The sequence below is a fragment of the Kitasatospora sp. NPDC028055 genome (assembly GCF_040637885.1).
Lineage (GTDB): Bacteria > Actinomycetota > Actinomycetes > Streptomycetales > Streptomycetaceae > Kitasatospora.
The window spans coordinates 113,873-229,215 of sequence record NZ_JBEZXE010000002.1 but is presented as its reverse complement, the minus strand read 5'-3'; the positions used below and the strand labels follow the sequence as shown (position 1 = coordinate 229,215).

At 72.8% G+C, this 115,343-nt stretch carries 92 protein-coding genes, 1 other RNA gene and 3 pseudogenes (2 of these 96 running past the window's edge); 49 read left to right on the top strand and 47 right to left on the bottom strand.

What is annotated here, in order from left to right:
• The 5 genes from AB0F71_RS04935 to AB0F71_RS04915 form a co-directional block, all read right to left on the bottom strand.
• Window positions 1-902, bottom strand: partial view of a hypothetical protein gene (locus tag AB0F71_RS04935; protein ID WP_360228251.1) — the 5' portion only. 16 nt of this gene lie to the left of the window's left edge; 902 of the gene's 918 nt are visible here — the first part of the coding sequence; it begins with the start codon at window positions 900-902; its stop codon lies off the left edge, out of view.
• A 209-nt stretch (window positions 903-1,111) separates the two neighbouring features.
• The gene (locus AB0F71_RS04930; protein ID WP_360228248.1) at window positions 1,112-2,101 is read right to left on the bottom strand and encodes an N-acetylmuramoyl-L-alanine amidase; all 990 of its coding nucleotides are present in this window, start codon (window positions 2,099-2,101) and stop codon (window positions 1,112-1,114) included.
• A 7-nt stretch (window positions 2,102-2,108) separates the two neighbouring features.
• Window positions 2,109-3,431, bottom strand: coding sequence for a hypothetical protein (locus tag AB0F71_RS04925; protein ID WP_360228245.1), 1,323 nt, complete (start codon window positions 3,429-3,431; stop codon window positions 2,109-2,111).
• Window positions 3,432-3,638: 207 nt separating this feature from the next.
• Window positions 3,639-4,292 carry a class I SAM-dependent methyltransferase gene (locus AB0F71_RS04920; protein ID WP_360228242.1) on the bottom strand — a complete coding sequence of 218 codons (654 nt, stop codon included), beginning with the start codon at window positions 4,290-4,292 and terminating at the stop codon, window positions 3,639-3,641.
• A gap of 170 nt (window positions 4,293-4,462) precedes the next feature.
• Complete coding sequence (locus AB0F71_RS04915) at window positions 4,463-5,830, bottom strand: M48 family metalloprotease (RefSeq protein WP_360228239.1); 1,368 nt, start codon at window positions 5,828-5,830, stop codon at window positions 4,463-4,465.
• A gap of 172 nt (window positions 5,831-6,002) precedes the next feature.
• Between AB0F71_RS04915 and AB0F71_RS04910 the strand changes: the two genes are divergently transcribed.
• Window positions 6,003-7,088, top strand: a complete 1,086-nt coding sequence (locus AB0F71_RS04910; RefSeq protein ID WP_360228236.1) for a Zn-dependent alcohol dehydrogenase — start codon at window positions 6,003-6,005, stop codon at window positions 7,086-7,088.
• Window positions 7,089-7,199: 111 nt separating this feature from the next.
• On the opposite strand, the gene AB0F71_RS04905 is transcribed toward AB0F71_RS04910, so the two are convergent.
• The 6 genes from AB0F71_RS04905 to lanL form a co-directional block, all read right to left on the bottom strand.
• On the bottom strand, window positions 7,200-7,373 hold the full coding sequence (locus tag AB0F71_RS04905; protein WP_360228233.1) for a hypothetical protein: 174 nt from the start codon (window positions 7,371-7,373) through the stop codon (window positions 7,200-7,202).
• A gap of 164 nt (window positions 7,374-7,537) precedes the next feature.
• The gene (locus tag AB0F71_RS04900) at window positions 7,538-9,238 is read right to left on the bottom strand and encodes an ABC transporter ATP-binding protein (protein WP_360228230.1); all 1,701 of its coding nucleotides are present in this window, start codon (window positions 9,236-9,238) and stop codon (window positions 7,538-7,540) included.
• A 1,593-nt stretch (window positions 9,239-10,831) separates the two neighbouring features.
• On the bottom strand, window positions 10,832-12,484 hold the full coding sequence (locus AB0F71_RS04895; RefSeq protein ID WP_360228227.1) for an ABC transporter ATP-binding protein: 1,653 nt from the start codon (window positions 12,482-12,484) through the stop codon (window positions 10,832-10,834).
• 103 nt (window positions 12,485-12,587) lie between these two features.
• Window positions 12,588-12,731 (bottom strand): VenA family class IV lanthipeptide, encoded by a 144-nt coding sequence (locus AB0F71_RS04890; protein WP_157882160.1) that lies wholly within the window; start codon window positions 12,729-12,731, stop codon window positions 12,588-12,590.
• A gap of 146 nt (window positions 12,732-12,877) precedes the next feature.
• Window positions 12,878-14,869 carry an alpha/beta fold hydrolase gene (locus AB0F71_RS04885; protein WP_360228223.1) on the bottom strand — a complete coding sequence of 664 codons (1,992 nt, stop codon included), beginning with the start codon at window positions 14,867-14,869 and terminating at the stop codon, window positions 12,878-12,880.
• Entirely contained in the window at window positions 14,866-17,907 is a 3,042-nt protein-coding gene (gene lanL, locus AB0F71_RS04880) for a class IV lanthionine synthetase LanL (protein ID WP_360228220.1), read from the bottom strand. The genes AB0F71_RS04885 and lanL overlap by 4 nt, the downstream gene beginning before the upstream one ends.
• Window positions 17,908-18,522: 615 nt before the next feature.
• On the opposite strand from lanL, the gene AB0F71_RS04875 reads away from it, so the two are divergent.
• The 3 genes from AB0F71_RS04875 to AB0F71_RS04865 are packed head-to-tail and all read left to right on the top strand — an operon-like array spanning window position 18,523 to window position 21,309.
• Window positions 18,523-19,359 (top strand): Nif3-like dinuclear metal center hexameric protein, encoded by an 837-nt coding sequence (locus AB0F71_RS04875; RefSeq protein ID WP_360228216.1) that lies wholly within the window; start codon window positions 18,523-18,525, stop codon window positions 19,357-19,359.
• A gap of 23 nt (window positions 19,360-19,382) precedes the next feature.
• Window positions 19,383-20,126: a C4-type zinc ribbon domain-containing protein gene (locus tag AB0F71_RS04870; protein WP_360228213.1), complete on the top strand. Its 744-nt coding sequence runs from the start codon at window positions 19,383-19,385 to the stop codon at window positions 20,124-20,126.
• Between the two features lie 4 nt (window positions 20,127-20,130).
• Window positions 20,131-21,309, top strand: coding sequence for a bifunctional RNase H/acid phosphatase (locus tag AB0F71_RS04865; protein WP_360228210.1), 1,179 nt, complete (start codon window positions 20,131-20,133; stop codon window positions 21,307-21,309).
• 70 nt (window positions 21,310-21,379) lie between these two features.
• Here AB0F71_RS04865 and yaaA read toward each other — a convergent pair whose 3' ends face one another.
• Entirely contained in the window at window positions 21,380-22,165 is a 786-nt protein-coding gene (gene yaaA / locus AB0F71_RS04860; RefSeq protein ID WP_360228207.1) for a peroxide stress protein YaaA, read from the bottom strand.
• A 233-nt stretch (window positions 22,166-22,398) separates the two neighbouring features.
• Here yaaA and AB0F71_RS04855 point away from each other — a divergent pair, with 233 nt between their 5' ends.
• The 5 genes from AB0F71_RS04855 to rnpB all read left to right on the top strand — a co-directional run bounded on the left by AB0F71_RS04855 (window position 22,399) and on the right by rnpB (window position 26,699).
• Complete coding sequence (locus AB0F71_RS04855) at window positions 22,399-22,767, top strand: hypothetical protein (protein ID WP_360228204.1); 369 nt, start codon at window positions 22,399-22,401, stop codon at window positions 22,765-22,767.
• Window positions 22,764-23,138, top strand: coding sequence for a type II toxin-antitoxin system death-on-curing family toxin (locus AB0F71_RS04850; protein WP_360228201.1), 375 nt, complete (start codon window positions 22,764-22,766; stop codon window positions 23,136-23,138). Before AB0F71_RS04855 ends, AB0F71_RS04850 begins: the two co-directional genes overlap by 4 nt.
• A gap of 80 nt (window positions 23,139-23,218) precedes the next feature.
• Complete coding sequence (locus tag AB0F71_RS04845; protein ID WP_360228198.1) at window positions 23,219-24,721, top strand: RNB domain-containing ribonuclease; 1,503 nt, start codon at window positions 23,219-23,221, stop codon at window positions 24,719-24,721.
• A gap of 97 nt (window positions 24,722-24,818) precedes the next feature.
• Window positions 24,819-26,288: an MFS transporter gene (locus tag AB0F71_RS04840; protein WP_360228958.1), complete on the top strand. Its 1,470-nt coding sequence runs from the start codon at window positions 24,819-24,821 to the stop codon at window positions 26,286-26,288.
• A gap of 13 nt (window positions 26,289-26,301) precedes the next feature.
• Window positions 26,302-26,699: RNase P RNA component class A (gene rnpB, locus AB0F71_RS04835), an RNA gene on the top strand.
• Between the two features lie 107 nt (window positions 26,700-26,806).
• On the opposite strand, the gene AB0F71_RS04830 is transcribed toward rnpB, so the two are convergent.
• From AB0F71_RS04830 to AB0F71_RS04805, 6 genes are all read right to left on the bottom strand, one after another.
• Complete coding sequence (locus AB0F71_RS04830; protein ID WP_360228195.1) at window positions 26,807-27,064, bottom strand: Prokaryotic metallothionein; 258 nt, start codon at window positions 27,062-27,064, stop codon at window positions 26,807-26,809.
• A gap of 120 nt (window positions 27,065-27,184) precedes the next feature.
• Entirely contained in the window at window positions 27,185-27,583 is a 399-nt protein-coding gene (locus AB0F71_RS04825) for an ACT domain-containing protein (protein WP_360228192.1), read from the bottom strand.
• A 185-nt stretch (window positions 27,584-27,768) separates the two neighbouring features.
• Entirely contained in the window at window positions 27,769-28,872 is a 1,104-nt protein-coding gene (locus AB0F71_RS04820; RefSeq protein ID WP_360228189.1) for a TniB family NTP-binding protein, read from the bottom strand.
• Between the two features lie 5 nt (window positions 28,873-28,877).
• Window positions 28,878-30,962, bottom strand: a complete 2,085-nt coding sequence (locus AB0F71_RS04815; RefSeq protein ID WP_360228186.1) for a Mu transposase C-terminal domain-containing protein — start codon at window positions 30,960-30,962, stop codon at window positions 28,878-28,880.
• A complete protein-coding gene (locus AB0F71_RS04810; protein ID WP_360228184.1) occupies window positions 30,962-31,672 on the bottom strand; it encodes a TnsA-like heteromeric transposase endonuclease subunit in 711 nt (236 codons plus the stop codon). Before AB0F71_RS04810 ends, AB0F71_RS04815 begins: the two co-directional genes overlap by 1 nt.
• A 77-nt stretch (window positions 31,673-31,749) precedes the next feature.
• The gene (locus AB0F71_RS04805) at window positions 31,750-32,814 is read right to left on the bottom strand and encodes a TniQ family protein (RefSeq protein ID WP_360228181.1); all 1,065 of its coding nucleotides are present in this window, start codon (window positions 32,812-32,814) and stop codon (window positions 31,750-31,752) included.
• A gap of 205 nt (window positions 32,815-33,019) precedes the next feature.
• Here AB0F71_RS04805 and AB0F71_RS04800 point away from each other — a divergent pair, with 205 nt between their 5' ends.
• Entirely contained in the window at window positions 33,020-34,075 is a 1,056-nt protein-coding gene (locus AB0F71_RS04800) for an NUDIX hydrolase (protein WP_360228178.1), read from the top strand.
• On the opposite strand, the gene AB0F71_RS04795 is transcribed toward AB0F71_RS04800, so the two are convergent.
• Window positions 34,072-34,209, bottom strand: coding sequence for a hypothetical protein (locus AB0F71_RS04795; protein ID WP_360228175.1), 138 nt, complete (start codon window positions 34,207-34,209; stop codon window positions 34,072-34,074). The genes AB0F71_RS04800 and AB0F71_RS04795 overlap by 4 nt on opposite strands.
• A gap of 224 nt (window positions 34,210-34,433) precedes the next feature.
• Window positions 34,434-35,441, bottom strand: a complete 1,008-nt coding sequence (locus AB0F71_RS04790) for a hypothetical protein (RefSeq protein ID WP_360228172.1) — start codon at window positions 35,439-35,441, stop codon at window positions 34,434-34,436.
• Window positions 35,442-35,711: 270 nt separating this feature from the next.
• Between AB0F71_RS04790 and AB0F71_RS04785 the strand changes: the two genes are divergently transcribed.
• Window positions 35,712-36,479, top strand: a complete 768-nt coding sequence (locus AB0F71_RS04785; protein ID WP_360228169.1) for a hypothetical protein — start codon at window positions 35,712-35,714, stop codon at window positions 36,477-36,479.
• Window positions 36,480-36,606: 127 nt separating this feature from the next.
• On the opposite strand, the pseudogene AB0F71_RS04780 reads toward AB0F71_RS04785, so the two are convergent.
• Window positions 36,607-37,015 (bottom strand): annotated as a pseudogene (locus tag AB0F71_RS04780) (GNAT family N-acetyltransferase).
• Window positions 37,016-37,192: 177 nt separating this feature from the next.
• Here AB0F71_RS04780 and AB0F71_RS04775 point away from each other — a divergent pair.
• The 12 genes and pseudogenes from AB0F71_RS04775 (at window position 37,193) to AB0F71_RS04720 (ending at window position 48,432) form a co-directional block, all read left to right on the top strand.
• Window positions 37,193-38,545 (top strand): IS4 family transposase, encoded by a 1,353-nt coding sequence (locus AB0F71_RS04775; protein WP_360228166.1) that lies wholly within the window; start codon window positions 37,193-37,195, stop codon window positions 38,543-38,545.
• Between the two features lie 81 nt (window positions 38,546-38,626).
• Complete coding sequence (locus AB0F71_RS04770; RefSeq protein ID WP_360228163.1) at window positions 38,627-39,259, top strand: hypothetical protein; 633 nt, start codon at window positions 38,627-38,629, stop codon at window positions 39,257-39,259.
• A 94-nt stretch (window positions 39,260-39,353) separates the two neighbouring features.
• A pseudogene (locus tag AB0F71_RS04765) lies at window positions 39,354-39,554 on the top strand (helix-turn-helix transcriptional regulator); the annotation flags it as partial.
• A gap of 36 nt (window positions 39,555-39,590) precedes the next feature.
• Window positions 39,591-40,565, top strand: a complete 975-nt coding sequence (locus AB0F71_RS04760) for a transcriptional regulator (protein WP_360228994.1) — start codon at window positions 39,591-39,593, stop codon at window positions 40,563-40,565.
• A 157-nt stretch (window positions 40,566-40,722) separates the two neighbouring features.
• On the top strand, window positions 40,723-40,881 hold the full coding sequence (locus tag AB0F71_RS04755; protein WP_360228160.1) for a hypothetical protein: 159 nt from the start codon (window positions 40,723-40,725) through the stop codon (window positions 40,879-40,881).
• Window positions 40,878-41,300, top strand: a complete 423-nt coding sequence (locus AB0F71_RS04750; protein ID WP_360228157.1) for an ATP-binding protein — start codon at window positions 40,878-40,880, stop codon at window positions 41,298-41,300. Before AB0F71_RS04755 ends, AB0F71_RS04750 begins: the two co-directional genes overlap by 4 nt.
• Window positions 41,297-41,476, top strand: a complete 180-nt coding sequence (locus AB0F71_RS04745; RefSeq protein ID WP_360228154.1) for a hypothetical protein — start codon at window positions 41,297-41,299, stop codon at window positions 41,474-41,476. The genes AB0F71_RS04750 and AB0F71_RS04745 overlap by 4 nt, the downstream gene beginning before the upstream one ends.
• A 288-nt stretch (window positions 41,477-41,764) precedes the next feature.
• Window positions 41,765-42,976 (top strand): methyltransferase, FxLD system, encoded by a 1,212-nt coding sequence (gene fxlM, locus AB0F71_RS04740; RefSeq protein WP_360228151.1) that lies wholly within the window; start codon window positions 41,765-41,767, stop codon window positions 42,974-42,976.
• 48 nt (window positions 42,977-43,024) lie between these two features.
• Window positions 43,025-43,252 carry an FxLD family lanthipeptide gene (locus AB0F71_RS04735; protein WP_360228148.1) on the top strand — a complete coding sequence of 76 codons (228 nt, stop codon included), beginning with the start codon at window positions 43,025-43,027 and terminating at the stop codon, window positions 43,250-43,252.
• A 129-nt stretch (window positions 43,253-43,381) separates the two neighbouring features.
• Window positions 43,382-46,414: a lantibiotic dehydratase gene (locus AB0F71_RS04730; RefSeq protein WP_360228145.1), complete on the top strand. Its 3,033-nt coding sequence runs from the start codon at window positions 43,382-43,384 to the stop codon at window positions 46,412-46,414.
• Window positions 46,411-47,619, top strand: coding sequence for a lanthionine synthetase C family protein (locus AB0F71_RS04725; RefSeq protein ID WP_360228142.1), 1,209 nt, complete (start codon window positions 46,411-46,413; stop codon window positions 47,617-47,619). The genes AB0F71_RS04730 and AB0F71_RS04725 overlap by 4 nt, the downstream gene beginning before the upstream one ends.
• Before the next feature lie 24 nt (window positions 47,620-47,643).
• A complete protein-coding gene (locus tag AB0F71_RS04720) occupies window positions 47,644-48,432 on the top strand; it encodes a thiopeptide-type bacteriocin biosynthesis protein (protein WP_360228139.1) in 789 nt (262 codons plus the stop codon).
• Window positions 48,433-48,475: 43 nt separating this feature from the next.
• Here AB0F71_RS04720 and AB0F71_RS04715 read toward each other — a convergent pair whose 3' ends face one another.
• Window positions 48,476-49,576 carry a transposase gene (locus AB0F71_RS04715; RefSeq protein WP_360228955.1) on the bottom strand — a complete coding sequence of 367 codons (1,101 nt, stop codon included), beginning with the start codon at window positions 49,574-49,576 and terminating at the stop codon, window positions 48,476-48,478.
• Window positions 49,577-49,711: 135 nt separating this feature from the next.
• Window positions 49,712-50,119: pseudogene (locus tag AB0F71_RS04710) on the bottom strand (TniQ family protein); the annotation flags it as partial.
• Window positions 50,120-50,503: 384 nt separating this feature from the next.
• Here AB0F71_RS04710 and AB0F71_RS04705 point away from each other — a divergent pair.
• The gene (locus AB0F71_RS04705; RefSeq protein WP_360228136.1) at window positions 50,504-51,109 is read left to right on the top strand and encodes a PadR family transcriptional regulator; all 606 of its coding nucleotides are present in this window, start codon (window positions 50,504-50,506) and stop codon (window positions 51,107-51,109) included.
• Between the two features lie 54 nt (window positions 51,110-51,163).
• Here the strand turns inward: AB0F71_RS04705 and AB0F71_RS04700 are convergent, their stop codons facing one another.
• Window positions 51,164-51,373 carry a hypothetical protein gene (locus tag AB0F71_RS04700; RefSeq protein WP_360228133.1) on the bottom strand — a complete coding sequence of 70 codons (210 nt, stop codon included), beginning with the start codon at window positions 51,371-51,373 and terminating at the stop codon, window positions 51,164-51,166.
• A 44-nt stretch (window positions 51,374-51,417) separates the two neighbouring features.
• Window positions 51,418-51,690: a hypothetical protein gene (locus AB0F71_RS04695; protein WP_360228130.1), complete on the bottom strand. Its 273-nt coding sequence runs from the start codon at window positions 51,688-51,690 to the stop codon at window positions 51,418-51,420.
• A 448-nt stretch (window positions 51,691-52,138) separates the two neighbouring features.
• Here AB0F71_RS04695 and AB0F71_RS04690 point away from each other — a divergent pair, with 448 nt between their 5' ends.
• Window positions 52,139-52,837, top strand: a complete 699-nt coding sequence (locus AB0F71_RS04690; RefSeq protein ID WP_360228127.1) for a bifunctional DNA primase/polymerase — start codon at window positions 52,139-52,141, stop codon at window positions 52,835-52,837.
• A gap of 14 nt (window positions 52,838-52,851) precedes the next feature.
• Here AB0F71_RS04690 and map read toward each other — a convergent pair whose 3' ends face one another.
• Entirely contained in the window at window positions 52,852-53,697 is an 846-nt protein-coding gene (map, locus tag AB0F71_RS04685) for a type I methionyl aminopeptidase (protein ID WP_360228124.1), read from the bottom strand.
• Window positions 53,698-53,814: 117 nt separating this feature from the next.
• Between map and AB0F71_RS04680 the strand changes: the two genes are divergently transcribed.
• Entirely contained in the window at window positions 53,815-54,045 is a 231-nt protein-coding gene (locus AB0F71_RS04680; protein ID WP_360228121.1) for a hypothetical protein, read from the top strand.
• A 19-nt stretch (window positions 54,046-54,064) separates the two neighbouring features.
• Here the strand turns inward: AB0F71_RS04680 and AB0F71_RS04675 are convergent, their stop codons facing one another.
• Both AB0F71_RS04675 and AB0F71_RS04670 read right to left on the bottom strand, forming a co-directional pair.
• Entirely contained in the window at window positions 54,065-55,393 is a 1,329-nt protein-coding gene (locus AB0F71_RS04675; protein WP_360228118.1) for an MFS transporter, read from the bottom strand.
• Window positions 55,394-55,439: 46 nt separating this feature from the next.
• Window positions 55,440-56,090, bottom strand: coding sequence for a hypothetical protein (locus AB0F71_RS04670; RefSeq protein WP_360228115.1), 651 nt, complete (start codon window positions 56,088-56,090; stop codon window positions 55,440-55,442).
• Window positions 56,091-56,137: 47 nt separating this feature from the next.
• On the opposite strand from AB0F71_RS04670, the gene npdG reads away from it, so the two are divergent.
• The gene (gene npdG, locus AB0F71_RS04665) at window positions 56,138-56,830 is read left to right on the top strand and encodes an NADPH-dependent F420 reductase (RefSeq protein ID WP_360228112.1); all 693 of its coding nucleotides are present in this window, start codon (window positions 56,138-56,140) and stop codon (window positions 56,828-56,830) included.
• Window positions 56,831-56,950: 120 nt separating this feature from the next.
• Window positions 56,951-57,139, top strand: a complete 189-nt coding sequence (locus AB0F71_RS04660) for a hypothetical protein (RefSeq protein WP_360228110.1) — start codon at window positions 56,951-56,953, stop codon at window positions 57,137-57,139.
• Between the two features lie 25 nt (window positions 57,140-57,164).
• Here AB0F71_RS04660 and AB0F71_RS04655 read toward each other — a convergent pair whose 3' ends face one another.
• Window positions 57,165-57,980, bottom strand: coding sequence for a site-2 protease family protein (locus AB0F71_RS04655; RefSeq protein WP_360228108.1), 816 nt, complete (start codon window positions 57,978-57,980; stop codon window positions 57,165-57,167).
• 211 nt (window positions 57,981-58,191) lie between these two features.
• On the opposite strand from AB0F71_RS04655, the gene AB0F71_RS04650 reads away from it, so the two are divergent.
• Window positions 58,192-61,614, top strand: a complete 3,423-nt coding sequence (locus AB0F71_RS04650) for a BTAD domain-containing putative transcriptional regulator (protein WP_360228105.1) — start codon at window positions 58,192-58,194, stop codon at window positions 61,612-61,614.
• Window positions 61,615-61,719: 105 nt separating this feature from the next.
• Here the strand turns inward: AB0F71_RS04650 and AB0F71_RS04645 are convergent, their stop codons facing one another.
• From AB0F71_RS04645 to panB, 3 genes are all read right to left on the bottom strand, one after another.
• The gene (locus AB0F71_RS04645; RefSeq protein ID WP_360228102.1) at window positions 61,720-62,550 is read right to left on the bottom strand and encodes an ABC transporter permease; all 831 of its coding nucleotides are present in this window, start codon (window positions 62,548-62,550) and stop codon (window positions 61,720-61,722) included.
• A complete protein-coding gene (locus tag AB0F71_RS04640) occupies window positions 62,547-63,572 on the bottom strand; it encodes an ATP-binding cassette domain-containing protein (protein WP_360228099.1) in 1,026 nt (341 codons plus the stop codon). Before AB0F71_RS04640 ends, AB0F71_RS04645 begins: the two co-directional genes overlap by 4 nt.
• Before the next feature lie 133 nt (window positions 63,573-63,705).
• Window positions 63,706-64,575, bottom strand: a complete 870-nt coding sequence (gene panB, locus AB0F71_RS04635) for a 3-methyl-2-oxobutanoate hydroxymethyltransferase (protein ID WP_360228097.1) — start codon at window positions 64,573-64,575, stop codon at window positions 63,706-63,708.
• A gap of 276 nt (window positions 64,576-64,851) precedes the next feature.
• Between panB and AB0F71_RS04630 the strand changes: the two genes are divergently transcribed.
• The 3 genes from AB0F71_RS04630 (at window position 64,852) to AB0F71_RS04620 (ending at window position 68,536) form a co-directional block, all read left to right on the top strand.
• Window positions 64,852-66,492, top strand: a complete 1,641-nt coding sequence (locus AB0F71_RS04630) for an MFS transporter (protein ID WP_360228096.1) — start codon at window positions 64,852-64,854, stop codon at window positions 66,490-66,492.
• Window positions 66,493-66,649: 157 nt separating this feature from the next.
• Window positions 66,650-67,279, top strand: a complete 630-nt coding sequence (locus AB0F71_RS04625) for a TetR/AcrR family transcriptional regulator (RefSeq protein WP_360228093.1) — start codon at window positions 66,650-66,652, stop codon at window positions 67,277-67,279.
• A 195-nt stretch (window positions 67,280-67,474) separates the two neighbouring features.
• A complete protein-coding gene (locus tag AB0F71_RS04620) occupies window positions 67,475-68,536 on the top strand; it encodes an endonuclease/exonuclease/phosphatase family protein (protein ID WP_360228090.1) in 1,062 nt (353 codons plus the stop codon).
• Between the two features lie 25 nt (window positions 68,537-68,561).
• On the opposite strand, the gene AB0F71_RS04615 is transcribed toward AB0F71_RS04620, so the two are convergent.
• Complete coding sequence (locus AB0F71_RS04615) at window positions 68,562-70,316, bottom strand: NAD+ synthase (RefSeq protein WP_360228087.1); 1,755 nt, start codon at window positions 70,314-70,316, stop codon at window positions 68,562-68,564.
• A 176-nt stretch (window positions 70,317-70,492) separates the two neighbouring features.
• Between AB0F71_RS04615 and glnA (AB0F71_RS04610) the strand changes: the two genes are divergently transcribed.
• The gene (gene glnA, locus AB0F71_RS04610; protein WP_360228084.1) at window positions 70,493-71,854 is read left to right on the top strand and encodes a type I glutamate--ammonia ligase; all 1,362 of its coding nucleotides are present in this window, start codon (window positions 70,493-70,495) and stop codon (window positions 71,852-71,854) included.
• A 200-nt stretch (window positions 71,855-72,054) separates the two neighbouring features.
• Window positions 72,055-75,081, top strand: coding sequence for a bifunctional [glutamine synthetase] adenylyltransferase/[glutamine synthetase]-adenylyl-L-tyrosine phosphorylase (locus tag AB0F71_RS04605; protein WP_360228081.1), 3,027 nt, complete (start codon window positions 72,055-72,057; stop codon window positions 75,079-75,081).
• A gap of 105 nt (window positions 75,082-75,186) precedes the next feature.
• Here AB0F71_RS04605 and AB0F71_RS04600 read toward each other — a convergent pair whose 3' ends face one another.
• Complete coding sequence (locus tag AB0F71_RS04600; protein WP_360228078.1) at window positions 75,187-76,152, bottom strand: phosphatase PAP2 family protein; 966 nt, start codon at window positions 76,150-76,152, stop codon at window positions 75,187-75,189.
• 316 nt (window positions 76,153-76,468) lie between these two features.
• Here AB0F71_RS04600 and pulA point away from each other — a divergent pair, with 316 nt between their 5' ends.
• From pulA to AB0F71_RS04585, 3 genes are all read left to right on the top strand, one after another.
• The gene (pulA, locus tag AB0F71_RS04595; protein ID WP_360228075.1) at window positions 76,469-81,982 is read left to right on the top strand and encodes a pullulanase-type alpha-1,6-glucosidase; all 5,514 of its coding nucleotides are present in this window, start codon (window positions 76,469-76,471) and stop codon (window positions 81,980-81,982) included.
• Between the two features lie 698 nt (window positions 81,983-82,680).
• Window positions 82,681-85,011 (top strand): M4 family metallopeptidase, encoded by a 2,331-nt coding sequence (locus AB0F71_RS04590; protein WP_360228072.1) that lies wholly within the window; start codon window positions 82,681-82,683, stop codon window positions 85,009-85,011.
• 271 nt (window positions 85,012-85,282) lie between these two features.
• A complete protein-coding gene (locus AB0F71_RS04585) occupies window positions 85,283-87,028 on the top strand; it encodes a carbohydrate-binding module family 20 domain-containing protein (RefSeq protein ID WP_360228069.1) in 1,746 nt (581 codons plus the stop codon).
• Between the two features lie 236 nt (window positions 87,029-87,264).
• Here the strand turns inward: AB0F71_RS04585 and AB0F71_RS04580 are convergent, their stop codons facing one another.
• Window positions 87,265-88,017, bottom strand: coding sequence for an SDR family oxidoreductase (locus AB0F71_RS04580; protein ID WP_360228066.1), 753 nt, complete (start codon window positions 88,015-88,017; stop codon window positions 87,265-87,267).
• Between the two features lie 461 nt (window positions 88,018-88,478).
• Between AB0F71_RS04580 and AB0F71_RS04575 the strand changes: the two genes are divergently transcribed.
• Window positions 88,479-89,540 carry an alpha/beta hydrolase-fold protein gene (locus AB0F71_RS04575; protein ID WP_360228063.1) on the top strand — a complete coding sequence of 354 codons (1,062 nt, stop codon included), beginning with the start codon at window positions 88,479-88,481 and terminating at the stop codon, window positions 89,538-89,540.
• 180 nt (window positions 89,541-89,720) lie between these two features.
• Window positions 89,721-90,512, top strand: coding sequence for a hemerythrin domain-containing protein (locus AB0F71_RS04570; protein WP_360228060.1), 792 nt, complete (start codon window positions 89,721-89,723; stop codon window positions 90,510-90,512).
• Between the two features lie 137 nt (window positions 90,513-90,649).
• On the opposite strand, the gene AB0F71_RS04565 is transcribed toward AB0F71_RS04570, so the two are convergent.
• On the bottom strand, window positions 90,650-91,261 hold the full coding sequence (locus tag AB0F71_RS04565; protein WP_360228057.1) for a hypothetical protein: 612 nt from the start codon (window positions 91,259-91,261) through the stop codon (window positions 90,650-90,652).
• A 69-nt stretch (window positions 91,262-91,330) separates the two neighbouring features.
• Between AB0F71_RS04565 and AB0F71_RS04560 the strand changes: the two genes are divergently transcribed.
• Window positions 91,331-92,293 (top strand): DUF1152 domain-containing protein, encoded by a 963-nt coding sequence (locus tag AB0F71_RS04560; RefSeq protein WP_360228054.1) that lies wholly within the window; start codon window positions 91,331-91,333, stop codon window positions 92,291-92,293.
• A gap of 34 nt (window positions 92,294-92,327) precedes the next feature.
• Here AB0F71_RS04560 and AB0F71_RS04555 read toward each other — a convergent pair whose 3' ends face one another.
• Both AB0F71_RS04555 and AB0F71_RS04550 read right to left on the bottom strand, forming a co-directional pair.
• Window positions 92,328-92,873 carry a DUF1707 and FHA domain-containing protein gene (locus tag AB0F71_RS04555; RefSeq protein WP_360228051.1) on the bottom strand — a complete coding sequence of 182 codons (546 nt, stop codon included), beginning with the start codon at window positions 92,871-92,873 and terminating at the stop codon, window positions 92,328-92,330.
• Between the two features lie 173 nt (window positions 92,874-93,046).
• Entirely contained in the window at window positions 93,047-93,631 is a 585-nt protein-coding gene (locus AB0F71_RS04550; protein ID WP_360228048.1) for a DUF1697 domain-containing protein, read from the bottom strand.
• 95 nt (window positions 93,632-93,726) lie between these two features.
• On the opposite strand from AB0F71_RS04550, the gene AB0F71_RS04545 reads away from it, so the two are divergent.
• Window positions 93,727-94,197 carry a pyridoxamine 5'-phosphate oxidase family protein gene (locus tag AB0F71_RS04545; protein WP_360228045.1) on the top strand — a complete coding sequence of 157 codons (471 nt, stop codon included), beginning with the start codon at window positions 93,727-93,729 and terminating at the stop codon, window positions 94,195-94,197.
• A 93-nt stretch (window positions 94,198-94,290) separates the two neighbouring features.
• Here AB0F71_RS04545 and AB0F71_RS04540 read toward each other — a convergent pair whose 3' ends face one another.
• Window positions 94,291-94,647, bottom strand: a complete 357-nt coding sequence (locus AB0F71_RS04540; RefSeq protein WP_360228042.1) for an arsenate reductase family protein — start codon at window positions 94,645-94,647, stop codon at window positions 94,291-94,293.
• A gap of 151 nt (window positions 94,648-94,798) precedes the next feature.
• Here AB0F71_RS04540 and AB0F71_RS04535 point away from each other — a divergent pair, with 151 nt between their 5' ends.
• Together AB0F71_RS04535 and AB0F71_RS04530 are read left to right on the top strand one after the other, a co-directional pair.
• On the top strand, window positions 94,799-96,016 hold the full coding sequence (locus AB0F71_RS04535) for a cytochrome P450 (RefSeq protein WP_360228039.1): 1,218 nt from the start codon (window positions 94,799-94,801) through the stop codon (window positions 96,014-96,016).
• A 231-nt stretch (window positions 96,017-96,247) separates the two neighbouring features.
• Window positions 96,248-97,336 carry a PP2C family protein-serine/threonine phosphatase gene (locus AB0F71_RS04530; protein ID WP_360228036.1) on the top strand — a complete coding sequence of 363 codons (1,089 nt, stop codon included), beginning with the start codon at window positions 96,248-96,250 and terminating at the stop codon, window positions 97,334-97,336.
• Here AB0F71_RS04530 and AB0F71_RS04525 read toward each other — a convergent pair.
• Window positions 97,323-97,949, bottom strand: a complete 627-nt coding sequence (locus tag AB0F71_RS04525; RefSeq protein WP_360228033.1) for an exonuclease — start codon at window positions 97,947-97,949, stop codon at window positions 97,323-97,325. The two genes, AB0F71_RS04530 and AB0F71_RS04525, sit on opposite strands and share 14 nt — an antisense overlap.
• A gap of 217 nt (window positions 97,950-98,166) precedes the next feature.
• Between AB0F71_RS04525 and AB0F71_RS04520 the strand changes: the two genes are divergently transcribed.
• From AB0F71_RS04520 to AB0F71_RS04500, 5 genes are all read left to right on the top strand, one after another.
• Window positions 98,167-100,689 (top strand): hypothetical protein, encoded by a 2,523-nt coding sequence (locus AB0F71_RS04520; RefSeq protein ID WP_360228030.1) that lies wholly within the window; start codon window positions 98,167-98,169, stop codon window positions 100,687-100,689.
• On the top strand, window positions 100,686-101,702 hold the full coding sequence (locus tag AB0F71_RS04515) for a phosphotransferase (RefSeq protein WP_360228027.1): 1,017 nt from the start codon (window positions 100,686-100,688) through the stop codon (window positions 101,700-101,702). The genes AB0F71_RS04520 and AB0F71_RS04515 overlap by 4 nt, the downstream gene beginning before the upstream one ends.
• Window positions 101,703-101,919: 217 nt before the next feature.
• Window positions 101,920-102,681, top strand: a complete 762-nt coding sequence (locus AB0F71_RS04510) for a class I SAM-dependent methyltransferase (protein WP_360228952.1) — start codon at window positions 101,920-101,922, stop codon at window positions 102,679-102,681.
• Window positions 102,682-102,960: 279 nt separating this feature from the next.
• Window positions 102,961-104,025 (top strand): class I SAM-dependent methyltransferase, encoded by a 1,065-nt coding sequence (locus AB0F71_RS04505; protein ID WP_360228024.1) that lies wholly within the window; start codon window positions 102,961-102,963, stop codon window positions 104,023-104,025.
• A 65-nt stretch (window positions 104,026-104,090) separates the two neighbouring features.
• Window positions 104,091-106,163 (top strand): NB-ARC domain-containing protein, encoded by a 2,073-nt coding sequence (locus AB0F71_RS04500; RefSeq protein ID WP_360228021.1) that lies wholly within the window; start codon window positions 104,091-104,093, stop codon window positions 106,161-106,163.
• Between the two features lie 15 nt (window positions 106,164-106,178).
• Here the strand turns inward: AB0F71_RS04500 and AB0F71_RS04495 are convergent, their stop codons facing one another.
• The gene (locus AB0F71_RS04495; RefSeq protein ID WP_360228018.1) at window positions 106,179-107,822 is read right to left on the bottom strand and encodes a translation initiation factor 2; all 1,644 of its coding nucleotides are present in this window, start codon (window positions 107,820-107,822) and stop codon (window positions 106,179-106,181) included.
• 291 nt (window positions 107,823-108,113) lie between these two features.
• Window positions 108,114-109,526, bottom strand: a complete 1,413-nt coding sequence (gene glnA / locus AB0F71_RS04490; RefSeq protein ID WP_360228015.1) for a type I glutamate--ammonia ligase — start codon at window positions 109,524-109,526, stop codon at window positions 108,114-108,116.
• Window positions 109,527-109,845: 319 nt separating this feature from the next.
• Between glnA (AB0F71_RS04490) and AB0F71_RS04485 the strand changes: the two genes are divergently transcribed.
• On the top strand, window positions 109,846-110,313 hold the full coding sequence (locus AB0F71_RS04485; protein ID WP_360228012.1) for an RDD family protein: 468 nt from the start codon (window positions 109,846-109,848) through the stop codon (window positions 110,311-110,313).
• A gap of 147 nt (window positions 110,314-110,460) precedes the next feature.
• Here AB0F71_RS04485 and AB0F71_RS04480 read toward each other — a convergent pair whose 3' ends face one another.
• The 5 genes from AB0F71_RS04480 to AB0F71_RS04460 form a co-directional block, all read right to left on the bottom strand.
• Window positions 110,461-111,150, bottom strand: a complete 690-nt coding sequence (locus tag AB0F71_RS04480) for a DUF4191 domain-containing protein (RefSeq protein ID WP_360228010.1) — start codon at window positions 111,148-111,150, stop codon at window positions 110,461-110,463.
• A 133-nt stretch (window positions 111,151-111,283) separates the two neighbouring features.
• A complete protein-coding gene (locus AB0F71_RS04475) occupies window positions 111,284-111,487 on the bottom strand; it encodes a hypothetical protein (RefSeq protein WP_360228007.1) in 204 nt (67 codons plus the stop codon).
• 236 nt (window positions 111,488-111,723) lie between these two features.
• The gene (lipA, locus tag AB0F71_RS04470) at window positions 111,724-112,677 is read right to left on the bottom strand and encodes a lipoyl synthase (RefSeq protein WP_350504590.1); all 954 of its coding nucleotides are present in this window, start codon (window positions 112,675-112,677) and stop codon (window positions 111,724-111,726) included.
• Window positions 112,678-112,831: 154 nt separating this feature from the next.
• Window positions 112,832-113,641: a lipoyl(octanoyl) transferase LipB gene (gene lipB / locus AB0F71_RS04465; protein WP_360228004.1), complete on the bottom strand. Its 810-nt coding sequence runs from the start codon at window positions 113,639-113,641 to the stop codon at window positions 112,832-112,834.
• A 68-nt stretch (window positions 113,642-113,709) separates the two neighbouring features.
• A protein-coding gene (locus tag AB0F71_RS04460) for a GAF domain-containing protein (protein WP_360228001.1) crosses the window boundary here: on the bottom strand, window positions 113,710-115,343 show its 3' portion. Its footprint extends 394 nt past the window's final position; the window shows 1,634 of its 2,028 coding nt (coding positions 395-2,028); the start codon falls outside the window, past its right edge; its stop codon occupies window positions 113,710-113,712.

Sequence of the window (115,343 nt, the reverse complement as noted above, 5' to 3'; positions counted from 1 at the left end):
CCCGTGGTGTCGGCCAGCACGCCCTGGGTGCCGTCCGGCAGCTGGGCGACCAGGGCCGCGCCGCGCTGCTCGACGGCCAGGTACCAGGTGCCCGGCACGACCTCGCCGACCGGGGCGCCGGCCGGGTTGTCCTTCGGGGCCAGCTGGCGCGGGGCCGGGACGGCGAACCAGAAGGGCTGGAAGTCCGCCGCCGGGGCGGCCGGCTGCGGGGCACTCGGCTGCGGGGCCGGCACGGCGGCGTCCTGCGGACCGGCCACCACCGGCTGGCCCGGCTGCGGCTGGCCGGCGGCCGGGTAGCCGTAGCCACCGGCCGGCTGGGCGCCGAAGGCCGGGTCGTGGCCCTGGTTCGGGTAGCCGTACTGGCCGGGGCCGGGGTGACCGGGGGCACCCGGGTGGCCGGGCTGACCCGGCATCGGGTAGCCGCCCTGGTACGGGACGGCCGGGCGCTCGGTGACCAGCGGGGCCTTGAGCGCCGGCACCAGCGGTGCGGCCGCGGCCGCACCGGCCAGCACGATCAGCGAGATGAGGCCGAGCCAGGCGCCGAAGCCGTGGCTGAGCGTGGTGGCGCTCGGGCCTCCGCCGAGCGCCCAGACCGAGGTCCAGAGCGCGGCGACGCTGAACGCGATGCCCCACTGGTCCAGCCGCAGGCCGAGCACCTGGCGGTTGGCCGCGGCGGCGCCCTGGAAGCGCTGCACCAGGATCAGGACGGCTGCGGCGATCCCCAGGAGGTAGATCGACGGCAGGATGGGGAACAGCTGGGTGCTCCACGCGTTCTGCGAGGTGTCCCCGCAGTACCGACCGCTGCAGTCCACGGTCCAGTAGGGCAGGAAGGAGGCGATGAACAGCAGGACGGCCGCGCCTGCGACGGCGGCGTCTCCCCTGGTGAGAGCGCGCAGATTCACTTACGTTCCCCTCGTTGACGTGTCGTGGACGGTGCTTCGTGCGGTCGGGCTGACCGGCCGAAACTCCCGAACGGACCAGAAGCCTAGGCCCAACCGTCCTGCCGGTGCACGGCGGGACCGGGAACGGGTCGAAGTCGTTGCAAACCGTGCCGAGCCGGTGGGTGCCCGCTGGTCGGCCCCGTACGCCCCAACTCCCTTGCCCGGTCCGGTCAGTGGGTGGTCAGGAAGGCGCCCAGCGCGTCGGCGATCCCCTGGGCGGCCAGCTGCCGCCACTGAGGGTCCGTCATCCGTCCGGCGTCCGCGGAGTTGCGCATGTTACCGCACTCGATGAACACCTTGGGAACCGCGGAGAGGTTGAGGCCGCCGAGGTCGGAGCGGGTGTCCAGGCCCTGGTCGGCGATGTAGTCGGCGTACGGCTCGCCGGTCGCGGCGTGGAAGCGGTCGCGCAGCAGCAGGCCCAGCCGGTGCGAGGGTTCGACGATCGCGGAGTTGTCCGCCTTACCGGCGACCACCTTGGCGGGCATGATCACATGGAAGCCGCTGCCGCTCGCCGGGGCGCCGTCGGCGTGCACCGACAGCGCGACGTCCGCGTGGGCGTCGGCGCCCGCCCTGGCCCGCTCGTCGACGCACGGGCCCCACGGGCGGTCGCCGTCCTGCACCATGACGACCTTGGCGCCCCGGGCGGTGAGCAGGGCGCGGGCCCGGCGGGTGACGTCCAGGGTGTAGTCGGCCTCGGTGTAGCCCGCGTTGGTCTCGGTGCCGGTGGTGTCGCACTCCTTGTGGCCGTTGCCGACGTCCACCTGGCGGTTGATCTCGGTGGGGTGGGAGAAGTTGCCGGGGTTGTGGCCGGGGTCGAGCACCACGGTGCGGCCGGCCAGGTCGGCGCCGCCGGTCGGGGCCTGCGGGGTGGCGGCGGATGCCGGCGTGTCGGTGGGTGCCGGCGTGGCGGTGGGCGTGCCGGGCGTGGTGCCGCCGGTCGACGGGGCCTGCGGGGTCGCCGGGGCCGGGCCGGTGGACGCGGCGCCGGCGGGCGGTGCCGCGGCGGGCTGTGCGGCGGCCGTGGCGGCCGCCGGGCCGGAGTGGTCCAGGGACCGCCAGCCGAACCAGCCCGCCGTGCAGAGCGGAACGGCCACCGCCACCGCGGTGGCGGTGCGCAGCAGGGCGGAACGGCGGGGGGCGGGGGAGGTCGGGCCGGTCACGGGTGGTTCAGATCCTGTCCGAGGTGGGCGGGGTGAGACCGTAGGCGTCCGCGATCAGCTTCCACTTGGTCAGGAAGTCGTTCTTCGCCTGGGTCGCCTGGGGGTTGAGCTCGTCCGCGTGCTTCTTGTCCGGAGTGCTCGGCGCGTTGCCGGAGCAGCCCTGCTTGGCCACGGCGCGCGCCCAGGCCGCGTACGCCTTGTCGATGTCGGCGGACAACTGCCAGGCGGACTTCAACGAGTTCACCGCGTCCGCGCCGCCCGGGACGTCCGTGACGCTCAGCTTGGCGAGCTTGCCCAGCAGCCCCTGGCGCTGGCCGGCCCCGCTGTCGAAGACCTGCGCCGCGCTCTCGATGTCGGCCTTCGACGGGCAACTGCTGACCTTGGCGACGGCGTTGCCGATCTGCGTCCTGGCGTTGCCGCCCTCGGTGAGCAGCCCGTCCAGCGCCTGGGCCTGGGCCTTGGCGTTGGGGCCGGCCGTGGTCGCGGACGGGGTCGGTGTGTCGGAGGGGGTGGCCGTGGCGCCGGGCGCGGCGTCCGTGCCGGTCGGCGCCGGGGTGGGCGGCGGGTTGCCGGAGCTGTTCGCGTTCGTGGCCGACGGGGCGGGCGCGGCCTGGCCGCCCTGGTCGCCGCCCTGGGCCGCGTACAGCAGGCCGCCGCCGACCGCCAGCACCAGCAGCACCGCGAAGCCGATCAGCAGCGGGGCCCGGCGGTTGCCCGGGCGGTCCCCGTCGTCCTCGTGGTCGGGCGGGAGGGCGGCCGGGTGGTCCGGCTGGGCCGGGTATGGCTGGGCGCCGTACGGCTGGGCGCCGTACGGGCCTTGCGGGGTCTGGGGGGTCTGCGGGGCCTGTGGGGCCTGCGGCGTCTGCGGGTACGGCGGTGGCGGGTACCCGTACCCGCCCTGCTGGTCCGTGGCCTGCTGGTACGGGTGGCCGGCCGGGGGCGGCGGCGGGTAGACGTACCCGGGGCCGGGGAGCGGACCGCCCTGGGCGCCGCGGTCCTGCGGGGTCGCGTGCGAGGGGAACGGCGCGGCCGGGGGCGGGGTGACCCGGGGGAGGGCGGCGGTGGGCGCACCGGGGCCCGGGGGCGGGGGCGGAGGGGTGGCCGGGCCCGACATGTCCGGCGCCGGACCGAAGCCCGGGGCGGTGGACAGGTACGGGCGGCCGCCCAGCGGCGGGTCCTGGTCGTCGGCCGCGCCCGGGGCGGGGGCCGCGGGCGGTGCGGCGGGGGCGGTCCCGGCGTCCGGGCGCTGCGGATTGCGGACCCAGCCGCCCGCGCCGCCGCGCGCGGTCGGGTCCCAGACCGCCGGAGCGGTGTTGTGCTGGTCCGTCATGTGCCGCTAGCCCCCACCGTCCGCCGATGCTCTGCCTGGTGCTGCCGCCTGTGCCGCAGCCGCCTGGTGCTGCGCGGACACCGTACCGTTCGACCCCTCGCCCGACAGCCCAGGCACGACGTTAGAGCATCGGGGCGGGGCCGCGGGGGGTATCTCACGGGGCGGTCGGGGGCGGTGGGCGGGGGCTGGGGCCGGGTGTGCGGGACCTCAGACGGCGGCCCGGCGCAGGACGCGCAGCGAGCCGGTCACCGAGACCTCCTCGAAGCCCTCGGCCAGCGCCCGCAGATACACCCGGTAGGGCGCCTGGCCGCCGTCCGCCGGGTCCGGGAACACGTCGTGCACCACCAGCAGGCCCTCCGGGGCCAGGTGCGGCGCCCAGCCCTCGTAGTCACCGGTGGCGTGCTCGTCGGTGTGCCCGCCGTCGATGAAGACCAGCGCGAGCGGGCGCCCCCACAGCGCGGCGATCTGCGGCGAGCGGCCGACCAGCGCGACCACGTGCTCCTCCAGCCCCGCCGCGTGCAGGGTGCGGCGGAACCGGGGCAGGGTGTCCATCCGGCCGACCTCCGGGTCCACCAGGGTCGGGTCGTGGTACTCCCAGCCCGGCTGCTGCTCCTCTGAGCCGCGGTGGTGGTCCACGGTCAGCGCGACCGTCCCGGCCTCCCGGGCCGCGGCGGCCAGCAGGACCGCCGAGCGGCCGCAGTAGGTGCCGATCTCCAGCACCGGCAGCCCGGTGCGCCGGGCCGCCGCCACCGCCGCCCGGTAGAGCGCGAGGCCCTCGTCCACCGGCATGAACCCGGTGGCCGCCTCGAACGCCGCCAGCACCTCCGGCGCCGGGCGGGCGCCCTCCAGCAGGTCGGACATGCGGTGCTCCTCGGGGGTTCGGGCGGCGGACGGACGTGCTCGGACCCTACTCGACGGTAGCGGGGCGGGCGCCGGGAGGTCGGCCGGTCCGGTCGGCGGGGCCGTCGGCCGCTGTCCTCGGCGGGGGCCGTCGCCGGGTGCCGTCGGCCGGTGCCGTAGGGCCGGTGTCGTCAGCCGGCCAGGAGCTCGGCGGCGATCCGGGCGCGGTGCGGGGCCAGCTCGACGGCGATCGCCCCGGCCTCGGCGGCGGTGGCGGTGACGGCCGCCTCCCGGTCCGCGGCGCGCTCCGCCAGCGCGATCCGCAGCTGGGTCGGCGGGTGGGAGCCGTCCACGGCGGACCGGTCACGGGCGCTCAGCCGCAGCAGGCGCTCCCGCTCGGTGGCGGGGACGGTGGCGAGCTGCTCGCGCACCCGATCCCAGAGCTGGTCCGGGGCGGGCGGCGCGGGGGCGTCCTCGGCCCGACGGTTCCGGCTGCGGACCACCCGGGGCCGTCCGCGCTCCTCGGCCCGGACCCGGTGGACCGCCGTGGCCACCGAGCCGCAGTGCAGCAGCGCCGTCAGCATGCCCCGGGCCGCCTCGCCGCCGGCCACCCGGACGGCGAGGGTGTCCGCGTGGTACTCGGCCTGCTGCCCGGCCCTGGAGGTGAGCCGGTCGAACAGCACCAGGCCCTGGTGGAGCAGCCAGGCGACGCCCCGGAGCACCAGTCGGCCGAGGGCCGTGCCGAGCCGCACCAGCAGCGAGACCTCGTCCCGGCCCGTGACGTACCCGTCGTGGCCCGGGCGGGTCATCTGGTACCAGGCCCGGAGCGCCGAGATCGCGCTGTACAGCCAGAACGAGCGCCGGCGGTCGCCGTTGACGTGGTGGCCGAACTCGTGGCCGAGCAGCGCGACCCGCTGCCGGTCGTCCAGCACCTCCCAGAGCTGCAGCCCGATCCGCAGGACCGACCGGCGGCGCAGCCCGACCAGCCCGTACGAGGCGTTGAACTCGTCGGTGACCTGGATGACGTCCACCGGCCGGGCGCCGACCTCGGCGGCCACCCGGTCCGCCAGCCCGTACAGGGCCGGCGCCCCGGCGCGGTCGAGCACGGTCTCGTCCTTCGGCACCCGCCCGAGCCGGGGCCGCAGTGCCACGGCGATCACCAGCACCACCGCACCGATGCAGCGCTGCACGACGGTTCCGGCGATCAGCAGCCAGAGCGCCAGGGCGAAGGTGCCGACGGTGACGAGGTGGATCACCCCGGCCGCGGCGGAGGCCAGCAGCCAGTCCCGGCGGGCGGTGGGGGTGGCGCCCCCGGTGGCCTGCTCCTGGAACAGCCGGTCGGTGCGGTCGGCGGCGGCCCGCTCGCGCCGGGTGGGCGCGGGGGCGGTGTCCGCCCCGGGTGCGAGGTTCCAGTCGCAGGCGGGGCACCAGGCGAGGAAGCGGGGATCGTCGGTCAGGGCGGCGCGGCAGCGTGGGCACGGCGAACCGTGGGCGGGCGTGCCGGGGGAGGCTGCGCCGGAGGCGGCGGGTGAGGCGGCGGCGTCGGGGGGCGTGAGCACGGCGATCATGATGGCGGGCCGGACCGCCGCTGTGCAGAGGGCTTGTTCGTATTGTGATCAGTCCGCCGGCCCGCCGCCCCTGGCGCCGTTCTGGAACGCGTTCTAGTCGGTGCCGGGCGCCCGTGCCAGAATCGCCCCGACCCTTGACCCGAGGCACACCGGGAGCAGCCCCATGCGCGCAGCCGTCCTGCACAAGACCGGCCAGGACACCCTCGACGTCCGCGAGGACGTCACGGCGCTCGGCTTCGGACCGGGCGCCGTACGGGTCCGGATGCGCGCCGCCAGCCTGTGCCACTCGGACCTCTCCGCGATGAGCGGCGTCCTGCCGCAGCCCGCGCCCTTCGTCCCCGGGCACGAGGGCGCCGGGGACGTCGTCGAGGTCGGCGAGGGCGTCACCGGCGTCGCCCCGGGCGACCGCGTGGTGCTCTGCTGGATGGCCCCCTGCGGACGCTGCGCCCACTGCGAGCACGGCCGCGGCCACCTCTGCATCGCCAGCCTGCGGCGGCTCGGCGCCCCCGGCTTCCGGCTCGCCGACGACGGCACCGAGGCCTCTGGCTTCTACGGCACCGGCGCCTTCGCCGAGGAGGTGGTGGTCGCCGCCGACGCGGTGATCAAGGTGCCCGCCGACCTGCCGTACGAGGCCGCCGCCCTGATCGGCTGCGGGGTGACCACCGGCATCGGCGCCGCCGTCAACACCGCCCGGGTCGAGCCCGGTTCCTCGGTCGCGGTGATCGGCGCGGGCGGCGTCGGCGTGGCCACCGTCCAGGGCGCCCGGGTCTGCGGCGCCGCCCGGATCACCGTGGTCGACCCGGTCGCCTCGCGCCGCGAACGGGCCCTCGCCTTCGGCGCCACCGAGGCGATCGCTCCCGAGGAACTCAAGTCGTTCGCCAAGGGGTTGCCCGGCGGGGGCTTCGACCACGTCTTCGAGGCCGTCGGCCGCGCGGCCACCGTCCGGGCCGGCTACGACGCCGCCCGGCGCGGCGGCGCCGTCGTCGTCATCGGCGCGGGCGCGCAGGACGACCTGGCCCAGTTCACCATGGGGGAGCTGTTCTTCAACGAGAAGCGGCTGCTGCCCTCGCTGTACGGCGGGGCGCCGGTCGCCCGCACGATCGCCCTGGTCGTGGACCTCTGGCGGGCCGGGCGGATCGACCTCGACGGGATGATCACCCACCGGGTCGGGCTGGCCGAGGTGAACCTGGCGATCGAGCAGATGCGCAGCGGCGAGGCGCTGCGGACGGTGATCTCGCTGGACTCCTGACGCCCTGCCGCACCTGCCCCACGGCTCAGCGGGGGTGACATGTGCGAGGGCCCGCCGGGGAGTCTCCTCGGCGGGCCCTCGCGGGGTGTTGTGTCGGTGTGTTTCCTCGGATCAGCCCCGGGCGCCGGCGGCGCGGTGGCGGCCGTGCGGGTCCACCCCGGGGGTGTCGTCGGCGGCCGAGCCGCCGCGGTGGCGACCGTGCGCCGCGGTGTCCTCGGCCGTCTTCTCGTCGGCGTCGGTCCCGTAGACCGCGGGGCCGGTGGTGTCGGTGAGGGTGTCGGACATGAGAATCGTCTTCCGTGCGAGGGTGCAGGTCATCGGCGCCCGCCCGGTGCCTGCGGCACACGGTCGGGTCCCCGATCGGGCGCGCGGAACGCGCCCACAGCCGGTGATCGCGGCCCGTGGCCCCGGCCACCATAACGGCCGGGACGGACGAGATCCTATCGACCTCATGGGGCGAGTCCCGCCCCGCCCGCCCCGCCCGTAACGCCCGGGGCCGTCCTCGACGAACCCAGCCAGTGGCCGACGAGTTCGCGGTAGAACGGCGACAGCACCTGGAGGTCGCCGTGCCGGGCCAGCAGCCCGCGACCGCCGTCCAGCAGCAGCACCCGGTCCGCCCGCAGCGCCGAACTGATCCGGTGCGCGACCACCACCAGCGTCCCCGGCCGCGCGGCGAACGCCCGCTCCACCCGCTCCTCCGCGGCCGCCTCCAGCTGGCAGGTCGCCTCGTCCAGCACCACCACCGGCGAGTCCGCCAGGTACGTCCGCACCAGGGCCAGCAACTGGCGCTCACCGGAGGAGAGTTCACCCGGATCGCGCAACGTGCCGGCCAACCCGCCCAAGCGCGCCACCAGCCCCTCCGCCCCCAGCCGCCCGACGGCCTCCGCGACCTCCCGCTCGGACGCGCCCGGGGCGAGCCAGGTCAGGTTCTCCCGCACCGACCCCGGGAACACGTACGCCTCCTGCGGCAGCAGTGCCACCCCGCGCGGGCCGCCACCGACCACCACCGCCCCCGCCGTCGGCGCCACCAGGCCCGCCAGCAGCCCTGCCAGGGTCGACTTCCCCACCCCGCTCGGCCCCACCACCGCCACGTGCTCCCCGGGGCGGAACTCCGCGTCCAGCCCGTCCAGCACGGCCGGAGCGCCCGGCGCGTGGGCGTACCGCACCCCGAGCAGCCGGACCGCGCCGAGCGGCACGCCGTCGGCGGGGGCGGGGGCGGGGGCGGGGGCGGGGGCGTCGGCGTAGGCGTCGGCGTCGGCGGGGACGGGGGTGGGCTCGGGTGTGGGGGTCGATTCCGCCAGGCGGTCCAGCACCACACCGAGGTTGAGCAGCCAGCCGCCGACCGTGCCCGCCAACGTCCTGACGGCCGGGTCCAGTTGCTGGAGGAGATAGGTGGCGACGCCGAGCAGCCCGCCCGCCGTCAGCACATCGTGCGCCAGCAGCCAGGGCGCCGCCGCCAGGACGGCCAGGACCGGCAGCCGCCCGCCGAGCGCCACCACGAGCGCGCGCAGGGCCGACGCCCGGCCCAGCGCCCGGGAGGCGGCCGCGCTCTCCTGCGCCACCCCGGTCAGTGCCCGGGCGACCGCGTCGGCCGCACCCGTCGCCTGTACGTCGCGCAGTCCGCGCAGCGCCCGCCCGGCCTCGGCGGCGAGCCGCTCCTCGGCCAGGACCGCCGCCCGCCGCCCGGCTGCCAACGGGCGCAGCAGCCGTACGAACAGCAGCCCGGCCACCAGCAGCGGCACCAGCACCAGCGGCAGCACGGCCGGCGCCAGCAGCGCCAGCCCGACCAGGGCGGCGACCAGCGTGACCCCCACCCCGCGCAGCGTGCGGAGCAGCGTCGCGGTCAACTGCCGTACGGACTCCACCTGTTCGGTCAGCCGCGCGACCGCCGCCGGATCCGCCCGCGGCCGCGCCAGCGCACCGCGGACCACCCGCTCCACCAGCGCGTCCCGCAGCGGCTCCACCACCCCGGCGAGGTACGGGAACCCGGCCCGCGCCGCGTACGCCCGGACCGCCATCGCGGCCCCGAACCCGCTCAGCCAGGCCATCCCGACCCCCGGCTGCCCGGCCAGGAACCCCTGATCGACGGCGGCCGACACGAACAACCCGGACAGCAACGGCGGCACCGCCTCCACCCCTGACCAGAGCAACAACCCCACCAGAGCCCGCCGCACCCCCCGCAGCTCCCCCAGCAGGACCCCCACCCCCGGCGCCGCCCGCGAGGCCCGCCGCCGACGCCTGGCCACCACCGCGCTCGTCCCCGGGCGTGCGAGCGGCGGCGTCGAGGCCCCGGGCCGCAACGCCTCGGGCGTCGGCACCCGTGCTCCGTGCCGGGTGGCCAGCCGCGCCAGCCCAACTCGCGCGGCCCGCACCGGCCGGGCCGACGGCACCCCAGGCCGCGCCGCCCGCCGCCGACCCCCGCGCACCGGCGCCCCGGACCCAGGCCGCAGGCCCTCAGCCACGACCGCCCCTTACCTCGGGTCGCGCGGGCCGCCTTGCCCTCGCACCCCCAGCTGCCGACGCGTTCGTCCCGGGGTACGCGAGCGGCGTCGCCGACGCCCTCGGCTGCCGGCCGTCGTGCGTTGGCACCCGCAATCCGTGCCGTGTGGCCAACACCAGCCAGGCCAGGAGCATCCGTTCCGGCACTGCAGGCCGCGCCGCCCGCCGCCCACCCCCGTGCGCCAGCACCCTCGGCTCACGCACGAGCGCCCCTACTCCGGGTCGCGTGAACCGCCTTGCCCACGCGCCTGGCTGCGGACCCCCGGCCGCCGACGCGTTCGTCCCCGGGTACGCGAGCGGCGTCGCCGACGCCCTCGGCCGTACCTTCTCGGGAGTTGGCGCCCGCACTCCGCGTCGCGTGGCCAACACCGGCCGGGCAATCAGGCCCCACCCTGATACTCCCGCCCGCGCCTCCGACTGCCGTCGATCCCCGGCCGCGACCGTGTCCGCCTCGGGCTGCGCGCCCTCAGGCGCTGCAAGGCTCGTCCCGGGGTACGTGAGCGGCCTTGCCGAGGCCCCCGGCCGCGAGAGCTTCTTGGGCGTTGTCACCCGCGATCCGCGTCGTGTGGCCAACGCTGGCCGGGCGCGCAGTCCTCGCGCCGATACTCGCGCCCGCGCCTCCGATTGCCGTCGATCCCCGGCCGCGACCGTGTCCGCCTCGGGCTGCGCGCCCGAAGGCACTGCAACGCTCGTTGCGGGGGACGCGAGCGGCCTTGCCGAGGCCCCCGGCCGCGAGAAGTCCTTGGGCGTTGTCACCCGCGATCCGTGCCGTGTGGCCAACGCCGGCCGGGCGCACAGGCCTCGCCCCGATGCTCCCGCCCGCGACACCCGGCGCCGACCCCCGGGCTCCCGTATCTGTGCTGCTCGCGTCGCCCGCGCGGGTCGGGCCGGCCGCCACCGGCGCTGCCGCCGGGGTGTGTCCGCCTCCGCTGCGGGGCGGGCGGGCCGTCGGGCCGATGCCCCCGGCGCCCGCCGGTGGCCCGGTCGGGTTGGCGGTTGCACTGGAAGTCGGCCCGGCCGACTTCCAGTGTCGGGGGTGGCGTTGGTGCTTGTGCGGTTCGCGGTGGGCAGTGCCATGGAGGTCGATCCAGTCGGCGCTCGGAGGGGCGGGAAGTCGGTCGGGAATTCGGGCTGAGCGGTGTGCGCGAGAAGTCGATGGGGCCGACTTCTGGTGCGGGGGCGCCGGGGGGTCGACACGGCCGATCCCCCCGCACCGGAAGTCGATGGGGCCGACTTCCGGTGCGTCATGCCGTGGCTGCCTGGAGGGTGGTGGCCGAGAGGGTGGCGCGGTAGTCGGGGTGGGTGAGGAGGCGGGTGTGGGGGGCGAGGGCGCGGAGGCGGCCGGCGTCGAGCCAGGCGACGAGGTCGGCGCGGGCGGCGACGGTCGCGCGGTGGGCGACGACCAGCCGGGTGCGCCCGTGGGTGGCGCGGTCGAGGGCCTCGGTGACCTGGTACTCGGTGGCGAGGTCCAGGCCGGAGGTGGCGTCGTCGAGGACGACGACGCGGGTGGGGCGGGCCAGCAGCCGGGCGAGGCCGAGGCGTTGGAGTTCGCCGCCGGAGAGCTGGAGTTCGTCGAGCGGGGTGTCCCAGCCGAGGGGGAGCCGGGCCAGGAAGCCGTCCGCGCACGCGGCCGCCGCCTCGGCCGGGCCCGCTCCGGCGAGTGCGTCGCGGACGGTGCGGCCGACCAGGTCGGGCCGGGCGAAGGCGTAGCCGACGGCGTCCCGCAGGCCGGCGGGGGACAGGGCGTCCACCGGGACGCCGTCGATCAGTACGGCGCCCTCGTCCGGGTCGCGCAGTCGCCCCGGCAGTGCGGCGAGCAGCGACTTCCCGGAGCCGGAGCGCCCGACCAGGGCGACCGTACGGCCGCCGGGGACGGTGAGGTCGAGCGGGCCGAGCAGGAGCCGTTCGCCGTCGCGCACCACCACGCCCCGCAGGGTGACCTCGCCGGGCCCGCCCGCCGGGAGGGCCGCCGTACCGGCCGGGGCCGGTGCGAGCGCCAGCAGTTCGTCGACCCGGGCCTGCCCGGCGCGCGCCTGGGCGACCCCGACCAGCGCCTCGACCTGTTCGAAGAGTCCCGCGCCGAGCGCCGCCCAGCCCGCCGCTGCGGCGAGCGCGCCGGGGGCGAGGGTGCCGTCGGCGAGCAGCGCCCCGGCGGTGGCGAGCACCGCGATCTCGACCAGGGCGATCAGCAGGGTGGCCTGCCAGGCGGTGCGCCGCTGGGCGGCCCAGAGCGCGTGCCCGGCCGCGGAGAGATCCGGGAGCGGTGCCAACACCCGTGCGGCTTCGCGGTGTTCGGCGCGCGCCGCGTGGATGCTGCGCAGCCCGGTGAGGGCGCCGCTGAGCCGGGCCGCGAGCTCGGCCTGCACCTCCTGGTAGCGGGCGAACACCGGCCCGGCCTGGCGCAGGAAGAGCCGGATCAGCACCACGCCGGGCAGCACGCCCGCGAAGAAGGCGAGCGCCAGCCAGGGCGACAGCGCGGCGAGTCCGAGGATCGCGCCGATCGAGGTGAGCAGCGCGGTGGCCGCGCCGAGTACGGCGGGGAGCCGGCCGCCCGCGTCGGCCGCCGAGCCGAGCAGCCGGGCTGCGAGGTCGCCGGGTGGCGGCCCGCCGTGGAGGCGGCCGCCGGGCCCGAGGGCGAGGAGGTGGCGGAGCAGGCGCCCGCGCAGGGCGGCGGTGGCCTCGGCCGAGCAGGCCGGTCCGGCGGCCGCGGCGGTGGCGTTGGCGACGGCGGCCGTCAGCAGCAGGAGGGCGGGCAGGGCGAGGGCGGCCCCGGTTCGATGGCTGAGGACGGCGTCGACGGCTCCGGCGAGGACGGCGGGCAGGGCGAGGGTGGTGGCGGCCTCGACCGGCAGGGCGATGCCGAGTGCGAGCGTCCATCCGGTGGGTCGTCGTGGCAAGTCCGGCCTCCTGTCGGTGAGTTGGGTGTGGGTGTGCGAAGGCGGGTGCCGCCCTCGCCTGTCCGGACAGGCGAGGGCGGCACCCGTGGGCCACTGCTCCTGGTCAGCTGTTGGTGAAGATCAGGCAGGTCAGGATGAGACAGGTGTACTGGCAGCCGCTGCCGTGGCCGGTCAGCTCGACGGACTCGGTCTCCGGCAGGTCCTGCAGCGCCGCGAGGTCGGTCTCGAAGTCCACCATGTTCTCCATGATCGGGTCCTCCCCTTGAGGGTGTCGCCCGCCGCGATCTGCCTGCGGGCGTCGGGTGTCGACCCCCGGCGCGGCCTCCATCCGCCGTGCCGGGGTGGTGCCCCGGGCCTCGACGGGCCCGGGAGTCTGTGGGTGGCCGCTCGGGATCAGCCCGGTCGGCCGGTCCGCAGGAACGCGGCCAGCAGTTCGTGCAGCACGGCGGCGCCCTCCTCGGCGAGCACCTCGTGGCCGGAGCCGGCCGCCTCCACGTACCGGAAGTCCGCGCCCTCGACCCGGCCGATCCGCAGCAACTCGTGCCGCAGCGAACGGGATTGGCTGACCGGGACCACCTCGTCCCGGTTGCCGTGCACGACCAGCAGCGGTGCGCTCAGCCGGTGCGCGAGCTGGAGCACGTCGCGCGGTCCGCGGGCGTCCAGGATCGGGTCGCCGCCGCCCAGCCGGGTGGTCAACGCCCTGACGGGGGGCGCCGCTTCGGCCAGCAGTCGGGCGCCGGACAGGAACGGCGCGACCACCGCGCAGCGGGCGACCTGCTCGGTCGGCGCGTGCGCGGCCGCCAGCAGCGCCAGGAAGGCGCCGTAGCTGACCCCGAACAGGGCGGGCGGTTCCAGGCCGAGCGCCGCCCGTTGGCGGGCGATGCCCTCCAGCAGGTAGAGCACGTCGTCCAGGTCGGGCCCGCCCCAGGCGCCCCGGATGGCCAGCGCGTGCGGCACCCCGTAGCCGGTGGAGCCGCGCTGGTTGGGCGCGACCACCGCCAGGCCTTCGGCGGCCATCCGTTGCAGGGCCGGGTCGAACTCCAGCCGCCAGGCGTCCGCGGGGCCGCCGTGCAGCGCCAGCACCAGGTGCGGGCTGCTCAGCCAGGCGTCGCCGCCGTACACCACGGCCTCCAACGGGCCTGCCGGACCGGCGAGTTCGAGGCTCTGTGCGGGCTGCCAGCGGCTGCCGTCGCCGGGCTGGGTGCTGCCGTCCAGGCGCCAGCCGGCCGGCGGGGTGCGGGTGACGCGCGGCGCACCGGGCTGCCAGGGCAGGACGGTGTCCCGCCACGGGCCGGGCAGGCCCGAGCCCAGGGGCGCGAGTTGCAGCGGCAGCGGCATCGGGGCGGTCTCGGCGGGGGCCGGGCCGTGCGCCAGCAGGGCGTCCACGTCCAGGGTGGCCAGCGCCGCCGGGCGGTCGGGCGAGGAGTACGGGATGCGCAGCCCGGCGCCGTCCCAGTGCCCGACCGCGCCGAGTCGCCCGGGCGGCACCGGCAGCGGGTCCAGCCGCCCGACGGCGGGCCGCCACAGGGCGAGTGCCGAGCCGGCGCCGTGGTCGATCTGCACCGCGACCCGCGGACCGTCCGCCGCCTGCCGCAGCGCCACCGGGCGCAGGAACATGCCCGTGACGTGCAGGCATTCCGGGAACCACAGCGGTGCCCCGCCGCCCAGCACGCCCCAGCCGAGCCGGTCGGTGCCGGGTGCGTCGCTGCGCACCATCGCGAAGCGGGTGTCGGGGTCGAACAGCACCAGCCGGTCGTTGCTGTGCTCGCCGATCTCCAGCAGCGGGGTGGTGGTGCCGCTGCGCAGGTCCAGCACCACACTGCGGACCAGCCCGCCGGCCACCCGGTCCAGGGCGAGCAGCGTGCCGGTGTGGTCCAGCCAGGCGCCGCCGCCGTGCAGGCCGGGGATCTCGGCGACCCGCACGGGCTCGCTGCCGTCCGCCCGGATCAGCCAGACGGTGGTCGCCGGGCGGGTGTCGGCGCCCAGGGCGATCGCCACCGGGGTGCGCGGGTCGGCGCCGGGGGCCACCGGGAGCGGCAGCAGGCGCAGCCCGGGCATCCGGAGCGTGGCCACCTGCTGTTCCACGGTGCCGTTCTCGCCGTACGAGAGGCGGACCAGGTCGTGCCGCTCGCCGTCGTGCCGGCAGACCAGCACCGAGCCGTCGGGCAGCGCGACGAGCTGCGAGCGCAGCTGCTCCGACCGGTTGCCGGACAGTGGCAGCGCGGCGGGTACGGCGGGGGAGCCGTCCGGCGGGAGTCGCCAACTCTCCACGTACCAGCCGCTGTCGGCGGCCGCGGCCAGGCAGGCCGCGTGGCTGCCGTCGGCGGCGAAGGAGAAGCTCAGTCGGCGCAGGGCCCGGGTGGTGGTGCGGGTGGCCGTGTTCACGCCTCGCTCACCCCGTTGCTGTCGCACGGGAGTTGGTCGCGGGTGGGGGTCGCCGGGTGGGCGGGGGTCGCCGGGTGGGCGGGGGAGACCGGGCAGCTGGGCGAGAGTGGGTCCAGCCAGAGCCGGGGGCCGCCGTGCCGGAGTCGGAGCAGGAAGGCCAACGGCCCCGCCGTGCCGGTGCCGTAGGCGGCGGCGCAGCCGGTACCGGTCTCGTCGGGCAGTACCAGCAGGCCGTCGCGCAGTGCGGTCCGGGCCGCGATCAGTTGTGCCAACCGGCTTGCCCCGGAGCGGAATTCGGGATCGTCCGTGGCCTCGGCGAGGTCCAGCAGGTACTCGCCGTCGCCGGCCAGGCCGTGGCAGGCGCTCACCCCGCCGTGCCAGCGGCCGGCCAGGACGGCCCGGCCGGCGGCCCGGGCGAGGCGCAGCGCCTCGGTGTCACCGGTGGCCCGCCACAGCCGCAGCAGGAAGCTGCCCGCGCCGGAGGAGCCGCTGCACCAGTGCGAGAGCCGGATGTGCTCGGGGTCGGCGGCGTTCTGCGGCCACCAGGCGAGGGCCTGGCCGGTGCGGTCTCCGCCGTCGTCCCCGCTCCACCGTACGGTCGCGCCGAGCGTCCGCCCGGCGTCGAGGGCGGCTGCCGTACAGGCGTCCCGCAGGGCGCGGTCGCCGGTCGCCCCGGCGGCGGCGAGCAGGAAGGCGCCGACGCCCGCCACGCCGTGCGCGAAGCCGAGGTGGGTGATCCCGGCGAGCGCCGAGTCGAAGTCGGCCGGCACCGGCCAGACCGTTCCGTACGGTTCCCGTCGCGCGGCGGCGAGCAGGGCGCGGGCGCAGCGCTCGGCGCGCGCGGTGAAGTTGTGGTCCTCACGAAAGTCCTCGGCGGCGAAGCGAAGTTGGGTGAAACCGGCGCCCGCCGCGCCGTGGCAGACGTCCGGGTTGGGCCATTCGACGGCGACCCGCCGGGCGAGTGCGGCGGCCCGCTCGGCCGCCTGCTGGTCGCCCAGCACCCGGGCGGCGTCGAGCAGCGCCCAGGCCGTCCCCGACCGCCCGAAGTGCAGCCCGGGCAGCACCACCGGCTCGGCGGCGACCCGTCGTTCGATCCAGTCCGCAGCGGTCCGGGCCGTACTCGCGGCGGCCGCCCGGACCTCGGCCGGCAGGCCGGGCGCCGCGACCGCCCGCGCCAGTACGGCGAGCACGCCCGCGGCGCCGTGCTGCACGTTGCACGGGTCCGTCCGTTCTCCGGCGGGGACCACCGGCCACAGCCGGTCGGACCGTTCCGGTGTCGCGCCGGCGGCGAGGTGTCGCAGGCCGTCGTGCAGCACCCGGTCGAGGGGCGGGGCAGCGGCGTCCGCGCCCGGCCACGGGGCGGCGTCCCACAGTGGCGCGACCACGGCGGACACGGTCGGCCGCGCGGACACGGCAGGCGCGGCCGGCCGCGCAACGGCGCCGGAGTCCACGCCGGGCACCCCGGTGCCGCTGCGAGACCCACCCCGTCCGCCCAGAGCCTCCCGGGCCCGCGCCAGGCTCCACCGCAGCTCCGGCTGCTCGGCCCGCAGCCCCAGCACCACCGGCGCCAGCCGCCGCGCGGTCGCGCCCGAGCGGGCCGCCAGGTCGAGCCAGCGGCCGAGCCGCTCGGCGACCGGGCGGGCCCGCGGGAGGTCCTCGGGCAGCAGCGGGTCGTGCCCGGTGGCGAGCAGGAAGAACAGCCCGCCGAGGGCGTAGCGGTCGGCGGCCGGGTCGGCGGTGCCGGTGCCGGCGAGGGCGAGCCGCCCCTGTTCGGGGGCGCGGTAGCCGGGGGTGCCGGCCGTACCGGCCCGGTGGCCGGTCTCGGCGGCGAGTTCGAGGTCGATCAGCCGCAGGCTGCCGTCCGGCCGGACCATCACGTTGCCGGGGGAGAGGTCGCGCAGCACCAGTCCCTGGTCGTGCACCCGCCCGACCAGGTCGAGCAGTCCGTGCGCCATCGGTCCGGCCTCGGCCCAGTCGACGTCCGGACTGCCGTCGCGCCGCAGCCGGGCGGCGACCCAGGCACCGAGCGGCTGCCCGGCGATTCGTTCCTGCACCAGGAAGACGGAGTCGTCCTGCTCGATCAGTTCGACGGCGCGCGGTACCAGCCCCTGCCCGTCCAGCCGGGCGAGCAGCGCGGCCTCGTGCCGCAGCGCGTCGCGGGCGTCGGTCCCGGCGCGGTCGACCTCGATGTGCGCCCGGGCCTGCTTGACCACGACCTCCGCGCCGCTCGCGGCCTCGCGCCCGAGGAACACCCCGCCCTTGGCGCCGTGCCGTACGGCGGCGGTCACCGCGTAGCGCCCGGCCAGCAGCACCCCGCCGCCGCGCCCGCCCCCGCCGCGCCCGCCTCCGCTGCCGCGCCCGCCTCCGTGCTGACGGGGGTCGCCGGCGCCGCGGAACGGGTCCCGGACCCACCCCGGCGCCCGGTACGACCCCCCGCGCACGTCCTCGGCCCGCTCCCCGCCGGGCCCGCGCAGCACCGAGCGGTACTCCCCGTCGTTGCCGAGCTCGGCCCGGGCCGCGAACGCGCCGTAGCGGTAGTGCACCCGGCTGCCGGGCCGGTACGGCCGGTCGGAGAGCACCACCGGGCCGGGCAGCCCGGCCGTCACCCGGTCCAGTTCGGCCGCCAGCCGCTGGAACTGGGCGTCGTCCACCGGGTAGACGGTGATGAACTTCCCCGCCGAACCACGATCGCTGTTACGGGAGTTGAGCTCACGCAGCCGTTCCTCGGCGGCGGCGAACTTGAAACTGCACGGGTCCGCGGCGAGCACCCGGACCACGGCCGCGAGCACCTCCCCGCCGACCACCGAGGCGGCGCTGACGTGCAGCTTCCACCCCTGCGCCGGTAACGGCGCGGACGCGGACGGCCGGGCCGTGCACCAGAAGCCCCCGACGGTGACGTCCCAGTCGCCGTCGCCTCCCCGGCCCCCGGCGCCGGCCAGGGCCGCCCGCGTCGTCTCCGGCCACGTACCGGTGGCAGCCGGTCCGTGGCCCGCCGGTCCCCGACCCCCGGCCGTACGAAGGGAGGTGTCCGCCCTCATCCGTCGCCACACCCCTTCGTCTCGGCCGCCCCGGCCCGCGGGTGCCCGTGTGTGGCACCCGCGGCGCGACGGCCCGGCCTGATCGGTTTCCTCGGTGAGGAGCGGGAGTCCCGCTCCGGGACGGGAGTCCTCAACCGGGCCCTCGACCGCTGGTGACCGCTCGGTGACCGCGCAGTCGCTCGGTGACCGTTCGGTCGGGGCAGTCGGGGCAACTCCCGTTCGCAGGAATGAAGTTAGTTTCGAGAAATCCGAAGCCTCAACGCAGAGCCGGTCACTTCACTCGTAAGGGTGATCAGAGGGCGGTTTCGAATTCGTACGAGAACCCTGCTGTGAGTAACGGGCGCCGGGCGTACGGGCGTGCGCGGCCCGCGCGCGGCGCTCCAGGTGCCTCCGCAGCAGGTCGACGCCCGTGCGCGCCGCGTTGACGCGCATCCGTACGCCGGCGGCACCCACGTCCGAAGCGCGCCCGCCGCTGCCCGCCGCAGCCGGACCGCTGCCCCGCCGCAGCCGGACCGCTGCCCCGCCACAGCCGGACCCCCGTCCCGCCGTAGCGCCGCCGCCGTCCCCCGACTGGCCGAGGCCCGACCGGCCCCGCGCGCACGGTAGTCTCGACAGGTGCCGAAACTGTCCGACGTCATCACCGCGCTCGAAGAGGTCTACCCCCCGCAGTGGGCGGAGTCCTGGGACGCCGTCGGCCTGGTCTGCGGTGATCCTCAGGCCGAGGTCAGCCGCGTGCTGTTCGCCGTCGACCCCGTCCAGGCGGTCGTCGACGAGGCCGTGGAGTGGGGCGCCGACCTGGTGGTCACCCACCACCCCCTCTACCTGCGCGGCACCACCAGCGTCGCCGCGACCACCTTCAAGGGCCGGGTGGTGCACACCCTGATCACCAACGGCATCGCCCTGCACGTCGCCCACACCAACGCCGACCACGCCGACCCCGGCGTCTCGGACGCGCTGGCCGAGGCCGTCGGCCTGCGGGTCACCGGCCCGCTGGTGCCGGACCCGACCGACCCGCTGGGCCGTCGCGGCACCGGCCGGATCGGTCTGCTGGAGCCCCCGCTGACGCTGTCGGCCTTCGCCGCACAGGTCGCCGCCGGTCTGCCCGCGACCGCCGCCGGCGTGCGCGTCTCCGGCGACCCGGACCGGCTGATCGGCCGGGTGGCGGTGTGCGGCGGTTCGGGCGACAGCTTCTTCTCCGACGTACGGGCGGCCGGCGTGGACGCCTACGTGACCGCCGACCTGCGCCACCACCCGGCCTCCGAGGCCACCGAGGCCGCCCCGGTCGCGCTGGTCGACGCCGCCCACTGGGCCACCGAGTGGCCCTGGCTCGGCCTGGCCGAGCGCGCCCTGCGGGCCGTCGCGGACCAGCACGGCTGGGCCGTGGAGACCAAGGTCTCCCACCGGGTCACCGACCCGTGGACCGCGCACGCCCCCATGTCCTTCACCGCCTGACCCGATCCACAGGAGCTTTCCCCTTGAACGCCGCGCCCGCCGACCAGATCCGCCTGCTCGACCTCCAGGCCTTCGACTCGAAGCTCGACCAGCTGGCCCACCGTCGCCGGAGCCTGCCCGAGCACGCCGAGATCGACAAGGCCACCGCCGACCACACCGCGCTCAAGGACCTCGTCATCGCCGCCGAGGCCCAGAAGGGCGACACCGCCCGCGAGCTGACCAAGGCCGAGCAGGACGTCGAGCAGGTCCGCGCCCGGGCCGCCCGCAACCAGCAGCGCCTGGACTCCGGCGCGATCACCTCGCCGAAGGACCTGGAGAACCTCCAGCACGAGATCGGCTCGCTGGCCAAGCGCCAGGCCGACCTCGAGGAGGTCGTGCTGGAGATCATGGAGCGCCAGGAGAGCGCCGTGGCCCGGGTCGAGGAGCTGACCGCCCGCCTGGAGCACTCCACCGTCGTGCTCACCGAGGCCGAGGGCCGCCGCGACGCCGCCTTCGCCGAGATCGACGCCGAGGCCGACAAGGTCAAGCGCGACCGCGAGACCGTCGCCGCCGTCATCCCGGCCGACCTGCTGAAGGTGTACACCAAGCTGCGCGAGACCCAGGGCGGCGTCGGCGCGGCCCGGCTCTACCAGCGCCGCTGCGAGGGCTGCCGCACCGAGTTCTCGATCACCGAGCTGAACGCCATCAAGGCCGAGCCGGCCGACAAGGTGGTCCGCTGCGAGAACTGCTCGCGGATCCTGGTCCGCACCGCCGACTCGGGCGTCTGATCCGATGGCGGCGCGCTTCATCGTCGAAGCGGACGGCGGGTCCCGGGGCAACCCGGGGCCGGCCGGCTACGGCGCGGTGGTCCGGGACGCCGACACCGGGCAGCTCGTCGCCGAGGCCGCCGAGTTCATCGGCCACGCCACCAACAACGTGGCCGAGTACAAGGGCCTGATCGCCGGGCTCCGGGCGGCCCGCGAGCTCGACCCGGACGCCTCGGTGGACGTCCGGATGGACTCCAAGCTGGTCGTCGAGCAGATGTCCGGGCGCTGGAAGATCAAGCACCCCGACATGCAGCCGCTCGCCGCCGAGGCGCGCACGGTCTTCCCGCGCGGCCGGGTCAGCTACACCTGGATCCCGCGCGAGCGGAACAAGGACGCCGACAAGCTCGCCAACGAGGCGATGGACGCCGGCCGCGACGGGCGCCAGTGGGAGCCGAAGCCCAAGGCCACGAACGGGGCCACGAACGGGGCCACGGCCGGAGCCATGGCCGGAGCCCCGGCCGAGGAGCCGTTGCCGAAGCCCCCCGCGCCCAAGGCCGGCTGGGCCGCCCCGGCCGACCTCGGCACCCCGACCACCTTCGTCCTGCTGCGCCACGGCGAGACCCCGCTCACCCCGGAGAAGCGCTTCTCCGGCAGCGGCGGCACCGACCCGGAGCTGTCCGACAAGGGCCGCTGGCAGGCCGAGCGGGCCGCCGAGGCCCTGGCCGCGCGCGGCAGTATCCAGGCGGTCGTCGCCTCCCCGATGCGCCGCACCCGGCAGACCGCCGAGATCGTCGCCGCCCGGCTCGGCCTGGAGGTCCGCTACGAGGAGGGCCTGCGCGAGGTCGACTTCGGCGACTGGGAGGGCCTGACCTTCGCCGAGGTGCAGGAGCGGTACCCGGACGACCTGTCGGCCTGGCTGGGCTCCGCCAAGGCCAAGCCGACCGGCAGCACCGAGAGCTTCGCCACCCTCACCCACCGGGCCGGCGTCGCCCGGGACAAGATCCTCGCCCGGTACGCCGGGAAGACGGTGCTGGTGGTCTCGCACGTCAGCCCGATCAAGACCCTGGTCCGGCTGGCGCTCGGCGCCCCGCCGGACTCGATGTACCGGATGGAGCTGTCCGCCGCCTCGATCTGCGCCGTCCAGTACTACGCGGACGGCAACGCCTCGCTGCGGCTGCTCAACGACAGCTCCCACCTGCGCTGACCCCACCGGGGTGCAGCGGCCACCACCCCGCTGGGGGGAGGCCGGCGCACCCCGGGTCAGTGCACCCCGGTCAGTGCACCTCGGTGACCACCACGTCCAGCTGCCACGGCTTGCGCGCCGTGCCCTCGGCCGCCAGCTCGACCCGGTGGCCCAGCGCCAGCAGCGCGTCCATCAGCTCGGCCGGCGTCTTCGGCTCGGCCCCGGCGACCAGCAGGTCCCGCACCAGCCGCCCCTTGGTCGCCTTGTTGAAGTGGCTGACCACGCTGCGCTTGCCGTCGCGCTCCTGGAGCACCCGGACGGTCGCCGTACGGGAGGCCACCTCGCCGGCCGGCTTCCAGGCCGCCGCGTACGCGGAGCTGCGCAGGTCCAGCACCAGCCCGTCCGCCACCTCCGGGAGCACCCCGGCCGTCACGCTCCGCCAGTACGCGCCGAGCGCCCCCAGCTCCGGGAGTTTCACGCCCATCGAGCAGCGGTAGGACGGGATCCGGTCGGAGATCCGCACCGCACCCCAGAGGCCGGAGAACACCAGCAGCGCCCGCTCGGCACGGTCGTACGCGGCGGCGTCCAGGGTGGCCAGCCCCAGGTTGTCGAACAGCACCCCGGTGTACACCTCGGCCGCCGGGCGGGCCCCGGCGGTGGGCAGTCCGGCGTTCTTGGCGATCTCGCCGCGCAGCCCGGGGCTGAGGCCGAGCACCTCGGCGGCGACGTCCTCGTCGCCCCGGCACAGGCCCACCAGCGCGTCCAGCACCGCGCCGCGCGCCGCCGTCAGCCCCGGCAGCGACAGCCCGTCCAGCGCGAGCGGCGCGCCGTCCCCGGACGCGGCCTTGCCCTCCGAGGGCGGCAACAGCACCAGCACAGCGGACTCCTCAACAATCTGTGGCGGACGAACCCCGCCACCCTACTGCGACCGCCCCACCCCTCAACGCCCCGCACAGCAGCAGCGCAGGCTCACCCGCCGACCCCGCCCCGGCGAGCCCAGCCGCCCGCACCCCGGCCCGCCCGCACCCCACCGGGCCCGGTCCGGTCGGCAATTCGGTGGGCCGACCCGGCGTTCCCCACTACGGTGACCAGCGAAGGAGAGTGAACGAGATGACCATGCGACCCCTGGACCTGGTGCCCGGCGACGGCGACGCCGAGGAGGAGTCCCTGCCCCTGCGCCTGCCCGCCGGCCTGCCCGCGGAGACCAGGCAGGCGCTGGAGTTCGCGGTGCGGGCGGCGGCCGAGGCCGTGCTGGCCGGTCGGGTGCGCGTGACGGAGTCGGCCGCCGGGCCGGACACCGCCGAACTCGCCTTCGAGGTCCGCCAGTCCGAGGTCCCGGAGGCGCTCGCGGACCCGGCCCCGCAGGACCCGGCCCCGCAGGACCTGGCCGCGCAGGACAAGGCCGCGCGCCGGGCCGCGATGGTGGCCCGGATCCGCGCCGGGAACGCCGAGACGCTGGAGAGGTTGAAGGATCTGTGACCACGGAGTACCTCGACCTCGACGACGTCACCTACCTCGCCGGGGGCCCGCAGAACGTCCGTGATCTCGGCGGCCTGCTCTCGGCGATCGCCCGCCCGCAGGCCACCCTGTTCGGCAACGACGCCTACCCCGACCTGTGGACCAAGGCGGCCGCCCTCGGCCAGAGCCTGGCCCGCAACCACCCGCTGGTCGACCGGAACAAGCGCACCGCCTTCGAGGCGATGCTGCTGTTCCTGGACTACAACGCCGAGCCCTACACCGACCCGCACCCGGACGACGCGGTGGCCTTCGTGCTGCGGCTCGCCACCGGCGGCTACGACGACGCGATCGCCCTGGCCGCCAAGGACCTCAGGTCCCTCCTGGGGCGCTGAGCCCCGACGGGCACAGGCCGCTGGCGGACGCGCCGGGGGCCTGCGCCCGGAACCACCCGGGCCGTCCTACGCTGGCCTGCATGCCTCGCCGAAAACTGCGCGTCAAGGCCGTCGACTCCGCCCGGATCAACACCGAGCTCACCGAGCTCCGCACCCGCCTGGAGATCCACACCGAGTGGCCCGAGGCCGTGCTCGCGGAGGCGGAGGAGGCGGCCGGGCGCCCCCGGTTGCCGGAGTACGACGCCACCGACCTGCCGCTGTTCACCGTCGACCCGCCCGGCTCCCGCGACCTCGACCAGGCCATGCACCTCACCCACCGCCCCGGCGGCGGCTACCGGGTGCACTACGCGATCGCCGACGTCGCCGCCTTCGTCCGCCCCGGCGGAGCCGTCGACACCGAGGCCCGCCGCCGGGTCGAGACCCTCTACTTCCCGGACCACCGCGTCCCGCTGCACCCCGCCCGGATCTCCGAGGACGCTGCCAGCCTGCTGCCCGGCGAACCCCGCCCCGCCCTGCTCTGGCAGCTGGACCTGGACACCGACGGCGCCGTCGTGCTGGCTGACCTGCGCCGCGCCCTGGTCCGGTCGCACCGCCGACTGGACTACGCCGCCGTCCAGCGCGCCGTGGACCTCGGCGGCGCCGACGAACAGCTCGCCCTGCTCGTCACCGTCGGCCGGCTGCGCGAGGAGCAGGAGCGCGCCCGGGGCGGGATCAGCCTGCCGGTGCCCGAGCAGGAGGTCGAGGAGACCCTGCACGGCTACGTCCTCGGCTACCGCGCGCCCAGCCCCGCCGACGGCTGGAACGCCCAGATCTCGCTGCTCACCGGTATGGCCGCGGCCGAACTGATGCTGGACGCGGGCGTCGGCCTGCTGCGCACCCTGCCCGCCGCGCCCGCCGCCGCGTACGAGCGGCTGCGCCGGATCGCGGCCGCCCTGGACGTCGACTGGCCGCAGGCCCTCCCGTACCCGGAGCTGATCCGCTCGCTGGACCCGGAGGCGCCGCTGAACGCGGCCTTCCTCAACGCCTGCACCGGGCTGCTGCGCGGCGCCGGCTACCACGCCTTCGACGAGTCCCGCGGCCTGCCCGCCCCCGCCGAACCCGGGCACGCCGCGCTGGCCGCCCCGTACGCGCACTGCACCGCGCCGCTGCGCCGGCTCGGCGACCGCTTCGCCCAGGAGGTGTGCGCGGCGGTCGCGGCGGGGGAGGACGTGCCGGACTGGGCGCGCGAGGCGCTGCCGGCCCTGCCCGCCCTGATGGCGAGCGGGGACCGGCGGGCGGCCGAGGTGGAACGGGCCTGTGTGGACCTGGTGGAGGCCGAGCTGCTGGTGGGCCGGGAGGGCGAGGACTTCGCCGCGATGGTGATCGAGGTGGACGGCAAGCGCCCCGGCTCGGGTGTCGTCCAGCTGCGCGAGCCCGCCGTCCGGGCCCGCTGCGACTCCGCCGACTCCGCCGACTCCGCCGACGCCGCCGACGGCACCGGGGGCACCGGGGGCGGAGCCCCGCTCCCGCTCGGCCGGGTGATCGACGTCCGCCTCGTCCGGGCCGATCCGGCCACCCGTACGGTCCGCTTCGCGGCGGTCTGAGCCCCCCACCACCGGCCCGGGGTGCGAGGATCGGTCCGTGCCCGAAGCCCAGCCCCCCGCCGCACCCGCCGCCGGACCCGCTGCCCCGTCACCCGCCGTGCCGGACACCGGGCGCCGCCGCCGGCTGCTGGTCCTCGCGATCTGCTGCCTGAGCCTGTTCATCGTTGGCCTGGACAACACCGTGGTGAACATCGCGCTGCCGGTGATCCAGAAGGACCTGGAGGCCCCGGCCTCCGGCCTCCAGTGGATCATCGACGCCTACACCCTGGTGCTGGCCTCGCTGCTGATGCTGTTCGGCTCGGTGGCCGACCGCTTCGGCCGCCGGCGGGTGTTCCGGATCGGGCTGGCCTGCTTCGCCCTCGGCTCCCTGCTGTGCAGCCTGGCACCGAGCCTGGAGTGGCTGGTGGCCTTCCGGGCGGTGCAGGCGGTGGGCGGCTCGATGCTCAACCCGGTGGCGATGTCGATCATCACCAACACCTTCACCGACCCGAGGGAACGGGCCCGGGCGATCGGCGTCTGGGGCGGTGTGGTCGGCATCTCGATGGCGCTCGGCCCGCTGCTCGGCGGCTTCCTGGTGGACGGCGCCGGCTGGCCGTCGATCTTCCTGATCAACGTTCCGGTGGCCCTGCTCGCCATGCTGCTGACCTTCCGTTACGTCCCCGAGTCGCGCGCGCCGCGGCCCCGCCGGCTCGACCCGCTCGGACAGCTGCTGATGATCGTGCTGCTCGGCTGCGGCACCGCCGCGATCATCGAGGGCCCGGGCAACGGCTGGACCTCCCCGGTGATCCTAGCCCTGGCCGCGGCCGCGGTCGCCGCGCTGATCGCCTTCCCGCTCTGGGAACGGCGGGTCGCCGAGCCGCTGGTGGACCCGCGCTTCTTCGCCAGTGCGCCGTTCACCGGGGCCACCGTCACCGCGGTCTGCGCGTTCTCGGCGCTGGGCGGCTTCCTCTTCCTCAACACCCTCTACCTCCAGGACGTCCGGCACTACAGCCCGGTCGAGGCGGGCCTGTGGACGCTGCCGATGGCCGCGATGATGCTGGTCTGCGCGCCGCTGTCCGGACGGATCGTCGGCAGCCAGGGCCCGCGCCTGCCGCTGGTGGTGGCCGGGCTGGGCCTGGCGGCGAGCGGCCTGCTGCTCACCCGGCTCGGCGCGGACTCCCCGGCCGCGCTGCTGCTGGCCGCGTACGCGCTGTTCGGCTTCGGCTTCGGCCTGGTCAACGCGCCGATCACCAACGCGGCCGTCTCCGGCATGCCGCGCTCCCAGGCGGGCGTGGCCGCCGCCGTCGCCTCGACCAGCCGCCAGGTCGGCCAGTCGCTGGGCGTCGCGGTGATCGGCACGGTCGTCACCTCCGCCGTGGTGGGCCCGATGGCCACCGGCTTCGCCCCGGCCAGCCACGCCGGCTGGTGGATCCTGGTCGGCCTCGGCGGCGCCGTCCTCGTCCTGGGCCTGGTCACCACCGGCGCCTGGGCCGACCGGACCGCCGCGAGGGTGGCCGCCCGCCTCGGCGGCGAGCCGCCGGCGGCCCGGCCCGGTGTTCGGGCGGCTCCGCCCGAGCGGCTACCATGACCACTACGGCGGAAGAGCCGGCCGGACGGTCGCGACGGGTCCCTGACCCGCCGAGGAACGTCCGGGCTCCACAGAGCAGGGTGGTGGGTAACGCCCACCCGGGGTGACCCGCGGGACAGTGCCACAGAAAACAGACCGCCCACCGCTTCGGCGGGTGGGTAAGGGTGAAACGGTGGTGTAAGAGACCACCAGCGACCGGGGTGACCCGGCCGGCTAGGTAAACCCCACCTGGAGCAAGGTCAAGATCGGTGCCTTCGGGCGCCGTGCGCGAGTGTTCGAGGGCTGCTCGCCCGAGCTCGCGGGTAGACCGCACGAGGCTGTCGGCAACGGCAGCCCTAGATGGATGGCCGTCTCCCCGGGCCGCGCGAGCAGCCCGGGTGACAGAACCCGGCGTACAGGCCGACTCTTCCGTCGCCTGGACAGCCGAAGGCCCTCCGACCCGAAACGGGTCGGAGGGCCTTCGCATGTCGCGTCGCGCCTCGCGGGGCCGTCGCGCGTAGCGCCCTGCGGGGGCGTGCTCAGGCCGGGCGGGAGCCGACGGCGTCGCGGATCTGTTCGCCGAGGCCGCCGTTGACGCGGGCGCAGTTGGCGCAGCAGAAGAACATGCCGGCCACCTCGACGCCGTGGCCGACGATGCGCACGTTGCACTGCTCGCAGCGGGGGGCGAGCTTCTCCATCGCGCACTCGAAGCTGTCGAAGGTGTAGGTGTCGCCGGTGACCGTCCTGATCTCGAAGGCGAGCCAGTAGTCGTTGCCGCAGGTGACGCAGATGGCCATGGCGGCCGTCTCCTTCCGGTGGGGGCCGGCCCTGGCGGGGCGGCTCCCTCCAGTCTCGAAGGCGTGCCCGGCGGCGGCCACCCGGCGGGCCCGTCCGGCGGGCCGGGCCGGTGGGAGCGGTCAGCCGGAGTCGGCGGAGAGCTGTTCCAGTGCCCGGACGGCGCGGTCGGCGTCGTCGGCGGCGACGAACAGGTGGTCGTGGTGGAAGCCGGCCACCACGTTGCAGCTGATGCCCTGCTCGGCGAGGCGCCCGGCGACGGCGGCGGTCAGCCCGACGGCCTCCAGCGCGGAGTGGATCTGCAGGGTGATCCAGGCGGCCACGTACTCGTAGCGCAGCCCGAGCGCGTCGGCCTCGTCCTGGGCGACCACCACCGTCACCCCTTCGGGTTCGGCGACGGTCACCACCGGCCGCATTCCGGCGGGCACCTTCGCGGGGAGGGTGCAGTAGACGTACCGCCCCGGGTTGAGCTGCGGGCGCATCCCGCGCAGCAGGGTCGCAAGGTCTCGTTCACCGGCCATGCCCGTCACCGTATCCGTTCCGCCCGGGCCCGCGTCATCTTGTCGGATGGCACGAAAGAGTTCACTCAGCAAGCGCCTGACCAGCTTAGTGAATAGTTCAGCACACCGGAGGTTCACCCCACTGGAGCACTGAACTGTTCACTAAGGAGACCTGAGGGGAACCGCGTGGTTCAGAGGTGAGTCGGTCACGACGCGGCCCTTCGGCTGCTGGCGCCGGGCTTCCGGGATTGGCCCTTTGCCGCATACGCTGCCTCGAAGTGATGGCCGAGAGGAGTCTCGTCCATGATCGAGCGGGTGATTTCCTCCTGGCCACCGATGACGGCGGTGATGGCCGACTCGCGGATGAGCTGGGACAGCGCGCCGATGCTCCCGGAGGTCCGATCGTGCAGGTACGGGGCGAGCCGGGCGAGGGCGCCGACCTGGTGCCTGAACAGCCGGAGGTTGCTCTCCATGCCGAGGACCGTGCGGGCCCACTCAGTCTTGTCGTCGGTGGTCTTGAACGGGAAGTTCGTGATCTGGTGGTGGCTGTTGCGCCCCGAGGTCTGTGTGGCGCGCCCGCTTGCAGTGCCTTCGAGGAAGAGGCCACTGGTCTTCAAGTCGGCGCCGGTGTAGACGAAGGTGGCGGCGACGTGGTTGGCCAGATACTTAAGGTGGTCGTTGACGACCTTGCCTTCCCGAGCGGAGAGATCAAGGAAGTGCACATCGTCGATGATGACCAGCTCGACGCCGGACTCGCTCATGGCGGTAAGGACTTGCCCCGTGATCATGTTCTTCGACCATCGCGGATGGTAGAGCATGCCCATGTAGTCGGCGAGGATCATGCTCAAGTCTTTCGGGGTCGCCTGGGACGGGATGTTCAGGTAGACGACCGGCGTGTAGTCCACGGAGAGGCCGTCCTTGATATACCCGGGCGCGAAGCGGTCGGGGTGGCGGCGTCGCAGTCTGTGCTCGAAGTCCGCGGCGAACAGCTTGACGGTGGTCGACTTCCCGACCGTGGGCGGCCCGTCCAGGACGATGCCGCGGCGCGCGCCAGCAGCCTGACGGCTGTTGACCTTGATGCGCTTGTGGAGGATCGCGTGGACCTCCTGCAACTGAGGCGTCGAGATCAGCGGGAGAGCGCTGTGGTAGGCGTCCCGGGCGTCGTTGAAGTCTTCCCGGTCGTCCTCGTTCATGGCCTTGTAGGACTCGTACGTGGGCATCTCGGGAGGCTTCGGTGCCACGTTGGCGAGATAGCCGCGCCACTCCTCCTTGGTCCGGGGCTCCGCCAGTCCTGGGTGCTTGAACGCCACGCTCGTCACTCCGGTCGGGGGTCGTAGGTCGGTGCCGGCGTCAGAGAGGCGTAGTCGATGCCGTCGTCCAGCATCACGTCCGAGGTGCCCGTTCCGGGCACGACCGTGAGCGGCGGGTGATCGTTGACAGGAGGAGTGGATCGCTTGAGATCGTCGGTCTGCGCCCTGCCGCGGGTGTCGTCACGGAACCGCCGCTTGCGGTCCTTCGCCCAGGTCTCCGGCGCGTCCATGCGGTTTTGCAACTCGATCAGCGCTGCGGCGACGGCTTCCTGATCGGTGGCGGCCTGGCCCCGGACGGCGAGGAGCCGCTTGGCCTCGCGAAGGGTGATGTCGGTGAACGGCTGGTGCTCGAACTGGGCCTTCGTCCACCGCAGAACGTGCCAGCGCCCATCGGAGGGATGCCGGAAGTAGGCGTGGAGGAGATTGCGCGGATCGTAGCGGACGGGCCAGAGACCATCGTGGTCCTCCGACTTGGCCCCGCGGAACTGGTAGAGGACGTCGGCGTTGTAGACGAGGTGGTTGAGCTCGATGCCGTGCGGGTGGATCTTGCGGCGCTCGATGGGCAGCAGCTCGAAGTAGAGGTCCGGATCGCGGGGGACGTCGATATAGCCCGCCGCTCCGAGTGCCATTTCGTATGCCTCATTGGGGCTGATGCGAAGGTCGGGGAAGCCGTTGAGGTGGAGCCCGCGGTGGTGCTGGCGCTGGTAGACGGTGACCACGTACTCCGCGAAGAACTCGGTGATCTCATCGACGGTCCAGCGAGCCTGGGCCTCGGCGGTACGGCCGCGGTGGGCAACCGCGAACGACTTGTATCCGGCGACGTGTTCAGAGAACTGGGTGCGAATGGTTCCGAAGAGGCGTTCCACCTGAGGCTTGTCGGTGGGCTTGAGCTTGCGGGCGTCCTGGATGTTGATCTTCCAGCGCAGGCAGGCGTCCCGGACGATCTTCGACTGGTACGGCTTCCCGTGGTCGAACATCAGGGTCTCGGGATAGACCACCGGCCGCGCGGCGGCGTGCGTGAGACGGTCGTCCACGCTCGCCATGCGGTCGAAGGGGAGGCGGAGCATCTGGAACCTCAGAGCGTCCGCCCACCCTTGGCGCATGGGCTCTGGAGTCATCACGTCTGCGAGGACCAGGCCGATGTCGATCGCTTTGGTGCCTTCGGGGGTGAGGCGCCAGGCGAGGATCGAGCGGGTCGCCACGTCGATGGCGACGGTCACCTCGACGCGCATCGTGGTCTTCGTCTCAGGGTCGTAGCTGAGAACGTCCAACGGCGTGCTGTCCAGCATCACGATCTCGCCAGGCCTCGTGGCGAGGACGGTACCGAAAGTGCGGTCAGGCTGGTTGGCGGCGGACGCGCGCCGGTAGGCCGGCGCTGTCATGTCGTTTCCGAGCAGGATGGCGACCGCCCGGCGGAAGGTGTGTTTCAGGGGCAGCACGACGACGCCTTCGCCATAACTATCGTTCAGGCGGTTCTGGCACCGACGGTGGAACCGGCCGCCGATGGTGGCGGTTGAGTCCATCTGCTCGGCGGCAGCCTGGTCGATGATGGCTTGGATGACCCGCGGGTCAAGGTTCTTGAGAGAGTTGCGGACTCTGGCCTGCCGCTTGTCGACCAAGCCCCAGAGCCCCTGGCTCTGACGCTGTTCCCAGAGCTTGAAGATCCACCGGCGTGTTCGCCCGAGTTCTTCGGCCTTGGCCTGGACCCGTTCGGTCACCGGAAGCTCAGGCCGGTAGGCGTCGCGGGGCTCGTGGGGGAGCGCGTCGAGCGCGCTCCCGGACCGGTAGCCGGTCATCGCCTCCAGCAGATGCGCCTCCAGTTCGAGAGCGGCGTCGCGCACGGCAGGGGCCAAACCAGAGAGGGCGCCGACCACATCACGCTCGTCCTCGTCGTGCACGCCGTTGACCTTGGGGGGTTCGATGCCGGCGCGGAAGGTGGCGTCGTTCAGGATCTCCGTCAGCATGATTGCCTGGAGGCGTCCGGTCTCGGACCGAAGGCGGACGGTCGTTCCGCTGATGCCGACGACCTGGTGGCGTTCATCCTCGAACTCGATCCAGTCTTCGACTGCGATCCGGTGCGACTGCGGCACTAGTTCCCCGCCTTGGTGTCGGCTGCCTTGACCAGGGTGGTGTCCCGCAGCGGCTTGGTGATGTCGAACGTCAACTGGCCAGTCCACATGAGGTGGTAGACCACAGAGCGGGCCAGCTCCGGGAACGACTGGAAGGACGCCAGGTCGCCTATCGCGACCGGCCTGGCGGCTACGGCCAGCATCGGTTCCACAAGCTCCGTGCCGGCCCGCAGGGGCCTGCGGTAACCGGCAAGCCAGTCCACCGTCGCCCACGTCAGCGAATCCGGTTCGGAGACCATCTCGTAGTCCCAGCCGAGGTCTTCGCACACCACCGCGGTGCGGTCGCGCTGGCGGACCACCATCAGGTCGCCGGAGAACCTGACGGCCTTGACGTCGATGATCTTCACCGAGCCGTCGGTCCGGCGCACGAACAGGTCAGGCACGTGCTCCCACCGGCCGTCTGAGTCCGCCCCGTGAAGCCGGAACGGCTGACTGGCCAGCACCGCCGTGTCCGCTGCGAAGTCGGTGAGCTTCAACCACTTCGCCTCCAGCCAGGACTCGTACGCCACCATACGGTCACAGGAAGCCGCCCAGTACAGCCCCGGCGTATGGCGCTGCCCCGCATAGCTGGGGATCTCCCGGACCGGCAGGCAGTCCTCGAACCGGACACCGCCGACACGCCCAGCCGCAGCGACCTTCTCGGTTCCATCCGGCTCGACGAACTGCACCACCGTGCCGCTCGCCGCAGGATGCAGGACCCTCAACCGTGACCCAGCCCCCACATCCATCCCCTTCCCAACCCGCTGGTTCACCAGCCGACAGCCGCAGCGACAAGCCGCGGAACATCCCTGCGGTTCGGCGCGAGGACCGTCTTCGCCGCCCCGCTGCGGACTAGCCGATCCGCCCAACTCCTCAGCCGCCCGGCCGCATCCTGAGGATCGTGACCGGTCAGCAGGCTCCCCGCCGTCCGCAGGACGAACGCGGCTTCGAGAGCCGATGCCGGCGGCGAACCCACTCGGCCACGAACCTCACCAGCCACGCTACACAGCCACGCGCCAGGGCCGCGGCCCGACGACGGCATCCCCAGGTCCTCCAGCTCGGCGGCCGTCGCCGCCTCCCGAACCAACTCGGTGACGAGCCGCACCCCGGCGAACCACTGACGTGGACTCACCTCATCACCCAGCGCCCGCACTGGCCTGCCGGCGAACGCCTCCAGTAGCGGACGCTGCCAGACCACCAAGATGTCGCCGACCACCGTCACCGGAAGATCCGACAACCTGGCCTCGCACCGCCCCATCGCCGATCCCGCCAGCACGTTGCCGCACACCCCCGGATCGAGCGCCCCTTCGCGCACCGGAAGCATCCCGAGCTGTGCCCGACCAGACTGGACACGACGCCCGCAACCGGCGCACTCATCGACCAGCAGACACCGGTGCACCGGACAGACCGCAGCAGCAGACAGCCGCCACCACAACCGCGACACCGGAACGTCGGCGACGCAGAGCGGACACACCCGCCCCCCGTAGACGCTCACCCACTGATCGGCCTGCCATTCGCGAAGCCGCGACACCGTCAGCTTCCCGACCGGGGCACCGACGACGGCGACGTTCGCGAGCTGCATCCCCGTGAACCGCCCGGCCGGAATCCCTGTGCATGCCTCCAGCCGCTCGGCCGCCTCCAGCGACAGGCAGACGCCGAATCCCACCGGCCTCACCTGGCGCACCCCGCTCAGGTCCAGCCCGAGCGCCCGCGCGAAGAAGCCGGGCGCAACCCCGATGCGGTACGCGGCCCTCCATAGCCACGAATCGAATGCCTCCTCCGGGCATGGAACGGCAACGGCCGGAAGCCTCCTCCTGGCGCCGGACGACCGCATGCCTTCCCCTCCGATCCGAGCGCGGGGCACCCGGGCGGCACCCTCTGACCAGGTCTGACCCCAAACACGCTACCGAACAAATGTACGAATAGCAGGGGTTCTCAGAGACTCGCCAGCCCGCAGAGTAAAGGGGATACTCCGGGCCAGATACGCCAAACCGGCGATGCTAGGACAACTCGGCATCAAACCGCCGTAATCTACCGCCATGGGGAACACGAGCGCTCGAACGGCGAACAACCGCCGCAACACCGTCGCTGTCGTCATCACCACGCGCGGCGGCGAACGCTACCTGCTCCACCGCAAGCACACACCCGATGCTCTGGACCCGCGGTGGTCACTGTTCTGGGACACTCAGCGCCCCGACGAGCTGCCCTTCCATACCGCAGACCGACTCATCGCCCGGCCTAGCCTCAGCTCAGTTCACACCGAAGACCTCCAGGAAGCCTTCCAGATCACCGGCATCCCAGGTCTCCCCGCCATCGTCTTCACCGCCACCTGGCAGGACCAGCCCCAGCCCCCGCTTGTCCCCGGCGTCTTCGTCTCCGACTTCTTCTCCGCCGACGAACTCCCGAACATCCCCCTCGACCCGGCCACCGCACTCATCCTGACCGAATACCTCAAAGGCCCCACCCACTGGAACGCCGAACAGATCCAGAACGCCGCCGTCGCCCACGCCAGCACCCCACCAGCCGAGCCCGAGCCACCCGCACTGACCCCCGTAATTCCCACCTTCGCGGACCTGGGCCCCCGATCGGAAAGCCGGCTGCGACGGCTCCTCACCACCATGCCGCAGCCCTTCGCCTCCGCCGCAGACGACACTGAGCCCACCGCAGCACCCACCGGCGTAGCGATCATCGTCTGCGACAACGCCGGTCACGTTCTCGCCCACCACTACGCCGCAGCCATCGGTCGCTCCCTTGAACGCTGGCTGATCCCTTACACCCTCATCGCTGACGGCGAAGGGCCTGAGGACGCTGCCATGCGCGCTGTCTTCGATGGCAGCAAAATCGTCATCACTGACAACATCCTTGACTACCTCTTCACCCACACGGACCCCGACGACCCCGACAAGGTCACCGCGATCTTCGCCGCCCACTGGAACGGCAACCCCGCCACGCTGAACCTTGAGGGCGTTACGAACAGCATCACGATGGCACCAGGGGACCTCTTGAGGTGCCCTATGCCGCGGCACCTCAAGTCCGCCCTCCGTCGCTACCGGATCGGTATCGACCGGTGGAACCAGCTCCGCCGCGTCGTCTAGGGGCCGTCGGTGTCGCCGCGGCACCCATCTCGGTACTGCTCGGTGTTCTCCAGCGGGACGCGGTACGCCGCGTTCCACTGGCGCTTCTCACGTTCGATCAGGTCGTTGCTGGTGAGGAGGAACGGCGTCTTCACGGGGCGCTCAGCACTCACTCAGCGTCGAAACGCTGACTCCTGGTGAGGAAATTGCGTGGGCCCCGTCCGGCGCCACTCTCGACGTGACGCGGCCCACGCGCCGACAGGAACAAAGGGCGATAAGCACTCCGCTGTGGCTGATCCGGGACAGCCGCCCCGATGTGGATTGAAGTGCCGAAGTCCCCCGCCTGAGCAGGGGACTTTGGCACTTCAACCCACATCGATCACGGCCCGACGACTAGCTTCGCGAGGCTGTCGATCTGCCGTTGGAGGTCAGAGAGCCGCTTCCTTAGGTCGTCGTCCGCGACCGCGATCAGGTCATCGGGGTCGATGATCTCCAGATTCTTGGCCGTAGCGTTCAGCGCGCGCTGGAACCTGGCACGCTGTTCTCGGGTGAGCACGTCCGGATCGTCCGACACCGCCGTGCTGACCAGGCCCTGGACGGCTTCGAAGGCCGCCGCCACCGCTTCCGGAGGTGACGCCGCATCGGTCGCAATCGCCAGGTGATCAGCCGCCTGCTTCTTGATCCCGTCAGGCAAATCGATCAGCTGGCCTGTCGACGTCTTGGCGCTTCCCTCCTCCGCGGCTCGACGGACGTACTCGATCTGGGTGGCCTTGCGTTCGTCGGCCGCCACTGAGGCCAGAGCTTCCTTTGCTCGGGCTGCTGTCTTCGGGTCGGCCATGATCGCGGCCCGTAGCGCGGTGGGGTTCTCGGCGATGACCAGGGCCATCGTCGGCCTGATGCCTTCTGCGGCGGCTTGGTCAGCGATCGCTTGCTGGCGGTCTTCCGAACTTCCACTGGTGGACCGTGACCGGTAGTAGAGCGGCCAGTCGTCTGCGTCAGGCAGCTCCAGCGGCTCGTGGCCGGGGTAGAGCTTGTCCGGCCCGAGTGCTACGACGCCCGCCTCGGCTGCGGCCTCCCAGGCGCGGTAGTACCGCAACACGCGCTTGGCGGTGGTGTTGGCACGGCGGGCAAACTCGCTCGCCGAGATTTTTGTTGAAGTTTCAGCGTTTCGATCGAAACGCTGATCGGTCCGTCGGTCCCCACCGTTCCCTCGCCCGATCTCCACCTGGCAGGCCACGAAGAACCCTAGCCACCAGCCTCCGGCCCTATCGAGGGCCGCCCACGCCTGGATGTCCCGGTCGCGTTGCTCCTCGGTGTAGCCGGTGATCCCGTCCTCGGCGAGAAGGCGCCTCACCTCCGAGCGCATCGTGTCCATCTCCGCGCGCATGCGCGGGTTGCCCTCGTGCGGGTGCGGAATCTGGAGCAGTTGAAGGAGGTGGGCTAAAGATCACACCTTTCAGCAGGTAGCGAGTGATCGTCATGAACAACGGGGCAAACGTTGCCTGACGCGGCACTAAGCTCCCGCCCTGCGGATCCGGGCGCCGGAGTGACCCGTTCGCATCATCCGAGTGAGGGACCGGGGCCATGACAATCGCCGCCGGGAGCAGCGGGGATACAGGGCAGACCCCTGCCCGTTCCCGCCCTCCCGGAGGAAGCGTTGCGAAGAACCCGAGCTCTGGTAGTCCTGATCACCCTGGTCCTCTCCCTCGCGGCGCCGCCCGCCGTCGCTCGGGAGGCCGGCGTCCCCCCGGCGAGCCCGTCCGCCGCGTCGGCGGAGGTGCTCACCCAGATCATCGGTGATCCCGTGGCCGTGCCCAAGAGCGATGACCACCCGCTCTACGAGGCGAACGTGACCTGCCCGGCCGGCCAGTACGCCACCGGGGGTGGTCCGAAGGTCTCGCCCGCCCACAACCCGCTGTCGTTGATCAGCTCCTACCCCCGCGGCAACGGCTGGGTCGTCACGGTGGACGGCCAATCTGACGTCGACGCGACCCTGTGGGCGACGGTGATCTGTTCCACGGAGCCGCACACCCAGTTCTCCAACGGGCCCGCCACGGTTGCGCCGCGGAGCGAGGGCGGCCTCACGGCGACCTGCCCGGCCGGCCAGTACGCCACCGGCGGCGGCGGCTACGTGGACCTCTGGAGCAACATCGACGTCTACGAGTCCTTCGCAGACGGGAACGACCTGAACAACAGCTGGATCTACTACATCAACAACACGTCGGGAAGGTCCCTGCAGTTGTGGCCCTTCGTGATCTGCTCGACCTCGCCGCACCACCACTACTGGGGCGCCGGCGCCAAACTCCCCTTCTCCCACGGGACCGCTGGCGATTTGCTGGCCTGCCCGTCCGGTACGGTCACCGGCGGAGGCGCGCTCGCCATCGGAACGGCGATCTTCGAGTCCAGTTTCTGGGGCAACGGCTAGCTGTCCCAGGCCGTGAACACCACGGGGGACCATCCGGAAGTGCGCGTGAACGTGGTCTGCAAGGACTGAACCGAGCGGACCGGCGCGGAGTGGAGGTCGGCAGGTCCGACTTCCACTCCGCCGGGCTTCAACGGCCGCCATCCGCCAGCGGCTTGACCCAGCTGCTCCACTGCAGCTGGGGCTGGTAGCCAGCGGCCTGCCAGATGCGGTGGCCGAGGGCGTTGTCGTCCAGCACCATCGCGCCAGCCGCCGAGCGCGGCGAAGCACTCCTCGGCGGCGGCCAGCAGGGCGGCGCCGATGCCTCGGCGGCGGTGGTCGGGATCAACGGCGAGGCGGTACAGATGGCACCGCCAGCCGTCCCAGCCGGCGATGACGGTGCCAAGCGGGGTGCCCGGGTCGTCTGTCGGGGCGGCGACGAGCAGGCAGTCCAGGGCCCGGGCGAGCAGTGCCGCCACGCCCGCCTCGTCGTCGGTGATGCTGGGGATTCGGCGCAGGGTCTCCCGACTTACCGCGGTGACGACCTTGCGTGTGACCAGGTGCTCGGCGAGCTTGGCCAGGCTCCGGGTGGAGAACGCGGCGATACCCCAGTCTGCTAGTACCAACGCCGTTCAGTTAAGCGTGGGGCCCGTGTGTGAAGGCCGGTGGGCAAAGCAGCGGAGCTCCCGTAGAAGAGGTCTGTCCTCCAAGACATCCTCACCACGGGAGCTCCGCTGTTGGAACAGGCTGCCATAACGCGGACGGTCAAGGTAGCCGCCGGGGCGTTCGCGCCAGGTCATATCGGCGAGTTGACGCGGATCGTGCCGTTCGAAATGGTCGATGAGGTACTGGCCGGGACGAAGACGGTCCAGCAGCGGGTCAGGCTGGTGCCGGCCCGGGTCACCGTCTATTTGCTGCTCGCTGGAGCGTTGTTCGCCGGGCTGGGCTACCGGCAGGTCTTCGACCGGATGTGCGCCGGTCTGGCGGACCTGGCACCCGCCAGGCCCGGCGGCAGCGCGTTGCGGCAGGCCCGCCAGCGTCTGGGGGCCGCGCCGATGAAGGCATTGTTCGACCTGGTCCGCGGCCCGGTGGCCACGACCGCGTCGGCGGCGCGGTGGCGTGGTCTGCTGGTCGTGGCGGTCGACGGGACGCTACTGCCGGTGCCGGACAGCCCGGCAAATCTTGTGGTCTTCACCAAGCAACGGTGCAACAACGGCTCCGGGGGCTATCCGCAGTTGCGGCTGCTCGCACTCGTGGCCTGCGGGACGAGGGCGGTGATCGGGGCCGTGTTCGGCCCGGCCACCACCGGCGAGCTGGAGTACGCGGGCCGGCTCACGGGTGACCTGCGGGCCGGGATGCTGCTGCTGGGTGACCGGCACTTCGCCGCCGCCGATCTTATGAACCGTCTGGCCGCCACCGGCGCCGACCTGCTGGTGCGGTGCAAGTCCGCCCGCAGACTGCCGCCGGTGGCCCACTGCCGGGACGGGTCGTTCCTGGCCCGGCTCGGCGCGCTGACCGTACGGGTCATCGACGCCGAGATCAGCATCGTCACCGCTCGGGGGACCCGCACCGGGCACTACCGGCTGCTGACCGCCCTGACCGATCCGTCAGTGCACCCGGCCGCCGAACTCGTCCGGCTGTACCACGAACGCTGGGAGATCGAGACGGCCTACGCGGAGCTGAAATCCACGGTCCTGGGCGGACGGGTCCTGCGCGCCCGCACCCCGGCCGGGGTCGAGCAGGAGGTCTGGGCGCTGCTGGTCGCCTACCAGGCGCTGCGGACCGCGATGACGGACGCGACCGACAGCGTCCCGGGCACCGACCCGGACCGGGCCGGCTTCACCGTCGCGCTGTCCGCCGCCCGCGACCAGCTCGTCCAGGCTGCGGGTGTCATCGCCGACACCGTGATCGACCTGGTAGGAGTCATCGGCCGCAACGTCCTGGCCCAGCTCCTGCCCCGACGACGGGTCCGCACCAAAGACCGCATCGTCAAACGCGCGATCTCCAAGTACAACGCACGCGGACCCGCCATCGACCGGGCCACCTACAAAGCCACCATCAGCATCACCATGCTCACGACCGACCCTTGACACGACCCACACCGCCCTAACTGAACGGCGTTGGCTCTAGAACCCCTTCCTGGCGGTGGACGTTGCCCCTACGGTGGCGCCGTGACGATCACCAGCACGTCGTACCAACTCATCGCCGTCTCGGGCGCCGGCGCGCCGCCCTGGGTCTCCTACACCGGCCTCGTCGTCAGCGTCGTGGTGGCCGCGGGCACAATCACGATGCACCTGCGCACCCACTGGCGCGACCAGCGCAAGGACGGTGAGGAGTATGCGGCGAAGGTCTCCGCCTGGACCGGCCCGGACACCGGGGAAGGCCCCCGGAACCTCTACCGCTACGACTCGATCGTGGTTCGAAACGGTGCGGACCAGCCGGTGTTCAACGTGGTGGCGGTCCTGCAAGGTGCGGAACCCGGCGAAATACCCGGTGAGACCGACGTGGTGAACATAGTGATCGGCTTGATCCCGCCCGGGGAGTCGGTGGACAAGAAGATCAGCATCGCCGTACCGCAGGAGATCGTCCAGCGGCCGGTCACCATCTGGTTCCAGGATGTTCGGGGACGCCGGTGGGAGCGGGACGAAGCCGGACAGCTTCGTCGGCGGGAGCGCGTGAAGGGCACCGCCCTTGAGCCCCGCACCCGGCGCAACGACGACGGATCGATCGGACCCGCCACGCCTGAACCCGGGGCCGCGAGGCGCCTGCTGGGCAGGTTGGAGCTGCTGCTCAAGAGGTCCTGACCGGCCCGACGTCAACGCTGGTTGCCGAAACGATCTGTGGGCGGGCGGCTTCGGGGGTACGGTCCCGTGCACACGGGTTCAAGGCGTGCACGGGATGGGGACCAGCATGGCACCTCCGGAGGGAATCAGCATCGGCCAGCGGATCGCGGCCTACGAGGATGTGAGGGGTTTGAGCCATCGGCAGCTCGCTGACCGCGCCCACGTCTCGTACAGCCTGCTCACGAAGGTGGTGTCGGGGCATAAGCCGGCGACGCCGGAGTTCGTCGCAGCGGTCGCACGGGCTCTGGGAGTTGAGCTGGGCGACCTCCAGCCGCTCTCGTACAGTGACGGCATGGCCGATGACCCGCTGGTCCCGATGATGGGGCCGATCCGTTCGACGCTCGATCTGTACGACCTGCCGCCGCAGGAGGACGTCCGGCCGCGGCCTCTTCCGGCGCTCCGCGCGGCGGTGCGGAAGGTGAACGCGCTGGCCCAGGCCGCGAAGTACAAGCCGATGGTGGCGATGCTGCCGGGTCTGCTGGTCGAGCTGCACACGGCCGCGCACGAGTTCACCGGCGAACAGCAGCGCCAGGCGTGGGGCCTGCTGGCGGAGGCGTACCGGTGCGGGCACTCGGTCGGGATCGCGATCGGCCTGAACGACCTGTCCGCGACGGCGCTGGCCCGGATGGACTGGGCCGCCCAGCGGGCCGGTGACCGTGCGCCCGCACTGCGAGCCGCCCGCGAGTACCTGCGCGTCACCGCCTATCTGCGCGTCGGTGACCTGGAAGCCTGCCGGCGTCTCCAGGAGTCCGGCCGCGGCCACCTGGAGGGCACCGACGCCAAGACGCCGAGCGCGCTCGTCACCGCGGGTCAGCTCCACCTCGGCTCGGCCGTGGTCGCCGCCCGCTCCCGGCAGACGGACGTGATGAAGCACCACCTGGACGAGGCCCAGAAGGTCGCCGCCAAGACCGGCGAACAGCCTGACCTGTCGCTGCACTTCGGACCCACGAACGTCGCCGTGCACCGGGTGATGACGCTGGTGGAGGCTGGCGAGCACGACCAGGCAGTGGATGCCGCCAAGGGCCTGCGGTTCCCGGCCGGGTGGGCGCCGACCAGGATCGGGCACCACCACATCGACCTGGCCCGCGCCTACCGGTGGATGGCCAAGCCGGATGCCGCGCTCGACCAGCTCGACGCCGCGTACGCGGTCGCGCCCGAGCAGGTCTCCCGGCACCCTCTCGCCCGCGAGACTGTGACGGCACTGTCACGCTCCGCTAGTCGCCGTAGCGTGCGCCTGTCAACCTGGATCACGCGAACGGGCGTCTGACGATCTTTCACTTCTGGTGAAATTCAGGGCCTTCCGTCAGCGGCATCGTGGTGTTCAGGCCCCGAGAGGCAACGCCCCGGGGCATGAGCCCGGTCCGGACCGCACGCAGGTTCGGACCGGTGCTTCCACCACACCGCTGATCTCCCTGGAGCCTGTGATGGCCGCTACCCGCCGCCCGCCGCACCCCGTCCCGACGCCGCCCGGGCCGCGCAGATCCGCCGGGGACCGCCTGCGGCGGACCGCTCTGGCCACCGCGGCGGCCGGCTGGGCCGACTTCCACCCGGCCGCCGACCCCCGGATGCTTCCGGCCTCGTGAGCACGGCGACCGCCCCGGCGACCGCCACCGAGAAGCCGACCGTCGCCCACCTGCCCTACCGGCCCGAATCGGCTTCGGCGGCCCGGCGCCTGGTGCGCGACAAGCTGGCCGAGTGGGGCATGGACGAGCTGATCGACGACGCCCAGCTGATCGCCTCCGAGCTGGCGGGCAACGCCGCCAAGACCGGCTGCCTGCTTCGGATGACGGTCGAGATCACCAGGATCACCGCCACGGCGGTGCGGATCGAGGTCACGGACGGCAGCCGGATCACACCGGTCCTGATGGACGCCGGCCGGGACTCCGAGGGCGGGCGCGGCCTGGCCCTCGTGCACCAGCTCACCAAAGGCCAGTGGGGAGTCACCCTGGGCACGCTCGGCAAGACGGTGCACGCGGACCTTCGGATGCGGGGTGCGGCATGACCGGCCAGCACTGCGGACACCACCGCGACCGCGTCCACGACGCCCTCAAGACCCTCCTCGTGCTCGGGCACCTCACCGTGTTTGGCCTGCTCGGCATCACCGTGCACCACCAGGAGGCCAACCACAGCGCGTTCACGGCCATCACCCCGGACAGCGACCCGCCCGAGATCACCTGAGCCCCCGACCGCCCGGAGACTCCCGTGTCCGGGCGGGCGGTCCCAGGGAGCGCTCGCCGCCGGCGCCGGCTGGCGCCTCCTTGCACTTGCCTCGGCATCACACACCACGGACCGAGAGGGATGAGATGACCACGAGCCGGCGTCTAGGTGCCGGGCGGACCGGGACGGGTGTCGGTCCAGTGCGGGGTCGACACCGGATCACTCATCAAGGCTGCACAACTGCGTTGCTCCTCATGTGATTTGTCCCAACCATCAACCCCGAGGGCTACTGTGCCTAAGCTTCCCCCCATGACCACTGATAGTGACCATGAAGTCACTCGCACGGAACAGCTCAGCAAAGACCTCGTCGCCGGCCTTCGCGCCATGGACGCGATCCGCACCGACGCCGTCGCCGCAGCGTTCCGCGCCGTGCCGCGCCACCTCTTCGCCCCCGAGGTGCCACCGGAGACGGCCTACACCAATCAGCCCATCGTGACGAAGCGGGACGAACGCGGGATCGCGATCAGCACCGTCTCGGCGCCGCGCATCCAGGCGTTCATGCTGGAGCAGGCCGACCTCCGCTCTGGCATGAGGGTGCTGGAGATCGGATCTGGCGGCGTGAACGCGGCCTACATCGCGGAGATGGTCGGTGACACCGGTCAGGTCACCACGATCGACATCGACCGCGACGTGACCGAGCGGGCCACGCGCCTCCTCGAAGCCACCGGCTACGACCGTGTCCACGTTGTCCTGGCCGATGGCGAGTTCGGTGTCCCCGAGCACGCTCCCTACGATCGGATCATCGTGACGGTCGGGGCATGGGACATCCCGCCGGCTTGGACGGACCAGCTCACCGAGAACGGCCGCATCGTCGTCCCGATCCGCACCCGCGGCCTCGGCCGGTCGGTGGCCTTCCAGCGCGAAGGCGAGCGCCTGGTCAGCACGTCGATCGAGCGGTCCGGCTTCGTCGCCATGCAGGGCGCCGGTGCCTTCGGCGAAGAACTGGTCTACCTGCACGACGACACCGTGGCCCTACGCGTGGATGACGGGCAAAAGGCCGACAGCAAGCTCCTCGCGCAGGCCCTCCAGCAGCCAAGGGAAGAAGTCTGGACGGGCGTCTCGGTCGGCGATCAGGAGCCGTTCGACGATCTCGACCTGTACCTCGCCACCACCCTTCCGGGCTTCTGCTTGCTGATGGCCCACGAGTCTGCCGTCGAGGCCGGGATCGTCCAGGCGCGGCCTCTGGGAAGCTCGGCGGTCTTCTCCGGCGGTGCCTTCGCGTACGTCGTCCTTCGTCAGCTCGACTCCGACAGCTATGAGTTCGGCGTCTTCGGTCACGGACCGGGAGCCGGACTCCTCGTGCGGCAGGTCGCCGATCAGGTCGCGGCCTGGGACAGCAAGCACCGCGGTGGGCCCGGCCCGGTCATCACCGCCTACCCCGCCGCGACGCCCGACGACCAGTTGCCCGGCGCGCTGGTCATCGACAAGAAGCACCGCCGGATCACCGTCTCCTGGCCCTAACGGGCCAGGTCGCAAGGAACGTCACGACACAAGGGAAGGGGAAACGACATGGCTGACACGGTCACGGACAGCGTCACCCAGTTCGACCTGGACATCACGGTGGTGAGCAACAACGACGTCTACGGCGCTCTCATGAGCAACACCGACGACGGCTGCGGCTCCACCTGCCCGGCCTGCGCCAGCGGCGCCGGCGGCGGTAAGGGCGGCAGCGGCGGCAGTGGTGGGAGCGGTGGCAAGGGCGGCAAGGGCGGCAAGGGCCGTTTCATCGCCGCCTGACCGGTACCGCGCAGTCAGGCTGGCCCGGCGCCCGAAAGGCGCCGGGCCAGCCCCGTCTCCGTTATGAGGTGGAGCTTGTTTACGTACGTCAACGCAGCTCTCGTCCGTGCTGCCGCCTACCCGGAAGGCATGATCCTGCCGCCGTGGCCGAACACCGTCGACAGCGGCGCGACCCAGCGCGAGAACTGGCACGGCTGGTTGGAGGATGCCTGGGGCAACCCGTCGGTCTCGGAGGCGATCCGCACGGCGAGCCCGGCCTTGGCCGACCGCATCGACGCGGTACTCGAAGGCCAGGCTGCTGATGACCGGCAGATGAGGCGGCTGGTGATGTCCATCACCCGCTACCTGCTCCGCCTCACCGGGCGGCCTACACCGTTCGGGCTGTTCGCCGGAGTCGCCGCAGTCGGCATCGGAGGCGAGCCGATGGCCCGGTGGGGCGATGACCACCGCCCCGTGGTGCGGCCGGACGCCGTCTGGATGGACGAGGTGATCACCCGGCTGGAAGCGATACCGGAACTCCTCGGCAGGCTTCCGGTCGTGGCCAACAACCTGTGCATCGTGCGAGGCGACCGGCTGGTCCTGCCATGCCAGCCGAGTACGCGCGGACCGGACGACCTTGACCCCGCCGAGGTGACAGTCCGCAACAGCCTCCCCGTGCAGAGCGTGCTGAGCGCCGCACGGGCACCGGTGACGGTGAACCGCCTGGTTGCTCTGCTCTCCGGTGAGTTCCCGCAGGCCCCGGCCGACGCCGTGGCCGGGATGATCGGTTCCCTGGTGAAGCAGCGCATCCTGATCACCAGCCTGCACGCCTCGGCCGCAGAGACGGACGCGTTCGTTCACCTCGTTGCCCAGCTCGACCTGGCGCGGGCGCAGGAAGTCGTCGACGCCGCGGTGCCGGCCGTCCAGTTACGCGATATTGCGCTGGACCTGGCGGAGCACAACGGGTGCACCGACGCCGGACAGCGGCGCCTCATCCGCCGCCGGGCGATGACGAAGATGTCGGCCTTCACCAGCACGGTGAAGCAGCCGTTGATGACGGACCTGGCGGTGGACTGCCAGATCGAACTGCCTTCCGCCGTCGCTCGCGAGGCAGCAGCAGCAGCCGCTGCTCTGGCGCGGCTTACGCCCTACCCGTTCGGCAGTTCCGTGTGGGCGGACTACCACATGAGGTTCGTCGAGCGCTTCGGCCCCGGCGCGGTGGTGCCGGTCGCTGAGCTGGTCCACGCGGACAGCGGCCTCGGCTTCCCCGCGACGTACCGTGGCTCGCGGTTGAAGAAGCCGGCCTCCGGCCTCTCCGAACGGGACCGCCGACTCATCGCTCTCGGGCAGGAGGCTGCTATCGACGGCAGCATCGAAGTGCTGCTGGACGACAAGGCTATCGACCGGATCGCGTTCGACGGCATCGAGAGCGCCGTCCCGGTGCCCCACGCCGAGCTGGCCTTCCAGCTCCTGGCACCGTCCCTCGCGGACCTGCGTGCCGGGCGGTTCCAGCTCACGGTGACTGGGGCCCTGAGGGCGGCCGGGGCCACCACCGGCCGATTCCTGAGCATTCTCAACCCGGCTGATCGCGACCGGATCATGAAGAGCTACGCGGCCCTTCCGACCCTGGAGGAGAACGCCGTCGCCGCTCAGGTGTCGTGCCCGCCGCTGTACGTGCGGACCGGCAACGTCAACCGGGCCCCAGCCGTCCTGGCCCACGTGATCCCGCTCGCCGAGCACCACCAGGCCGGCGAGGGCACCATCGCCCTGGACGATCTGGCGGTCACCAGCGACGGCACCACGATGCGGCTGGTCTCCGTCTCCACGGGCCGCCTCATCGAGCCCACCGTGATGAACGCCGTGGACTTCCGCAACCACACCCAGCCCGTCGTCCGGTTCCTGTGCGAGGTCGTGCGCGCCCACACCGCGACCTTCGCTGGCTTCTACTGGGGCGCCGCCGACGAGCTGCCCTTCCTGCCGCGCCTTCGCTACGGCCGCACGGTCCTCTCTCCGGCCCGCTGGACCGTCACCGCAGACCAGTTCCCGGGGCGGAGGTCACCGTGGCCCCAATGGGACACGGCCGTCGAGGCATGGCGGCGCCGGTTCCGCGTGCCGTCGCATGTCCAGTTAGACGAGAACGGTCAGGAGCTGCCGCTGGACCTGGACGAGCCGGGGCACCGGGCCCTCCTGCGTGCCCATCTCGACCAACACGGTGCCGGCGTTCTTGCCGAGACCGCCAGGAGCGCCGACTACGGGTGGATCGGCGGCAGGGCCCACGAGATCGTGGTGCCCCTCGCGTCGACCGCACCGGCCGCCGTCACGAAGCCCGAGGTCTCCTACAGACCGCTTCGGCGTGATGACGGCCATCTGCCCGGCGACTCCCCGTGGCTGTTCGCCAAGCTGTACGGGCACCCGGAACGCCAAGGCGAGATCCTCACCGCGCTGCTGCCCGATCTGCTGGACGACCTCCACCGTCCGGCGTGGTGGTTCCTGAGGTACGCAGACCCTGATCCGCACCTGCGGCTGCGGTTCAGGACCGGTAACGACGGCTTCGCAACGGCCGCCCGACACCTCGGTGCCTGGACCGCGAAGCTCCGCACCATCGGCCTCATCAGCCATCTCCAGCTCGACACCTACCTGCCGGAGAGCGGACGCTTCGGCAACGGCGCCACGATGGAAGCGGCCGAGAACGTCTTCATGGCCGACTCGCTCGCGGCGATAGCCGAGATCACCCACTCCTCGACCAGCGGCCTCGACCTCCACGCCCTGTCCGCGGCGAGCTTCATAGACCTCACCACCGCTCTCCTCGGCGACAGGACCACGGCCGATGACTGGCTCATCGACAAGATCACCACCGACCGGACGGAACCACTGGACCGGACCCTCTTCGCGGACGCCCTCTCGCTGACCGCACCTGGCGTCACCAGGGCCGGAACGCCGTCACCGCGGTGTGCACCAGAGGTGGACGCGGCCTGGAGGGAGCGCGGATCAGCCCTGACGGCCTACCGGGACCTGCTCCTCCAGGACGGCGCCCCGACTCCTTCCGGGGTCCTGGGAACACTGCTGCACCTTCACCACATCCGGGCGGCCGGCCTCGATCCGGACGGCGAGAGGACGGCTCACCGGCTCGCCCGAGCAGCGGCCCTCACCTGGAAGTCGCGGACCAGGGACGGGACACGATGACCACGGTCACCGAACAGGCCCGGAACGCGGCAGAACTCCTCACCGGGAAGCTGACCGAGGTCCCCGCCGATGACGGCCATCCAGCCCTGATGCCGCAGTCCCTGATCCGCGGCGCCGCAGGCATCGCCCTCCTGCACATCGAGCGGGCAGAAGCCGGGCACGGAAGGTGGGAGACGGCCCAGCCCTGGCTCGAAGCCGCCGTCCGGCACGGCACCGACACCGGGCCCCACGCGACGCTCTTCTACGGTGCACCGGCCCTCGCATTCACACTCCACGGCGCCAGCGGGCAGAGCGGCCGGTACGCACGGGCGCTCGCCGCCCTCGACGCAGCCACCGAGACCGTGACGCGGCAACGCCTCGACGCTGCCCACGCCCGCATCGACCGCCGCAGATCACCGGCCCTCGCCGAGTTCGACCTGATCTACGGCCTCACCGGTCTCGGCGCCCATCACCTGCGCCGCTTCCCGCAGGCCACCCTGACCCGTGACGTCCTCGTCTATCTGGTCCGTCTCACCGAACCGATCGATGCCACCGGGCTCCCAGGATGGTGGACGGGCCTCGGCCCCGCCGGGGAGCCGTCCCCGGACTTCCCGCACGGCCACGGCAACTTCGGCATGGCACACGGAATCGCCGGCCCGCTTGCGCTCCTTGCTCTCGCCATGAAGCAGGGAGTCGTGGTCGACGGTCATGCCGATGCGATCCGCAGGATCTGCGAGTGGCTGGACCGGTGGCGCCAGGACGGGCCAGCCGGAGCATGGTGGCCGGAGTGGGTCACCAAGACCGAGTACGACACCGGAGTAGCCCACCAGCACGGCCCGATGCGGCCATCCTGGTGTTACGGAACCCCGGGCCTCGCCCGCGCCCAGCAACTCGCGGGACAGGCCCTCGGCGACAAGATCCGGCAGGACCAGGCCGAAGCCGCGCTGATCGACTGTATCTCGGACCCGGACCAGCTGGAACGCTTCCACGACACCGGGATCTGCCATGGCTGGGCAGGCATTGTGCAGACCGTCTGCGCGGCGGCTGCGGACGCCCGGAACCCCGAGATCGCCGTGCACCTTCCCGGAATCCTCGGCAGCCTCGCGAACGCCCGTCCCGGGGCTGACCCGGGGTTCCTCGAAGGCAAAGCCGGCATCGCGCTGGCCCTCTACCGCGCCAGCACAACAACTGCCACCGGGTGGGACCGCTGCCTTCTGCTCAACTGACCAGCCAGGAAAGTGAGACCAGCCATGGAGTGGCGTCAGATCAACATCAGGTTCACCGACCGGCACGCGGCCGAAGCGGCGACCTGCACCCACCTGGGACCGGCCCTTAACGCCGCGGAGCGGGACCGGACGGTGCAGTCCTGGTTCTTCATGAGGAAGGCCGACTGGCGCATCCGCTACCGGCCGGCGCCCGGCGCGGCCGTGGAAGCCGATGTCGCCGTCCAGCGTGCACTGACGACGATGCGGAACGAGGGCATCGTCACACGATGGGCGAACATCATCTACGAACCCGAGACCTACGTGTTCGGGGGAGAGCAGGCCATGGACATCGCCCACGGCCTCTTCCACCAGGACAGCAGCCACATCCTCGGCTACCTCGCGCAGCCCGATCCGCGCCAACGGCGGGAGCTGTCCGTCCTCCTGTGTGTCGCCCTGATGCGATCCAACGGACTCGACTGGTACGAACAGGGCGACGTCTGGGCACGGATCGCAAGGAACCGCCCGACCACCAACACCCCCGAGCCGCAACACTTCCAGCGCCTCACCGCGTCCATCGGCCAGCTTCTCGAAGCCGACACCAGCACCGGCATCAGCACGGCGGACCGTACCTTCGCCGACCACGCCGCAACCTGGCTCGACGCCTTCACCCGGGCTGGCGTCCGCCTCAGCCGCATCTGGTCAGACGGAGCACTCACCACCGGCATCCGCGCCATCACGGCCCACCACGTTCTCTTCCACTGGAACCGCCTCGGCATCCCCTACGAGACCCAGGGACTTCTTGCATCGGCCGCCCGTGATGCCGTATTCACCTGACCCCGCACAACGACGCACCGCCAAAACCACATCGAACGATGCTCTACGTGTTGCCACTGCGGGCTTGTCGGATTCGTTGGAGGCAACTGATGCAGCGGGCAAGTTCTATAAACTCCGGCCCGAGTCGAGAGTAGTCCAGATGCGTTCCGTCCTCTTGGGCTTGGTTTGAGTGTGGTTGCCTCGTGTAGTTCAGTTCGGTCATCAGGCCATCGTGAAGGCGTCGCCATACGCCGGCGTCTGTCCATTCTTGTAGGCGCTTCCTGGCCGTTGTCCCAGAGCAGGCAAGCTCATCGGATGGAATCTTTCCCCAGACGACTCCTGTGCGCAGCGCGTAAATAATGGCTGCAAGGGATTTTCGGTCCGGTGTCCGCGGGTACTTGTATGCTGGAATAGGCGGCAGGAGTGGTTCTATCCGCGTCCACAGATCGTCGGGGACTCTGTTGACGCCCCATAGCACTGGATCATCAAGTCCTAGACTTGAGACCAGGCTCTTCCTGAGGGGATCGGCTGATCGAGGTGTTTTGCCCATCGTATGTTTGCGAAGATTAATGCTGGGTGGAAGTGATGACTGGTTTGGATGGTCGGCTCGCTTCTTCCATAGGATGTAGGAGTTTCGGAGTCTGATTTCATTGGCCCGGTTGGTATGGGAATTGCTATCTAGGATTCCGTCGGCCAGGTTCGAGAATTGCGGGCTCATGGATTGCAGTGCTTTTGCCTGCGATGGCGTCCGGAACCAGGAGATGTCGGGAGGGGTTGAGTCTCGCCAGGTTGCGCTAGGAAGGACCTCCTGGGCGGCCTGGTAGGGATCGTCGGCCAGAAGGATGTGGGCCGACGGTCTGAGGGCGCCGGCGATGGCGAGCGGCGGGTAGGAGAACTGTGGCGTTGCGGTAAGAGCCCATTCGCTTCGAACGTTGCGCTGGCCGAATTCAATGAAGGCGTCGCGAACATGAGAGTCGGTGCCTGGCATTTGGGTGGTGATATCGCCTGCCGCAATGACAGTCATCATGATTGCATAGAGATCATCAATGCTGATGTTCTTGGTGTAGGTGCGTTCGGGGCGCGGATTAAGTAGGTCGAGTAATCTATCCTGCGCGTCGATGAGTAGAGTATCTGTGCACTCTGTCGTTTCGGTGTTGAGTAGCACATGGGGGCAGCCTCCATGACTTCTCGGGGAGATTTCACTGTAGCGGCTACACCAATCCTTAGTGTTGCTTCGATGAAACCGCCAGGGCTTGAACGGCTCGCCGCATTGAGGGCATCTTTCTGCTAGGTAGAGGCGGTGCCATCGGCATGCGACCACCCACGGTAGAAGCCATTCAAGTCGCCATCTTCCGCGGTTCTCAGCAAGGCATGGTGGGCAGATATGGACCCCTGATCGTCGAATATAAGAGTGCCGCCAGATGCCGGACGAATCAGGGTCGCCGTGACGTATTTTTGGCAACTGACCGTCCAGGTAGTGATGGAGGGTGAGTGACTGAATGGATTGAGATGATAATCCGGAAGTTGCCGCCACGTCTTGAATTTGTTCGTCAGAGAGTATCAGCGTTTGGCTCATCCAAGAACCCGCATATTTCATCGGCTTCCAGCCGACTCCGAGACGTTTGGCTAGTAGGTCCGTCCCCCCTCCTGCCCAACCTGCGGCGAAATGCTCAAACCAGCTCAGCAGCGACTCGCCACGGATGGGCACGGGTGCGGCGGGCAGCCGGCGCACCCCGTGCCGCGCTGGATGGATCTCCACCCTTGACCTCCTTCGCCCGGATGGGGCGACGGTACGCGCTCGTGGGGCTCGCGGTGAACGGTTCGCTGCACCAGTGAACCGTCAGTGAAGTTTTGCCTGCACTAGTGAAGTCTTTCGTGTCACCTCACACATCTGTCGCAGCCGTGTCGGTATCCGTTGACGAGCGACAGTCACCGATATATCGTCGAACTATCGAGACAGTGACTCGACTGTCTCGCTGGAACGGAATGAACCATCGAGGAGGTGGGCGCCATGCGCTCAGGAATGCGATTTCGTGTGGAGGGCCCGCGCGGCGGCGGACGCCGCCGCGGTCCGGGTCCGGAGTTCCGGGGGATGCCCGGAGAAGGCCCCGGCGGCTTCGAGGGGCGGGCGGCCTTCGGCGGCTTCGGCCCGCCGTTCGGCGGCGGCGGCCCCGGCCGGCCGATGGGCGGCCCGTTCGGGCACGGCTTCGGCGGCCACGGCGGCCGGCGCGGCGGCCCGCACGGGCGGCGCGGCGGTCGGGCCCGGCGCGGCGACGTCCGGGCCTCGCTGCTGGCGCTGCTCAAGGAGCGGCCGATGCACGGCTACGAGATGATCGCCGAGATCACCGAACGGACCAACGGGGCCTGGCGGCCCAGCCCCGGCTCGATCTACCCGAACCTCCAACTGCTGGAGGAGGAGGGCCTGATCACGGCGGAGGAGGTCGGCGGCAAGCGGCTGGTCTCGCTCACCGAGCGGGGGCGCGCCGAGGCCGAGGCCGGCCCGGCGGAGCCGTGGGCCGAGGCCGGCCGGGAGGTCGACTGGGAGGCCGTCCAGGAGGTCGGCCAGGCGCTGGCCGCGGTCGAGCAGGCGGTCCAGCAGGTCATGCGCACCGGCACCGAGGCGCAGCGCGCCAAGGGCCTGGCGGTGCTGACCGAGGCCCGCAAGAAGCTGTACCTCGTCCTCGCCGAGGATGACTGACCGGTGCGGGGGGCCGGTCCCGGCGCAGGCCGGTGACCCGGGCGGTGCCGCTGCTCAGGGGCGGACCAGGAACAGGCCCACACAGGCGAGCAGCAGCACCGCCCAGGCGAACCAGAGCCAGCCGTCGGGCCCGATCGTGACGCTGTAGAGGCAGACCACCAGCAGCAGGGCACCGGTCACCCAGGCGACCTGCCGGTTGTGGTGGGCGGCCGCCCGTGCGCGGCTCCCGCCGTGCCGTACGGAGTGCCGAACCGTCCTGGCCATGCCGACCTCCCGGGGAGGGCGAAGGTGGGGGGACGGGCGGCCGGTCAGTCCTTGGGCTCGGTGGGCTCCGTGGGCCCGGTCGGCTCCGTGGGCCCGGCGCCGGTGGAGGCCGCCTCGTCGTACTCGTAGCGCCAGAACCAGCTGAGCCCCCGCACCTGCTTGCTCCGGACGTACACCAGTGTGCGCGCGGGGGAGTCGCCCTGCGCGGGGACCGGGACCTTGTACTTCTTGGGCACGCCCAGCATCGGCCCCAGCGGGATCGGCAGGACCGTCCCGTCCAGGGGCCCGCCGACGAATTCGGTGTCCGCGCTCTTCACCCCTCCAGGGTCTCACCTCCACGCGGCGGCCACGCCGGGAGCACCCGGGGGCGGAGGCGCGGTGAGGGTCGGGTGCCCGGAGTGTGGCCCGCGTGGCCGGGGTGTGACCGGAGAGGCACCGCCCCCGGTCATCCGGAGGCCCCGCGCACCCCTATCCTTTCCTGTACGCCCCCGGGGTCCACCCCGGGCCAGCGGGCCCCGTACGGGCCGGGCGAGGCGCGAGTCAGCGTGCCCTCCGGCCGTCACCGGCGCGGACAGCGTGCTGCCGCGACAGGCGTACCGAGACCCGGGCGTCGGCCGTCCGGTGACCCCGGCCGCGGTCGGCGGGGCGCGGACAGCAGGGCCGAGCACCGCCCCGGGAAGCAGCGGGGAGCGCCACGCGTTGCGTCCGAGTGGTACGTCGAACGCTGTGTCGCACCAGGCACGGCAGTTGCGCGGAAGGGGCACGATGGAAGCCGGCAGCAGGTGGACGACCTGGTGGCAGAAGCGTGACCGTGAGCGGGCCCGCCCGGGAGGCGTGGACCCGGCCGCCAGACTGGAACAGCTGCTCGGCGCGGTGCGCGCCGGATTCCCCCTCGCACCCGCCGCCCACCCGGCCGGCTACCGGTGTTCCTGCGACCGGGTGGCCTGTCCGGCCCCGGCCCGGCACCCGGTCTCCTTCGCCTGGCAGACCCAGGCCACCACCGACCCGGAGCAGCTCTCCCGCTGGCTCTCCCGCGACCCCCAGGCCAACTTCGTCACCGCCACCGGCCGGGTGCACGACGTCCTGGACGTCCCCGCCGAGGCCGGCCGGCTCGCCCTGGAGCGGCTGACCGCGCTGGGCGTCGAGGGCCCGGTCGCCGCCCTCGGCGAGGACCGCTACCTCTTCTTCACCGCCACCCGCGGCACCCCCCAGGACGAGGACGAGTGGTGGGACAGCGCCCTCGACTCCACCCCGGACACCGTGTCCGAGCACCCCGGCCTGCGCTGGCACTGCCGCGGCTCGTACACCCTGCTCCCGCCCGCCGCGCTGCCGGACGGCTCCGAGGTGCGGTGGCTGCGCGGGCCCGAGCTGCCGCTGCCGGACCCGCTGCGCGTCCTGGACGTGCTCACCGACGCCTGCACCGAGGTGGGCGCCGTCGCCGAGGAGCAGTGGCTGATCGGGTAGGCGCCCAGCGGTGGTCACGGCAGGGTGAGGATCTCCGCGCCGTCCGCCGTGACCACCAGGGTGTGCTCGAACTGGGCCGTGCGCTTGCGGTCCTTGGTGACGACCGTCCAGCCGTCCGGCCAGATCTCGTAGTCGTAGGTGCCCAGGGTGAGCATCGGCTCGATGGTGAACGTCATGCCGGGCTTGATGACCTCGGTGGCCCGCTCGCTGTCGTAGTGCGGGACGATCAGGCCGGAGTGGAACGACGTGTTGATGCCGTGTCCGGTGAAGTCCCGCACCACGCCGTAGTCGAAGCGCTTGGCGTAGGACTCGATGACCCGTCCGATGACGTTGATCTGACGGCCCGGCTTGACCGCCTTGATCGCCCGGTTCAGCGACTCCCGGGTGCGCTCGACCAGCAGCCGGGACTCCTCGTCCACGTCGCCGACCAGGTAGGTGGCGTTGAGGTCGCCGTGCACGCCGTGGATGTAGGCGGTGGCGTCGATGTTGACGATGTCGCCGTCCTCCAGCACGGTCGAGTCCGGGATGCCGTGGCAGATCACCTCGTTGATGGAGGTGCACACGGACTTGGGGAAGCCGCGGTAGCCGAGGTCGGACGGGTAGGCGCCGTGGTCGCACATGTACTCGTGGGCGACGGCGTCCAGCGCGTCGGTGGTGACGCCGGGGGCGATCAGCTTCGCCGCCTCCTCCATCGCCCGGGCCGCGATCCCGCCCGCGATCCGCATCTTCTCGATCGTCTCGGCGGTCTGCACCTCGGGCCCGGTGTACGGCGTCGGGGCGGGCTTCCCGACGTACTCGGGGCGCGCGATGTGCGCCGGAACCTTGCGGGTGGGGGACTGGATGCCGGGTACGAGAGCCATGCAGGCGAGTCTAGTCGCGGGAACCGCCGCCGCCCGGCGGTTCCCGCGCGGTGTGCAGGGCGGCCCCGCCCGGGGAATGATCGGTACCGACCCCCAACGTCTGGACGGGAGAACGCCATGCCCCTCGGATTCAACCGCAAGCCGACCGGCCAGCCCGGCGAGTGGTTCTACTGCATCAAGCACGCCAAGGTCGAGGAGGGCCCGGAGTGCCCCGCCAAGGACCGCCTCGGCCCCTACGCCAGCCGCGAGGAGGCCGCCCACGCCCTGGACATCGCGAACGAACGCAACCGCGAGTGGCAGAACGACCCGCGCTGGAACGACCGCCCCAAGGACGACGGGGCGCAGTAGCCCGGCCGCCCCGGCGCGGTCAAGCCGGGGCGGGGGTCTCGCGGGCGTTGCGTTCGTGTTCGGCGCGGACGGCGGCGGTGTGCGGGTCGGTGCGGTCGTCGTAGGCGAGCAGGCGGGGGAGGGCGGCGGCGAGGGCGAGGACGGCGGCGACGCAGGCCAGGCCCCCGGTCCAGACGGCGGCGCGGACGCCGATCAGGCCGGCCATGGTGCCGGCCCGGACCTGGCCGAGCTGGGGCCCGACGGAGTAGCTGAGCAGCTCGACGCCGGCCATCCGACCGCGCACCTCGTCCGGGATGGACTGGTTCCACATGGTGGAGCGGGCGATCCCGCTGATCTCGTCCGCGCCACCGGCCAGGGTCAGCCCGAGCAGCACCACCCAGACGCTGCCGGACAGTCCGGCCAGCGCCATGGCCGCGCCCCAGCCGACCGCGGCGGCCACCAGCAGCCGTCCGTGCCGGTGGACCCGGGACGTCCAGCCGCTGGTCGCGCCGACCAGCAGGCCGCCGACGGCGGCGGCGGCGTACATCGGGCCGAGCGCCCAGTCCGCGCCCAAGTCCGAGGCCAGGAAGGGGAAGACGGCCACCGGGAAGGCGAACAGCATGGCGCACAGGTCGATCGCGTAGGTGCCGAGCAGGTCCTTGCGGCTCCACGCGTACCGCACGCCGGTGAGCACCGCCCGGATCGACGGGCGCTCGGCGCCGGTGGCCGGCGGCACCGCCCTGATCCGGACGAGCAGCAGCAGCGAGACCGCGAAGGTCAGCACGTCCAGCGCGTACGCGGTCTGCACCCCGGACACCGCCACCACGACCCCGGCCAGCGCCGGACCGGCCACCGAAGCGACGTTGTGGTACAGGGACTTGAGGGCGAAGGCGGCCGACAGGTGCTGGTGCGCGACGACCCTCGGCAGCAGCGAGTCCAGCGCCGGGCGCTGGAGCCCGTCACAGGCCGCGACCAGGGCGGCGACCAGGTAGATCGGCCAGAGCACCGGGTGCGGCAGCAGGGCGTTGAGCAGCAGCAGCCCGGCGAGCAGCCCGAGTCCGGCCTCGGAGCGCAGCACCAGCCGGCGGCGGTCCAGGGCGTCGGCGAGGGCGCCGCCCCAGAGGCCGAAGACGATCAGCGGAACGAGTTCGACGGCGCCGATCAGGCCCACCGCGAAGGAGGAGTCGGTGAGTTCCTTGATCTGCATCGGGACGGCGACGTACGTCAGGAAGCTGCCGAAGCTGGTGATGCAGCCGCTCGTCCACAGGTAGCGGAAGTCCCGCGAGGCGCGCCAGGGGGACAGGTCGGGCGCCAGCGAGCGCAGCAGGGCGCGCGCCCGACCGGTGGGCGGTGGTTCGTCGGCGTTCACGAACGACCATCCTGGGACGGCCGGTTCCCGGACCGCAACGGATTTGTCACCAGCGGGTGAACGCGGGCGGTGAGGTGAGCCGGCCGGCGAGGTCGGCCAGCCGGTCCAGGGCGGAGCGGCGGCGGCCCGGCTGCCCGGCGGCGGCACTGACCAGGTGCTGCGCCAGGTCGAAGGGCTCCTCGGCGGCGGTGCCGACGGCGAGCCGCTCGTGCGCGAGACCCGCGAGGTCCGCGAGGTCGGCGAGACCAGCGGGGTCGGCGAGACCGGTGAGGCCGGCAGGGGCGGTGGGGTCGGCGCCGTCCAGGGCCAGGACGGTCGCGCCGTGCCGGCGGGCGTCCTGCACCCGCTCCAGCAGCGGGGCACCGGCCGCGCCGGGGGCCACCACCAGCACGGTGGCGCCGCGCCCGGCCTCGGTGAGCCGCCGCAGGCCGTGCGCCAGGTGGGCCGGGGCGGCGGCGGGCGGTGCGTGCCGCAGCAGGGTGGGCGCCAGCCGGGGGACGGCCGACCAGGCGGCCTCGTCCTCCAGGTGGGCGGCCAGGTGCCAGGGCTCGTACGCCTCGGTGCCGACCAGCAGCAGCTCACCGGCCCCGCGCCGTTCCACCGAGCGCCGCAGCGCGCCGGCGAAACCGCCGACCGCCTCCAACCAGCCGGTGCCCGTGAGTCGTTCACGAAGTGCCGAAACTCTCACTGCGTCCATGCGGGCCAGGATGTCGCGCCGGGCCGGCGATTTGGGAAGATCGGCCCATGACTTCCCTCGATTCAGCGACAAACCCGGCCCACGAGCTGCCGGACGTCTCGCAGTTGGTGGTCGGTGTCCTCGGTGGCACCGGCGACCAGGGGCGCGGCCTGGCCCTGCGGCTGGCCAAGGCCGGCCAGCAGGTGATCATCGGTTCCCGCGACGCGGCCCGGGCCGAGGCCTCGGCCGCCGAACTGGGCGTCGGCGTGCGCGGTGCCGACAACGCCACCGTCGCCCGGGAGAGCGACGTGGTGATCATCGCGGTCCCGTGGGACGGCCACGCCGCCACCCTGACCGCGCTGCGCGAGGAACTCGCCGGAAAGATCGTCGTCGACTGCGTCAACCCGCTCGGCTTCGACAAGCAGGGCGCCTACGCGCTCAAGCCGGAGGAGGGCAGCGCCGCCCAGCAGGCCGCCGCCCTGCTGCCGGACTCCCGGGTCACCGCCGCCTTCCACCACCTCTCGGCGGTGCTGCTCCAGGACGAGTCGGTGGAGCGGATCGACACCGACGTCATGGTGCTCGGCGACGAGCGGGCCGCCACCGACGTGGTGCAGGCCCTGGCGGGCCGGATCCCCGGCATGCGCGGCATCTTCGCGGGCCGGCTGCGCAACGCCCACCAGGTGGAGGCGCTGGTGGCCAACCTGATCTCGGTCAACCGCCGCTACAAGGCCCACGCGGGCCTGCGGATCACCGACGTGTAGAACGTGTAGAACGCGCCGGTCGCGTCGGCCTCACCCCTGGACCCGGTCCGGAGGTGAGGTCGGCGACAATGGGTACGGCCGACCCCGGCCGTCCGCACCCGGTCCTAGGAGCTCCGCGCCATGCCTCGCACGTCCCTCTTCGCCCTGCTCGTCGTCGTCCTCGCGCTGGCGGCCGCCGTGGTCTCGATGGTCGAGGGCTTCTGGATCGGACTGATCTGGCTCCCGCTGGCCGGTGTGGCCAGCAACGTGCTCTGGCTGAACCGGCGCAAGGCGAAGATCGCCGAGGCGGCGGCCGCCGAGCAGGGCTAGTTCTTCCGGAAGCCGCCGAGCAGGGTCAGTTCTTCCAGAAGCTGAACAGGTACCGGCCGAGCGTCGCGTAGTCCTGGTCCACGCCGAAGAGGTTCATCAGGCCGTGGACGATCCCGAAGAAGAACGAGTTCACCTCGGGCTGCCACAGCAGCGCGAACACCGCGAGCAACCCGTACGGCGCGAACGGCTCGACCGCGCGCCGGGTCTTGTACGAGAGCCACGGCTCGACGATCCCGTAGCCGTCCAGGCCGGGAACCGGCAGCAGGTTCAGCACCGCCGCGCTGAGCTGGAGGAAGCCCAGGAAGCCCAGGGCGCCGGAGAACGGCGAGTAGGGCAGTTCGTAGCCGTTCCAGACCGCGTGCACCGTCGGGTCGTCCAGCCAGCCCGCGCCGATCGGGATCAGCAGCACTGCCGCGATCACCAGGTTCACCAGCGGCCCGGCCGCCGAGATCAGGCTGTGCTTGAGCCGGCCCTGGATCCGGCTGCGCTCGATCCAGACCGAGCCGCCGGGCAGGCCGATGCCGCCGAGGATCATGAAGACGATCGGCAGCACGAAGCTGAGCAGCACGTTGGCGTACTTCAGCGGGTTGAGCGTGAGGTAGCCCTTGGCGCCGACGGTGATGTCGCCGCCGTGCAGGGCGGTGCGCGCGTGGGCGTACTCGTGCAGGCAGAGCGAGACCATCCAGCCCGAGATCACGAACAGGAACACCCCGAACGAGGCGTTGCCGTAGCCGGAGTACACCGCCCAGGCGGAGGTGCCCAGGGTGGCGAGGAGCACCCAGAACACCGGGCTGATCCGGCGGTCCTCGCTGCGGGAGCGCGGCGTAGCGGCGAAGGTCATCTGTGGGTGCTCCGTGAACAGGGGGAAGGGGGACTACCGGCTGGGACCGATCATGCCGGGCGGGCGGTGGCCGGACAAGCCGCCCAGGGTGAACGTCCGAGGGGAGGCGCCTGGTTCCGGCACGCCCCGGGGCCCGGGGTCGGGGGCCGGGGTCGGGGAGGCCGGGCACAATTGTGCGGCCGCGCTGCCGTCCATCGACCAGAATGGTGCGGTGCACTACGGCATCCTCGGTACCACCACGGCCCACCACGACGACGGCACGCCGGTCCCCCTCGGTGGGGCCAGGCTGCGGGCGCTGCTCACCGCGCTGGCCCTGCGGCAGGGCCGGCCGGTCCCGGCCGACCTGCTGGTGGACGAGGTGTGGGACGCCGAACCACCGCAGGACTCCTCCGCGGCCCTGCAGACCCTGGTCGGCCGGCTGCGCCGCACCATCGGCCGGGAGCGGGTCGGCTCCGGGCCGGCCGGGTACTGGCTGGCCGACCCGGCCACCGACCTCGCCGACTTCCAGCGGCTGAGCACCGAGGGCCGGCGCGCCCTCGACGCCGGTGACAGCGCGCTGGCCGCCGAGCGGCTGCGCGCCGCCCTGGCGCTGTGGCGCGGTCCAGCCCTGGCCGACCTGCCGGACCGCGCCGCCGCGGCCGCCCGGCTGGAGGCCCAGCGGGACGAGGCCCGCCGGCACCGGATAACCGCGGACCTCGGCCTCGGCCGGGCCTCCGAGCTGGTCGCCGAACTGGCCGAGCTGTGCGAACGGCAGCCGCTGGACGAGCCCCTGCAACTGCTGATGCTGCGGGCGCTGCACGGGAGCGGCCGCACCGCCGAGGCGCTGCGCCACTACGAGCGCACCCGGCGCGCCCTGGCGGACGAGCTGGGCGTCGACCCCGGCCGTCAACTCCAGGACTGCTACGCCGAGTTGCTCCGCTCGGCCGAGCCGGCCCCGACTGCGCCCCCACCCGCACCCCCGGCTGCGCCCCCACCCGCACCCCCGGCGCGACCGCAGGAACCGCAGGGCCCGTCGGGCGGACAGCCGCAACCCCCCGCCCCGGCGCCCCAACTCCCGCGCGCCGCCGGCAACCTGCGCGGCCGGCTGACCAGCTTCGTCGGCCGCGAGGGCGATCTCACCGCCCTGCGCGCCCTGGTGACGACGCATCGGCTGGTCACCCTGACCGGCCCGGGCGGCTCCGGCAAGACCCGGCTGTCGGTCGAGGCCGGTCGCGCCGAGCAGTCCGCCGGGCACTGGCCGGACGGCGTCTGGCTGGCCGAACTCGCCCCGCTGGAGAGCCCGGAGGCCGTCCCGGCCGCCGTGGTCTCGGCGCTCGGCCTGCGCGAGATCGTGCTGCACAGCGCCGGCATGGTCGCCGAGGTGATCGAGAAGCGCGCCGAGGATCCCATGCGCCGACTGGTCGAGCACTGCGGGCCCCGCCGGATGCTGCTCGTGCTGGACAACTGCGAGCACCTGATCCAGGCCGCCGCCGACCTGGTCGACACCCTGCTCGCCGAGTGCCCCGGGCTGACCGTGCTCGCCACCAGCCGGGAGCCGCTCGGCGTGCCCGGCGAGACGGCCCTGCCGGTCGAGCCGCTGCCGGACCCAGTGGCGCTGCGGCTGCTCACCGAGCGGGCCGCCGCCGCCCGCCCCGGCTTCGACCCGCAGAGCGACCCGGAGGCCTGCGCCGAGATCTGCCGCCGCCTGGACGGCCTGCCGCTGGCCATCGAACTCGCCGCCGCCCGGCTGCGGGTGATGACCGCCCGGCAGATCGCCGACCGCCTGGACGGCCGCTTCGCCCTGCTCACCGCCGGCAGCCGCACCCTGCTGCCGCGCCAGCAGACCCTGCGCGCGGTGGTCGACTGGAGCTGGGACCTGCTGGGCAAACGGGAACGGGCGGTGCTGCGCCGCCTCTCGGTGTTCGCGGGCGGCTGGCAGCTGGAGGACGCCGAGGCGGTCTGCGCGGACGGCACCGAGGTGGTCGGCCCGGAGGTCGCCGACCTGCTGCTCTCCCTGGTCGACAAGTCCCTGCTGGTGGCGGACCTGGCCGACGACGGCGTCCAGCCGCGCTACCGGATGCTGGAGACCATCCACGAGTACGCGACCGAGCGGCTCGCCGAGTCCGCCGCCGAGCGCGACGCCACCGGCGCCCGCCACCTGGCGCACTTCCGCGCGCTGGTCGCCACCGCCGACCTGAACGTCCACGGCCCGCAGCAGCTGCACTGGCTGAACGTGCTGGAGCGCGAGCAGGACAACATCCGGGCCGCGCTGCGCCGGGCGATCGACCTCGCGGACGAGGAGCAGGCGCTGGCCCTCGGCGTCGGCATGGGCTGGTACTGGTCGCTGCGCGGCTACAGCATGGAGGCCCGCGGCTGGTACACCGCGATCGCCGCGCTCGGCCCGGACCCGTTCGCCCCGGACGCCCCGCCGCCGGTGCCGCTGGAGCGCAACGTGCTCGAGTACGGCGTCCCGATGCCCCCGGGGGTGGTCGAGGAGGCCCGCCGACTGGCCGCGATGTTCCGGCTGATCGGGATGTTCGAGGGGAACCTCGACGTGCTCGGCGACAAGGACGCGGTCAGGATCGCGGAGCAACTGCTGGACAGCTACACCCCGGAGCTGCCGCAGGGCTACCGCTTCCCGGCGCTGATGCGGGTGTTCGGTGCCTTCCTGGCCGGCCGCCTGGAGCTGATGAAGCAGCTGATGGACGACGCGGTCCGCGGCTGCGAGCTGCACGGCGACACGAGCGACCTGGCGTTCGCCCTGCAGGTCCGGGCCAGGATGCTGAACGACTGGCCGGAGGGCGAGGAACAGAGCATCCAGGACGGCCTGCGCTCCCTGGAGCTGTTCGAGCAGGCGGGCGACCTCTGGGGGGTGTCCCAGGCGCTGTCGGCCCGCGGTGAGTCGCTGGCGAACCGGGGTGACGCCGTCGGCGCGGCCGCCGCGTACGAGCGGGCGATCGCGCTGGCCGAGGAGCTGGGCGCGCCGCACGAGGTGCCGATGCTGCAGGTGAACCTCGGCAGCGCCGTGCTGGAGCACGACCTGGAGCGCGGCGAGCGGCTGATCCGGGAGGCGTTGGCCGCCATCGAGGGCACGGGCCTCAACCAGTCCACCACCGGCGCCCTGCTCTTCGGCCACCTGACGCTCTGCGCCCTGCACGCCCATCGCGGCGAGTTCGAGGAGGCCGAGGCGGCGCTGTCGCACCTCGACGGGATCACGACGGGCGGGTTCGTTCCCGGCGTCGTCGGCGGGCTGCTGCGGTGCTCGCGGGGCTGGCTCACGGCCCGGGCCGGCGATCCGGAGGAGGGGTACGCCCAGCTGCGTGAGGGCCGTCGGCTGCTGCTCTCGGTGACGGCCGCGAGCGGTTTCGCCGAACAGATGACGATCATGGTGGTGCCGGCCGTGGTCGGGGTGCTGGCGGCCTTCGCGGAGCGGGACGGCGACCTGGAGCGGGCCCGGCAGGCAGCGGTGCTGATCGGTGCGCACAAGCAGCTGAACGGCCCGAAGGGCGGCTTCCTGGACCGGGTGGAGCGCGAGCGGACGGCGCTCGCGCTGCGGGGGCTGCTGGGCGAGGCCGAGTTCGAGGCGGCGCACGCCTCCGGCAGCGGGATGACGCAGCAGCAGACCCAGGCGCTGCTGGAGGAGCTGATCGACTGAGCGGTCGGTCGGCCGGTGCCCGTCCCCTGGTCACCGGCCGACCGACCGCTCGTACCGGGCGGTGTCCTGTCCACGGTCGCCGCCCGGCCCTCGTCCCCGGCTCGCTCAGGTCCGCTTGCGGAAGCGGGCCACCGCGAGCGGGGCGAAGATCGCGGTCGAGGCGGCGGACCAGATCAGCACGATCATCACCGGATGGGCCACCGCCCCTTCGCCGTTGAGCAGCGCGCGGGAGGCGTCGGCCAGCGCGGACAGCGGGTTGACCTTGGTGAAGGCCTGGAGCCAGCCCGGCATGGTGCTGGTCGGCGCGAAGATCGAGCTGCCGAACTGCATCGGCATCAGGACCAGCATGGAGACGCCCTGGACGGCCTGGGCGCTCTTCATCGACATGCCCAGCAGCATCGAGATCCAGACGATCGACATGCCGAACACCAGCGACAGGCCGACCGCGGCCAGCAGCTCCGGGACGCCGGTCTTGAGCTCGAAGCCGAGGATGAAGGCGAAGGTCAGCAGGATCAGGGAGGAGAGCAGGGCCCGCAGCGTCTCCGCCACGATCTTGGAGAGCAGGACGGCGGCCCGGCCGATCGGCAGGGTCCGGAAGCGGTCCATCACCCCGCTCTGGAAGTCGGTGTTCAGGCCGGTGCCGACGGCCAGCGCCAGCGTCATGCCGGTCTGTCCGAGCAGTCCCGGGATCATGAACTGCTTGTACTTGTCCTGGTCCCCGCCCATCATGGCGCCGCCGAAGACGTAGACGAACAGCACGGTGAAGACGATCGGCATCAGCACGGCGTCGAACATCGACTCCGGGTCGGCCTTGATCCGCATCAGGTTGCGGCGGGTCAGCGCGCCGATGTGGCGCAGGGTGGCGGACGGGCCGATCCGGGTCTCGTCGGCCGCCGTGTCCCGGACCGGGGCGGGGGTGAGGGTGGCGGTGGTCATGCGACGGGCTCCTTGACGGGGTCGGCGGCGGACGCGGTGGTCGCGTCGGCGCTGGGCTTGCCGGTGATGGCGAGGAAGACCTCGTCCAGGCTGGGCACCTTGGTGTCGATGCCGGCGATCGCGAAGCCGCGGCCGCCGAGCACCGCGATCACGGTGGTGAGCTGCTCCTCGCCGGTGAGCGGCACCGCGAGCAGGCCGTCGTCGGGGGAGAAGGTGGCGGAGGTGATGCCGTTCTCGTGCAGGCAGCGGGCCAGCTCCGGCAGTTCGGCCGGGTGGGCGGGGCGGACCTGGAGGATCTGGCCGCCGACCCTGGCCTTGAGCTCGGCGACGCCGCCGGCGGCGATCACCTTGCCCCGGTCGATGACGGTCAGCTCGTCGGCGAGCTGCTCGGCCTCCTCCATGTACTGGGTGGTCAGCAGCACGGTGCTGCCCTCGGAGACCATCCGCTGCACCTCGTCCCAGACCTCGTTGCGGGTGCGCGGGTCCAAGCCGGTGGTGGGCTCGTCCAGGTAGAGCACCCGGGGGCGGCCCATCATGCTGGCGGCCAGGTCGAGGCGGCGGCGCATGCCGCCGGAGTAGGTCTTGGCGATCCGCTTGGCGGCCTCGGTGAGCGAGAAGCGCTCCAGCAGCTCGGCGGCCCGGGCCTTGGCCTCCCGGCTGGAGAGGTCGAGCAGCCGGCCGATCAGGTAGAGGTTCTCGTAGCCGGAGAGCAGCTCGTCCACGGAGGCGTACTGGCCGGTCAGGCCGATGGTGCGGCGCAGCTGCTTGGGCTGGCGCAGGACGTCGTAGCCGCCGACGAACGCGGTGCCGGCGTCCGGCTTGATCAGCGTGGAGAGGACCCGTACCAGGGTGGTCTTGCCGGCGCCGTTGGGGCCGAGCAGGGCGAGGACGGTGCCTTCGCGGACGGTGAGGTCGACACCGTCGAGGGCCTTGGTGGTGCCGAAGTGCTTGACGATGCCGTGGACCTCGACGGCGTTCCCGGCTGTTCCCCGCGTGTTCGGGGCGGTCGCGATTCCTGTCATGCCCCCAGGTTGTCCGGCCCGGCTGTCAGCCCCCTGTCGCCCGCCCGGCCCGGCTGTCAGCCCGCTGTCACGGCCCCCACCGGCATGACAGCGCCCCTGCTCCGAGCGGCTCGGAGCAGGGGCGGGGGAGCCGTCAGTGGAAGCTGTGCTCCTCGGCCGGGAAGGCCCCGGTGCGGACGTCCTCCGCGTAGGCGCGGGCGGCCTCGCCGAGGACGCCGCGCAGGTCGGCGTACTTCTTGACGAACTTGGGCACCCGGCCCGCCGTCATGCCCGCCATGTCGGTCCAGACCAGCACCTGGGCGTCGGTCTCCGGGCCGCCGCCGATGCCGACGGTCGGGATCGCCAGCTGCTCGGTGACCTGGGCGGCCAGCTCGGCCGGGACGGCCTCCAGCACCACGGAGAAGGCGCCGGCCTGCTGGACGGCCTTGGCGTCGCGGAGCAGCTGGTGGGCCGCCTCGTCGCCGCGGCCCTGGACGGGGTAGCCGCCGAAGGCGTGCACCGACTGCGGGGTGAGGCCGATGTGGGCCATCACCGGGATGCCGGCCTCGACCAGCAGCTCGATGGAGCGGGCGCTGCGCTCGCCGCCCTCCAGCTTGACCGCGCCGACCCCGGCCTCCTTCATCAGCCGGGCCGCGTTGTGCATGGCCTGCGCGGGCGACTCCTGGTACGAGCCGAACGGCAGGTCGGCGACGATCATGGCGCGCTGGGTGCCGCGGACGACGGCGGCGGAGAGCATCACCATCTGATCCATGGTCACCGGCACGGTGGTCTCGTAGCCGAGGTGGCAGTTGCCGGCCGAGTCGCCGACGAGCAGGACGGGGATCCCGGCCTCGTCGAACACGCCCGCGGTGAGGGCGTCGTAGGCGGTGAGCATCGCCCACTTCTCGCCGCGCTGCTTGGCGGCGGCGAGGTCGCGGACGGTCACGCGGCGGTTGGTGACCCCGCCGTAGAGGGTGGCGGTCGACGCCTGGTTCTGGGCAGGCGAAGGCGAAGAAGCGTTCATCGAACGGGCTCCTGAAGGGTTGTCGTCTCGTGGCGCCGTACGGCGTCCCCGGATCACCTCCATGCTTGCACGCCCCGGCGTGTGCGCAAAGAGGGGTGCGGTCGGCGGGGTGCGATCCACGCCACACAGGCCCTCGCGCCCCTCGGGCTTTGCCTCCATTTTACGAAACGGACTCGTCTCGTATCGTATTGGCGGCTACTCTGGTCCAGGGGGTTACGAGACGCAAGCGACTCGCAAATGCCCGCCAGTGCCACGCCAACACGGACGGGAAGACCAATGACCACCGCAGCCGCGCCACCCCGCGTACCGGAAGCCATCCACCGCCGGCGCTGGGCGATCCTGGGCACCCTGGTGCTCGCCCTGCTCGTCGTCGTGCTCGACAACTCGATCCTCAACGTCGCGATGAAGACCATCGCGACCCCCGCCCCGGTCGGACTGGGCGCCACCCAGAGCGACCTGGAATGGGCGATCAACTCGTACACCCTGGTGTTCGCCGGGCTGCTCTTCACCTCGGGCCTGCTCGGCGACCGCTTCGGCCGCAAGCGCGCCCTGCTGGGCGGGATGGTGGTCTTCGGGATCGCCTCGCTGCTGTCCTCGATGGCCGCCTCGCCCGGTGAGCTGATCGGCTACCGCGCCCTGATGGGCGTCGGTGGCGCGCTCGCGATGCCCGCCACGCTGGCGATCATCATGAACGTCTTCGAGCGCGACGAGCAGCCCAAGGCGATCGGCATCTGGGCGGGCGCGGTCGGCCTGGCCATCGCCATCGGCCCGATCACCGGCGGCCTGCTGATCGAGCACTTCTGGTGGGGCTCGGTCTTCCTGGTCAACGTGCCGATCGTGATCGTCGCGCTGGTCGCGATGGCCGTCCTGGTCCCCGAGTCCAAGGACCCGAACCCGGGCCGGATGGACCCGGTCGGCGTACTGCTGTCGATCATCGGCCTGGTCGCGCTGATCTACGGCATCATCAAGGGCGGCGAGCTGGCCGACTTCACCGCGTTCGCGGCCTGGGGCCCGACCCTGCTGGGCGTGCTCGCGCTGGTCGCCTTCGTCTGGTTCGAGCGCCGCACTCCGTTCCCCGCGCTGGACGTCACCTGGTTCCGCAACAAGGTGTTCAGCGCCTCGGTGGTGGTCGTCGCGGTGATCTTCTTCGCGCTGATGGGCGTCTCCTTCTTCGGCGTCTTCTACACCCAGAGCGTGCGCGGCTACAGCGCTCTCCAGGCCGGTGTGCTGATGCTCCCGCTGGCCGCCGCCCAGCTGCTGTTCGCCCCCCGGGCCCGGCTGGTGGTCGACCGCTTCGGGGTCGCCGCCACCGCCGCGGGCGGCATGGTGCTGGTCGCGCTCGGCTTCGTCGGCTACACCGTGCTGACCGCGACGACCCCGATCTGGGTGCTGGTCGTGCTCGGCCTGGTGATGGGCGCCGGGATGGCCCACGTCATGCCGCCGGTCACCGTCGCGATCATGGGCTCGCTGCCCCGCGAGAAGGCCGGCGCCGGCTCCGCCGTCAACAACACCTTCCGCCAGGTCGGCGGCTCGCTCGGGGTCGCCGTGCTCGGCGCGGTGCTCTCCACCGTCTACCGCGACGGGATGACCGGCCCGCTGCACCAGCTGCCCCAGGCCGTGCAGGAGAAGGCCGGGGCCAACCTGGACCGGGCCGCCGAGTCGCTGGAGTCCACCCGGGCCTTCGTCGACCACGTCCCCGGGGGCCTGGCCGACGGGCTGATCGGCCCGGCGAACGACTCCTTCATCCACGCCATGCACGTGGTGGCCTCGCTCTCGGTCGGCATCTCGCTGGTCGGTGCGCTGGTCGCCTGGTTCCTGCTCCCGCGCCGCACCGCCGCCCCCGCGGGTGTTCCCGGCGGCCCGGACGGGCAGGTTCCCGGGCAGCCGGACCAGCCCCGGGCGGCCGCGGCCGCCTGACCGGGGGACGGCTGAGCGACAATGGCCCTGCCGGTCGGTGCCCCCGACCGGCAGGGCCCGGGCCCTGGGCGGGGTCCCCCAGGCCCGGACCGGCCCGGACCGACGGACCCACCGCGGCGCCCGTGCGCCCGGAACCAGTGAGGGAGAGGCAGCGGGGATGAGGACGGACACGCCGAGCGCCGACACCGGGCAGCCCTGCGCGGTGGTCCGCCGCGGCCGGCCCCGCAGCGAGGCCGCCGAGCAGGCCATCTTCACCGCCGTCGAGGACCTGATGGCCGACGGCAAGGCGCTGTCCGAACTCACCATCGAGGGCATCGCCACCGCCGCCGGCGTCGGCAAGGCGACCATCTACCGGCGCTGGCCCAACAAGGAGGCCCTGCTGGTCGACCTGGTCAGCCGGCTGGAGGAGCCGCTCCCGGCCCCCACCGGCGGCGGCGCCCGCGAGGACCTGATCGCGATGGTCGACTACATCCGCCGGCGGGGCCTGGCCAAGCGCACCCGCTGGGTGCTCAAGGCGACGCTCGGCCAGATGCAGACCCTGCCGGAGCTGCACCACGCCTACCGGGAGCGGGTGATCAAGCCGCGCCGCGAGGTCGGGATCCTCGCGATCCGGCGGGCCGTCGCCGAGGGCCTGATCCGCGACGACCTCGACGTGGAACTGCTCGGCGACCTGCTGATGGGGCCGATCCTCTACCGCAGCATCCTCTCGGACGACACCGACCTGGAGGACCCGGACCTCGCCCGCCAGCTGGTCGACTCGGTGCTCGAGGGCATCGGGCGCCGCTGAGGCCCACTCCTTCGTGCCCGACGTGGCCTGGCTCACCAAAGCGGGCCACGCCGGAACCCGCTCCCGGGGCCGCGCGTCTGTCCCGGCATAGGCTGAGCCGGGTATCCGATCGAACCGGCACCAGTCCGGCACCGCGCCCGTACCCCCACGGACCGGACAACGGACGGCGACGGCACGAGCGACGGGAGCCACGGCATGGCGCAGGCGGACAGCACCGAACGGACCACGGCCAGTGGCGGCGCGGGCATGGACGCGGGCGCGGGTGCGGACGCCGGCCGTACCGGCGGCCTCCTCGGCCTGCGGCACTGGGGCCGGGACGCCCGCGGCGCCGGCACCTGGCGGCGCGGACTGCTGATCGCCCTGCTGGCTCTGCTCACCGCCGTGCTGCTGGGCTTCCACGCCCAGGTGCCGAACAGCGTCGGCAACCTCGGCAGCCTGCTGGAGACCTTCCTGCCCTGGGTGGGCCTGGCGGTCCCGGTGCTGCTGGTGCCCGCGCTGCTGCGCCGCTCCGCCACCGCCCTGATCGCCCTGCTGGTGCCCGCCGTGCTGTGGGTCAACCTGTTCGGCGGGCTGCTCTCCGACAAGAGCGGCGGCAAGGGCGACTGGACGGTGGTCAGCCACAACGTCGCCGCTGGCAACACCGACGTGCCGGGCACCGTCCGCGGCCTGGTGGCCTCGAACGCCCAGATCGTCGCCCTCCAGGAGCTGGCCGGCAACCAGCTGCGGGAGTACGAGACCGGGCTCGCCGCGGCCTACCCGTACCACGCGGTGGAGGGGACGGTCGGGCTCTGGTCGAAGTACCCGATCGGCGAGGTCGCCCCGGTGGACCTGCGGATCGGCTGGACCAGGGCGTTCCGGGCCCAGGTCACCACCCCGCAGGGCCCGCTCGCGGTGTACGTCGCCCACCTGCCGTCCGTCCGGCTCAAGGCCGAGGGCGGGTTCACCGTCCACCAGCGGGACGTCAGCGCCCAGGCGCTCGGCGACGCCGTGCAGGCCGAGCCGGTGAAGAAGGTCCTGCTGCTCGGCGACCTCAACGGCACCATGAACGACCGCAGCCTGGCGCCGGTCACCTCGCAGATGCGCTCGGCCCAGGGCGCGGCCGGGGACGGCTTCGGGTTCAGCTGGCCCGCGGCGTTCCCGATGGCGCGGATCGACCAGATCATGAGCAAGGGCGGGCTCCGGCCGGTGGACTCCCGCACCCTGCCCCGGGACGGCAGCGACCACCTCGCGGTGGCCGCCGCCTTCACCTACAGCTGAGGCGTGTCCCGGGCCCCGGGTACGGTCAGCCGCGGCGCCAGCGGTTGGTGATCGGCAGCCGGCGGTCCCGGCCGAAGTTCTTCACCGAGATCTTCGGGCCCGGCGGGTACTGGCGCCGCTTGTACTCGGCGGTGTCGACCAGCCGGACCACCCGGTCCACCACGGCCGGGTCGAAGCCCGCCGCGACGATCGCGTCCCGGCCCTCGTCGCGCTCGATGTAGCGGTCCAGCACGCTGTCCAGCAGGTCGTAGTCGGGCAGCGAGTCGGTGTCCACCTGGTCCGGCCGCAGCTCGGCGGACGGCGGCTTGTCGATGGTGTTCTCCGGGATCGGCGGCACCTCGCCGCGCCGTACGGCCTCCTCGTTGCGCCAGCGGGCGAGGCGGAAGACCAGCGACTTGTAGACGTCCTTGATCGGGCCGTAGGCGCCCACCGAGTCGCCGTACAGGGTGGAGTAGCCGACCGCCAGCTCGCTCTTGTTGCCGGGCGCGAGCACGATGTGCCCCTCCTGGTTGGAGATCGCCATCAGCAGGGTGCCGCGCAGCCGGGACTGGAGGTTCTCCTCGGCCAGGCCGGTCAGCTCGGTGGCGGCCAGGTAGGCGTCGAACATCGGGGCGATGGAGACGGTCCGGAAGTGCAGCCCGGTGCGGCGGGCCAGTTCGGCCGCGTCGTCCCGGGAGTGCTGGGAGGAGTAGCGGCTGGGCATCGAGACGCAGTGCACGTGGTCGGGGCCGAGCGCGTCCACCGCGATCGCGGCCACCAGGGCCGAGTCGATGCCGCCGGAGAGGCCGATCAGCACCGAGCGGAAGCCGTTCTTGACCACGTACGCCCGGGTGCCGGAGACCAGGGCGGCCCAGATCTCGGCCTCGTCGGACAGTCGGGGCGCGATCTCGGCGGCGGGCCGGCCGGCGGGCACCGGGGCCGGCTCGTCGCTCAGTTCGGTGCGGACCAGGTGCAGCCCGTCGCTCAGCAGCAGGCCGTCGGTGTGGTCGCTGCCGGCGGCCGGCAGGTCGAGGTCCAGCAGCACCAGGTGCTCCTCGAACTGCGGTGCGCGGGCCAGGACTTCGCCGTCCGCGCCGACCACGATCGAGTCGCCGTCGAAGACCAGCTCGTCCTGGCCGCCGACCATGTTGACGTACGCCAGGGTGCAGCCCGCCTCGGCCGCGCGGCGCTGCACCAGCTCCAGCCGCTGGTCGTCCTTGTTCCGCTCGTACGGCGAGCCGTTGATGACCAGCAGCAGGCCGGCCCCGGCCTCGCGGGCGGCGGTGACCCGGCCGCCGTCCTGCCAGATGTCCTCGCAGATCGCCAGCGCGACGTCCACCCCGTGCAGCCGCAGCACCGGCAGCTGTTCGCCGGGGACGAACCAGCGGTACTCGTCGAAGACGCCGTAGTTGGGCAGGTGGTGCTTGGCGAAGCGGGTGACCACCTCGCCCCGGTGCAGCACCGCGGCGCAGTTCTGCGGCGACCCGGCGGGGCGGCCGAAGCGCGGCGAGGCGTGGTCGGAGCGCCCGAGGTAGCCGACCACCACCGGCACCTCGCCCAGCCCGTCGTCGGCCAGCCGCCCGGCCAGCTCCACCAGGGCGCCGCGCGAGGCCTCGACGAAGGAGCCGCGCAGCGCGAGGTCCTCGACCGGGTAGCCGGTCAGGGCCATCTCGGGGAACGCGACCAGCTGGGCGCCGGCCTCCACGGCCTGCTTGGTCCAGCGCACCACCTCATCGCTGTTGCGGGCGAGGTCACCGACCCAGGGGTCGATCTGGCTCAGGGCGAGACGGAGATTGGGCATGCTCCGAAGTCTAATCGTCTAACTGACGCAATGTCCCGTGCGGATGGTCGGAACCGGGGGTCGGCCCTGCCGTGCCGCGCGGGGATCGGCCATGATGGGGGCAATCGCTCGATGAGGTCTTTCGGGGGCCTCCCGGGCGTAACACGAGCGTAAAGAGCAGAGGTGAGACTGTCCCCATGGGCAAGCAGCAGCAGTTCGTGCTTCGGACGCTCGAGGAGCGTGACATCCGGTTCGTCCGGCTGTGGTTCACCGATGTGCTCGGGTTCCTCAAGTCGGTCGCGGTGGCGCCGGCCGAGTTGGAACAGGCCTTCGAGGAGGGCATCGGTTTCGACGGCTCGGCGATCGAGGGATTCGCCCGGGTGTACGAATCCGACATGATCGCCAAGCCGGATCCGACCACCTTCCAGATCCTGCCGTGGCGCTCGGAGACCCCGGGCACCGCGCGGATGTTCTGCGACATCCTGATGCCGGACGGCTCGCCCTCCTACGCCGACCCCAGGTTCGTGCTCAAGCGCACCCTGGAGAAGGCCTCCGACCAGGGCTTCACCTTCTACACCCACCCCGAGATCGAGTTCTTCCTGCTGAAGAACCTGCCCGGCGACGGCACCGCGCCGATCCCGGCCGACCAGTCCGGCTACTTCGACCACACCCCGCGCGGGGTGGGCCACGACTTCCGCCGACAGGCCATCACCATGCTGGAGTCGATGGGCATCTCGGTCGAGTTCTCGCACCACGAGGGCGCCCCCGGCCAGCAGGAGATCGACCTGCGCTACGCCGACGCGCTGTCCACCGCCGACAACATCATGACCTTCCGCCTGGTCATGAAGGAGGTCGCGCTGGAGCAGGGCGTGCACGCGAGCTTCATGCCCAAGCCGTTCTCCGAGCACCCCGGCAGCGGCATGCACACCCACGTCTCGCTGTTCGAGGGCGACCGCAACGCCTTCCACGAGTCCGGCGCCGAGTACCAGCTCTCCAAGGTCGGCCGGTCGTTCATCGCCGGCCTGCTGCGGCACGCCGCCGAGACGGCCGCCGTCACCAACCAGTGGGTGAACTCCTACAAGCGGATCTGGGGCGGCTCCCAGCGCACCGCCGGCGCCGGCGGCGAGGCCCCCTCGTACATCTGCTGGGGCCACAACAACCGCTCGGCGCTGATCCGGGTGCCGATGTACAAGCCGGGCAAGCAGGGCTCCACCCGGATCGAGGTCCGCTCGCTGGACACCGGCTGCAACCCGTACCTCGCCTACGCCGTCACCCTCGCGGCCGGCCTCAAGGGCATCGAGGAGGGCTACGAGCTCCCGCCCGGCGCCGACGACGACGTGTGGGCGCTGACCGACTCCGAGCGCCGCGCCCTCGGCATCCAGCCGATGCCGCAGAACCTCGGCGAGGCCATCGACCTGATGCAGCGCAGCGAGCTGGTCGCCGAGACCCTGGGCGAGCACGTCTTCGACTTCTTCCTGCGCAACAAGCGCCAGGAATGGGAGGAGTACCGCTCCGAGGTGACCCCGTTCGAGCTGCGCAAGAACCTCCAGGTGCTGTGAGCAGGTCCTCTGAGCAGGTCCTCTGAGCAGGTGCTCTGAGCGGCGGGCTCGAACCCCTCCGGCCCCTCCGGCCCCGCCGTCGCCCGCCCGGGCGGCGGCGGGGCCGTCGTCACGGGGGCGGTCCACCCGACGGTCACGCCCGGCGCGGGGCCGCCGGGGCGCGTAACCTGCCTGCGGGGGCGGACGGGATGGAGGGGCCGATGGCGGTGGAGGAACAGCGGGCCGGGAGCCGGGTCAGCCGGCCCGAGATCAGGCTGGTCCGGCGCGGGTTCACCGATCCCGCGAGGGCGGTGCGGCTGCTGGAGGGCCCCGGGCTGGAGGGCCTGGCCGACGACCCGGTGCTGCTGGACGCGCTCGGCGCCACCGCCGACCCCGACCTCGCGCTGCTCGGCCTGGCCCGGCTGCTGGAGGCCGCCGACGAGGCCGAACGGCACACCCTGCGGGACACCCTCACCACCTCCAAGCCGCTGCGCGACCGGCTGCTCGGGGTGCTCGGCGTCTCCACCGCGCTCGCCGACCACCTGGCCCGGCACCCGCACGACTGGCACGCGCTGGTCACCTTCGAACTGCGCGACATGCACCCCGGCCCGGCGGACTTCCGCCGCGCCCTCGCCGAGGGCGTCCGGGGCGCCGGCGGCAGCCCGGAGAACGCCCTGCGGATCGCCTACCGGCGCTGCCTGCTGGCCATCGCCGCCCGCGACCTCACCGGCACCACCGACCTCGCCCAGACCGCCGCCGAACTCGCCGACCTGGCCGGCGCCACCCTCCAGACCGCCCTGGACCTCGCCGCCGAGCAGGACCCGGAGGCCGCCGCGGCCTGCCGGCTCGCGGTGATCGGGATGGGCAAGTGCGGCGGCCGGGAACTCAACTACGTCTCCGACGTGGACGTCATCTTCGTCGCCGAGCCGCGCGAGGGCGTGGACGAGCACACGGCCGTCAAGGCCGCCACCCGGCTGGCCGCCGCGCTCACCCGGCTCTGCTCGGACACCACCGGCGAAGGCACCATCTGGCCGGTGGACGCCAACCTGCGCCCGGAGGGCCGCAACGGCCCGCTGGTGCGCACCCTGGCCAGCCACCTCGCCTACTACCAGCGATGGGCCAAGACCTGGGAGTTCCAGGCCCTGCTCAAGGCCCGCCCGGTCGCCGGGGACGCCGAGCTCGGCGCCGCGTACGTCGAGGCGCTCGCCCCGATGGTCTGGCAGGCCGCCGCCCGGGAGAACTTCGTCACCGACGTGCAGCAGATGCGCCGCCGGGTGATCGACTCCATCCCGGCCACCGAACTGGACCGCCAGCTCAAGCTCGGCCCGGGCGGACTGCGCGACGTCGAGTTCTCCGTCCAGCTGCTCCAGCTGGTGCACGGCCGTACCGACCCGGCGCTGCGCAGCGGCAACACCCTGGAGGCGCTGGCCGCGCTCTCCCGCGGCGGGTACGTCGGCCGGGCGGACGCCGCCTCGCTGGACACCGCCTACCGCTTCCTGCGCTCGCTGGAGCACCGCATCCAGCTGCACCGGCTGCGCCGCACCCACCTGATGCCCACCGCCGAGGAGGACCAGCGCCGGCTCGCCCGCTCGCTCGCCGCGCTGATCAACGACGACACCCGCTCCGACCCGGTGGCCGCGCTGCAACGCGAGTGGAAGCGGCACGCGGTGGAGGTGCGGCGGCTGCACGAGAAGCTGTTCTACCGGCCGTTGCTCGACGCCGTCGCCGAACTGCCGCCCGGCGCGGCCGGGTTGACCCCGGACGCGGCCCGGGCCCGGCTGGAGGCGCTCGGCTACGCCGACCCGGCCGCCGCGCTGCGGCACCTCAGCGCGCTCGCCTCCGGGGTCAGCCGCAAGGCCGCGATCCAGCGCACCCTGCTGCCGGTGCTGCTCGGCTGGTTCGCCGAGTCGGCCGACCCCGACGCCGGACTGCTCAACTTCCGCCAGGTCTCCGACGCGCTCGGCCGCACCCCCTGGTACCTGCGGCTGCTGCGGGACGAGAGCGCCGCCGCCGAGCAGCTCGCCCGGGTGCTGTCGGCCGGCCGGCTCGCCCCCGACCTGCTGCTGCGCGCCCCCGAGGCGGTGGCCATGCTGGGCGACCCGCAGGGCCTGGTGCCGCGCGGCCGGGCGGCGCTCCAGTCCGAGATCCTGGCCGCCGGCGGCCGGGCCGGGTCCGCCGCCGCCGCCGTGGCCGCCGCCCGCTCGGTGCGCCGCCGGGAGCTGTTCCGGACGGCCGCCGCGGACGTGCTCGGCCGGCTCGGCGACGACCCGGCCGAGGCGCTGGACGTCGCGGGGGAGGCGCTGACCGCGCTCAACGCCGCCACCCTCCAGGGCGCGCTGAGCGCCTGCGTGGCCGGCTGGGAGGCCGAACACGGGGACCTGCCGACCCGGATCGCGGTGATCGCGATGGGCCGCTTCGGCGGGCACGAGCTGGGCTACGGCTCGGACGCGGACGTGCTCTTCGTCCACGAGCCGCTGCTCGGCTCGCTGGAGCAGGACGCGGCCAGGGCCGCCCAGGCGGTCTGCAACGAGCTGCGCACCCTGCTGGCCGCGCCGTCCACCGAGCCGCCGCTGCTGGTCGACGCCGACCTGCGGCCGGAGGGGCGCAGCGGCCCGCTGGTGCGCACCCTGGCCTCGTACGCGGCGTACTACCGGCGCTGGTCGCACGCCTGGGAGAGCCAGGCGCTGCTGCGGGCCGAGCCGGTGGCCGGGGACGAGGAGCTGGGCGCGCGGTTCCGGCAGCTGATCGACCCGCTGCGCTACCCGGGCACCGGGGTGCCGGAGCGGGACCTGATGGAGATCCGCCGGATCAAGGCGCGGATCGAGGCCGAGCGGCTGCCGCGCGGTGCCGACCCGACCACCCACACCAAGATCGGCCGGGGCGGGCTGGCGGACGTGGAGTGGACGGTGCAGCTGCTCCAGCTCCAGCACGGGCACGAGGTGCCGGGCCTGCGCACCACCCGGACCAGGGCCGCCCTGGCGGCGGCGGTCGGGGCCGCTCTGGTGGAGCCGGCCGACGCGGAGGTGCTGGAAGCGGCGTGGGTGCTGGCCTCCCGGGTGCGCTCCGCGGTGATGCTGGTGCGCGGGCGGCCGGGGGACAGCTTCCCCGGGGAGGCCCGGGAGCTGGCCGGGGTGGCCCGCTACCTGGGGTACGGCGCCGGGCACAGCGGGGAGCTGGTGGACGACTACCGGCGCACCACCCGGCGGGCCCGGGCGGTGGTGGACCGGCTGTTCTACGGGTCGGCCTGACCGGTACGCGCGGGAAGGACCCGGCCGGTACGCGAAAGGGGCCCCTGCCGCGGCAGGGGCCCCTCCTCGTCGGTCGTTCCTCGTCAGTCGTTCCGCGGCCGTCGGCTAGCGCCGTGCGCTGCTGACCGCCGGCTCGCTCCACTGCTCCGGCACGGTGACCGGCTCCTCCGCCTGCTCCCGGGCGGGCACCCGCGGCAGCCGGTAGACCCACTCGTGGTAGAGCCAGCGGGCCGCCAGGAAGCCGACCGCCAGGCAGATCTCGCCGCCGACGGCGTCCATCCAGAAGTGGTTGGCGGTCGAGATGATGACCACCAGGGTGGCCGCCGGGTACATCAGTCCGAGCACCCGGACCCAGGTCCGGCGGGCCAGGAAGAAGATCGCCAGACCGCACCACATCGACCAGCCGATGTGCATCGAGGGCATCGCCGCGTACAGGTTGGAGACGTGCGCGGCGGGCCCGGAGGCGAACGAGCCCCAGGTGTGGTGGGACTGCACGGTGTCGATGAAGCCGCCGTCGGTCATCAGCCGCGGCGGGGCCAGCGGGAAGAAGTAGAAGCCGACCAGGGCGATCCCGGTGGTGACGAACAGCACCGTGCGGGCGGCGACGTAGCGGCCCGGGTGGCTGCGGTAGAGCCAGACCAGCACACCGATGGTGATGATGAAGTGCAGGGTCGCGTAGTAGTAGTTCATCCCGGTGATGAGCCACCCGACGCCGTCCACGGCGTGGTTGATCGAGCGCTCGACCGCGATGCCGAGGTCCTTCTCGAGGTCCCAGATCCAGCGCGCGTGCTTCTGGGCTATCGCTTCCTGCTCCGGGACGGCGTTGCGCACCAGCGAGTAGAGCCAGTAGCTGATCCCGATCAGGGCGAGCTCGAACCAGATCCGCGGTCGGGCCGGCGAGCGCCGCTGGTCCCGGATACGGCCGCGCAGGGCGGCGGTGCGGGACTGGGCGGCACGGGTGGCTCCCTCGGGCAGCCGGGCCGGGGTGGCCTCGGTCGCCTCGGAACCACCACCGTGGGCCGTGTCGGCGCGCCGGGTGTCGCCTCGCTGGATCTCGGTCGGTTCCCCCATGGACGAGAAGTCTGCCAGACCGCTCGTAGCCGTCTGCTCATCCTCTGGAAGTGGATTCTTCACCGGATGTCCCCCTCCAGGGGTAGGGGGCGGATCCCACCGGGGTAGGGGGTGCGGTCGGGTCTGGTGCTTACCGGTGGGACGGACATACGTCCCATTGTCACGCGCTCGGCCGTTCGAACGTAACCGGGGTGGCCGGGCGGGCCGGTGGCCTGGAATTTCCCGGGACGAAACGCTTTCTGCATCTTGCTGAAACAGATTGCAGGCCGCTAGCTTCCTGGGAAATCGATCGCCCCTTCCCCTCAGGGAGCCCTCAGTGGCCGATACGCCGCTCCGCCCCCGGCGGAGCAGTCCCCGCCGCGGACCCGCCCGCAGACCCGGCCGCACGGCCGTCCTGCTGGCCGCCGTGCTCACCGCCGCCACCCTCGGCAGCGCCCCCGCGGCCCTCGCCGCCGCCCCGCCGCCCCCGCCCTCGGACGCCGCCCTGGCGGCCACCGCCGGGCGGCACGACCTCACCCGCGAGCAGTTCTACTTCGTCCTGCCCGACCGCTTCGCCAACGGCGACACCGCCAACGACACCGGCGGCATCACGGGCGGTCGGCTGGACAACGGCCTCGACCCGACCGACAAGGGCTTCTACCACGGCGGCGACCTGGCCGGCCTGATCCAGAAGCTCGACTACGTCCAGAACCTCGGCACCACCGCGATCTGGCTGGCCCCGATCTTCAAGAACAAGCCGGTGCAGGGCAGCGGGGCCGACGCGTCGGCCGGCTACCACGGCTACTGGATCACCGACTTCACCCAGGTCGACCCGCACTTCGGCACCAACGACCAGCTCAAGGAGCTGATAGCCAAGGCGCACGCGCGCGGCATCAAGGTCTTCTTCGACGTCATCACCAACCACACCGCCGACGTCATCGACTACGCGGAACAGCAGCACTCCTACCGCTCCACCGGCGCCTACCCGACCCTCGACGCGGACGGCAACCCGGTCGACGAGACCGCGACCGCCGACGCGAGCGCCCCCTGGCCGAAGATCACCAAGGACTCCTTCCCCTACACCCCGGTCCTGCGCCGGCCCGCCGACGCCACCGCCAAGACCCCGTCCTGGCTCAACGATCCGGCGCTCTACCACAACCGGGGCGACTCGACCTTCGTCGGCGAGTCCGCCACCGAGGGCGACTTCAACGGCCTGGACGACCTCGACACCCAGAACCCCAAGGTGGTCAAGGGCTTCGAGCAGGTCTACCAGCAGTGGGTCAAGGACGCCGGGGTCGACGGCTTCCGGATCGACACCGTCAAGCACGTCGACATGGCCTTCTGGCAGCAGTGGGCGCCCGCACTCAAGGACTTCGCCGCCAAGCAGGGCAACAGGAAGTTCTTCATGTTCGGCGAGGTCTACTCCGGCGACCCGGCCGTCACCTCGCCCTACGTCACCAAGGGCAGGCTCCAGGCCACCCTGGACTTCCCGTTCCAGGGCGCGGCCCGCTCGTACGTCTCCCAGGGCGGCTCGGCCCGCAACCTCGCCGACGTCTACGGCCAGGACTACCGCTACACCAGCGCCGACACCGACGCCTACGAGCTGCCGACCTTCCTCGGCAACCACGACATGGGCCGCTTCGGCTCCTTCCTGCTCGCCGACAACCCGGGCGCCGACGACGCCACCCTGCTCAGGAAGGACCGGCTCGGCAACGAGCTGCAGTTCCTCACCCGCGGCCAGCCCGTCGTCTACTACGGCGACGAGCAGGGCTTCACCGGCGCGGGCGGCGACAAGGACGCCCGGCAGGACCTGTTCGCTTCCAAGACGCCCTCCTACAACGCCGACCGGGTGCTCGGCGGCCCCTCGGGGGCGGCGGACCGGTACGGGCAGGGCGGCGAGCTCTACCAGGGCATCGCCGGCCTGGCGAAGCTGCGCCACGACAACCCGGCGCTCGCCGACGGCGCGCAGATCCAGCGCTACGCCGCCGACGGCCCGGGTGTGTACGCCTTCTCCCGGATCGACGCCGGGCAGCAGGTCGAGTACCTGGTGGCGGTCAACAACGCCACCGAGGCGAAGACCGTCACCCTGGACACCTTCTCGGCGGGGATGGGCTTCGACCCGATCTACCCCGCCGCCGGACCGCGGATCACCAGCGGCTCCGACCGCAAGGCGACCGTCACCGTTCCGGCGCTGTCCTCCGTCGTCCTCAAGGCCGCCGCCAGGCTCGCGCCGGTCGCCGCCGCGCCGCAGCTGTCGGTGCAGCCGCCGGCGGACGGTTCGACCGGGCTGGTGACGATCGGGGCGAAGGCGGACGGCGGCTTCAACCGCGTGACCTTCGCCGCGCAGACCGGCAACGGGCCCTGGCAGACGCTGGGCACCGCCGACACCGGGACGTACGCGGTGACCCAGGACCTGGGCGCCGCCGCCCCCGGCACGGTGGTGCGCTACAAGGCCGTCCTCCAGGACTCCAGCGGCCATCTGCGCTCCGCCACCGCGAGCTTCACCACCGGCACCCCCGCGCCCAAGCCGGTGCCCACCGCCGGCGCCCGCCCGTACGCCGTCGTCCACTACAACCGGCCGGACGGCGACTACGACGGCTGGAACCTGTACGCCTGGGGCGACCTGGCCGACGGCGAGGGCACCAGCTGGCCGGCCGGGCACCCCTTCACCGGGCGGGACGCGTACGGCGCCTTCGCCTACGTGCGGCTCAAGCCCGGCGCCTCCGACCTCGGCTTCATCGTGGAGAAGAACGGCGTCAAGGACGTCGACGCCGACCGCCACCTCAACCTGGGCAGCAGTGGCGAGGTGTGGTTGAAGCAGGGCGACCCGACCGTCCGCACCACCAACCCCGGCCCCACCGGCACCCCGCCCGCCGATACCGCCGTCATCCACTACAACCGGGCCGACGGCGACTACGACGGCTGGGGCCTGCACGACTGGACCGGCGCCGCCGCCCCCACCGACTGGGGCAAGCCGCTGCTGCCGGTGCGCCGCGACGCCTTCGGCGCCGTCTTCGAGGTGCCGCTCGCCCCCGGGGCGACCAGCCTCAGCTACATCCTGCACCACGGCAACGACAAGGACCTGCCCGCCGACCAGTCGCTGGACTTCGCCGTCAACGGCAGGGAGGTGTGGATCCTCGGCGGCCGCGAGGGCTACCTGCTGCCGCAGAACCCGGCCGCCGCCTCGCAGTTGGACCTCGGCAGCGCCAAGGCCCAGTGGATCGACGCGAGGACCGTCGTGGTACCCGCCGGCTACGGCGCCACCGACCAGGCGCTGGCCGGCGGCACCAGCGCCCAGCTGGTCTACGACCCCGAGGGCGGCATCCGTGCCGACAAGGGCGTGCTGACCGAGCCCGGCAAGTGGATCCGGCTCACCCCCGTCGCGGGCGGGCTGACCGACGCCCAGAAGGCCGCGTACCCGCACCTGGCGGGCTACCGGGCCTTCACCGTGGACGCCCGGGACACCGCGCGCGTCCCGGCGGCGCTGCGCAGCCAGCTGCTGTTCACCGAACACCTGCCCAGCGGCGCCGTGCTGGCCGGCACCGGGGTGCAGACCCCGGGCGTGCTGGACGACCTGTACGCCCGCCGCACCGGCAAGGTGGACTTCGGCCCGGCGTACTACGACGGCAAGGTCGCCCTCTCGCTCTGGGCGCCGACCGCCCAGCAGGTGTCCGTCCAGGTCTTCGACAGCGCCACCGGGGGCACCCCGAGGACGCTGCCGATGAAGCTGGACGACGAGACCGGGGTGTGGGAAGTCGTCCGGGACCGCAAGGAGTTGGACGGAAAGTACTACCTGTACCAGGTGAAGGTCTGGGCGCCCTCGGTGCAGCAGCTGGTGGTCAACACCGTCACCGACCCGTACTCGGTGGCGCTCTCCACCGACTCCCGGCGCAGCCTGGTCGCCGACCTGGACGCCAAGGAACTCAAGCCGGCCGGCTGGGACGACCAGGCCCGCCCGAAGGCCGTCCCGCCCGCGCAGCAGCAGATCCAGGAACTCCACGTCCGGGACTTCTCGGTGGAGGACACCAGCGTCCCGGCCGCCGAGCGCGGCACCTACCTGGCCTTCACCGAGTCGAACTCGGCCGGGATGCAGCACCTGCGGGACCTCGCCAAGGCCGGGGTGACGACGGTGCACCTGCTGCCGACCTTCGACATCGCGACCATCCGGGAGAACCGGACGGACCAGAAGCTGCCCGCCTGCGACCTCAAGTCCCTTCCCCCGGACGGCCCGAGGCAGCAGGAGTGCGTGGCGGCCGTGGCCGCCGACGACGCCTACAACTGGGGCTACGACCCGCTGCACTACAACGTGCCGGAGGGCTCGTACGCCACGGAACCGAACGGGACGGCGCGTACCGTGCAGTTCCGGCAGATGGTGCAGGCGCTGCACGCGGCCGGGCTGCGGGTGGTGCTGGACGTGGTCTACAACCACACCGCCGCCGCCGGCCAGGCCGACCACTCGGTGCTCGACAAGGTGGTGCCCGGCTACTACCAGCGGCTGGACGCCGACGGCAAGGTGACGACGGACAGCTGCTGCGCCGACACCGCGCCCGAACACGCCATGATGAACCGGCTGGTGGTCGACTCGGTGACGCTCTGGGCCCGGGAGTACCAGGTCGACGGCTTCCGCTTCGACCTGATGGGCCTGGACCCGAAGTCCACCATGCTGGACGTGCAGGCGGCGCTGCGGAAGATGACGCCCGAGTCGGACGGCGTGGACGGCAGGAACGTCTTCCTCTACGGCGAGGGCTGGAACTTCGGCGCCGTCGCGAACAACGCCCGGTTCCCGCAGGCCACCCAGGCCAACATGGCCGGCACCGGCATCGCCACCTTCGACGACCGGCTGCGCGACGCCGCCCGCGGCGGCAACTTCATGCTCGGCTCCGCGCCGAAGCAGGGCTTCGCCTCGGGCCTGTACACCGACCCCAACGGCTCGGCCGCGAACGGCAGCCCGCAGGAGCAGAAGGCCCGACTGCTGCACCAGATGGACCAGTTGAAGGTCGGGCTCACCGGCAACCTGGCCGGCTACTCCTTCACCGACAGTTCGGGGAAGGCCGTCACCGGCGCCCAGGTCGACTACAACGGCTCCCCGACCGGGTACGCGGCGAAGCCGGGCGAGGCGGTGGAGTACGTGGACGCCCACGACAACACCGACCTGTTCGACGCGCTCGCGTACAAGCTGCCGACCGCCACCGCGCCCGCCGACCGGGCCCGGATGCAGGCGCTCGGGCTGTCGCTGACCGCGCTCACCCAGGGCGCGGGCTTCGCCCAGGCGGGCAGCGACCTGCTGCGCTCCAAGTCGCTGGACTCCAACTCCTACGACTCGGGGGACTGGTTCAACGCGATCCACTGGGACGCCGCGCAGGGCAACGGCTGGGGCCGCGGCCTGCCGCCGGCCAAGGACAACCAGGAGCTCTGGCCGACCGCCGGGCCGCTGCTGGCGAACCCGTGGCTGACCGTGGGGGCGGCCGACATCCGGGCGACCACGGCGCAGTTCCAGGAGTTCCTGCGGATCAAGCAGTCCTCGCCGCTGTTCTCGCTGCCGACCCTGGCCGACGTCCAGCAGCGGCTGTCGTACCCGCTCTCCGGCACGCCCGGTGAGACGCCCGGGGTGATCACCCTGCACCTGGACGGCACCGGGCTGGCGGGGGCGGCGAAGGGCATCACCGTCGTCTTCAACGCCACGCCCACCGCGCAGGCGCAGACCGTGGCCGCCCTGAAGGGGACGAACCAGGCGCTGCACCCCGTCCAGGCGGGCGGGGTGGACCGGGTGGTGCAGCAGTCCGGCTTCGACGCGGCCACCGGCACGTTCACCGTGCCGGGTCGCACCGTGGCGGTGTTCGTGCAGGGCTGATCCCGCCCGCCCCGGCTCCCGGGCCCCGCACCGCCGTCCGGGCGGAGCGGGGCCCGGTTCCGTTCCGGCCGGGCCATTGAGGGCCCGGTTCCGTTCCGGCCGGGCCATTGAGGGCCCGGTTCCGTTCCGGCCGGGAAATGGCCGGAAACCGGCGGTGGCACGGCCGGAAGTGTGACGTGCCGCCCCGGTGCGGCGCTGCCGGGCCCCGATCGGGGCGGACGGCGGCCCTGACCGCTGGTCAGTCACCTCCGGTGGTGATCGAACTTTACCGGGGGTATGAAAACCGTGTTCAAGACTTCGTCATGCCGTAACACAACTGACTAAGCGTCCTGCATACGGTTTCGGTAAATAATCGGCCAATCAGTGGCATGCATCTGTCATTAACGGCGCGTTTGCTGCCACGATTCCTCCGGCTGCAGACGAGGGGGCCCCACCCCCCGGTGCAGCTGCCCGAGTTCAGGTGCAGCGCCTCCCGTACCGCATTGCACCGCTCCGCACCGCACGGCACCGCACGGCACCGCACGGCAAGGCACTGCAACGCCGACGCAAAGCGCAACGCAATGCCATGCAAAGCACCGCAACCGCACCCCCGTTGCACCCGGCGGGGGCCCCCACTGCGCCGCAACCGCGGCCCAGGTTCTCTCCACCGCGCACGCCGGGTCGATCCACCCGGTCTGCCGGTCGGAAAAGGAGTCCGCATGTCACGTCACGCCCACGTCCGGAAGGCAGCGGTTGTCATGGCCGCCACCACCGCGCTGCTGGTCACCGGCATACCGGTGATCGCGCAGGCGGCTCCGGACGCGCCGACCGCCGTCGCCACCCAGCAGGCCAGCCGGGCCGCGCTGATCGCCTCCGCGAACCAGCAGACCGCCTCCCTGGCCCAGGCGCTCGGTCTGGACGGCAAGGAGCAGCTGGTCACCAAGGACGTCGTCCAGGACGCCAACGGCGCTCGCCACCTGCGCTACGAGCGCACCTACGCCGGGCTCCCCGTCCTCGGCGGCGACCTGATCGTCCACCAGGACTCCGCCGGCGCCACCAAGAGCGTGACCAAGGCCAGCGAGGCCAACCTCGCGGGCGTCGACACCACCCCCGCGCTGGCCGCGCCGAAGGCCCAGGAGGCCGCGCTCGCCGCCGAGCAGGGCACCGTCGAGGGCGCGCCCCGGCTGGTCGTCTGGGCCGCGGACGGCACCCCGAAGCTCGCCTACGAGACCGTGGTCAACGGCCGCGAGTCGGACGGCACCCCGAGCAAGCTGCACGTCGTCACCGACGCCAAGACCGGTGCCGTGCTCAGCAAGGCGGACGGCATCAAGCGCGGCAGCGGCAACGGCGTCTTCGTCGGCACCGTCCCGCTGACCACCACCCAGAGCGGCTCCACCTACTCGCTCAAGGACGCCACCCGCGGCGGCCAGTACACCACCGACATGAAGAACGGCACCTCCGGCAACGGCACGCTGTTCTCCAAGTCCTCCGACACCTGGGGCAACGGCCAGGCCAGCAACCGTGAGTCGGCCGCCGTCGACGCCCAGTACGGCGCCGCCGCCACCTGGGACTTCTACAAGAACACCTTCGGCCGCAGCGGCATCAAGAACGACGGCGTCGGCGCGATGAGCCGGGTGCACTACGACACCGGCTACGTCAACGCGTTCTGGGACGACGGCTGCTTCTGCATGACGTACGGCGACGGCTCCGGCGACACCCACCCGCTGACCGAACTCGACGTCTCCGGCCACGAGATGAGCCACGGCGTCACCTCGGCCACCGCCAACCTGAACTACTCGGGCGAGTCCGGCGGCCTCAACGAGGCCACCTCCGACATCATGGGCACGATGGTCGAGTTCTACGCGAACCTGCAGAAGGACGTGCCGGACTACCTCATCGGCGAGCTCATCGACATCAACGGCAACGGCACGCCGCTGCGCTACATGGACAAGCCCTCCAAGGACGGCACCTCGGCCGACTCCTGGTACTCGGGCGTCGGCAACCTGGACGTCCACTACTCGTCCGGCGTGGCCAACCACTTCTTCTACCTGCTGGCCGAGGGCAGCGGCGCCAAGGTGATCAACGGCGTCAGCTACAACAGCCCGACGGTCAACAACATCACCGTCACCGGCATCGGCCGCGACAAGGCGGCGCAGGTCTGGTACAAGGCGCTCACCGCCTACATGACCTCCACCACCGACTACGCCGCCGCCCGCACCGCGACCCTGAACGCGGCCACCGACCTGTACGGCGCCAACAGCGCCGAGTACAACGCGGTCGCCACCGCCTGGGCCGCCGTCAACGTCGGCTCGCTGCCCAACCCGGGCGGCGTCAGCGTCACCAACCCGGGCAACCAGTCCACCGCGGTGGGCGGCTCGGTCAACCTGCAGATCAAGGCCTCGGGCGGGACGGCGCCGCTGTCCTACTCGGCGAGCGGGCTGCCGGCCGGCCTGGCCATCAACGCCTCGACCGGCGTGATCACCGGCTCGCCGACCGCGGCGGGCAGCTCCAACGTGACGGTCACGGTGAAGGACTCGGCCGGCAAGTCCGGTACGACCAGCTTCACCTGGACGGTCACCGGTGGTGGCGGCGGCTCGTGCACCCCGGCCCAGCTGCTCGGCAACCCGGGCTTCGAGACCGGCACGGCCGCGCCGTGGACCGCGTCCAGCGGCGTGATCGACAACGGCTCCTCGGAGCCGTCCCACGGCGGTAGCTGGAAGGCGTACCTGGACGGCTACGGCAGCACCCACACCGACACGCTGTCCCAGACGGTGAGCATCCCGGCCGGCTGCAAGGCCACGCTGAGCTTCTGGCTGCACATCGACACCGCCGAGACCGGCAGCACCGCGTACGACAAGCTGACCGTGTCGGTCAACGGCACCACGCTCAAGACCTACTCGAACGTGGACGCCGCGGCGGGCTACCAGCAGCGCACCTTCGACCTCTCGGCCTACGCGGGCCAGACGGTCACCGTGAAGTTCACCGGCACCGAGGACTCCTCGCTGCAGACGAGCTTCGTGATCGACGACACCTCCGTCCAGACCGGCTGAGGTCGCACCGGCTCCTGAGGGGCCGGTGAACCAGGACAGGTGAGGGGCCCGGCGGCTACGGCTGCCGGGCCCTTGTCGTGCTCCGGGGCGGGGCTCTGGTGGGGCTTTGCTCGGGCTCTGCTCCGCGTTGATGCAGAAACGTATCTCCCGGGACCTTGACGGTCTGTTCCGGTCGCCCTAGGTTCAGCGCTGCAAGTTTCCGGCAAGTTACAGAAGCTTCTTGCAGTTTCGCCCCCGGCTGCCCCCACCCCAGCCACCCCCAGGAGACAACGTGGTCGCCACCCCCACCCGCAGGCCCGCCCGTAGGCCCGCCCGCACGGCCGGTGCGCTCGCCGCCTCGGCGGCGCTCGCCCTCTCGCTCGGCACCGCCCTCGGCGCCCCCGCCGCGCAGGCCGCCCCGCCCGCGAACAACGGCAAGGACGTCACCGCCACCCTCTTCGAGTGGCGCTTCGACTCGGTCGCCCAGGCCTGCACCACCACCCTCGGGCCGAAGGGCTACGGCTTCGTCGAGGTGTCGCCGCCCCAGGAGCACATCCAGGGCCCGCAGTGGTGGACCTCGTACCAGCCGGTCAGCTACCGGATCGCCGGACGGCTCGGCGACCGCACGTCCTTCAAGAACATGGTGGACACCTGCCACGCGGCCGGGGTGAAGGTGATCGCCGACGCCGTCGTCAACCACATGACGGCCGGCTCCGGCACCGGCACCGGCGGCACCGCGTACACCAAGTACAACTACCCCGGCACGTACCAGGACCAGGACTTCCACAGCTGCCGCCAGCCGATCAGCAACTACCAGGACCGCAGTAACGTCCAGAACTGCGAGCTGGTCAACCTCGCCGACCTGGACACCGGCAGCGACCACGTCCGGACCACCATCGCCCACTACCTGGACGACCTCGGCTCGCTCGGCGTCGACGGCTACCGGATCGACGCCGCCAAGCACATCGCCGCCACCGACCTCGCCGCGATCAAGGCCAAGATGGCCAACCCCGGCGCCTACTGGGTGCAGGAGGTCATCTACGGCGCGGGCGAGCCCGTCCAGCCCACCGAGTACACCGGCAACGGCGACGTCGACGAGTTCCGGGTCGGCACCGACCTCAAGCGCGTCTTCACCGGCGACAAGCTCGCCAACCTCAGCACCTGGGGCGCCTCCTGGGGCTACCTGCCGAGCGGCCAGGCGCGCAGCTTCGTCGACAACTGGGACACCGAGCGCAACGGCTCCACCCTCAACTACACCTACGGCAGCACCTACACCCTGGCCAACGTCTTCCTGCTGGCCTCGACCTACGGCTCGCCCAACGTCTACTCGGGCTACGGCTTCACCAGCAACGACGACGGCCCGCCCAACGGCGGCACCGTCAACGCCTGCTACCAGGACGGCTGGAACTGCACCCACGCCTGGCGGCAGATCGCCAACATGGTCGGCTTCCGCAACGCCGTCGCCGGCACCGGGGTGACCGACTGGTGGTCCAACGGCAACAACGCGATCGCCTTCGGCCGCGGCAACCGGGGCTACGTCGCGATCAACCACGAGAGCGGCGCGATCACCCAGACCTTCCAGACCGGGCTGCCGGCCGGGACGTACTGCGACGTCCAGCACGGCGACCCGCAGCCCGGCGGGGGCTGCACCGGTCCGACGTACCAGGTGGGCGCCAACGGGCAGTTCACCGCGACGGTCGGCGCGGGCGACGCGGTGGCGCTGTACGTCCAGCCCGGCACGGCGGTGTCCGGCGCCTCCTTCAACGTCAACGCGACCACCTCGTACGGGCAGAACCTGTACGTGGTCGGCGACGCCGCGGCGCTCGGCGGCTGGGACCCGGCCAAGGCGCTGCCGCTGTCCTCGGCCGGGTACCCGGTCTGGTCGCTGGCGCTCTCGCTGCCGGCCGGCACGTCCTTCCAGTACAAGTACCTGCGCAAGGACGCGAGCGGGGCGGTGACCTGGGAGTCCGGCGCCAACCGGACGGCGACGGTGCCGGGCTCGGGGAACGTCACCCTGAACGACACCTGGCGGCCGTAGCGCTCTGCGCGCCCGCGCTCTGCTCGTCCGTACCCGAGACCCCCGTCAGCCCACGGCTGACGGGGGTCGCCCGTGTGAGTGGCCGCACCGTTTCAAACCTCCCGGGCCGACCACCAGCGTCTACCGGTTGGAGCGGCGGGACGGCGGGCTGCGGTACCGCCACTCGCACGACGAGTGAGCGCCCTGCTGCCGGGCGCTCCCGAGGGCGGGCCCGGGGGCGGGCCTCAAGGGCGGCCTCAGCCCCGCCCGATGTACGGCATCGTCGTCGCCATCACGGTGGCGAACTGCACATTGGCCTCCAGCGGCAGCGCCGCCATGTGCCGCACGGTGCGGGCCACGTCCGCCACGTCCATGGTCGGCTCGGGCGCGATCCGGCCGTCCGCCTGCCGCACCCCGGCGCTCATCGCGGCGGTCATGTCGGTCGCCGCGTTGCCGATGTCGATCTGGCCGCAGGCGATCCGGTACGGGCGGCCGTCCAGCGAGAGCGACTTGGTCAGGCCGGTGACCGCGTGCTTGGTCGCGGTGTAGGCGATCGACTGCGGACGCGGGACGTGCGCGGAGATCGAGCCGTTGTTGATGATCCGGCCGCCCTGCGGGGACTGGGCCCGCATCTGCCGGAAGGCGGCCCGGGCGCAGAGGAAGGCGCCGGTCAGGTTGAGGTCGACCACCGCCCGCCAGTCCTCGACCGCCAGCTCGTCCACCGGGACGGCCGGGCCGAAGGTTCCCGCGTTGTTGAACAGCAGGTCCACCCGGCCGTGGTGCTCGACGGCCGTCGCGAACAGCGCGTCCACCGCGGCCGGGTCGGTGACGTCGGTCGGCACCACGTCGGCGGGCAGCACGCCCGCGGGGAAGGCCGCGGCCGTTCCGTGCAGCTGCTCGGCCCGGCGTCCGGCCAGCACCAGCCGCCAACCGGCCGCGGCCAGCTCCACCGCGACGGCCCGGCCGACGCCGCTCCCGGCTCCGGTGACGACGGCGATCTGCTCCAGCATGGCGCTCTCCTCGGTGGCTCGGCGGTTCGGCGGTTCAGTGGTTCGGCGGTTCAGTGGTTCGGTACCGGTACGGTCACACTCTTCCCGGAGCCGGTCGAAGAGCGTGCCGAAGCGATCGTTCCGGATGTGGAGGCCACCGTCACTGGGCAAAGCATCCAAAACCCGGACGGCCGGACGGGCCGGTGCCCGTGCTCCCCGCCGTGCGGCCCCCGCCGTCCGGCGGGCACGGTGAAGGCCTTTACCTGATCGCGAACAAACATTGGATTTCCGGTGGCCACCTCGCAACCGGCCCGCCCCGGGCCACGTCATAAGATCGCAGGAAGGTGCCCTTCCGCGACGGACGGCGCACCACCGCTCCGGGGACCGCACAGCGCCCGCGCCCCCGGGCCTGTCCGGCCCCACCGGGGGGCCGCCGCCCGGTCAGACGGACCGGGCGCGACATCGGTCGGAGAGTCCTCACCGTGCTTAGGCAGTCGTCCCGTTCCCGTGCCGTCCTGACCGGCGCCGCCGTGCTCACCCTGGCCGCCTCGCTCGCGGCCTGCGGAGGGTCCGACGGCGGGAAGGGGAACGGTTCCTCGGCCGACGGCACCCCGGCGGCGACCACCGGAGCGGGCAGCCCGAGCGCCACGGGCAGCGCTGCCCCCGGGACGCCCGCCGCCGACCAGCCCACCCCGGGCGGCGGGAAGGTGCTGATGCCGACCGGCCCGGCCGCCAGCCTCAACAAGGTCCGCGACACCGCCGCCGGCCCGATCATGATGACCAAGGTGACCGGCGCGAAGTCCGGCGTCACCGGCCAGGTCTGGGTCTGGCTGCCGCCCGAGTACAACGACCCCAAGTTCGCCAAGACCGGCTTCCCGGTGCTGACCCTCTACGCGGGCGGCCAGAGCAACGGCTACAACACCTGGACCGACAACCAGCTGCCGATCCAGGAGGTGGACGAGCAGCTGGCCAAGCAGGGCAAGGCCCACCCGTTCATCATGATCATGCCGGTGCAGAACTTCAACAGCGACGAGAAGAACGCGCTGGACTGCTCCGACATCCCGGGCCAGCCGAAGATGGGCACCTGGATGGCCGAGGACATCCCGGCCTGGGTCCGCGCCAACTTCCGCACCTTGAAGGGCCGCGACAGCTGGGGCGTGATGGGCGCCTCCACCGGCGGCTTCTGCAGCGCCAAGATGGCCCTCCAGTACCCGGACGTCTACAAGGCCGCCGTGCCGATCGACGGCTACTTCATCCCGGACTCCGGGCTGTGGAAGGGCCACGACGCCGAGAAGGCGGCCAACAACCCCAACCTGCTCATCACCCAGGGCAAGGCCGACGTGAAGATGTACGTCACCGCCGGCGGGGCCAACGGCTACGAGAAGGACCTGGTCAAGAGCTGGGTGGCCAAGGCCGTCGCCCCGGTGACCATCCAGTACTACGAGCAGCCCGGCGGCAAGCACCTGACCTCGGACTTCAAGAAGATGATCCCGGACACCCTGCAGTGGCTCAGCGCCAACCTGGAGGGCCCGGCCTCGGAGTGATCCGGGGCTCCTGGGAGGGGCGGTCGCAGCAGCCGCCCCGCCCCCGCGCAGGCCCCCGCGCAGGCCCGTGACCTGCGCGTCAATCGGACATTGATTCGCTTCTGATCGACTGCGAGCACCTTGGATGGGGCGGTCCTCACCGGCCGCCCCTCCGTCCTCACCAGCCGTGAAGAGAGTGCCATGCCGATCCACCTGCTGCCTCCGCCCGCCGTCTCCGTCCCCGCCCAGGGGGAGACCGGAGTCGACCCCCGGGACGCGTACGGGCCGGCCACGGACGAGGAGCCGGTCACCGTCCGGTTCGCCGGCCTGCGGCTGGTGCACGCCGCCCTGCGCCGGGACCTCGCACGACTGCCCAACGCGCTGCGGCTGCTCCAGCCCGACGAGGAGGACAAGGGCGAGGCCGTGCTGCGGCACTGGACCTTCATGACCGCCATGCTGACCTGCCACCACGAGCAGCAGGACACCCGGATCTGGCCGATCGTGCGGCGCTTCGCGCCCGAGCTGCGGCTGCTGCTCAACTGGCTGGAGGCCGACCACCACAACCTGGACCACTCCTTCACCCGGGTCACCACGCTGGTCCGGATCGCCAGCCGGGACACCGGCAGCGCCTGGCCGGTCGCCTACGCGATGGAGGACCTGGCCGCCCGGCTGGAGACCCACCTGCGGATCGAGGAGCGGCAGTTGCTGCCCAGGATGGAGCTGGTGGTGCCCGACAGCTCCCGGCTCGGCGGCCTCGCCGAACTGCTCGACCTGCTGCGCGGGGCGGACGGTCCGGGTACGGCGGACGCGCTGGCCTGGCTGCTGGACGGGGTCGACCCGGTGCTGGTGGAGCGGCTGCTGGCCGAGTGCGACGACGACGTGGCCCGCAACTGGCCGCACTGGCAGGCGACCTACCAGCGCTGCACCGCGCCGCTGTGGGGGGCGGCGGGCGAGGGCGCGGCCGGCGGCGGCCTGGGGAGCCTGGTCGACTGAGCGCCGGTCCTTTCGCGGGTCGTCGATCTACGCGCGTGGCACGTGCCGAAGACATATGCCCGCGCCCGGCCGAGCCGCGTCGGAGCCGTGACCCCAGCCCGCAGCACACGTTGGCGCTCCCCGGCGCGCGGCCGCGCCTACTCCGGCAGGCGGTTGAGCCACTCCAGCGGAGCGACCCGGATCGCCGTGTGCGGCGAGCCGTCCCACTCCACCGGAAGGCCGACCGCCTCCACCGCGGCCACCACGGCCCGGCCGATCTCCACCGTCCGCTGCTCCGCGGCCCCGTCCGGCTCCTCCCCGGTGTGGAAGCCGCCGTAGCGCAGCATCAGCCCGCGCCCGGCCGCGGCCGCTTCGGTGTCCTGCTGGTGGAAGAAGACGAAGCCCCGCGAGTCCTCCTCCGCCTCGCCGCCGATCTCCGCGTAGCCGCAGGCGGCGCAGCAGGTGAAGTCCATCGCCGCGACGATGCCCTGGTCCTCCAGGAGGTCGAAGGCCTGCGCCAGTCGGTCCACGTCCGTGAGCTCCGGCCAGTGCGCCTGCTCGGCCAGCCGTTCCTCCCACAGCGGAGCGACGATCCGCTCCGCCTCCTCCTGCGTCAGCCCCTGGTCGTCGAGGACCTCGACCAGGGACTCGGCTATCTCGTCCGGCTCCTGGAAGCCGCACCGGATCAACTCGCGAGCCCGCTCCTGGGCTTCGAGCAGCACGTCGGGGGTGAGTGCCGTGTCCTGGGCCATGCCCGCATCCTGGGTCATGTCCGCATCCTGGCACCCGGCACTGACAATTCCGGACCGAGGCCACCACCCGTGCGCTACCGTCCGGCGGTGACCTCTCTGCTGCAACCCCCGCTGATCACCCGGCTGCTGGCCGCCGAGCGCATCCTGGTCGCCGGCGCCGGCGGCGGTTTCGACGTCTACGCCGGACTCCCGATCGCCCTGGCCCTGCGGGCCGCCGGCAAGGAGGTGCACCTGGCCAACCTCTCCTTCACCCACCTCTACGGGCTGCCCGGCGAGGTCTGGCACGAGCCCGACGTGGCCAGGATCGGACCCGATACCCCCGCGCCCGAGGGCTACTTCCCGGAACGCACGCTGGCCCGCTGGCTGCGGCTGCACGGGATGCCCGACACGGTGTGGGCCTTCCCGACGGTGGGCGTCAGACTGCTCCGCGAGGCCTACCGCAGACTGGTCGCCCACCTGGGCGTGGACGCGGTCCTGCTGGTGGACGGCGGCACCGACATCCTGATGCGCGGCGACGAGATGGGACTCGGCACGCCCGAGGAGGACATGGCGAGCCTGGCCGCCGTGGCGGGCCTGACGGAGGTGCCGGAACGGCTGGTCGCCTGCCTGGGCTTCGGCATCGACGCCCACCACGGCGTCAACCACGCCCTGGTGCTGGAGAACCTCGCCGCGATCGACCGGGCCGGCGGCTACCTCGGTGCCTTCTCCATCCCGCGCGGCAGCCGGGAGGGCGCGCTCTACCTGGACGCCGTCGAGCACGCCCGGGCCGCCTTCCCGAAGCACCCCAGCATCGTCAACGGCTCGGTGGCGGCGGCGCTGCGCGGCGAGTTCGGCGACGTGCAGTTCACCGAGCGGACCAAGGGCGAGCAGCTCTTCGTCAATCCGCTGATGACGCTCTACTTCGGCGTCACGGTCGAGGCGCTGGCCGCCGAGAACCGCTACCTGGACCGGCTGGAGCACACCGTGGTGACCCGCCAGATCTCCACCCTGATCGAGGAGTTCCGGGACGAGCTGCCCAGCCAGCGGCCGCCCCGGCAGTTCCCGCACTGACCCGGGGCCGTCGGCTGCCCGGTGCCGCCGCGGCTCAGTGCGGTGCGAGCCGGAACTCCAGGTTCCCGAACCGCACCTGGTCGCCCGGCCGTACCGGGATCCCGCCCGCGATCCGCCGCCCGTTCACATGGGTGCCGTTGGTCGACCCGAGGTCGTACAGCACCCAACCGCCGTTCTCGTGCCGCAACTCAGCGTGGTGCCGGGAGACCGAGGCGTCGTGCAGCCGCAGCCCCGAGCCGGGGATCCGGCCGATCGTCAGCAGTCCCGCCCCGGCCTGCGGCAGGCTCAGCCCGGGCAGCCGCTCGGTGCGCCAGGCCCGGTTCAGCCGGGTGCCGAAGGCGGAGGCCCGGCCGACCGTCCGCAGGACGAAGCGCTCGACCGGCCCGCCGGTGGGCAGCCCGGCCACCGCCGCGTCCAACTCGCCGCGGCTGGTGGCCTGGAGGACGATGTCCATCCGCCCGAGGAAGGTGTCGTGCGACAACCGGCCGCTGCCCGCGCCGTCCCGGAGCAGCCCGAGCGCCTGGTCCCGTTCGGCGTCGGAGGGCCGGACGGCGCCGGTGGGGAGCTCAGGCTGCGTCATGGCCCGATTGTCGGTTCGACCGGCTTCGACTGTCCAGATCGCGCGGGGTACCGGCGCGGGGTTCGTACCTCACTGTGCGACAGACGCCCGCTCCACCTGCGCGGTTCCCGCTCCGCCGGGGTGCTTCCCGCCCGGCCGTCGCCCGGCCGCCGCACGTCGCCCGGGGCGGGCGGTCAGCCCTTCCGGGCGGCGGCCAGGATCTTCTCCGTGGTGTGCAGGAACCGGGAGGTCACCGCGCCCCGGTACGACTTGCCGAACATCTCTCTGGTGACCCACTTGCCGTCCTGGAGGTGGACCACCACGTACGCCGCGCCCGGATCGGTGCCCAGCACCTCGAAGTCGCCCTTCGGCGAGCGGTGCGGCCCGGCGAGCTCGGCCGGCAGCGGCTCGGAGAGGAAGGCGATCACCAGCCGGACGTCCGGGGTGACCTCGACGCCCCGGAACGGCTCGGCGGCGAGCAGCGCGGCCACCTCGTCGACCGTCCGCAGCAGCACCGGCACCGGGTAGCCGAGCGCCTGCTCCAGGTGCGCCTCGATCCGCGCGGTCAGCGCGGCCCGGTCGGGTTCGTCGGTGCGGAAGAAGACGTTCCCGGTCTGGATGTACGAGCGGACGTCGCCCAGCCCCAGCTCGGTGAAGAGCGCCCGCAGCCGCTCCATCTTCACCGTGCGGCCGCCGACGTTGATGGCGCGCAGGAACGCGATGTACTGGGTGGAGGCGTTCGACGCGTTCGTGGACGCGGATGATCTTGTGCTGGTCACCCCGCCAGTCTGGCACCGCCCGCCGACAACGCCCGCCCGTCGAATCCCGCCGTTCGTACCCGGCGGTCGTCAGTGCCGGGTGCCAGACTGGCGCCATGGCTACCTGGCAGGATTTCGAGCACGAGGAACCCGAACTCGCGGCCCTGGTACGGGCCCGTTTCGACGCCAACAAGCACCACGTTCTGGCGACGCTGCGCAAGGACGGCTCACCCCGGGTGAGCGGGTCGGAGGTCGACTTCGTCGGCGCCGACGCCTGGCTCGGGTCGATGTACGGCGCGGTCAAGGCGCGCGACCTCCAGCGGGACGCGCGGTTCGCGCTGCACGCCCACCCGGGCGACGAGACCATGGCCGGCGGGGACTCCAAGCTCTCCGGCCGCGCGGTGGAGGTCACCGACGAGAACGAGCTCGCCGCCTTCGCGGCCGACCTTCCGGAGCCGCCGCCCACCCCGTTCCACCTCTTCCGGCTGGACATCCAGCAGGTGGTGCACACCAGCCTGGACGGCGACGCCCTGTGGGTCCTCAACTGGCACCCGGGCCGGCCGGTGGAGCGGACCCAGCTCCACTGACCGATCGGCCCGGAACGCTACCGCCGCCCGGAGCGCCCACGGCAGAACGGAACGCCTACCGCAGGCCGTACCGGCTGCGACCGACCTTGACGCCTACGGCAGAACCGACTTGAGCGCCTCGGGAGTCCGGGCCACGACGGCGTGCCCGTCGTCCGCGGTGATGATCGGCCGCTGGATCAGCACGGGGTGCTCGGCCATCGCCGCGATCCAGCGCGCCCGCTCGCCGGCCTCCCGGGGCCACCCCTTCATCCCCAGCTCCTTGGCGACCGGCTCGTCGGTGCGGGTGATGTCCCACGGCTCCAGGCCCAGGCGCTCCAGCACCTGCTCCAGCTCGGCCACGGTCGGCGGGTCCTCCAGGTAGCGCCGCACGGTGAACTCCGCCCCGGCGGCGGTCAGCTCATTGAGCGCCGTCCGGCACTTGCCACAACGCGGGTTGATCCAGATCTCCATACCGTCCAGCCTATCCGCGCCGCAGCCCGGCTCCGGACCGTCAACGTCGCCGGATCCCGCCGGCGCCGGGAACTCCGCCGTGCCCGCCCGCTGTTCACGAACCAGGAACCAGCACGTCGGCAGGAACCAGCACGTCGGAGGGGAGCACCAGATGGACGGCGCCGCGATCATCGAGCAGCTGATGACCACGGAGGTCAGGACCGACCCGTACCCGCTCTACGCCAGGGCGCACCAGCTCGGCCCGGTGGCCCCGGCCGGGGACGGCATGTTCGTGGTGAGCGGCTACGCGGCGGTCAACAGGGTGCTCCGCACGCCCGCCTTCGGCGTCGCGACCGCCGACATGACGGCCGGCCTCGCCCCGGAGTTCGCCGAGCACTCCTCGCTCGCCCTGTTCGGCCGCTCGATCCTCCAGCGCAACGCCCCCGACCAGCCCCGGGTCCGCTCGCTGATCGCCTCGGTGTTCACCGCCCGCCGGGTCGCCGCCCTGCGCCCCGCGGTGGAGGCGGCGATCGGCCGGCTGCTGGACGGGATGGCCGAGCAGGGGGCCGACGGCTCCCCGGTGGACTTCATGGACGCCTTCGCCTTCCGGCTGCCCGTCGGCGTGATCTGCGAGCTGCTCGGCGTGCCCGAGCAGGACCGCTACCGCTTCCGCGACCTCGCGTCCGACCTGACCGTCGCCCTGGAGGTCACCCAGGACTTCGACGAGCTGGACGCCGCCGACCGGGCCGCCGACGAGCTGTCCGACTACTTCACCGCGCTGATCGCCGAACGGCTGGCCCGCCCGCAGGACGACCTGGTCAGCGACCTGGCCCGGATCGCCGCGGAGGACGGCGGGCGGCTGTCCGGAGCCGAGCTGCTGGCCAACCTGGTGCTGCTGCTGGTGGCCGGTTTCGAGACCACCACCAACCTGCTCGGCAACGGCCTCGCCCTGCTGTTCCGCCATCCCGAGGTGGCCGCCGGACTGCGCAGCGGCGCGGTCACCCCGGCCGGGTTCACGGACGAGGTGCTGCGCTTCGACTCCCCGGTCCAGGCCACCGCGCGGGTCGCCCTGGAGGAGGGCCTGTCGGTCGAGGGGCTGCCCGTCCCGGCCGGCAGCGGCCTGACCCTGCTGATCGGCGCGGCCAACCACGACCCGGCCCGGTACGAGCGGCCGACGGTGTTCGACCCGTCCCGTACGGATAGCCAGCCGCTCAGCTTCGGCGGTGGCACCCACTTCTGCCTGGGTTACCAGCTGGCCCGGCTGGAGGGCGAGCTCGCGGTGCCCGCCCTGCTGGATCGTTTCCCCAGGCTCGCCCAGGGCGGTGTCCCGACCCGGCGTGACCGCCTGGTCCTGCGCGGTTACGAGACGCTGCCGGTGACCGTCCGGTGACCCTCGGCTGACCGACCGCCGACCGACCGCTGACCCTCCGCTGACCCTCCGCTGACCCTCCGCAGACCGTCCGCTGACCGTTCGCTCCCGGCCCGGGCCGCCCCGGCCCACCCGCCGGAACCCGGGACGTTCGGCCATTCGTGACCGGGCCGTCCGTGGGGGAGCATGGAGGGACGAATCCGGTCATCCCTGGCGAAATCGCCCAGGCCCGGTCAGCAGGAGGTCCCCGCCGTGTCCGCCCCCCGCCCGCCGCAGCTCGCGGTCGCGCAGTCCCGGGTGCCGCGCTGGGTGCCCTGGCTGCCGGTGGTCCTGCTGCTCCTGGACCTGGTCACCGAGGCCGTCGTCCCGGACGCGGTGGCGGCCGGTTTCCTGCTCACCGCCCTGCCCGTGGTGGCCGCGTTCAGCTACGGCCCGGTGCTGACCGCCACCAGCACGGGCGGCGCGCTGGCCCTCCAACTGCTGCTGGCCCTGCGCGCGGGCCACGTCAACGAGCAGCACCACGTCTGGGTGTACATCGCCACCGCGCTGTCCGGGGTGATGGGCACCGCCCTGTCCTGGCAGCGCACCCGGCAGAACCGCACCCTGCTGCAGGCCCGCACCGTCGCCGAGACCCTGCAACGCACGGTGCTGCGACCGGTGCCGGAGCGCGCCGGCGGCCTGCGGGTCGCCGGGCTGTACCGCCCGGCCCAGGCCGAGGTGCTGGTCGGCGGGGACCTCTACGAGGTGTGCGACACCCGCTTCGGCGTCCGGGTGCTGCTCGGGGACGTCCGCGGCAAGGGCCTCGGCGCGGTCCGCACCGTCGCCGACGTGCTCGGCGCCTTCCGGGCGGCCGCCCACGACACCCCGGGCCTGGTCGAGCTCTCCGACCAGCTGGACCGCGCGGTGCTGCGCGACGCGGCCGACTGCGGCGACGACGAGCTGTTCGTCACCGCCGTCCTGCTCCAGTACCGCCCGGGCACCGACTGCGTGGAGTTCGTCAACCGCGGCCACACCACCCCGTTGCTGCTGGGCCGGGGCACCATCGCCCCGGTGGCCTGCGCCGACGACCTCCCGCTCGGCCTGGGCCACCTCCGCCCCGAGGACGAGCCCGCCAAGCCGACGACCGTCGCCCTGCCCCCGGGGTACACCGTCCTGCTCTACACCGACGGCGTCAGCGAGGCCCGCGACGCCACCGGGGCCTTCTACCCGCTCGCCCCGCGCCTGGCCGCCCTGGACAGTACGGCGCCGGAGCGAGTGGTGTCCTTCCTCGCCCGGGACGTCCACCAGTACGCGGGCCTGCTCGCCGACGACCTCGCCGTGCTCGCCCTCACCCCCGAGTAGCCCCGGCCCACTCCCACAGGTTCGCGAACAGCACCGCCTGCTCCCGCGCGTCGTCCAGCGCGTGGTGGGTGTGCGGCAGGTCCGGCAGCAGCTCCGCCGGCATCGACCGCTTCCCGATCCCGGCGAACGGCACCCCCGCGCGCGCCGCGTACAGCGTCTTGAGGTCCAGGCACCCGGAGTGCCCGAACGGGCTGGAGCCGGTGAACCGCATCAGGTACCAGTACAGGAACTGCCAGTCGTACACGGCCGGGTACGCCACCATCACCGGCCGGTACCGCAGCCCGTCCGGCCCGGTCCGCACCCGCTCCACCCAGCGCCCGAACTCCCGCAGCGCCACCCCGGGCTCCGCCCCGCCCGCCTCCAGCGCGGCCCGCTCCAGCCCCGACACCGCCAGCGCCTCCGGCACCCACTCCGCACTGATCGGCCGCAACTCCCGGTAGAACCCCGCCGCCCCCGCCCCCACGACGTCCGCCCGCCGAAACCCCGCCCCGTCGTCCCACCCGGCCACCACCGCCCCGAAGCTCACCATCGAGTACGGCCCCGGAATCGGCCCGTCCGCCTCCACGTCCACCGACACGTACACCGTCGGCGCCACCCGCTCCTTCTTCCCCATCCCCCCATCCAACCGCCCCCCGCAACCCCATTTCCGCCCACCGCCTCTCCAGCAAGGCGCCGCCCTCACCGCATCGCTCCATCGGGGCAAACCGGGCGTCGGGAGCTGGTACAACAGGACGGAGGGTGCCGGTCGGCACGTTCTGCTTCTCCGCGTACGGGCACCGGACGGGTGGACGGGGGTAGGGGTGGGCATTCAACCGCGGTTCCGGCGTGCGGTGGCGCAGCAACGACGCTTCGTGGACCGGCTGGCGGCACTCGAGGCGTTCCGGTCGGAGCTGGAGTGGACGGAGTCGGACCACGCGGACCCGGAACCCCGGGTGCTGAACCTGACCGGGGTCGGGGGCATCGGGAAGTCGCGGCTGCTGCGCGAGTTCCGGACGCAGTGCGCCGACGGCCACCGTACGGCCCTGCTGGACCTGCAGAACCCGGTGATGCGCCAGCAGGAGGACGCGCTCGCCGCGCTGCGGGTCGAACTGGGCTCCCAGGGCGTGCAGTTCGACCGGTTCGACATCGCGTACGCGGTGCTGTGGCAGCGGCTCCACCCGCATCTGCGGATCAACCGCAAGGACCTCCCGTTCGTCGACGCGAGCGAGGTCCTGACCCAGGTGGTGGACGAGCTGACCGGTCTGCCCGTCTTCGGCAGCGCGGTCGGCCTGGTGAAGCTCACCCAGTTCGCGGTGCGCAGCGGTCGGCGGCGCCGGACGATCCGTCAGGACGAGACCCTGCAGCACCTGGACGGCCTGTCCAACGCGGACCTGGTCGACGCCGTGACCTTCCTGTTCGCGGAGGAGCTCCGGGACGGCAGCCGGGCGAAGCCGTACGTGGTCTTCGTGGACGCCTTCGAGGCCCTCGTCCCCACCCCCGTGCGCTCGGGGCGGGTGGCGTCCGCCGACGCGTGGCTGCGCGACCTCATCGCCCAACTCGACCGCGGCCTGGTCGTGGTGGCGAGCAGGGAGCCGCTCGGGTGGAACGCCTACGACCCGGCCTGGGCGCAGATCATCCGCTCGCACCGGATCGCGGGCCTGCCGATGGAGGCCCGGCTGGAGCTGCTGGAGCACTCGGGCATCGGCGAGGGCGCCGAGCGGAGTGCCATCGCGGAGGCGAGCGTGGGGCTCCCCTTCTACCTCCACCTGGCGATCGACACCCGCACCCAGCAGCCCGCCGCGGCCGCCGGGCGGGCGGCCCGGACCGCCGTGTCGGCCGAGGAGATCCTCCAGCGCTTCCTGGCGCACGTGGCCGCGGACGAGATCCGACTGCTCGAAGTGCTCTCCGCCGCCCGGCAGTTCGACTACCCGCTGTTCCGGCACCTGGCCCGGAGCTTCGACCTGCCGGGCAACCGCCTGGTGTGGGAGGCGCTGACCTCCTACTCGTTCGTCCACCGCGCCGAGGACGGCTTCCACCGTCTGCACCAGCTGATGCTGGCGGCCCTGCGCGGTCGCCTCTCCCCGGCGGCCCAACGGGAGATCCACACCGTCCTGTTCGGCTACTGGGAGCACCACGGCGCCAAGGGCGTCGCCGCGGTCCCGGCACAGCGGACCGAGGGGGAGACGGCGGTCGGCGGGCCGGAGGCCGCCCGACGCAACGTCCGGGCGCTCCAGGAGGCCGTCTACCACGGGCTGCGGGCGCAGCGGCTCAGCGGGCCGGACGTGCTGGACCACGCCGATCGCGCGCTACGGCACGGTGGGCGGCCCACGGTGGAGGGCATCCTGCGGGACCTGCGCGGCCACCTGGCCGCCGGCCCGGCCGCCGACCCCGAACTGTCCGAGACGGCGCTCTGCCTGGAGACCGAGGCCGCGGTCCTGATGGGGGACGCTAGTACGGCCAACCACCTGACGCCCGAGGCGACGTGGCCCCTCGCCACGACCGTCGGCGCCCGCCTGGCGGTGGCGGCGGCCAACGGGCGCCGGATCGCGGGGCGCACGGCCGAGGCGCTGAGCCTGTACGGCCGGGTCTGGGACGAGCACGACGGCGCGACGCGGCTGACGGCCGGACTGTGGGCCGCCGACCTGCACATGTGCCAGGGGCGCTTCCTGGACGCCGACTCGCTGGCTGCGCGCATCCAGGCCGATGCTCCGGACGACGCGGCGGAGCTGCGGGGCGACGTCGCCAGGCTCCGCCACCTCGCCCACCGGTTCGCCTTCGACTGGGACGCCTCCCTCCGCCACCTCCACGAGGCCGAGCGCGAGTACCAGCGGGCCGGCTCCCTCGTCGGCTCGGCCAACATCCTGGTCAACCGCGCCGAGCTGCTGGCGCTCACCGATCCCGGGGCCGGGGTGCGGGAGGCCTCCGCGGCGATCGAGGTGCAGCAGGGGATGGGCGCCCTGCACGAGCTGGGCAAGGCCTACACCGCGCTGGCGGGTGCCCTGCTCAACCTCGGGCGCACGGAGGAGGCGGCGGCCGCGCTGCAGTCGGCCTGCCACCACCTGGAGCGGGCCCACTACCGTTCGGGGCGGGCGCGCGCGGAACTGTTCCGCGCCCACCTGCACGCCCGACGCGGCGACGGCGCGGCCGCCGACCGCTCGGCCCGCTGGGCGATCGCCGAGTTGGAGACCGCCGAGGTCTATCCGACCCTGGTGCTCGCGGCCTGCCTGCTGACCGAACGGCTGGGTACGGCGGACGACGCGATCGAGCGCGCCCGCTCCCGGGCGCGCGCCGCGATCCAGCCCATCGACTCGCTGGCCGCGGTCGAGGACCGCATGGCACGCGTCATCTTCGCACTCGTGGAGGGCACCCCGTGAGCAACGATCCGATCACCCTGTACCGCACGGCACTTCGGGCCACCGACGGCGCCTCCGGGTACTACAACCACAACCTGCGGGTCGACACGGTCGACGGCGCGCCGGTCCTGGTCCGCATCCCGATCCCGGGCGCCGCCACGATGGACCTCGCCGTCTGGCCCGAGGACGCCGTCCTGGCGGCCGCCGGCCGGTACGTGCGCAACGTCCCGCAGGTGGTGCACACCAGTGCCGAACCGCGGTTCCAGATCCACGAGTTCGTCGAGGGGCAGCTGCTGGAGGACACCGCCCCGCGGGGCACGCCCGTACCGCGGCACGTGCTCACCGACGTCGTGCGCTTCTTCGCGGAAGCCGCCCGGGTGCCCCTGGACGACCTGCCGCGGCTCCCGGCCGACTGGCCCCAGGGCGGGGACACCCCCGGCTTCGCCCGGCGGCTGTCCGACGTGACCCGAGGCGTGCACGACCGGTACACCGCCGAGTACGCCGACCTGTTCGCCGCGCTCGGCTTCCCGGCGGACCCGCTGCGCCCGGCGCTGGACGGCTGGGCCGGCCTGCGCCCCCGCTGCTTCGGCCTGGTCCACGCCGACCTGCACCGCAAGAACCTGCTCCTGCGCTCCGGGCAGACCGTCTTCCTCGACTGGGAGCTCGCCCTGTGGGGTGACCCGCTCTACGAGCTCGCCGTCCACCTCCACAAGATGGCCTACCTGCCGGAGGAGGAGAAGGAGGTCGTCGAGGGCTGGGCCGAGCACTTCGGCCGGAGCGCCCCGGGCTGGCAGCAGGACCTGCCCCGCTACCTGGCCCACGAGCGGATCAAGTCGGCGGTCGTGGACGCCGTCCGCTACACCGGGGAGATGACCGACGACTGGGACGACCGGGCCCGCCGGCATGCGTTCTGCACCCGGCTGGCCCGCAAGGTGAACCGCGCCAGGCCGTACTGGGGCCACCACGAACCGCTCACCGACCGGGCCGTCCACGACGCCGTCGCCGCCTGGCACGCCGCCCACCCCCGGCCCTGAGTGGCCGTAGCGATTCCCCCGGGGACCTGCCCGGGGCGGTCCCGCGGCGCGCGCACGCGATCACCGCCGCCCGGAGCGTGATCCGGCACCCCCGCCCCCGCCCGGCGTCCTGGTGTCGTTCGGGGGTGCCTGGGCGGGGCACCGAGGTGGTCACCCGACGTGGCGATACCGTCACGGGGTGACAGAAATCGATGCCGACCGGCGGTGGTCAGAGTCCATGCCGGCGGCCTACGAAAAGTATCTGGTGCCCGTGGTCTTCCGGCCCTTCGCCGAGGACCTCGCCGCGCGGGCCGCGGCACTCCACCCGGGCAGAGTCCTCGAACTGGCCGCGGGCACAGGCGTGTTGACATCAGGCCTGCTCGCAGCGGCGCCCTCGGCCGAGGTGACGGCCACCGACCTGAACGAGGCCATGGTCGCGCTCGGGTCGACCCGGGCCCCGGGCGCGGTGTGGCGGCAGGCCGACGCCCAGCGGCTGCCGTTCCCGGACGGCGGCTTCGACCTGGTGGTCTGCCAGTTCGGCGTGATGTTCTTCCCCGACCGCGTCGAGGCCTACGCCGAGGCCCGCAGGGTGCTGGCCCCGGGCGGCAGGTTCCTGTTCAACACCTGGGGCCCGCTCGGGACGCACGCCTTCCAGGTCGCGCTGCAGGCCGGGCTGGAGCGGGCCTTCCCCCACGACCCGCCGCGCTTCTTCCCGACGGTTCCGCACGGCTACGCCGACCCCGCCGTCGTGGCCGCCGATCTGGTGACGGCCGGGTTCACCGTCGAGGACGAGCAGGAGCTGACGCTCCAGGGCCGGGCCGAGTCGACCGCGGACCTCGCCACCGGGTACCTCACCGGGACGCCGGTGCGCGCGGCCGTCGAGGAGCGCGGCGACGGAACGGCCGTCCGGGCCGCCGTCATCGAGGAGATGACGGCCCGTCTGGGCCCTGGGCCGGTCACGGCCCCGATGACGGCGTACGTCTTCCGCGCCGCGGCCTGACCACCGGACCCGCCCGCGCCGAGGCCGACGAGCCCGCGGCGCCCGTTGACACACCGCTGCCACGTGGCTACCTGCGGGAATCGTCCGGCAGCCGCGCGCCCGTCGGGCAGCCGCGCGCCCGTCGGGCCGCCCCGAGCCGCGGCGACGAGTCGCGCTGGGCGGCGTAGCGTGGGCAGAGGAGAAGAGATTCCGTCGCCGTCTCATCGAGCCGTCGCCACGAGTGTGGTCGGCCGCACGTCTCGTCCCCTTCGCCGCGGCCCGATGGCGAGAGGAGGAGCGATGTCCGTCGCAGAACTGGACGCGGTGAAGCAGGAGGAGTTCGGCGGCCGCATGGTCCAGGTGCTGAACGACGCCTGCCTGTGCCTGATGACCGGTCTGGGCCACGAGAGCGGGCTGTTCGACACGATGTCCACCATGGCGCCGGCCACCAGTGCCGAGATCGCCCGGGCCGCCGGGCTGGACGAGCGCTACGTCCGCGAGTGGCTGGGCGCGATGGTGGTCGGCGGCTTCGTCGACTACCAGCCCGAGCAGGCCACCTACCACCTGCCGGCCGAGCACGCCGCGGCGCTCACCAGAGCGGCCGGGCCGGACAACCTGGCGCGGATCGCCCAGGACGTCGGCATGTGCGGGGAGGTCGAGCAGCGGGTGCTGGAAGCCTTCCGCACCGGGGCCGGGGTGCCGTACTCGGCGTACCCGCGCTTCCAGGCCCTGCAGGCGGAGGAGTCCAGGGAGGTGTACGACCTGGCCCTGGTGGACGGCATCGTCGCGCTGGTCCCCGGCCTCACCGAGCGGCTGCGGTCCGGCATCGACGCGCTGGACATCGGCACCGGCCAGGGCCACGCCGTCAACGTCCTGGCCCGAGCCTTCCCCGCCAGCCGCTTCCACGGGCTCGACCTGTCCGAGGAGGGCATCGCGGCCGCCCGCGCCGAAGCCGCCGAACTCGGCCTGACCAACACCGACTTCCAGGTCGGCGACTGCGCCGAACTGACCGGCTCCTACGACCTGATCACCGCCTTCGACGTCATCCACGACCTGGCCCGGCCCACCCGCACCCTCGCGGCCGTCGCCGGCGCCCTGAAGGACGACGGCGTCTTCCTGATGGGCGACATCTCCGCCTCCAGCCGGCTGGAGGAGAACCTCGACCACCCGCTCGGCCCCGCGCTCTACACCTTCTCGACCTTCTACTGCATGAGCGTCTCGCTCAGCGAGGGCGGCGAGGCCCTGGGCACCGTCTGGGGCGAGCAGACCGCTCTGCGGATGCTCGCCGAGGCCGGCTTCGGCCAGGTCGACACCCAGCGGGTCGAGGGCGACATCCTCAACGTCTACTACGTGGCGCGCCGCTGAGACGAACCCGCGCCGCCGCCTCCACCGCGGCGTCATCCTTCCCTGCGGGCCCTAGTGTTGGTCCCATGTCTGAGGAGACGCGCAACAGCGTGGACGGGCGGGCGGAGACTGTCGTCCAGGCCAGGAGCATCGGGGAGTTGCACTTCCATCAGCAGGGTGGCGGCCCCGAGAGCTCGGTGCCGTTCCAACTGCCGCCGGTGACCGGGCCGTTCGAGAACCGGCTGGCCGAGCAGGACCGCGTCGTCCGGGCCGTGGCGGAGCACACCGAGGACGCCGGTCCGCTGCTCGTGGCGCTGACCGGGATCGGTGGGATCGGCAAGACGGCCCTCGGATACCAGCTGGCGCGCCGGTTCGCCGACCGCTTCCCGGACGGGGTGCTGCACGTCGATCTCGACGACCTGCGCCGGGAGGGCGTGGTGGATGTCGCGGACGCCGTCGGCGGCATGCTGACGGCGCTGGGGGTTCCGCCCGAGCGGCTGGAGCGCAGCGCCGCCGGACGTTCGAAGCAGTACTGGTCGCGGACCCGGGACAAACGGCTCGTCGTCCTCGTCGACAACGCGCGGTTCGGCAGCGAGGTCCGGGCGTTCCTGCCGGCCTCGGGCCGGAGCCTGGTGATCCTCGCGAGCCATTCGCCGCTGTACGACCTCGACGGGACGGCCGCGGTGGAGGTGGCCGTCGGCCCGTTGTCCCTGGACGACGCGGTCCGGCTGCTCGGGAACATCGTGGATGACCCGCGGCTGCAGGCCGAGCCGGAGGCCGCCGCGGAACTGGCCCGGGGCTGCGGAGGCCTTCCCGCCGCGTTGCAGGTGGCCGGGCAGTGGGTGCGCAAGTACCGCCGCCGGAGCCTGTCCCGGCTGGTCGAGGAGCTGACCGCCGAGCTGCACGGGAAGGGGATTCCCATGGTCGAGGCCGTCTGGGACGCCGCGTACGAAGGGCTGGCGCCGGCCGCCGCGCGGCTCTACCGGTTGCTGCCGCAGCATCCCGGCCCCGCCCTCGGGGAGTTGCCGGCGGCCGCCCTGCTCGGCGTGGCCCCCGGCCGGGCCGCCGACGCGCTGGAGGAACTGGAGGCCGCCGGCCTGCTGGAGTACCGGCTGGACGGCTACCGCATGCACGACCTCCTGCGCGGCCACGCCGAACGCCGGGCCCGGCAGAGCGATCCGGACGGTACGGCCGGGGCGGCCGCCCGGTCGTCCGTCGTCAGGTGGTACCGGAGGCAGGCGGCCCGCGCGGACCTCACGGCGGCCGGCCGGCGGATGACCTTCGCGCCGCCGGTGGACCCGGTCGGCCCGGAGGCGGCCGACGTCGACTTCCCGGACGCGGCGGCGGCCTACCGGTGGCTGGAGTCGGCGCGGCTCGCCCTGTTCGGGTGCGTGCGGACCGCGGTCGAGGACGGACTCCACGAGGACGCCTGGGCACTCTGCGAACCGCTGTGGACCCACTTCCTCGATCATCCGCACTACGCGGACGTGATCGACGCCTTCCGGCTCGGGGTCGCCGCCGCGGATCAGGCCGAGTACCTTCCGGCCATGGTCCGGATGCGGTGCCAGCTGGCCCGACCGCTGTGGGAGCAGGGGTGCCACGAGGAGGCAGCCCGGCTCGTCGATCACGCGCGGCAGGCCTCGCTGCTGTTGGACGGAGTGCTTCCCGACCGGACGGAGGAGCGCAGACTGCAGGCGTCGGTCGTGGAGTTCAGCGGTCTGCTCAAGTCCTCGAACGGTGACCTGAGCGGGGCCGCCGCCGACTTCGAGGCGTCCCGGGCCGTGCACGCGGAGATCAAGAACAAGTACGGGGTGCTCCTGCAGACCTACCTGCTCGGCCGGACCGCCCTGGCGGCTGGGGACCTCGACGGCGCGGTCCGGTTGCTGGAGCAGAGCCATCGCATGGCGCGGGACCAGGAACGCGGCCGGATGACTTCGCGGTCGGGCTTCGAACTCGGGCGGGCGTTGCGGCTGTCGGGGCGCACTGAGGAGGCGGAGGCCTTGGTCCGGGCCGCCTTGGACGGGGCCCGCGAGCGGCGCTCGGGTACCGACGAGGTCCGGGTGCTGGAGGAACTGGCGGCCCTCGCGGAGGCTCGGGGCGACCTCGCCGAGGCCGAGCAGCACCGGGCTGCCGCCCGGCAGCTCCGGGACGGCGGCTGAGGGCCGGTCGGGTTATCAGAGTTCGTGGTCGAGGTCCTCGGGGGCGGGAGGGCACACCTGGACGCGTACGGTGAGCGGCCCCGCTCCGCAGGTGAGGACGACCGGGACGGCGGACGCGACGGCGGCGGGCGTTGCGGCACTGAGCCAGGCGTGTACCGCCGAGACCGCCGCCACCGGATCGATGCGTGACATCCGGCCCCCGGCCCGGTGCGGCTCCACCCGGATGCTGAAGAGCCCGTGCGCGCGGTGCCTGAGGAGGCACCGCTCGGCGGACAGGACCGCGGCGGCCGTACGGCAGAGCGGCGCCTCCTCCAGGACGTCGGCCGTCCAGCCGGCCGCCGTCCAGGTGGTGGAGGCCCGTCGCGGCTCGGCCGGGCCCGCCGCGGTGGCCGTCCGGGCCCACCGCCACAGCACGGCCGCGCTCTGCACCGCTCGCGGCCCGGCCTTCGGATGCTCGGCCGCGAGGTGGTGCACCGTGCGCGGGGTCTGCGGGGGGAAGCGCTCCACGCTGATCCGGAGGCCGTCCAGCTCCGTTCGGACGGCGTGGGCCGCCGGACGGTGGTTCACATCGTCCGGGGCGGGGAAGGCCCGGGCTTCCGGAGCCGCGGCGACGGGGTCCAGGCCGAGCATCCGGTAGAGGCTTCGCTGCAGTCGCGGCAGGGCCTCGCCCTGCCGCGCGAAGGCGGCCTCGGCGACGGGACGCGGGTCCGTCCCGGCGGCCTCCGGAAGGAGCTCCTCCAGTTGCCGAGCCTCGGCGAGCCGGGGAGCCAGGGCGAGCAGTCGCGCCATGGGGCTCCCGGGGAGCAACTCCTCGCCGCCGTCGTACGCGTTCACGACCGGACGTCCGAGTGCGGCCGCGTACAGGGCGGTTGATCCGTGATCAGTGACGACGGTGTCCGCCGCGACCAGGAGCGCGGCCCACTCCTCGTACGGCCGGGACAGCACCAGCCCCGCGGCCAGGGCCGGGGCCAGCCGGCGGGACAGGTCGAACGCGCCGGTCCGGCTGTACTCGTTCGGATGCAGGACCAGGGCGACCTGGAAGGCGTCCTGGGGCAGCAGGGCGACGAGTTCGCCGGGCAGGCCGGGGCGTTGGGACAGGAGGGATTCCGGCCCCCAGGTGGAGGTGAGCACGACCAGCTGTCGCGGTCCCGTCCCCAGGGCGTCGCGGTAGTGCGCGCGGTGGCCGGTGGAGGCCAGGAGCCGGTCGAGGGTGGGATCCCCGACCACGCTGGCCCGGGCCGCCAGGGGAGGGCAGTGCTGGGTCAGCAGGGCGACCTGGTCGTCGTGGGCGAGGGCGTGCAGGTCGGCCCAGGGGGTGCCGCCCGGCAGCAGGTAGGCGGGATCCATGCCCGACGGCACGCCCGGTGAACCGTCGTTGCGGACGGCCTTGTTGAAACCGGCCCCGTGCGGGAGCAGGACCCGGGGGCCGGCGAGTTTGCGCAGCTCACCCTTGGGGCTCGCGGCCAGCACCAGGTCGTGGTCGGTGCGGAGGGCTTCCTCCCACGGCACGGTCCGGGCACCGGACCGGTCGAGTGCGGCGAGGGCCTCGACCCCGAAGTCGGAACCCGGGGCGAGCGTGAAGCGGATGCTGATGCGCGGATCCCCGAGGAACACCGGCAGCACGTCCAGGAGCCGGTGGAGCGCCCCCGCGGACCGCACCGGGACCAGGACCGCCCGCTGCCCGCTGCCCGCTGCCCGCTGCCCGCTGCCCGCTGCCCGCTGCCCGCTGCCCGCTGCCCGCTGCCTGAAAACCTTCCATTGTGTCAGTTTGAAAGGATCCGACACAAGAGTGCGGAGGAGTGGCGGACTCGACTCGGTGGGCCTCGTGTGGCATGTCCCGATCGTATCGATCGAGGCATCCTCATTCCCGCCCTGCCCGGTGCAAGGGAAAGGGGTCGCCACGCTCCGTGAGGAACGTGACGACCCCGATGGCGGCCCGTGAGGACCTGTTTAGAGGTCGTAGTACAGCTCGAACTCGTGCGGGTGGGGCCGGAGGGCGATCGGGGCGATCTCGTTGGTGCGCTTGAAGTCGATCCAGGTCTCGATCAGGTCCGGGGTGAAGACGTTGCCGGCCAGGAGGTACTCGTGGTCGGCCTCGAGGGCCTCCAGGACGGCGGGGAGGGAGGAGGGTACCTGGGGGACGTTGGCGTGCTCCTCGGGGGCGAGCTCGTAGAGGTCCTTGTCGACCGGCTCCAGCGGCTCGATCTTGTTGCGGATGCCGTCGAGGCCGGCCATCAGCATGGCGGAGAAGGCCAGGTACGGGTTGGAGGACGGGTCCGGGGCGCGGAACTCGATGCGCTTGGCCTTGGCGTTGGAGCCGGTGATCGGGATGCGGATCGCGGCCGAGCGGTTGCGCTGGGAGTAGACCAGGTTGACGGGTGCCTCGAAGCCGGGGACCAGGCGGTGGTAGGAGTTCACCGACGGGTTGGTGAAGGCCAGCAGCGAGGGGGCGTGCCGGAGCAGGCCGCCGATGTAGTAGCGGGCGGTGTCGGAGAGCCCGGCGTAGCCCTGCTCGTCGTAGAAGAGCGGGGAGCCGTCGGTCCACAGCGACTGGTGGACGTGCATGCCCGAGCCGTTGTCGCCGAAGATCGGCTTCGGCATGAAGGTGGCCGTCTTGCCGTTCCGCCAGGCGACGTTCTTGATGATGTACTTGAACAGCATCAGGTCGTCGGCCGCGTGCAGCAGGGTGTTGAACTTGTAGTTGATCTCCGCCTGGCCGGCGGTGCCGACCTCGTGGTGCTGGCGCTCGACCTGCAGGCCGGACTTGGCCAGCTCCAGGGACATCTCGGCGCGCAGGTCGGCGAAGTGGTCGACCGGCGGGGTGGGGAAGTAGCCGCCCTTGTACTTGACCTTGTAGCCGCGCACGTCGCCCTCGGCGGCGCCGGTGTTCCAGGCGCCGGCCTCCGAGTCGATGTGGTAGAAGGACGCGTTGGCGCTGGTGTCGAAGCGCACCGAGTCGAAGACGTAGAACTCGGCCTCGGGCCCGAAGAACGCGGTGTCGGCGATGCCGGAGGAGGCGAGGTAGGCCTCGGCCTTCTTGGCGACGTTGCGCGGGTCGCGGCTGTAGGCCTCGCCGGTGACCGGGTCCTGGATGAAGAAGTTGATGTTGAGGTGCTTCTCGGCCCGGAAGGGGTCGAGGCGTGCGGTGGCGAGGTCCGGGACCAGGGCCATGTCGGACTCGTGGATGGCCTGGAAGCCGCGGATCGACGAACCGTCGAACATCAGGGTCTCGGACGGATCGAAGGTCGCCGCGGGTACGGAGAAGTGCTGCATGACGCCAGGCAGATCACAGAAGCGGACATCGACGAATTTCACGTCGTTGTCCTGGATGAACTGCTTCACTTCGGCGGCGTTGTTGAACATCCATCCTCCTCGGCTCGCGAATTGGGGCTCACCCTAGGAATGGGTCGTTTCCAGCCGGTGACCCGCTCGTTTCCTAGATGTTAACCGCGACCGCCGAATGGGCGGCAAAGGCCTACGGGACGGGGCAAATCGCCCCGTGGAGCTGGGGGTCCTCTGAGAAATGGTCTGGACCACAGGTAAGCCTGGTGAGCGGGATTCACCCGGTCGTGGAGCCAACCCGGTCCCGGCCCGGTCTGAGGGCGTCCCGGGCCCGGAGCCGCGCCCCGCCGGGAGGGGAGCCGGTGCCGGTCCGCGGCGTGAGCCCGGTTAGTGTGGATTCGTGGACACCAGAGAAGCGTTGGGATCGTGGATCGACGGCCCCAAGGCGGCCGCCGAGAAGATGGGTGCCGACTTCGGCTACCGCGGCGAGCGCCTCGGACTGCCCAAGGAGGGCCCCGGCTCGATCGCCGGCCCCGGCCGACGGATCGGTGCCCTGTTCGTGGACGGCTGGCTGGTCTCGCTGATCGCCTTCGGCCTGCTCGCCAAGGGCGACACGGCCGAGGCCAACCTGTGGACCCTCCCGCTCTTCTTCCTGGTCGCGGTCCTGCTGCTCTCCACCACCGGCACGACCCTCGGCAAGCGGCTGTTCGGCCTCCGGGTGATCCGCCTGGACGGGCGCCGCGCCACCATCCCGCAGGTCCTGCTGCGCACCGTGCTGCTGTGCCTGGTGGTGCCGCCGCTGGTCTGGGACCGCGACACCCGGGGCCTGCACGACAAGGCCGTCGGCACGGTCGAGGTCCGGATCTAGCGGAGCCCGGCCCCAACGGCCCCGCACCGGCCCCGCCGCGGCGCACACCGGAGCCAGTCCGGAGCCCAGGAACCCGAAAACGTCGAACGGCCCCGCCCCGGAGCTTCCGGGGCGGGGCCGTTCAGTGTTGTCAGCGGAGGGGGAGGGTCAGCGGACCTGGCCGCCCTTGGGCATCCGGGCACCCTTGGGCATCGGGCCCTTGGGGATCGGCGCCTTGGACAGCAGGTCGCCCAGCGCGCGCAGCCGGTCGTTGGTCTCGGTGACCTGGGCGGCGGTGATCGCACGGGGCAGGCGCATCAGGTGGATCTGCAGCTTCTTGAGCGGGACCTCGCCCTCGCCGGTGCCCACCACGATGTCGTGCACCGGGATGTCACCGACCACGCGTGCCATCTTCTTCTTCTCGGAGGCCAGCAGCTGGCGCACCCGGTTGGGGTTGCCCTCGCCGATCAGCGCGATACCGGCCCGGCCGACGGCGCGGTAGACCGCGTCCTGGTTGCGGGTGACCGCGACCGGGGTGGAGTTGGAACTCCAGCCGCGCCGGATGTTGTTCAGCACCGCAGCTACGGCGCCCGGCTGCCCCTCCATCTGCCCGAACGCGGCGCGTTCGGCCCGGCGCCCGAAGACGATCGCCATGGCCAGGACGGCCACGATGAAGCCCAGGATGCCCAGATAGATGGGGTGGTCGATCGCGAAGCCGATGGCGAGGAACACGCCGAAGGTCAGCAGGCCGACGCCGGCGATGATCAGGCCGATCTTGGTGTCGACCTTCTTGGTCATGGTGTACGCCAGACGGATCTGCTTCAGCCGTCCGGGGTTCTCGGATGTTTCCCTCGCCATAACGCTCATGGTACGTGGCACGGGTACGGGATATCCAAGCCCGGGTACCCGTTCGCCCGAACCGTGACCCGTCCGCCCGCACACCGTCGCGCACAGCGACGGCCGGTCTCGTCGCGCACGGCGACGGCGGACCTCACCGTCCCGCGCCGCGCGCCCCCGTCGGGCCGACCGCCCCGACCGTCCCGACCGGGCCGTCGTGCCGGCGGTCCGCCGCGTGCCGCCGGTCCTCGCACACCGCCGCCCAGGCGTTGCGCCGGGCGTGCTGCTGGCCGGGGGCCAGCAGGACGCTCTCGGCGAACCGCAGCGCCGCCCCCACCGACCGGATCCGCATCCGCATGCCGAACAGCTCCTCTCGTGGCTGAGAAGAATCGAACGCCCACCAGGCGTCCATCGTCCCCACCCCGTGTTACCAGCCCGTGACCAGGCGGTCAAAGCGTGATGAAACCCGGAAGGGCGGAGCCGCGGCTCCGCCCTTCCAATGGCTCAAACAGCTCAACAGTTCAACAGCTCAATGGACCCGAACAGCCCGAACAGCCCGAACGGCTCGAACGGCCCCCGGGACCGACGGCCAGGTCAGACCGCAGCCTGCTCGCGCTTCTCCAGCGCCTGCCGGTACAGCCGCCCGGCCCGGTACGAGGAGCGCACCAGCGGGCCCGACATGACACCGGCGAAGCCCAGCTCCTCGGCCTCCTCCTGGAGCTCGACGAACTCCTGGGGCTTGACCCAGCGCTCCACCGGGTGGTGGCGCAGCGAGGGCCGCAGGTACTGGGTGATGGTGATCAGCTCGCAGCCGGCCCCGACCAGGTCGGCCAGCGCCTGGCTGACCTCCTCGCGGGTCTCGCCCATGCCCAGGATCAGGTTGGACTTGGTGACCAGTCCGGCGGCGCGGGCCTGGGTGATGACGTCCAGGGAGCGCTCGTAGCGGAAGGCCGGGCGGATCCGCTTGAAGATGCGCGGCACGGTCTCGACGTTGTGGGCGAGCACCTCGGGGCGCGAGGAGAAGACCTCGGCCAGCTGCTCGGGCACCGCGTTGAAGTCGGGGATGAGCAGCTCGACGCCGGTGCGGCCGGCCGCGCGCTCGGCGGTCATCGCGTGCACCTGGCGGACGGTCTCGGCGTACAGCCAGGCGCCGCCGTCCTCCAGGTCGTCGCGGGCGACGCCGGTGATGGTGGCGTAGTTGAGGTCCATGGTGACGATGGACTCGGCGACCCGGCGGGGCTCGTCGCGGTCGAACTCGGCGGGCTTGCCGGTGTCGATCTGGCAGAAGTCGCAGCGGCGGGTGCACTGGTCACCGCCGATGAGGAAGGTCGCCTCGCGGTCCTCCCAGCACTCGAAGATGTTGGGACAGCCGGCCTCCTGGCAGACCGTGTGCAGTCCCTCCTTCTTCACCAGCGACTGGAGGGCGTTGTACTCCGGCCCCATCTTCGCGCGGGTCTTGATCCACTCGGGCTTCCGCTCGATGGGGGTCTCGCTGTTGCGGACCTCCAGGCGGAGCAGCTTCCTGCCGTCGGGCGCGACAGCGGACACGTGCGACTCCTAGAACTAGACGGGGTACCCCCAGGGTACGCCTGTGGTTGTGCGGCCTTCGTCGGGCCTGCCGCCCTGCAATCGCAGGGCAACACGGCTACCGGCCAGTAGATTCCCAGTGGCTGGCGGGATTCCAGCGTGCTCCGGGAAGACTTCAGCCGCTGAGCGAGCGACTGAGCGCGGGCTCCGGCAGCTCGGCGAAGACGTCCTTGAGGTGCCGTTCGACCGACGGCAGCGCCTCGCTCACCGGGAAGTCCCGGCCCAGCTCGCCGGCCAGCGAGGCGACGCCCGCGTCCCGGATGCCGCACGGCACGATCTTGTCGAAGTACGTCATCTCCGGATCGCAGTTGAGCGCGAAGCCGTGCATGGTCACCCCGCGGGCGACCCGCACGCCGATCGCGGCGAGCTTGCGGTCGCCGCCGCGCTGCCCGGCGTTGGACGGCGCGTACTCGGGCCCGGCCAGCCGCGGGTCGATGCCCAGCGGCAGGCCCATCCGCAGGGTCAGCTTGCCGATGTCGACCACCTCGGCCGGGTCCACCACGGCGTCCGGGAGGTTCTCGCCGAGCACCCAGACCCCGCTGCGGCCCTCGACCCGGGTGGTCCCGACGCCGAAGTCGGCGGCGGCGCGGATCAGCGCCTCCTCCAGTCGGCGGACGTAGGCGATCACGTCGATCGGGTCGGGCAGCTTGATGATCGGGTAGCCGACCAGCTGGCCGGGGCCGTGCCAGGTGATCTCGCCGCCCCGGTTGACCTCGACCACCGGGGTGCCGTCCAGCGGCAGGTCGGCGGGGTTGGTGCGCTTGCCCATGGTGTAGACGGGCGGGTGCTCCAGCAGCAGCACGGTGTCGGGGATCTCGTCCGCGACCCGCAGCGCGTGCAGTCGCTGCTGTTCCTCCCACGCCTCCTCGTACGGGACGACGTGCTCGCCTATGCCCATTCGGACGAAACGTACGTTCTCGCTCACCGCTGCCGCTCCTTGCCAGGCGTTCGAGACCAACCTCGCCACTGTACGCCCACGCCCGCGTCACCCGTTCAGCCGTCCCGTCCCGCCTCTCCGTCAGCCCTCCCCGATCCCGCCCCCGATCCCGATCCCGATGCCGCCCCCGCCCCCGATGCCGCCCCCGGCCCCGGTCCCGATCCGGACCCCGCCCCGCCCCCGGCCAGCAGTTGCAGGCGCAGCGCCAGTTGCAGCTCCAGCGACCGCTCCGGCCGGTTCCAGTCCCCGCCCAGCAGTGCCTCGACCCGGTCCAGCCGCTGGACCACCGTGTTCACGTGGACGTGCAGCTCGTCCTTGGCCCTGGTCAGGCTGCCGCCGCAGTCGAAGTAGGCGCGCAGGGTGCGGACCAGCTCGGTGCCGCGCCGGGCGTCGTAGGCGAGCAGCGGGCCGAGCGTGGCGCCGACGAAGCCGTCCACGTCGTGGCCGTCGCCGAGCAGCACCCCGAGGAAGCCGAGCGCACCGGCCGAGGCGCCCTCCCCGGCGCGGCCGAGCACCCGCAGGGCCCGTACGCAGCGCAGGCCCTCGGCGTACGAGGCGGCCAGGGCGACCGGCCCGGCGGCGGGGCGCCCGGCGCCGACGGTGACGGCGAAGCCCGCCAGCCGGGCCAGCCGTTCGGCGGCCCGCCGGGCGGTCTCCTCCGGGTCCTCGGCGCGGCCCGGGGCGACGGGCACCAGCAGCGCGACCGCCTCGCCGTGCTCGGCGCTGAGGCCGCGGGAGCCGAACAGGTACCGCCGGGCCGCGCCGGCTAGCCGCCCCCGGTCGCCGCCGTCGCGGTCGGCGGGTTCGGCGGCCAGCGCCAGGTGCGGCCGGGCGAGGTCGACCCCGAGCCGACGGCCGCGGGCGGTGAGCCCGGCCGGGTCGCGGTCGGGGGCGGTGAGCAGGTCGGTGAGCAGTTCGCCGCGGATCCGGTTCTCGGTCTCCGCGACCGAGCGGCGCAGCAGCAGGGCCAGCGCGGTCACCACGCCGGCCCGTTCGAACAGCCGCCGGTCGGGGTCGTCCAGGTCGGGCCGGCCGCGCAGCACCAGGGTGCCGAGCACGTCGTGCCCGGCCAGCACCGCGCACACCCAGAGCCCGTGGTGCCGTACGGACCGGCCCTCGGCCCGGGAGGCGGCCACCGCGTCGGCGAGTTCGGCCGCGGTGGCGGGCGGTCCGGCCAGTGGCTCGTCCTCGGCGTCCAGGACGGTCGTCTCGCCGCCCAGCAGGTGGGCGACGGCGGCGGCCACGTCCGACACCTCGGCGCCGCGCAGCACCAGGTCGGTCAGCCGGTCGTGGGCCTGCTCGGCGCGCTGGACGGCGGCGGAGTGGGCCCGGACCAGCTCGTTGGCGGCGTTGAGTTCGGCCAGCGCGGCCCGGGTGTCGGCCAGCGCTCCGGCGGTGTCCAGGGCGATCGCGGCGTGCGCGGCCAGGGTGCAGAGCAGCGCGACCTCGTCGGGGGAGAAGGCGCGCGGCGAGCGGTCGGCGGCGAACAGGACGCCGATGACCTCGCCGCCGAGCAGCAGCGGTACGCCGATGATCGCCACCAGGCCCTCGTCCAGCACGCCCGCGTCGATCGTGCCGGTGTGGCGGAAGCGCCCGTCGGTGCGGTAGTCGGGGGTGGCGTAGGGGCGGGCGGTCTGGGCGACCAGCCCGCCCAGGCCGTCGCCGAGGCTGAGTCGCAGGGTCTGGAACA

What these genes read in the sequence shown, in the direction of transcription:
- AB0F71_RS04925 (WP_360228245.1), bottom strand. Translation starts at nt 3,431, where the DNA reads ATGACGGACCAGCACAACACCGCTCCGGCGGTCTGGGACCCGACCGCG.
- AB0F71_RS04920 (WP_360228242.1), bottom strand. Translation starts at nt 4,292, where the DNA reads ATGTCCGACCTGCTGGAGGGCGCCCGCCCGGCGCCGGAGGTGCTGGCG.
- AB0F71_RS04910 (WP_360228236.1), top strand. Translation starts at nt 6,003, where the DNA reads ATGCGCGCAGCCGTCCTGCACAAGACCGGCCAGGACACCCTCGACGTC.
- AB0F71_RS04905 (WP_360228233.1), bottom strand. Translation starts at nt 7,373, where the DNA reads ATGTCCGACACCCTCACCGACACCACCGGCCCCGCGGTCTACGGGACC.
- AB0F71_RS04890 (WP_157882160.1), bottom strand. Translation starts at nt 12,731, where the DNA reads ATGGAGAACATGGTGGACTTCGAGACCGACCTCGCGGCGCTGCAGGAC.
- lanL (WP_360228220.1), bottom strand. Translation starts at nt 17,907, where the DNA reads ATGAGGGCGGACACCTCCCTTCGTACGGCCGGGGGTCGGGGACCGGCG.
- AB0F71_RS04865 (WP_360228210.1), top strand. Translation starts at nt 20,131, where the DNA reads ATGGCGGCGCGCTTCATCGTCGAAGCGGACGGCGGGTCCCGGGGCAAC.
- AB0F71_RS04855 (WP_360228204.1), top strand. Translation starts at nt 22,399, where the DNA reads ATGACCATGCGACCCCTGGACCTGGTGCCCGGCGACGGCGACGCCGAG.
- AB0F71_RS04845 (WP_360228198.1), top strand. Translation starts at nt 23,219, where the DNA reads ATGCCTCGCCGAAAACTGCGCGTCAAGGCCGTCGACTCCGCCCGGATC.
- AB0F71_RS04830 (WP_360228195.1), bottom strand. Translation starts at nt 27,064, where the DNA reads ATGGCCATCTGCGTCACCTGCGGCAACGACTACTGGCTCGCCTTCGAG.
- AB0F71_RS04825 (WP_360228192.1), bottom strand. Translation starts at nt 27,583, where the DNA reads ATGGCCGGTGAACGAGACCTTGCGACCCTGCTGCGCGGGATGCGCCCG.
- AB0F71_RS04805 (WP_360228181.1), bottom strand. Translation starts at nt 32,814, where the DNA reads ATGCGGTCGTCCGGCGCCAGGAGGAGGCTTCCGGCCGTTGCCGTTCCA.
- AB0F71_RS04800 (WP_360228178.1), top strand. Translation starts at nt 33,020, where the DNA reads ATGGGGAACACGAGCGCTCGAACGGCGAACAACCGCCGCAACACCGTC.
- AB0F71_RS04790 (WP_360228172.1), bottom strand. Translation starts at nt 35,441, where the DNA reads ATGCGCGCGGAGATGGACACGATGCGCTCGGAGGTGAGGCGCCTTCTC.
- AB0F71_RS04760 (WP_360228994.1), top strand. Translation starts at nt 39,591, where the DNA reads ATGGCCGATGACCCGCTGGTCCCGATGATGGGGCCGATCCGTTCGACG.
- AB0F71_RS04755 (WP_360228160.1), top strand. Translation starts at nt 40,723, where the DNA reads ATGGCCGCTACCCGCCGCCCGCCGCACCCCGTCCCGACGCCGCCCGGG.
- AB0F71_RS04745 (WP_360228154.1), top strand. Translation starts at nt 41,297, where the DNA reads ATGACCGGCCAGCACTGCGGACACCACCGCGACCGCGTCCACGACGCC.
- fxlM (WP_360228151.1), top strand. Translation starts at nt 41,765, where the DNA reads ATGACCACTGATAGTGACCATGAAGTCACTCGCACGGAACAGCTCAGC.
- AB0F71_RS04735 (WP_360228148.1), top strand. Translation starts at nt 43,025, where the DNA reads ATGGCTGACACGGTCACGGACAGCGTCACCCAGTTCGACCTGGACATC.
- AB0F71_RS04730 (WP_360228145.1), top strand. Translation starts at nt 43,382, where the DNA reads ATGATCCTGCCGCCGTGGCCGAACACCGTCGACAGCGGCGCGACCCAG.
- AB0F71_RS04725 (WP_360228142.1), top strand. Translation starts at nt 46,411, where the DNA reads ATGACCACGGTCACCGAACAGGCCCGGAACGCGGCAGAACTCCTCACC.
- AB0F71_RS04720 (WP_360228139.1), top strand. Translation starts at nt 47,644, where the DNA reads ATGGAGTGGCGTCAGATCAACATCAGGTTCACCGACCGGCACGCGGCC.
- AB0F71_RS04705 (WP_360228136.1), top strand. Translation starts at nt 50,504, where the DNA reads ATGCCCGGAGAAGGCCCCGGCGGCTTCGAGGGGCGGGCGGCCTTCGGC.
- AB0F71_RS04700 (WP_360228133.1), bottom strand. Translation starts at nt 51,373, where the DNA reads ATGGCCAGGACGGTTCGGCACTCCGTACGGCACGGCGGGAGCCGCGCA.
- AB0F71_RS04690 (WP_360228127.1), top strand. Translation starts at nt 52,139, where the DNA reads ATGGAAGCCGGCAGCAGGTGGACGACCTGGTGGCAGAAGCGTGACCGT.
- map (WP_360228124.1), bottom strand. Translation starts at nt 53,697, where the DNA reads ATGGCTCTCGTACCCGGCATCCAGTCCCCCACCCGCAAGGTTCCGGCG.
- AB0F71_RS04680 (WP_360228121.1), top strand. Translation starts at nt 53,815, where the DNA reads ATGCCCCTCGGATTCAACCGCAAGCCGACCGGCCAGCCCGGCGAGTGG.
- AB0F71_RS04670 (WP_360228115.1), bottom strand. Translation starts at nt 56,090, where the DNA reads ATGGACGCAGTGAGAGTTTCGGCACTTCGTGAACGACTCACGGGCACC.
- npdG (WP_360228112.1), top strand. Translation starts at nt 56,138, where the DNA reads ATGACTTCCCTCGATTCAGCGACAAACCCGGCCCACGAGCTGCCGGAC.
- AB0F71_RS04660 (WP_360228110.1), top strand. Translation starts at nt 56,951, where the DNA reads ATGCCTCGCACGTCCCTCTTCGCCCTGCTCGTCGTCGTCCTCGCGCTG.
- AB0F71_RS04655 (WP_360228108.1), bottom strand. Translation starts at nt 57,980, where the DNA reads ATGACCTTCGCCGCTACGCCGCGCTCCCGCAGCGAGGACCGCCGGATC.
- AB0F71_RS04645 (WP_360228102.1), bottom strand. Translation starts at nt 62,550, where the DNA reads ATGACCACCGCCACCCTCACCCCCGCCCCGGTCCGGGACACGGCGGCC.
- AB0F71_RS04640 (WP_360228099.1), bottom strand. Translation starts at nt 63,572, where the DNA reads ATGACAGGAATCGCGACCGCCCCGAACACGCGGGGAACAGCCGGGAAC.
- panB (WP_360228097.1), bottom strand. Translation starts at nt 64,575, where the DNA reads ATGAACGCTTCTTCGCCTTCGCCTGCCCAGAACCAGGCGTCGACCGCC.
- AB0F71_RS04630 (WP_360228096.1), top strand. Translation starts at nt 64,852, where the DNA reads ATGACCACCGCAGCCGCGCCACCCCGCGTACCGGAAGCCATCCACCGC.
- AB0F71_RS04625 (WP_360228093.1), top strand. Translation starts at nt 66,650, where the DNA reads ATGAGGACGGACACGCCGAGCGCCGACACCGGGCAGCCCTGCGCGGTG.
- AB0F71_RS04620 (WP_360228090.1), top strand. Translation starts at nt 67,475, where the DNA reads ATGGCGCAGGCGGACAGCACCGAACGGACCACGGCCAGTGGCGGCGCG.
- AB0F71_RS04615 (WP_360228087.1), bottom strand. Translation starts at nt 70,316, where the DNA reads ATGCCCAATCTCCGTCTCGCCCTGAGCCAGATCGACCCCTGGGTCGGT.
- glnA (WP_360228084.1), top strand. Translation starts at nt 70,493, where the DNA reads ATGGGCAAGCAGCAGCAGTTCGTGCTTCGGACGCTCGAGGAGCGTGAC.
- AB0F71_RS04605 (WP_360228081.1), top strand. Translation starts at nt 72,055, where the DNA reads ATGGCGGTGGAGGAACAGCGGGCCGGGAGCCGGGTCAGCCGGCCCGAG.
- AB0F71_RS04600 (WP_360228078.1), bottom strand. Translation starts at nt 76,152, where the DNA reads ATGGGGGAACCGACCGAGATCCAGCGAGGCGACACCCGGCGCGCCGAC.
- AB0F71_RS04590 (WP_360228072.1), top strand. Translation starts at nt 82,681, where the DNA reads ATGTCACGTCACGCCCACGTCCGGAAGGCAGCGGTTGTCATGGCCGCC.
- AB0F71_RS04580 (WP_360228066.1), bottom strand. Translation starts at nt 88,017, where the DNA reads ATGCTGGAGCAGATCGCCGTCGTCACCGGAGCCGGGAGCGGCGTCGGC.
- AB0F71_RS04570 (WP_360228060.1), top strand. Translation starts at nt 89,721, where the DNA reads ATGCCGATCCACCTGCTGCCTCCGCCCGCCGTCTCCGTCCCCGCCCAG.
- AB0F71_RS04565 (WP_360228057.1), bottom strand. Translation starts at nt 91,261, where the DNA reads ATGACCCAGGATGCGGGCATGGCCCAGGACACGGCACTCACCCCCGAC.
- AB0F71_RS04555 (WP_360228051.1), bottom strand. Translation starts at nt 92,873, where the DNA reads ATGACGCAGCCTGAGCTCCCCACCGGCGCCGTCCGGCCCTCCGACGCC.
- AB0F71_RS04545 (WP_360228045.1), top strand. Translation starts at nt 93,727, where the DNA reads ATGGCTACCTGGCAGGATTTCGAGCACGAGGAACCCGAACTCGCGGCC.
- AB0F71_RS04540 (WP_360228042.1), bottom strand. Translation starts at nt 94,647, where the DNA reads ATGGAGATCTGGATCAACCCGCGTTGTGGCAAGTGCCGGACGGCGCTC.
- AB0F71_RS04535 (WP_360228039.1), top strand. Translation starts at nt 94,799, where the DNA reads ATGGACGGCGCCGCGATCATCGAGCAGCTGATGACCACGGAGGTCAGG.
- AB0F71_RS04525 (WP_360228033.1), bottom strand. Translation starts at nt 97,949, where the DNA reads ATGGGGAAGAAGGAGCGGGTGGCGCCGACGGTGTACGTGTCGGTGGAC.
- AB0F71_RS04510 (WP_360228952.1), top strand. Translation starts at nt 101,920, where the DNA reads ATGCCGGCGGCCTACGAAAAGTATCTGGTGCCCGTGGTCTTCCGGCCC.
- AB0F71_RS04505 (WP_360228024.1), top strand. Translation starts at nt 102,961, where the DNA reads ATGTCCGTCGCAGAACTGGACGCGGTGAAGCAGGAGGAGTTCGGCGGC.
- AB0F71_RS04500 (WP_360228021.1), top strand. Translation starts at nt 104,091, where the DNA reads ATGTCTGAGGAGACGCGCAACAGCGTGGACGGGCGGGCGGAGACTGTC.
- glnA (WP_360228015.1), bottom strand. Translation starts at nt 109,526, where the DNA reads ATGTTCAACAACGCCGCCGAAGTGAAGCAGTTCATCCAGGACAACGAC.
- AB0F71_RS04480 (WP_360228010.1), bottom strand. Translation starts at nt 111,150, where the DNA reads ATGGCGAGGGAAACATCCGAGAACCCCGGACGGCTGAAGCAGATCCGT.
- AB0F71_RS04475 (WP_360228007.1), bottom strand. Translation starts at nt 111,487, where the DNA reads ATGCGGATGCGGATCCGGTCGGTGGGGGCGGCGCTGCGGTTCGCCGAG.